This window comes from Mesorhizobium sp. M6A.T.Cr.TU.014.01.1.1 (genome assembly GCF_004022765.1).
GTDB lineage: Bacteria > Pseudomonadota > Alphaproteobacteria > Rhizobiales > Rhizobiaceae > Mesorhizobium > Mesorhizobium mediterraneum.
Genome location: NZ_RZPG01000019.1, coordinates 55,604 through 138,650, shown reverse-complemented (window position 1 = coordinate 138,650; position 83,047 = coordinate 55,604). Strand labels below are relative to the sequence as shown.

At 62.9% G+C, this 83,047-nt stretch carries 80 protein-coding genes and 2 other RNA genes (1 of these 82 only partly in view); 56 read left to right on the top strand and 26 right to left on the bottom strand.

The window, feature by feature from the left end:
* Nucleotides 1-1,084: serine hydrolase (locus EN885_RS21700; protein WP_164897888.1), on the top strand; the 1,084-nt coding region annotated here is incomplete at its 5' end.
* Between the two features lie 3 nt (nucleotides 1,085-1,087).
* Here the strand turns inward: EN885_RS21700 and EN885_RS21695 are convergent.
* From EN885_RS21695 to EN885_RS21685, 3 genes are read right to left on the bottom strand one after another with little or no spacing between them, the layout of a single operon-like run.
* Nucleotides 1,088-1,774 carry a class I SAM-dependent methyltransferase gene (locus tag EN885_RS21695; RefSeq protein ID WP_128243171.1) on the bottom strand — a complete coding sequence of 229 codons (687 nt, stop codon included), beginning with the start codon at nucleotides 1,772-1,774 and terminating at the stop codon, nucleotides 1,088-1,090.
* The gene (locus EN885_RS21690) at nucleotides 1,771-3,069 is read right to left on the bottom strand and encodes a DUF3419 family protein (protein ID WP_128243170.1); all 1,299 of its coding nucleotides are present in this window, start codon (nucleotides 3,067-3,069) and stop codon (nucleotides 1,771-1,773) included. Before EN885_RS21690 ends, EN885_RS21695 begins: the two co-directional genes overlap by 4 nt.
* 31 nt (nucleotides 3,070-3,100) lie before the next feature.
* Nucleotides 3,101-7,015: a hydantoinase B/oxoprolinase family protein gene (locus EN885_RS21685; RefSeq protein ID WP_128243169.1), complete on the bottom strand. Its 3,915-nt coding sequence runs from the start codon at nucleotides 7,013-7,015 to the stop codon at nucleotides 3,101-3,103.
* A 178-nt stretch (nucleotides 7,016-7,193) separates the two neighbouring features.
* On the opposite strand from EN885_RS21685, the gene EN885_RS21680 reads away from it, so the two are divergent.
* The 7 genes from EN885_RS21680 to EN885_RS21650 all read left to right on the top strand — a co-directional run bounded on the left by EN885_RS21680 (nucleotide 7,194) and on the right by EN885_RS21650 (nucleotide 11,437).
* Entirely contained in the window at nucleotides 7,194-7,397 is a 204-nt protein-coding gene (locus tag EN885_RS21680) for a hypothetical protein (protein WP_095483317.1), read from the top strand.
* A gap of 378 nt (nucleotides 7,398-7,775) precedes the next feature.
* Nucleotides 7,776-8,495: a DnaJ family molecular chaperone gene (locus tag EN885_RS21675; protein WP_095483319.1), complete on the top strand. Its 720-nt coding sequence runs from the start codon at nucleotides 7,776-7,778 to the stop codon at nucleotides 8,493-8,495.
* Complete coding sequence (locus tag EN885_RS21670) at nucleotides 8,492-9,259, top strand: N-acetylmuramoyl-L-alanine amidase (protein ID WP_095483320.1); 768 nt, start codon at nucleotides 8,492-8,494, stop codon at nucleotides 9,257-9,259. Before EN885_RS21675 ends, EN885_RS21670 begins: the two co-directional genes overlap by 4 nt.
* 186 nt (nucleotides 9,260-9,445) lie before the next feature.
* Entirely contained in the window at nucleotides 9,446-10,225 is a 780-nt protein-coding gene (locus tag EN885_RS21665) for a transglycosylase SLT domain-containing protein (protein WP_127292476.1), read from the top strand.
* Nucleotides 10,226-10,284: 59 nt separating this feature from the next.
* An RNA gene (gene rnpB, locus EN885_RS21660) (RNase P RNA component class A) lies at nucleotides 10,285-10,682 on the top strand.
* A gap of 180 nt (nucleotides 10,683-10,862) precedes the next feature.
* Nucleotides 10,863-11,147: a type II toxin-antitoxin system ParD family antitoxin gene (locus EN885_RS21655; protein WP_095483322.1), complete on the top strand. Its 285-nt coding sequence runs from the start codon at nucleotides 10,863-10,865 to the stop codon at nucleotides 11,145-11,147.
* On the top strand, nucleotides 11,144-11,437 hold the full coding sequence (locus tag EN885_RS21650; RefSeq protein WP_095483323.1) for a type II toxin-antitoxin system RelE/ParE family toxin: 294 nt from the start codon (nucleotides 11,144-11,146) through the stop codon (nucleotides 11,435-11,437). Before EN885_RS21655 ends, EN885_RS21650 begins: the two co-directional genes overlap by 4 nt.
* A 3-nt stretch (nucleotides 11,438-11,440) precedes the next feature.
* On the opposite strand, the gene EN885_RS21645 is transcribed toward EN885_RS21650, so the two are convergent.
* Nucleotides 11,441-12,556, bottom strand: coding sequence for a cystathionine gamma-lyase (locus EN885_RS21645; RefSeq protein ID WP_128335215.1), 1,116 nt, complete (start codon nucleotides 12,554-12,556; stop codon nucleotides 11,441-11,443).
* Nucleotides 12,557-12,963: 407 nt separating this feature from the next.
* On the opposite strand from EN885_RS21645, the gene mraZ reads away from it, so the two are divergent.
* The 23 genes from mraZ to EN885_RS21530 all read left to right on the top strand — a co-directional run bounded on the left by mraZ (nucleotide 12,964) and on the right by EN885_RS21530 (nucleotide 40,105).
* Nucleotides 12,964-13,422: a division/cell wall cluster transcriptional repressor MraZ gene (gene mraZ / locus EN885_RS21640; RefSeq protein ID WP_095483325.1), complete on the top strand. Its 459-nt coding sequence runs from the start codon at nucleotides 12,964-12,966 to the stop codon at nucleotides 13,420-13,422.
* Nucleotides 13,419-14,450: a 16S rRNA (cytosine(1402)-N(4))-methyltransferase RsmH gene (gene rsmH / locus EN885_RS21635; protein ID WP_095483326.1), complete on the top strand. Its 1,032-nt coding sequence runs from the start codon at nucleotides 13,419-13,421 to the stop codon at nucleotides 14,448-14,450. Before mraZ ends, rsmH begins: the two co-directional genes overlap by 4 nt.
* Nucleotides 14,451-14,454: 4 nt before the next feature.
* On the top strand, nucleotides 14,455-14,832 hold the full coding sequence (locus tag EN885_RS21630; protein ID WP_095483327.1) for a hypothetical protein: 378 nt from the start codon (nucleotides 14,455-14,457) through the stop codon (nucleotides 14,830-14,832).
* Nucleotides 14,833-14,846: 14 nt separating this feature from the next.
* On the top strand, nucleotides 14,847-16,571 hold the full coding sequence (locus EN885_RS21625) for a penicillin-binding protein 2 (protein WP_206616835.1): 1,725 nt from the start codon (nucleotides 14,847-14,849) through the stop codon (nucleotides 16,569-16,571).
* A 54-nt stretch (nucleotides 16,572-16,625) separates the two neighbouring features.
* Complete coding sequence (locus EN885_RS21620) at nucleotides 16,626-18,080, top strand: UDP-N-acetylmuramoyl-L-alanyl-D-glutamate--2,6-diaminopimelate ligase (protein ID WP_127206002.1); 1,455 nt, start codon at nucleotides 16,626-16,628, stop codon at nucleotides 18,078-18,080.
* Nucleotides 18,077-19,510, top strand: coding sequence for a UDP-N-acetylmuramoylalanyl-D-glutamyl-2,6-diaminopimelate--D-alanyl-D-alanine ligase (locus tag EN885_RS21615; RefSeq protein ID WP_128243168.1), 1,434 nt, complete (start codon nucleotides 18,077-18,079; stop codon nucleotides 19,508-19,510). The genes EN885_RS21620 and EN885_RS21615 overlap by 4 nt, the downstream gene beginning before the upstream one ends.
* Nucleotides 19,511-19,534: 24 nt before the next feature.
* Nucleotides 19,535-20,617 carry a phospho-N-acetylmuramoyl-pentapeptide-transferase gene (gene mraY / locus EN885_RS21610; RefSeq protein WP_095483331.1) on the top strand — a complete coding sequence of 361 codons (1,083 nt, stop codon included), beginning with the start codon at nucleotides 19,535-19,537 and terminating at the stop codon, nucleotides 20,615-20,617.
* An 8-nt stretch (nucleotides 20,618-20,625) separates the two neighbouring features.
* Entirely contained in the window at nucleotides 20,626-22,029 is a 1,404-nt protein-coding gene (gene murD, locus EN885_RS21605) for a UDP-N-acetylmuramoyl-L-alanine--D-glutamate ligase (RefSeq protein WP_128243167.1), read from the top strand.
* Complete coding sequence (ftsW, locus tag EN885_RS21600) at nucleotides 22,029-23,180, top strand: putative lipid II flippase FtsW (RefSeq protein ID WP_128243166.1); 1,152 nt, start codon at nucleotides 22,029-22,031, stop codon at nucleotides 23,178-23,180. The genes murD and ftsW overlap by 1 nt, the downstream gene beginning before the upstream one ends.
* A 1-nt stretch (nucleotide 23,181) precedes the next feature.
* Nucleotides 23,182-24,309 carry an undecaprenyldiphospho-muramoylpentapeptide beta-N-acetylglucosaminyltransferase gene (gene murG / locus EN885_RS21595; RefSeq protein ID WP_128243165.1) on the top strand — a complete coding sequence of 376 codons (1,128 nt, stop codon included), beginning with the start codon at nucleotides 23,182-23,184 and terminating at the stop codon, nucleotides 24,307-24,309.
* Complete coding sequence (murC, locus tag EN885_RS21590; RefSeq protein ID WP_127205060.1) at nucleotides 24,306-25,712, top strand: UDP-N-acetylmuramate--L-alanine ligase; 1,407 nt, start codon at nucleotides 24,306-24,308, stop codon at nucleotides 25,710-25,712. Before murG ends, murC begins: the two co-directional genes overlap by 4 nt.
* Nucleotides 25,709-26,674: a UDP-N-acetylmuramate dehydrogenase gene (gene murB, locus EN885_RS21585; protein ID WP_128243164.1), complete on the top strand. Its 966-nt coding sequence runs from the start codon at nucleotides 25,709-25,711 to the stop codon at nucleotides 26,672-26,674. The genes murC and murB overlap by 4 nt, the downstream gene beginning before the upstream one ends.
* 300 nt (nucleotides 26,675-26,974) lie before the next feature.
* Nucleotides 26,975-27,901, top strand: coding sequence for a D-alanine--D-alanine ligase (locus EN885_RS21580; protein ID WP_128243163.1), 927 nt, complete (start codon nucleotides 26,975-26,977; stop codon nucleotides 27,899-27,901).
* Nucleotides 27,889-28,830, top strand: coding sequence for a cell division protein FtsQ/DivIB (locus EN885_RS21575; RefSeq protein WP_127205063.1), 942 nt, complete (start codon nucleotides 27,889-27,891; stop codon nucleotides 28,828-28,830). Before EN885_RS21580 ends, EN885_RS21575 begins: the two co-directional genes overlap by 13 nt.
* Nucleotides 28,827-30,134: a cell division protein FtsA gene (gene ftsA / locus EN885_RS21570; RefSeq protein ID WP_095483339.1), complete on the top strand. Its 1,308-nt coding sequence runs from the start codon at nucleotides 28,827-28,829 to the stop codon at nucleotides 30,132-30,134. Before EN885_RS21575 ends, ftsA begins: the two co-directional genes overlap by 4 nt.
* Nucleotides 30,135-30,201: 67 nt before the next feature.
* On the top strand, nucleotides 30,202-31,866 hold the full coding sequence (ftsZ, locus tag EN885_RS21565; RefSeq protein WP_128243162.1) for a cell division protein FtsZ: 1,665 nt from the start codon (nucleotides 30,202-30,204) through the stop codon (nucleotides 31,864-31,866).
* A gap of 273 nt (nucleotides 31,867-32,139) precedes the next feature.
* The gene (gene lpxC, locus EN885_RS21560) at nucleotides 32,140-33,087 is read left to right on the top strand and encodes a UDP-3-O-acyl-N-acetylglucosamine deacetylase (RefSeq protein WP_128243161.1); all 948 of its coding nucleotides are present in this window, start codon (nucleotides 32,140-32,142) and stop codon (nucleotides 33,085-33,087) included.
* A 215-nt stretch (nucleotides 33,088-33,302) separates the two neighbouring features.
* Nucleotides 33,303-34,172, top strand: a complete 870-nt coding sequence (locus EN885_RS21555) for an outer membrane protein assembly factor BamD (protein ID WP_128243160.1) — start codon at nucleotides 33,303-33,305, stop codon at nucleotides 34,170-34,172.
* A gap of 13 nt (nucleotides 34,173-34,185) precedes the next feature.
* Nucleotides 34,186-35,856 carry a DNA repair protein RecN gene (gene recN, locus EN885_RS21550; protein ID WP_128243159.1) on the top strand — a complete coding sequence of 557 codons (1,671 nt, stop codon included), beginning with the start codon at nucleotides 34,186-34,188 and terminating at the stop codon, nucleotides 35,854-35,856.
* A 237-nt stretch (nucleotides 35,857-36,093) separates the two neighbouring features.
* Nucleotides 36,094-38,244, top strand: coding sequence for an NAD-dependent DNA ligase LigA (gene ligA / locus EN885_RS21545; protein WP_128243158.1), 2,151 nt, complete (start codon nucleotides 36,094-36,096; stop codon nucleotides 38,242-38,244).
* Entirely contained in the window at nucleotides 38,241-38,948 is a 708-nt protein-coding gene (locus tag EN885_RS21540) for a TIGR02453 family protein (protein WP_128243157.1), read from the top strand. Before ligA ends, EN885_RS21540 begins: the two co-directional genes overlap by 4 nt.
* A 135-nt stretch (nucleotides 38,949-39,083) precedes the next feature.
* Nucleotides 39,084-39,812 (top strand): AzlC family ABC transporter permease, encoded by a 729-nt coding sequence (locus EN885_RS21535; RefSeq protein WP_126105896.1) that lies wholly within the window; start codon nucleotides 39,084-39,086, stop codon nucleotides 39,810-39,812.
* Nucleotides 39,809-40,105: an AzlD family protein gene (locus EN885_RS21530; RefSeq protein WP_128243156.1), complete on the top strand. Its 297-nt coding sequence runs from the start codon at nucleotides 39,809-39,811 to the stop codon at nucleotides 40,103-40,105. The genes EN885_RS21535 and EN885_RS21530 overlap by 4 nt, the downstream gene beginning before the upstream one ends.
* Nucleotides 40,106-40,134: 29 nt before the next feature.
* Here the strand turns inward: EN885_RS21530 and EN885_RS21525 are convergent, their stop codons facing one another.
* Nucleotides 40,135-41,979, bottom strand: coding sequence for an aminopeptidase P family protein (locus EN885_RS21525; RefSeq protein ID WP_128243155.1), 1,845 nt, complete (start codon nucleotides 41,977-41,979; stop codon nucleotides 40,135-40,137).
* 271 nt (nucleotides 41,980-42,250) lie between these two features.
* On the opposite strand from EN885_RS21525, the gene EN885_RS21520 reads away from it, so the two are divergent.
* Nucleotides 42,251-42,436: a hypothetical protein gene (locus EN885_RS21520; protein ID WP_095483353.1), complete on the top strand. Its 186-nt coding sequence runs from the start codon at nucleotides 42,251-42,253 to the stop codon at nucleotides 42,434-42,436.
* Nucleotides 42,437-42,470: 34 nt separating this feature from the next.
* Here EN885_RS21520 and EN885_RS21515 read toward each other — a convergent pair whose 3' ends face one another.
* On the bottom strand, nucleotides 42,471-43,343 hold the full coding sequence (locus EN885_RS21515; protein ID WP_128243220.1) for a 50S ribosomal protein L11 methyltransferase: 873 nt from the start codon (nucleotides 43,341-43,343) through the stop codon (nucleotides 42,471-42,473).
* 65 nt (nucleotides 43,344-43,408) lie between these two features.
* On the bottom strand, nucleotides 43,409-43,987 hold the full coding sequence (locus tag EN885_RS21510; RefSeq protein ID WP_128243219.1) for an SCO family protein: 579 nt from the start codon (nucleotides 43,985-43,987) through the stop codon (nucleotides 43,409-43,411).
* A gap of 200 nt (nucleotides 43,988-44,187) precedes the next feature.
* On the opposite strand from EN885_RS21510, the gene EN885_RS21505 reads away from it, so the two are divergent.
* The 3 genes from EN885_RS21505 (at nucleotide 44,188) to EN885_RS21495 (ending at nucleotide 45,952) form a co-directional block, all read left to right on the top strand.
* Nucleotides 44,188-44,691: a CreA family protein gene (locus tag EN885_RS21505; protein ID WP_095483478.1), complete on the top strand. Its 504-nt coding sequence runs from the start codon at nucleotides 44,188-44,190 to the stop codon at nucleotides 44,689-44,691.
* Nucleotides 44,692-44,788: 97 nt separating this feature from the next.
* Nucleotides 44,789-45,430 (top strand): antibiotic acetyltransferase, encoded by a 642-nt coding sequence (locus tag EN885_RS21500; protein WP_128243154.1) that lies wholly within the window; start codon nucleotides 44,789-44,791, stop codon nucleotides 45,428-45,430.
* A gap of 93 nt (nucleotides 45,431-45,523) precedes the next feature.
* The gene (locus EN885_RS21495; protein WP_164897887.1) at nucleotides 45,524-45,952 is read left to right on the top strand and encodes a low affinity iron permease family protein; all 429 of its coding nucleotides are present in this window, start codon (nucleotides 45,524-45,526) and stop codon (nucleotides 45,950-45,952) included.
* A 3-nt stretch (nucleotides 45,953-45,955) separates the two neighbouring features.
* On the opposite strand, the gene EN885_RS21490 is transcribed toward EN885_RS21495, so the two are convergent.
* Nucleotides 45,956-46,822: an SDR family NAD(P)-dependent oxidoreductase gene (locus EN885_RS21490; RefSeq protein WP_128243153.1), complete on the bottom strand. Its 867-nt coding sequence runs from the start codon at nucleotides 46,820-46,822 to the stop codon at nucleotides 45,956-45,958.
* Nucleotides 46,823-46,955: 133 nt separating this feature from the next.
* On the opposite strand from EN885_RS21490, the gene EN885_RS21485 reads away from it, so the two are divergent.
* Entirely contained in the window at nucleotides 46,956-47,237 is a 282-nt protein-coding gene (locus tag EN885_RS21485; protein WP_029351415.1) for a hypothetical protein, read from the top strand.
* Nucleotides 47,238-47,243: 6 nt separating this feature from the next.
* Here the strand turns inward: EN885_RS21485 and EN885_RS21480 are convergent, their stop codons facing one another.
* A complete protein-coding gene (locus EN885_RS21480) occupies nucleotides 47,244-47,819 on the bottom strand; it encodes a TMEM175 family protein (protein ID WP_126105907.1) in 576 nt (191 codons plus the stop codon).
* A 153-nt stretch (nucleotides 47,820-47,972) separates the two neighbouring features.
* On the opposite strand from EN885_RS21480, the gene EN885_RS21475 reads away from it, so the two are divergent.
* Nucleotides 47,973-49,169, top strand: coding sequence for an MFS transporter (locus tag EN885_RS21475; RefSeq protein ID WP_128243152.1), 1,197 nt, complete (start codon nucleotides 47,973-47,975; stop codon nucleotides 49,167-49,169).
* Between the two features lie 9 nt (nucleotides 49,170-49,178).
* On the opposite strand, the gene EN885_RS21470 is transcribed toward EN885_RS21475, so the two are convergent.
* Both EN885_RS21470 and EN885_RS21465 read right to left on the bottom strand, forming a co-directional pair.
* The gene (locus EN885_RS21470; protein ID WP_245457995.1) at nucleotides 49,179-49,616 is read right to left on the bottom strand and encodes a hypothetical protein; all 438 of its coding nucleotides are present in this window, start codon (nucleotides 49,614-49,616) and stop codon (nucleotides 49,179-49,181) included.
* The gene (locus EN885_RS21465) at nucleotides 49,613-52,303 is read right to left on the bottom strand and encodes a UvrD-helicase domain-containing protein (protein WP_128243151.1); all 2,691 of its coding nucleotides are present in this window, start codon (nucleotides 52,301-52,303) and stop codon (nucleotides 49,613-49,615) included. Before EN885_RS21465 ends, EN885_RS21470 begins: the two co-directional genes overlap by 4 nt.
* Nucleotides 52,304-52,548: 245 nt before the next feature.
* Between EN885_RS21465 and EN885_RS21460 the strand changes: the two genes are divergently transcribed.
* Nucleotides 52,549-54,861, top strand: a complete 2,313-nt coding sequence (locus EN885_RS21460; protein ID WP_128243150.1) for a glucose/quinate/shikimate family membrane-bound PQQ-dependent dehydrogenase — start codon at nucleotides 52,549-52,551, stop codon at nucleotides 54,859-54,861.
* A gap of 9 nt (nucleotides 54,862-54,870) precedes the next feature.
* Here EN885_RS21460 and EN885_RS21455 read toward each other — a convergent pair whose 3' ends face one another.
* The 3 genes from EN885_RS21455 to EN885_RS21445 are packed head-to-tail and all read right to left on the bottom strand — an operon-like array spanning nucleotide 54,871 to nucleotide 57,349.
* Complete coding sequence (locus EN885_RS21455; protein ID WP_126105911.1) at nucleotides 54,871-55,122, bottom strand: hypothetical protein; 252 nt, start codon at nucleotides 55,120-55,122, stop codon at nucleotides 54,871-54,873.
* Between the two features lie 48 nt (nucleotides 55,123-55,170).
* Nucleotides 55,171-55,965: a class I SAM-dependent methyltransferase gene (locus EN885_RS21450; protein ID WP_126105912.1), complete on the bottom strand. Its 795-nt coding sequence runs from the start codon at nucleotides 55,963-55,965 to the stop codon at nucleotides 55,171-55,173.
* Between the two features lie 10 nt (nucleotides 55,966-55,975).
* On the bottom strand, nucleotides 55,976-57,349 hold the full coding sequence (locus EN885_RS21445) for a cytochrome P450 (protein WP_126105913.1): 1,374 nt from the start codon (nucleotides 57,347-57,349) through the stop codon (nucleotides 55,976-55,978).
* 211 nt (nucleotides 57,350-57,560) lie between these two features.
* On the opposite strand from EN885_RS21445, the gene EN885_RS21440 reads away from it, so the two are divergent.
* Nucleotides 57,561-58,466: a dienelactone hydrolase family protein gene (locus EN885_RS21440; RefSeq protein WP_126105914.1), complete on the top strand. Its 906-nt coding sequence runs from the start codon at nucleotides 57,561-57,563 to the stop codon at nucleotides 58,464-58,466.
* On the opposite strand, the gene EN885_RS21435 is transcribed toward EN885_RS21440, so the two are convergent.
* Nucleotides 58,467-59,372, bottom strand: a complete 906-nt coding sequence (locus EN885_RS21435; RefSeq protein ID WP_128243149.1) for a DMT family transporter — start codon at nucleotides 59,370-59,372, stop codon at nucleotides 58,467-58,469.
* Nucleotides 59,373-59,461: 89 nt separating this feature from the next.
* Between EN885_RS21435 and EN885_RS21430 the strand changes: the two genes are divergently transcribed.
* Complete coding sequence (locus EN885_RS21430; protein ID WP_128243148.1) at nucleotides 59,462-59,941, top strand: Lrp/AsnC family transcriptional regulator; 480 nt, start codon at nucleotides 59,462-59,464, stop codon at nucleotides 59,939-59,941.
* A 188-nt stretch (nucleotides 59,942-60,129) separates the two neighbouring features.
* Here EN885_RS21430 and EN885_RS21425 read toward each other — a convergent pair whose 3' ends face one another.
* The 4 genes from EN885_RS21425 to EN885_RS21410 form a co-directional block, all read right to left on the bottom strand.
* Nucleotides 60,130-60,777, bottom strand: coding sequence for a hypothetical protein (locus EN885_RS21425; protein WP_126105917.1), 648 nt, complete (start codon nucleotides 60,775-60,777; stop codon nucleotides 60,130-60,132).
* A 48-nt stretch (nucleotides 60,778-60,825) separates the two neighbouring features.
* Complete coding sequence (locus EN885_RS21420; protein ID WP_128243147.1) at nucleotides 60,826-61,332, bottom strand: hypothetical protein; 507 nt, start codon at nucleotides 61,330-61,332, stop codon at nucleotides 60,826-60,828.
* A 144-nt stretch (nucleotides 61,333-61,476) separates the two neighbouring features.
* Nucleotides 61,477-61,674 carry a hypothetical protein gene (locus tag EN885_RS21415; RefSeq protein WP_126105919.1) on the bottom strand — a complete coding sequence of 66 codons (198 nt, stop codon included), beginning with the start codon at nucleotides 61,672-61,674 and terminating at the stop codon, nucleotides 61,477-61,479.
* A gap of 250 nt (nucleotides 61,675-61,924) precedes the next feature.
* Nucleotides 61,925-62,413, bottom strand: coding sequence for a thioesterase family protein (locus EN885_RS21410; protein ID WP_128243146.1), 489 nt, complete (start codon nucleotides 62,411-62,413; stop codon nucleotides 61,925-61,927).
* Nucleotides 62,414-62,511: 98 nt separating this feature from the next.
* Between EN885_RS21410 and EN885_RS21405 the strand changes: the two genes are divergently transcribed.
* The 3 genes from EN885_RS21405 (at nucleotide 62,512) to EN885_RS21395 (ending at nucleotide 68,807) form a co-directional block, all read left to right on the top strand.
* Nucleotides 62,512-63,924, top strand: coding sequence for an FAD-linked oxidase C-terminal domain-containing protein (locus EN885_RS21405; RefSeq protein ID WP_126105921.1), 1,413 nt, complete (start codon nucleotides 62,512-62,514; stop codon nucleotides 63,922-63,924).
* A gap of 105 nt (nucleotides 63,925-64,029) precedes the next feature.
* Nucleotides 64,030-64,551 (top strand): hypothetical protein, encoded by a 522-nt coding sequence (locus tag EN885_RS21400; protein WP_126105922.1) that lies wholly within the window; start codon nucleotides 64,030-64,032, stop codon nucleotides 64,549-64,551.
* 116 nt (nucleotides 64,552-64,667) lie between these two features.
* The gene (locus EN885_RS21395) at nucleotides 64,668-68,807 is read left to right on the top strand and encodes an AsmA-like C-terminal region-containing protein (protein ID WP_128335214.1); all 4,140 of its coding nucleotides are present in this window, start codon (nucleotides 64,668-64,670) and stop codon (nucleotides 68,805-68,807) included.
* Nucleotides 68,808-68,809: 2 nt separating this feature from the next.
* Here the strand turns inward: EN885_RS21395 and EN885_RS21390 are convergent, their stop codons facing one another.
* From EN885_RS21390 to EN885_RS21375, 4 genes are all read right to left on the bottom strand, one after another.
* Nucleotides 68,810-69,034, bottom strand: coding sequence for a ribbon-helix-helix domain-containing protein (locus tag EN885_RS21390; protein ID WP_128243753.1), 225 nt, complete (start codon nucleotides 69,032-69,034; stop codon nucleotides 68,810-68,812).
* 20 nt (nucleotides 69,035-69,054) lie between these two features.
* A complete protein-coding gene (locus EN885_RS21385) occupies nucleotides 69,055-69,300 on the bottom strand; it encodes a DUF4169 family protein (protein ID WP_095483369.1) in 246 nt (81 codons plus the stop codon).
* An 18-nt stretch (nucleotides 69,301-69,318) separates the two neighbouring features.
* Nucleotides 69,319-69,852, bottom strand: a complete 534-nt coding sequence (locus EN885_RS21380; protein WP_128243789.1) for an SspB family protein — start codon at nucleotides 69,850-69,852, stop codon at nucleotides 69,319-69,321.
* 118 nt (nucleotides 69,853-69,970) lie between these two features.
* Nucleotides 69,971-70,660, bottom strand: coding sequence for a TetR/AcrR family transcriptional regulator (locus tag EN885_RS21375; RefSeq protein ID WP_128243754.1), 690 nt, complete (start codon nucleotides 70,658-70,660; stop codon nucleotides 69,971-69,973).
* Nucleotides 70,661-70,822: 162 nt separating this feature from the next.
* Between EN885_RS21375 and EN885_RS21370 the strand changes: the two genes are divergently transcribed.
* Nucleotides 70,823-72,028 (top strand): multidrug effflux MFS transporter, encoded by a 1,206-nt coding sequence (locus EN885_RS21370; protein ID WP_128243755.1) that lies wholly within the window; start codon nucleotides 70,823-70,825, stop codon nucleotides 72,026-72,028.
* A 65-nt stretch (nucleotides 72,029-72,093) separates the two neighbouring features.
* On the opposite strand, the gene EN885_RS21365 is transcribed toward EN885_RS21370, so the two are convergent.
* Both EN885_RS21365 and ssrA read right to left on the bottom strand, forming a co-directional pair.
* Entirely contained in the window at nucleotides 72,094-72,642 is a 549-nt protein-coding gene (locus tag EN885_RS21365) for an AAA family ATPase (RefSeq protein ID WP_095483372.1), read from the bottom strand.
* Nucleotides 72,643-72,778: 136 nt separating this feature from the next.
* Nucleotides 72,779-73,137: a transfer-messenger RNA gene (gene ssrA, locus EN885_RS21360) on the bottom strand.
* A 169-nt stretch (nucleotides 73,138-73,306) separates the two neighbouring features.
* Between ssrA and EN885_RS21355 the strand changes: the two genes are divergently transcribed.
* The 6 genes from EN885_RS21355 to EN885_RS21330 all read left to right on the top strand — a co-directional run bounded on the left by EN885_RS21355 (nucleotide 73,307) and on the right by EN885_RS21330 (nucleotide 77,913).
* Entirely contained in the window at nucleotides 73,307-73,618 is a 312-nt protein-coding gene (locus EN885_RS21355) for a DUF2853 family protein (RefSeq protein WP_095483373.1), read from the top strand.
* A 145-nt stretch (nucleotides 73,619-73,763) separates the two neighbouring features.
* A complete protein-coding gene (locus tag EN885_RS21350; RefSeq protein ID WP_095483374.1) occupies nucleotides 73,764-74,558 on the top strand; it encodes a thymidylate synthase in 795 nt (264 codons plus the stop codon).
* Between the two features lie 298 nt (nucleotides 74,559-74,856).
* On the top strand, nucleotides 74,857-75,651 hold the full coding sequence (gene modA / locus EN885_RS21345) for a molybdate ABC transporter substrate-binding protein (protein WP_095483483.1): 795 nt from the start codon (nucleotides 74,857-74,859) through the stop codon (nucleotides 75,649-75,651).
* A gap of 16 nt (nucleotides 75,652-75,667) precedes the next feature.
* A complete protein-coding gene (gene modB, locus EN885_RS21340) occupies nucleotides 75,668-76,372 on the top strand; it encodes a molybdate ABC transporter permease subunit (protein ID WP_095483375.1) in 705 nt (234 codons plus the stop codon).
* A complete protein-coding gene (gene modC, locus EN885_RS21335) occupies nucleotides 76,369-77,481 on the top strand; it encodes a molybdenum ABC transporter ATP-binding protein (RefSeq protein WP_128243756.1) in 1,113 nt (370 codons plus the stop codon). Before modB ends, modC begins: the two co-directional genes overlap by 4 nt.
* 90 nt (nucleotides 77,482-77,571) lie before the next feature.
* Entirely contained in the window at nucleotides 77,572-77,913 is a 342-nt protein-coding gene (locus EN885_RS21330) for a winged helix-turn-helix domain-containing protein (protein WP_095483377.1), read from the top strand.
* 36 nt (nucleotides 77,914-77,949) lie between these two features.
* On the opposite strand, the gene cobF is transcribed toward EN885_RS21330, so the two are convergent.
* Complete coding sequence (gene cobF / locus EN885_RS21325; protein ID WP_095483378.1) at nucleotides 77,950-78,723, bottom strand: precorrin-6A synthase (deacetylating); 774 nt, start codon at nucleotides 78,721-78,723, stop codon at nucleotides 77,950-77,952.
* A 134-nt stretch (nucleotides 78,724-78,857) separates the two neighbouring features.
* On the opposite strand from cobF, the gene EN885_RS21320 reads away from it, so the two are divergent.
* The 6 genes from EN885_RS21320 to EN885_RS21295 form a co-directional block, all read left to right on the top strand.
* Nucleotides 78,858-79,877, top strand: a complete 1,020-nt coding sequence (locus EN885_RS21320; RefSeq protein WP_126105932.1) for a DUF4424 domain-containing protein — start codon at nucleotides 78,858-78,860, stop codon at nucleotides 79,875-79,877.
* Complete coding sequence (locus tag EN885_RS21315; protein WP_126105933.1) at nucleotides 79,877-80,395, top strand: dihydrofolate reductase; 519 nt, start codon at nucleotides 79,877-79,879, stop codon at nucleotides 80,393-80,395. Before EN885_RS21320 ends, EN885_RS21315 begins: the two co-directional genes overlap by 1 nt.
* A 143-nt stretch (nucleotides 80,396-80,538) precedes the next feature.
* Nucleotides 80,539-81,642 carry an FtsH protease activity modulator HflK gene (hflK, locus tag EN885_RS21310; RefSeq protein WP_126105934.1) on the top strand — a complete coding sequence of 368 codons (1,104 nt, stop codon included), beginning with the start codon at nucleotides 80,539-80,541 and terminating at the stop codon, nucleotides 81,640-81,642.
* Complete coding sequence (locus tag EN885_RS21305) at nucleotides 81,642-82,586, top strand: protease modulator HflC (RefSeq protein WP_126105935.1); 945 nt, start codon at nucleotides 81,642-81,644, stop codon at nucleotides 82,584-82,586. Before hflK ends, EN885_RS21305 begins: the two co-directional genes overlap by 1 nt.
* A gap of 6 nt (nucleotides 82,587-82,592) precedes the next feature.
* Nucleotides 82,593-82,781: a DUF2065 domain-containing protein gene (locus EN885_RS21300; RefSeq protein ID WP_126105936.1), complete on the top strand. Its 189-nt coding sequence runs from the start codon at nucleotides 82,593-82,595 to the stop codon at nucleotides 82,779-82,781.
* A 147-nt stretch (nucleotides 82,782-82,928) separates the two neighbouring features.
* A protein-coding gene (locus EN885_RS21295; protein WP_126105937.1) for a DegQ family serine endoprotease crosses the window boundary here: on the top strand, nucleotides 82,929-83,047 show its 5' portion. It continues 1,396 nt past the right edge of the window; the window shows 119 of its 1,515 coding nt (coding positions 1-119); the start codon lies at nucleotides 82,929-82,931; its stop codon lies beyond the right edge, outside the window.

The window sequence follows — 83,047 nt, the reverse complement described above, 5'->3', positions numbered from 1 at the left end:
GGTCGTTCGCGACGGACTCGGCTGCACGTCGGTGCCGGACGGCAATGTTACCGCTGCCAAGGCGGTCACCGGGCCGACGCTGACGCCGGCACCGCCGCTCGACTCGCTCTGGCCCGACGGCGACAAGGCCGACGTCTCGCAGAACCCCGAAATCGCGAAAATCCTTGATGATCCCGCAATGACTGGCGACGGTATGCGGGCGGTCGTGGTGGTCAAGAACGGCCGTATCATCGCCGAGCGTTATGGCGACGGCTTTACCGAAAAGACGCCGCTGCTCGGCTGGTCGATGACCAAGACGGTAAACGCCGCGATCGTCGGCACGGTGGTGAAGGACGGCAAAATGGCGATGACGAACCAGGGGCTGTTCGGACCCTGGAAAACGGACGGCCGCGCCGCCATCAGCCTCGCCGACATGATGGCGATGTCGAGCGGGCTGGAGTTCAACGAGGAGTATGGCGACGTCGCCGATGTGACGCGGATGCTTTATCTCGAGCCTGATATGGCCGGCTTTGCCGGATCCAAGCCGCTGACCGGCGAAGTGGGCAAAATGTTCTCCTATTCGAGCGGCACGGCAGTGATGCTGTCCAGGCTGTGGCAGGACGCGATCGGCGACAAGAACAAGGCGCTGGCGTGGCCGAGGGTTGCGCTGTTCGATCCGCTGGGCATGCAGAGCGCGGTGCTGGAGGCTGACGAGTACGGCACCTTCGTCGGCTCGTCTCATCTCTACGCCACCGCGCGCGACTGGGCGCGCTTTGGCCAGTTCCTGCTGCAGGATGGTGTCTGGAACGGCAAGGAGATCCTGCCTGCTGGTTTCGTCGGCTGGATGCGGGAAGCAGCACCGGCCTCGAAAGTCTACGGCAGAGGCCAGTTGTGGATCGAGGGACCGGGCGACGAGGAGAGCCCCGGCGCTGGCACAGCTGCGGGCCTGCCAAGGGATACCTACTGGATGGAAGGCCATGACGGACAGACGGTCGCCATCATCCCCTCGGAGCAGTTAGTGGTGGTGCGGCTCGGCCTGACGCCGGCCAAGCTCGGCTACCGGCCGCAGATCATGGTGGCAGCGCTGGTAAAGGTGCTGCATTAGCTGCTATTTGCGGGGTCCGACCACAGCGAGCCACGCATAGCCGCGGTACAGTGTTCTGAACCGAAGGCTTGCGCCGATCCGCTCGGATTCCGATGCCATAACCGCGCGCAGGGCCTCACGCGGCTCGACGTGGAATTTTCTCAGCCAGCCGCGTAACAGCGTGCGGAACCAACCGGGCAGGGCCTCCTGCTGGCCGAAATCGACGACGTGCAGCGAGCCGCCAGGCGACAGGGCTGCAAGCGCCGCCGACACCGTCTTCTCCCAGCCGGGGATCATCGACAGCGAATAGGACACGAATATGCGGTCGAAGGTAGCCAGGCCGAACAGCGCTTTGGCGTCGAAATCAGTGGCGTCGCCGCGCGCCAGCTTGACGCGGCCGGACAGGCCTTCGCGGGCAATGGCAGCAGTGGCCGTTTCCAGCATTTCGGCCGAAATATCGAGACCGAAGAAGCGGGCGTCGGGATAGCGGCGGGCGGCGAGGACGATGTTGCGGCCGGTGCCGCAGCCGAGTTCAAGCACGGTGCCGCCGGCGGGCACATCCAGCCCTGATATCAACCGGTCGCGGCCGAGCAGGTAATATTTGCGGGTCAGGTCGTAGAAATGGCGCTGCCAGCGGTAGACGCCGTCCATCAGTTCGGCGTGCCTGGCCGGCGGTTCGCCGTGCCTGGCCGGCAGCTCACTGGTGCTCATGCGGCCCGCTTCACATAAAGGTGGAAGCCGCCATAGATGGCCGAACGGTCGCGGGCCGAGAATTCGCGCGACGCCTCGTCCGCATAGCTCCACTGGTCGAGCAGCGAATTCGAGACCCGGCCGGGCAACAGGCTGGGTTGGGCCGCGGTGCGGAAGATGACGCGGGCATGAGTGGACGCGGTGCGGGTGATCTCGGCCCACAGCGCATTGAGCTGGTCGTCGGTCATCCAGTCCTGCGCGTCGAGCAGGACGAAGCGGTCGACCGAACCGGCATCCTTGCCGGCGAGGAATTCGATCAGATTGGCATGGTGGATGGCGACGCGGTCGACATTGTTGCGGATCGTATTGTAGTTGCGCTTTTCGAGATAGGCGGGCAGCGCAGCCTCGCCGGGATTGGGATAGCGGCGGGCAAAAGCCTGCCAGGCGAAATAGTTGTTCTCTAGCGGAAAATCGCAAGCGAGCTTTTCCAGCCGGGCCTTGAGCACGCTAGCCATGGTGCCGTCGCCCGAGGTGATCAGCGAATCATACTGGGCTGGCGGAATGCCGAGCCCGAACAGCGAGGCTTTTCGCGAGGTGGCCCATTTCAGCAGCGGCTTTTCGAAGACCGGCGCCAGCTCCTCGTCGAAGAAGCGGCGCTGGTCGGCGAGGCTTTTGGCTTCCATGATGCCGGCCGGGTCGACGCCGAAGAATTTGGCGGTACGGTGACCCATGGCGATGAACAGGCCGAGCAGCCCGGTCTGGTAGAAATTGCGGTCGAAAACGGCGATACGCCGACGGCGGCGCCAGTTGCGATGTTCCCAGTAATGGCGGCTGACCGGGTCCAGATGCGGCGCGATGAAGCGGTCGTAGGCTTGCGAATTGTGACGGGTCTCGGCAGCGCCGAAGAAGCGGAACAGATCGCCCTGCGACGGCAGATGGCGCACCGCTTCGAGCTTCATGCGGTTCAGCGCGATATGGGCGGCGTTGAGATCGACGGCATCGATCCTTTCGGGCGACCGGGTGAGATAGGCAAGAATATTACAGCCGCCCGAGGCGATGGTGACGACGCGGTGACCCTGATCAAGCTGCATCGCCTCCATGTCGACATCGGGGTCTTCCCAGATCTGCGGATAGACGAGGCCGGAAAACAGCAAGGCGAAGAGCCGTTCGGAAACCCCGGCCTTCGACAGCGGGCGATTCTGATAGACGGCCTTGCCAACTTCCTTGCCGCGGCGAAAAACCAGTTCTCCGGAAAGATCCGTCATGACAAGGTGATTCCCCGTTTGCTCTGACGCAAGCGGGTAGCGCAGGGTCATGACAGGCCGGTGACAGTCTGTTGAGGCGAGTTCAGGCCTCGCCGAATCCGCCGGGCGTCGGCGTCGTCACGATGACGGCTTCACCAGCCTCCAGCACCGTCTGGTCGCAAGCCTTCAGGATTTCGACGCGGCCGTCCTTGCGGCGGACCTTGGTCGAGCCGACCTCGCCATCGCCGCCGCCGTCGAGGCCTTGCGGCGGGCGGTTGCGGTGCGAGGACAGGATGGCGCACTCCATCTTTTCGAGGAAACGGATGGTGCGCTTGGTGCCGTCGCCGGCACTCCATTTGCCCTTGCCGCCCGAACCGTCGCGGATGTGGAAATCCTCGAGCAGGACGGGAAAGCGCAATTCCAGCACTTCCGGGTCGGTGAGGCGCGAATTGGTCATGTGGGTGTGGACGCCGGACGTGCCGGAAAAGCCGCGGCCCGAGTTCATCCGGCCTGCCGGCGAGCCGGAGCAGATCGTCTCGTAGTACTGGTACTGCTTGTTGCCGAAGGTGAGGTTGTTCATCGTGCCTTGCGCGTTGGCCATCGCGCCCATGGCGCCGAACAGCGCATTGGTGACATGCTGCGAGGTCTCGACATTGCCGGCGACGACGGCAGCCGGATAGGCGGGCTTCAGCATCGAGCCATCGGGGATGATGATGTTGATGGGTCTCAGACACCCGGCATTCATCGGGATCATGTCCTCGACCATGACGCGGAAGACATAGAGCACGGCTGCGCGGGCGACCGGCTCGGGAGCGTTGAAATTGTTCTTCATGACCGGCGACGTGCCGGTGAAGTCGACGGTCGCCTCACGCTTTTGCCGGTCGACCGATATCTTCACCTTGATGATCTGGCCGGTGTCGGTTGGATACTCGTATACGGAACTGTCGGGCAGCCGCTCCAGCACACGGCGCACACTTTCGGCTGCGTTGTCCTGGACGTGACCCATATAGGCCTCGACGACATCGAGACCGAAATGCGTGACCATCTTGCGCAGCTCGGCAACGCCCTTTTCGTTGGCGGCAATCTGCGCCTTGAGGTCGGCGATGTTCTGGTGCGGATTGCGCGCGGGGTAGCGATGGTCGGTGAGCAGCGTCTCCAGTTCCTTCTCGCGGAACCGGCCGCGGTCGACGATGCGGAAATTGTCGAACAGCACGCCTTCCTCGTCGACCGTGGTGGCAAGCGGCGTCATCGAGCCGGGCGCTGTGCCGCCGATGTCGGCATGATGGCCGCGCGAGGCGACGTAAAAGAGGATCTCCGGCGATTGGCCGATCTCCCTCCTTGAGGGGGAGATGCCCGGCAGGGCAGAGGGGGGCGTGACAGAATGAGAGGTTGGCGGGACAGCGCCCCCCTCTGTCGGCTTCGCCGACATCTCCCCCTCAAGGGGGGAGATTGGGCGCGCTTCCTCGAACACCGGCGTCACCACCGTAATGTCAGGCAGATGGGTGCCGCCATTGTAGGGCGCGTTGAGGGCAAAGACGTCGCCGGGGTGAATGTCGCCGGAGTTGAGCCGGATGATGGTTTCCACCGAACGGTCCATGGAGCCGAGATGCACCGGCATGTGCGGCGCATTGGCGACCAGCGCGCCATGACGGTCGAAGATGGCGCAGGAAAAATCCAGCCGTTCCTTGATGTTGACGGAATAGGCAGTGTTTTGCAGCGTCACGCCCATCTGTTCGGCGATCGACATGAACAGGTTGTTGAACACCTCCAGCATGACCGGATCGGCCTCGGTGCCGAGCGCCGCCTGCCGGCGCTTTTTCTCGATGCGGCGCAAGAGCACATGGTTCTTGGCGGTGATCTCGGCCTGCCAGCCCGGCTCGACGACGATGGTCTGGTTCGGCTCGATGATCAAAGCAGGGCCGGCAACCTTGTTGCCCGGTTTCAGTGTTTCGCGAGGAAAGATATTGGCGCCGCGCCAAGTGCCGTCGGCGAAGATCTTCCTATTCTCCGCAGGGTTTGCGGCGATGTCCTCAAGGGCTGAATCACTTTCCTCGCGGCCGGTGCCGCCGGTGTCGATGCCTTCGACGCCGACCGATTCCACGATCATCGGCTTGTCGTCATAGACGAAACCGAACTGCGCCTTGTGGACCGTTTCGAAATCGCCCTTGGCCCGTGTGATCGAGCCGTGCTCGAAATTCACCGGCAACGCGGTGTCGGTGCCGTCGTAGCGGATCTGCAGCACCGGTTTCGAGGCGACAGCGTCCTCGGCTATGCCTTGTGTGGCAAGCTCGTCGATGACGGCTTTTTGTAATGTCGCGATGAGGTCGTCGATCGCCGGCCGGGAGTCTTCCGCCAGCGGTTTCAGCAGCGCCTGCTGGCGCGACGAAAAAATCGAGGACAATCCAATGCCGTATGCCGAAAGCAGGCCGGAGAAAGGATGGATCAGCACCGCTTCCATGCCGAGTGCGTCGGCAACGAGGCAGGCGTGTTGGCCGCCGGCGCCACCGAAACAGTTCAGGAGATATTCGGTGACATCATAGCCGCGCTGCACGGAAATCTTCTTGATTGCGTTGGCCATGTTTTCGACGGCGATGGTGACGAACCCTTCGGCGACCGCCTCCGGCGTCCGGCCGTCGCCGATTTCGGCGGCGAGCGCTGCGAATTTCTCGCGCACGGTCTGCACGTCGAGCGGCTCGTTCTGGCCGGGTCCGAAAATGGCCGGAAAGAAGTCGGGTTGCAGCTTGCCCAACATGACATTGGCGTCGGTGACGGCCAGCGGGCCGCCGCGCCGATACGCGGCCGGGCCGGGATTGGCGCCGGCCGAATCCGGCCCGGCGCGGAAGCGGCCGGCCTCGTAATGCAGGATCGAGCCGCCGCCGGCGGCCACAGTGTGGATGCGCATCATCGGCGCGCGGATGCGCACGCCGGCAACCTCGGTGTCGAAGGCGCGCTCATAGTCGCCGTCATAATGGGCGACGTCGGTCGAGGTGCCGCCCATGTCGAAGCCGATGACCCTGTCGAAACCGGCGAGTTTTGCCGTCTCGACCATGCCGACGACGCCGCCGGCCGGGCCGGACAACAGCGCGTCCTTTCCCTGGAACATATCGGCAGCCGTGAGACCACCGGAGGACATCATGAACATGAGGCGGGGGGAATGGCCGATCTCCCCCCTCGTGGGGGAGATGCCCGGCAGGGCAGAGGGGGGCGCCGTAGGGTGCTTTGTGTCATGATTGACGTCACTGGGATGCTGAGATGCTGGCGGGACAGCGCCCCCCTCTGTCGGCTTCGCCGACATCTCCCCCACAAGGGGGGAGATTGGCGCCGCGCCCAGCTCTCCCGCCACCCTTTGCACATAGCGCGACAGAATCGGCGACAAATAGGCGTCGACCACCGTGGTGTCGCCGCGGCCGACCAGCTTGATGAGTGGCGAGACCTCATGGCTGACGGAGATCTGCGAAAACCCCAGTTTTCTGCAGACTTTTGCAACCGCCTTTTCGTGGTCGGGATATTTCCAGGCATGCATGAAGACGATCGCCACGGCATCAATGCCGTCCGCCCTGGCTTGCTCGATGGCCGGCCGGCAGGCGGCCATGTCGAGCAGCCGTTCGACATTCCCGTCGGCGCGCACGCGTTCTTCGACCTCGATGACGCGCTCGTAGAGCTGTTCGGGAAGAATGATCTCCTTGGCGAAGATGTCGGGCCGCGCCTGATAGGCGATCCTCAGCGCGTCGCGAAATCCCCTGGTGATGAGCAGCAGCACACGGTCGCCCTTGCGCTCCAGAAGCGCGTTGGTGGCAACGGTGGTGCCCATCTTGATGTCGCCGATCAGGCTTGATGGGATCGGAGCGCCGGATTTTAATCCAAGCAGCTCGCGAATGCCCTGGATGGCGGCGTCGGCATAGGCTTCAGGATTCTCGGACAGCAGCTTGCGTGGGTGCAGCCCGCCTTTCGGGTCACGGCCGATGACATCGGTGAAGGTGCCGCCGCGGTCGATCCAGAAATCCCATTTGGCGGTCACGGCAGCTCTCCCAGGCATTTTATTGATTCAATGTGTTAATTCGCAGTAGCCCGACCGGCAACGGCAAAAGCAGATGATGTTACATACGGAAATGCAACGTTACGAAACTCATAGGCGCCTGATGCATTCTGTCCTCGATCGTCACCGTTAGCGGGGGCGTGATTAGAGGAGAGATACCATGAAGAAACTCATTCTTGCGTCGTTTTCGGCGCTTGCCCTGCTTGGCGTTGCGGCTTGCAGCGACAGCGGCACGGGCGGGGACGCCACAACCACGCAGAGCACCAATCCGCCGGCGGCCGAACAGCCGATGCAGCCGGCTCCTGACGCCACGAAGCCGGCTGAGCCGGCTCCGGCAGAGCCTGCTCCTGCGCCGGCGCAGTAGTTTATCTGACTGAGGACCGGGAAGGCCGGTAAGATGCCGGCCTTCCCCGCATCTGTTTCAAGACACGCGCGCCTTGCGGCGATGGCCATCACCGCAAGCGTGATGGTTTTGTCTGTCACTTTTTCGCCCCAGCAGACGACCCTATCAGCCGGCATTTCCCGCGCCCGTTTCCCCGAGACGACATAGCCGAAGCTCGCCGCCATGGCGGTAACGAACAGCAAGATGTCGCAAAGGCCTGCGGTTTTGCGCGCTATGCCGGTGCATTCCATGATCGACGGTTAGCGCCAGCTGCTTCAGGCATCCCGCGAAATCGGTTAGCCGGCCCTGCGGCATTGTCTTCGCTTGATAGCGGTGCCCGGTTAGCCCTAATAGGTGCTCATGTCGATTTGGGATCGCCTCGGCGACTTCATCACGCGCGTTTCGTCCTCAACCTCGTCGGGTGTCGCCGACGTGGTCGAAGCCGTGCGCACGGTTTTCTCCGGCGATCCGGATCTGCGCCGGCGCGTCGCCTTCTCGGTGGCGATGATCGCGCTGTCGGCCAAGATGGCCAAGGCCGACGGCATCGTAACGCAGGACGAGGTGCGCGCCTTCCAGCAAATATTCGAGGTGCCGAAGGAGCAGACGCGCAATGTGGCGCGGCTCTACGATCTGGCCAAGCGCGACATCGCCGGCTTCGAGACCTATGCCGCGCGCATGGCGCAGCTTTGCGGCTCCGGCCATTCGAACTGCGCGATGCTGGAGGACATTCTCGACGGGCTGTTCCACATCGCCAAGGCTGACGGGCTGGTTCATGAGCGCGAAGGCCAGTTCCTGCATCGTATCGCCGAAATCTTCCGGATCGAGGAGGCGCATTACCAGAGCATTCTGGCTCGGCACGTCGACCTGGGTGCGGCCGATCCCTATGTCGTGCTTGGCATCGAGCGGGGAAAACCGTTCGAGGAGGTCCGAAAACGTTATCGCAAGCTGGTTTCGGACAACCATCCCGACCGGCTGATCGCACGCGGCCTGCCGCAGGAGTTCATCAAGATCGCAACGAGCAGGATAGCGGCGATCAACGCGGCCTATGAGATGATCGAACGAGGCCTGCGGCACGCATGAGCGGCTTCCTGCCCGACGAGCCGAGCGCCGAGGTAAGGGTATCGCCGAATTTCGGTCCACGACGCGAGACGGCCAAGCCCGATATGGTCGTGCTGCACTACACCGGTATGAAGACCGGCGCCGGCGCCGAAGCCTGGCTGTGCGATCCGGCGAGCGAGGTTTCATCGCACTATCTCGTCCATGAGGATGGCCGCATCGTCCAGATGGTCAGGGAAAGCGACCGTGCCTGGCATGCCGGTAAGAGTTCGTGGTTCGGACGCAGCGACATCAACTCCTGTTCGGTCGGCATCGAGATCGTCAATCCCGGGCATTCGCTGGGCTATCGGAATTTTCCGAAACGGCAGATCGATGCCGTCATCGGTTTGTGCAAGGGAATTGTTCAGCGCCATTCGATTCCAGCTCAACGGGTGCTCGCCCATTCCGACGTCGCGCCGGGACGCAAGATCGATCCGGGCGAGAAATTCCCCTGGAAGGCCCTGTCCGAAGCCGGTGTCGGCCACCTCGTCGAAGCGGCACCCGTCAGGCATGGCGCGGTGCTGAAAGTTGGCGACACGGATGCTGAAGTCGAGGCGTTGCAGTCGATGCTGGCGCTCTATGGTTATGGCGTGGAGATATCAGGTGCTTTCGACCGGCAGACCGAAATCGTCGTCGAGGCTTTCCAGCGGCATTTCCGGCAACGCAAAGTGGATGGCGTGGCCGACGGATCGACAATCCGCACGCTGGAAAGACTGCTTGCTTCCGTAAGGGCAGCTCCGACCAGGTAGTCTTTATCTTAGTCGTTAAATTACAATCTGTCACTTAAAGTGACTTGCCCCGCCTTCTTTGCCGCTAATTCGACCGTCAAAGGCGGTCCGTGCAAGTTGTCGGACCTACAGCCCCCCATATGTTCCGATGTTGATTTAGCGTACCTGCGTGAAGTTCTTCGCGCGGTTCAGACAGAACAGGATCCCATGCAGAAATTGACCGTTTTAACGGCAGCTGTTGCTGCCGGCGTAATGACTTTTGCCATCGGTGCGGCCAATGGCGCGCCACTGAGCCAGCGAGCCGACCAGGGTTTCATTACCGCGTCCGACAAAATCGCCACGCCGAAAGCCGGCCAAGCTGCGAAGGAAAAAAGGACGGTCTCCGCAAAGGCGGTAAAAGCTGCTGCGGTAAAGGTGAAAAAACCAGCATCCGCAAAGGCGGAAAAAGCTGGGGTAAAAGTGAAAAAGCCAACCTCTGCAAAAAAGGCAGTCTCCAAGCGGCATGTGAAGCGCAACAGGACCCGCATCGACCAGGCGACGACGGCGTCGATCGGCCGGAAAAGTCGGGCGACGGCGCCGAAGGCGGCGGCCGCTGGCGGCAATGACCAGTATTCTACGATCATCGAGCGTCATGCCGCCAGCAACGGTGTGCCGGTCTCGCTCGCCAAGGCCGTCATCATGATCGAGAGCAGCTTTCAGCCGAACCAGGTCGGCAGCGCCGGTGAGATCGGCCTGATGCAGATCAAGCCGTCGACGGCGCGGATGATGGGTTACAGCGGCTCGATCAAGGGTCTCTACGATCCCGAGACCAACATCAAATACGGCATGAAATATCTCGCCATGGCGCGGAACCTCGGCGGCGGCACGACCTGCGGCACGATCCTGAAGTATAATGCCGGGCATGGCGCCAAGCGGATGAACCCGATATCCGCGGCCTATTGCGGCAAGGTCAAGGTGCAGTTGGCCGCGCTTGGGGCGCCGGCGTAATAAGTCACAACCTGCTTTTTTGTTTGCGTTTTCGGACGTGAACCCCTTTATACGCCTTGCCAGCTGGCCGGGCGGCCGCACCCGCGAAGCCGAAAGGCTGCGGGTGAGGAAAGTCCGGGCTCCATGGAGACACGGTGCCGGTTAATGGCCGGCGGGGGCGACCCTAGGGAAAGTGCCACAGAAAGCAAACCGCCACGATCCGTCGTGGTAAGGGTGAAAGGGTGGGGTAAGAGCCCACCGCGCGACTGGCAACAGGAGCGGCACGGTAAACCCCACCGGGAGCAAGACCGAATAGGGGCGGTGCGAGGGAAAACCCTCGAGGGCTGTTTCCGGCTCACCGTCCGGGTAGGTTGCGTGAGGCGCATGGCAACATGCGCCCAAGATGAATGGCCGCCACGTTCTCGTCCCGCAAGGGGCGAGGGCCATACAGAACCCGGCTTACAGGCCAGCTGGCAATTTCTTCTAGATTCTACAAGGAAATTCCCTGATATCAGCAGGTTGCGCCTTCGGGCGCGCCTGCTGGTTCAGGCGCTTCATTGACTGAATCAGCTTGCGGGGCCTGTGCCAGGAACAAGCGTTTCTTGAAGTTGGTGCGATTAAATCGTACCATATATACGGACAATATCAGGAGCGCATCATGGGTCAGGTCGATAAACGCAGCATCACGCTTTCGCCGGAACTGGCGGCGGCGGTCGACGACGTGGTCGCCGCCGGCGAGTACGCTTCGGCGAGCGAGGTGATCCGCGACGCGCTCAGGCAATGGAAGGACCGGCGCGATCTGCACGGCTATACGGTCGAGGAGTTGCGCAAGCTGGTACAGGAGGGGATCGACAGCGGACCGGCGCTGGACGGGCCGCCAATCATGGAACGATTGCGCGCCAAATATCTGAAAATAGCCGAGGCCAAGGGCCTTGAGGAGTGAAATACCGCCTGCTTCCTCAGGCATTGATCGACCTCGAACTTATCGGCGACTACATTGCCGAACACAATCCTAATGCGGCGGTCCGCCTCGTGGACACCTTGGAGAGGCGTTGGGATTTGCTGACCCTGCATCCTTTCTCAGGCGCGCCGCGCGAAGACATTGCGCCCGGCATTCGCCATCTAGTCGTCGGCGAATATCTCACCTTGTACCGTGTCGGCGAGGATTCAGTCGAAATCCTGCGCGTGCTGCATGGCCGGCGCAATATCGAGGCCGACGACGTCGGCTCGTGATCTTCAGCCGCTGATGCCGTCCAACGACGCCTCGATCGCCTGCCAAAGCTCTTCCACCGGTTCGCAGCCGACCGACAGGCGAACGAAGCCGGGCGGAACAGCGTCTCCTCTTTTCGCTCGCCGTTCCGCCGAAGTGTGCACGCCTCCGAACGACGTCGCCGCCTGCATCAATGCGCAGTTGTTGATGAAATCCTCGGCCTTGTCCTCCGAGGCGAGCACGAATGAGATGAGAAAGCCGAAGCGCTCCATCTGGGCGTGGCCAAGATTGTGCGACGGATCGCTTTTAAGACCCGGGAAGCGCAAGCCGCTGATCGCAGGATGGTCCTTCAGCCGCCGCGCCAGCACTTCCGCGGAAGAGCACATGCGGTCGAAACGCACGTCGAGCGTTTCCAGGCCGCGATGCACCAGCCATGCCTCGAACGGCCCGGGAATGGCGCCTGATGTTTCGCGCCAGTCAGTGACGGCAGCAATGATATCCGCATTGCGGCTGGCGACATGGCCGAACAGCACGTCGGAATGGCCATTGGGTGCCTTGGTGTCGGCGGCAACAACGATGTCGGCGCCGAGATCGAGCGGTCGTTGGCCGAAGGGCGTCATCGTCGTGTTGTCGACCACCAGGATCGCGCCCGCTTTGTGCGCCGCTTCGGCGACAGCCGTAATGTCGCAGATATCCAGTCCCGGGTTGGCGGGAGTTTCGACGAAGGCCAGTCGATATCCATCGAAGCCGCCGTCGAGGAAGGTCGATGTCGGCCGGACATCGTAGGCGACGCCGAAAGATTTCAGGAAGCGCTCCGCCAGCGCTCTGGTGGTGTGATAGCCGTCCGACGGCAGCAGGATACGGTCGCCGGATTTGAGCACCCCAAAAAACACCGCCGAGATTGCAGCCATTCCCGAGGGGAAGGCAACACACGGCGCGTCTTCCAGATGCGCCAGCATGTGTTCGACCGCGTCCCAGGTCGGATTGCTGAAGCGGCCATATTGATCGAAGCCGGTGGCGTCGCCGGGCGCGTGGAAAATGGCCGCCATAGTCAGGGGCAAAGGGATTGGGGCGCCCTTGGCAAGCCTGCCGCGACGCAGATGGGGAAGTGCGGCCGCGCGGAACTTGGCTGTTTCGGACATGGATTTCAACCTTGTTTCTGACCGGGAAAGGACGGGCCGACGCTATGCGTGGCAGCGACCCGCGGCAAGCCGACTCCGGTTAGGCCAAGCGGCTCTAAACGCTTCGTTAGGCTTAATGGAGCATAAAGACGGGAGTGCCGTCAAAGCTGCTCTCATCGGTTGTGGCGCGCGCGTTTGTGAAGCCTATTCCCGTTGACGCCCATAACGCCCCATGATATCCCATTTCGATATTCAAGCCTTCGTTCCGCGTCAGGGTGAAGCGTACGCCAATCGGGCAGCCGCGGCGGCTGCGCGTTTGCCTGCTTTCGCCTTTCAGAACGAAGTGAGTTTTGGGCAGGGACCGCGCCGGGGCGGCGCGGACGGCAAGATGCAGAGGGGTGCGGCGGCGCAAGCGGCCGTAACGCGTAATGGACCGGTTTCTGTCAAGCGCGGTGAACAGGATCGATGCGAAGGGGCGGGTGTCCGTTCCAGCGCATTTCCGTGCGGTTGTGCAGAAGCGCGGCTATTCGGAACTCTACGCGTTGCGCTGCCTGGATCGTCCGGCGATGGATGTCGGCGGCCTCGACCTGCTCGACCGTTACGAGCAGCGCATCGCGCAGGAAGACCCCTTCCTGCAGACGGCGGACGACATGTCGTTCTTCTGCCATGGCGATGGAACCTTTCTCAAGCTGGATCAGGACGGCCGCATCTCGATGACCGATTTCATCCGCGAGCACACGGGCATTTCCGCGGAAGCGGCGTTTGTCGGTCGCGGCAATTTCTTTCAGATCTGGGAGCCTGGACGGCTCACCGCCTATGGGACGGAAGCACGCGCCCGGCTTTTGCAGCTTCGGCAGGGGACGAAGCCTGGGGAGCGACCGGAATGATGGCGGGCTACGGCGACGACCCTCACGCCGCTGGCGGACCGGCTCGTCACATTCCGGTCCTCCTTGCCGAGGTGCTGAAGGCGCTTTCGCCTGCAGCGGGCGAGGTGATCGTCGACGGCACATTCGGCGCCGGCGGCTACACCAAAGCAATTCTTGCGAGCGGCGCCTCGGTCGTCGCCATAGACCGCGATCCGGATGCGATCGCTGCGGGTCGTGTCCTCGAACAACAATCGGGCGGCAAGCTCAGGCTGGTTCAGGCGCCGTTCTCGACATTGGACGAGCATCTGGAAAGCGCTGACGGCGTTGTGCTCGACATCGGCATCTCCTCGATGCAGATCGACCAGGCGGAGCGCGGTTTTTCGTTCCGCGCCGACGGACCGCTCGACATGCGCATGGCGCAGGCTGGCCTGAGCGCCGCCGATGTCGTCAACAGCTTCAAGGTGGGCGACCTTGCCCGCATCTTCGGGTTTCTTGGCGAAGAGCGCCATGCCGGCCGCATCGCCCGGATGATCGAAAACCGTCGCGAAAAACATCCGTTCGAGCGCACGCTCGACCTTGCCGACGCCATCGAGACGCATATCGGCCGCGCGCCGAAGGACAAGATCCATCCAGCAACCCGCGTCTTCCAGGCGCTACGCATTTTCGTCAATGACGAACTCGGCGAACTGGCCAAGGCGCTGTTTGCGGCTGAACGCGTGCTGAAACCGGGCGGACGGCTGGCCGTGGTGACGTTCCACTCCCTGGAAGACCGCATCGTCAAGCGTTTCATCGCCGATCGCGCTGATGCGGCGACCGGATCGCGGCACCTGCCCGAGGCGCAAGCGCGCACCGCCACCTTCAAAAAGGTGGGTAGCGGCGTGACGCCGGATGAGGCCGAGATATCAGCCAATCCGCGCGCGCGCTCGGCTAGGCTGCGCGCTGCTGCCCGCACCGACGCACCGGCGCGCGCCGGCGACGTTTCGATTTTCGGGCTTCCAAAACTTCCTGACCCAAAACTTCCCGGTGCCGACCGGCCGGGAGAGAGGTGAGCACGTGTTTCGTACCAGCGACATAGTCCTGATCGCCGTCATGGTTTCGGCTGCGGCCCTGACCTACAAGACCAAGCGCGAAGCCGAGGAACAATTGGCGGCGGTGCACAAGATCCAGGCGCAGATCCGCTACGAGGAGGATACGATCGACCTGCTCAAGGCGGACTGGAGCCTGCTTACCCAGCCGTCGCGCCTGCAAAAGCTGGCCGACATCTATAAATCGCAACTCGAGCTCGAGCCGGTCAGCGCCCGCCAGATCATCGGGCTGGACGATCTGCCGGCAAAACCCGTCACAATCGAGGACCTTTCGTCCCAGCCGTTGGGCGGCATGGCCGATAGTGGCGGCAAGGACCCTGTGGTCACCGGAGGCATCGTCCAATGATCGCGAGGATTTCGATGATTGCCAGGGTTCCCTTGATTGCCAGACTGCTGAAGAGCGGCGCCAAGTTGGAGGACGGATCGATTGTCGTCGAAGGCGCCCGCAAGGCGACCGGTGGCAAGGGCAGGACCCGCATCGTGATGACGATGGCGGTGTTCTTCGGCATCTATTCGACCATCACCGGGCGGCTGATCTATCTGGGTTTTCAGAATCCCGACCTGTCCGGCGGCCCGCAGAGCCGGGTGACGGCGTCTCGGCCCGACATTGTCGACCGCAACGGCGAAGTGCTGGCGACGGACATCAAGACGGCGTCGCTGTTTGCCGAACCACGCCGCATCGTCGACGCCGACGAGGCGATCGAAAAGCTGGCGACGGTGCTTCCCGAAATCGATTACGAGCAGACCTACCATAAGCTGAAGAGCGGCGCCGGCTTCGTCTGGCTGCAGCGGCAACTGACGCCCAAGCAACAATCGGATATCATGCAGCTCGGTGTTCCCGGCTTCGGCTTCCGCACCGAAAAGCGTCGCTTCTATCCAGCCGGCGAAACCTCGTCCTACATTGTCGGGCTCACCAACATCGACAACCAGGGCATCTCCGGCATGGAGAAATACATCGACGAACAGGGGCTGAGCGACCTTCAGGCGTCGGGACTTGCGGTGGCCAAGGATCTGAAGCCGGTGCGGCTCTCGATCGACCTGCGCGTCCAGCATATCGTGCGTGACGAGGTCGCCACCGGCATGGAGAAATACCGCGCAATCGCGGCGGGCGCTGTCGTTCTCAACATCAAGACCGGCGAAGTGATGGCGATGGCCTCGGTTCCGGATTTCGATCCGAACAACCCCTACAATGCGCAGGAAAAGGACCGCTTGAACCGCATGTCGGCCGGCCTCTACGAAATGGGCTCGACCTTGAAGAGCTTTACCACCGCCATGGCGCTCGATTCCGGCAAAGTGACGCTGGAAAGCCGTTTCGACGCTTCGCGTCCGATCAGGATCGGCCGTCAGACCATCCATGATTTTCATGGCAAGGCCCGGGTGCTGTCGGTGCCCGAAGTGTTCATCTACTCGTCCAACATCGGTTCGGCCAAGGAAGCCGAAGCGGTTGGCATCGAGGGGCACCGCGAATTCCTGCATCGCCTGGGGATCCTCGAGAAGATGCAGACGGAACTGCCGGAGGTCGCCCGCCCGACCGAGCCCAAAGTCTGGAAGCAGGTCCATTCGATCACCATCGCCTTCGGTCACGGTGTGTCGACGACGCCGCTGCAGACGGCGGTCGGCTGCGCCGCGCTGATGAATGGCGGCTATCTGATCGAGCCGACCTTCCTGACGCGCACCCAGGACCAGGCGATGTCGGTGGCCAAGAAAGTGGTCAGCGACAAGACATCCGAGAGCATGCGCTATCTCTACGCACTGAACGCCGAGAAAGGGTCAGGCAGGAACGCCAGGGTTCCAGGTTATCGCGTCGGCGGCAAGACGGGAACGGCCGAGAAGGTTGTCAACGGCCGCTACTCAAAGGACAAGAATTTCAACGCCTTCGTTGCGGCTTTCCCGATGGACGATCCGCAATACATCGTGCTCACGATCGCCGACGAACCGAAGCCGGAAAAGCCCGGCATGGGTGCGACGGCCGCCTCGAATGCGGGCGCCATGGCTGCAAACATCATTCGACGTTCGGCTTCCATGCTTGGCGTGAAGCCAGATTTCAGCCATGAAAATGGCGCAACGCTGGTTTCCTATCAGTGATTCTTAGGGCGCGCCGGCAACTGCGCGCTATTTTGTTGCGATGAACGGGGTTCGATGAAGCTGAAAGATCTAGCCGGTATCCTGCCTGTCGAGGGGACAGCTTCCTTCGATACGGAGGTTACCGGGATTTCGTCGGATTCCCGCCAGGTAAGACCGGGCGTGGTCTTTTTCGCGCTCACCGGTACCAAGGCGGATGGCGCGGCCTATGCCGCCGATGCCGCCAGCCGCGGCGCATCAGCGATCGTGGCAGGCAAGGGCAGCGCCATCGCCGGACTGCCGGTGCCCGTTCTCGCCGTCGACGATCCGCGCCTTGCGCTGGCGCTGAGTGCCGCCCGCTACTTCGGCAGGCAGCCGCAAACCATGGTCGCGGTGACCGGCACCAGCGGCAAGACATCGGTCGCGGCTTTCACCAGGCAGATCTGGGAGCAGTCAGGCCTCGCTGCCGCTTCAATCGGCACGACCGGCGTGGTGGCGCCGGGCCGCAACGAATATGGCTCGCTGACCACCCCCGACCCGGTAGATCTGCACAGGCTGCTGGCGGAACTGGCGGATGCCGGCGTCACCCACGCATCGATGGAAGCCTCCAGCCACGGCCTCGACCAGCGCCGGCTCGACGGCGTGAAGCTTGCAGCCGGCGGGTTCACCAATCTCGGTCGCGACCACATGGACTACCATCCGACGGTCGAGGACTATCATCGCGCCAAGCTGCGCCTGTTCGACACGCTGCTGCCGAAGGGCGCGCCGGCCGTCATCTTTGCCGACGATCCATGGTCAGAGCCGACGATCCAGGCGGCGAGAGCGGCGGGATTGAATGTGCTGACGGTTGGCCGTCATGGCGAGTTCCTGAGACTGAAGCGGGTCGAGCACGAGCGCCACCGCCAGCGTGCCGAGGTCGAGGTCGATGGCATTCTCCACGAGGTCGACCTGCCGCTGGCCGGGGATTTCCAGATAGCCAATGCGCTGGTTTCGGCGGGCCTCGCCATTTCTACTGGAACGCCTGCCGCCAAAGCCCTGATGGCGTTGGAGAAATTGAAGGGCGCGCCGGGTCGGCTGGATCTTGTCGGCACCACTGTCAACGGTGCGCCGGTCTATGTCGATTATGCGCACAAGCCGGACGCGCTGGAAAACGTGTTGGCTTCGGTACGGCCGTTCACCACCGGTCGCGTCATCGTCGTGTTCGGCTGTGGCGGCGACCGCGACCGGGGCAAGCGTCCGATCATGGGCGAGATCGCCACGCGGCTCGCCGATGTCGTCATCGTCACCGACGACAATCCGCGCTCGGAAGTGCCCGAAACGATCCGCGCCGCGATCCTTGCCGCCGCACCCGGGGCCGTAGAGATCGGCGATCGGCGCAAGGCGATCCACGAGGCAGTCGCCATGCTCCATGCCGGCGACACGCTGATCGTGGCTGGCAAGGGGCATGAGGAAGGCCAGACCGTCGGCGCCGAGACGCTGCATTTTTCCGACCATGAGGAAGTCCGCTCCGCGCTCCAGGAGCGCGTCGCATGAGCTTCCTGTGGACCTCCGAGGATCTCGTCGCCGCCATGGGCGGACGACCGCTCGGGCCGATGCCGGAAGGTATTAGCGGCATCTCGATCGACAGCCGCAGCCTTGAGCCGGGCGATGCTTTCTTCGCCATCAAGGGCGAGGCGATGGACGGCCATGATTTCGCGACCGCCGCCATCAAGGCCGGCGCCGGCGTGCTGGTCGTCGCCGAGGGCAAGCTGCCGTCGCTCGGACGGCTGACGGCGCCGATGATCGTCGTGCAGGACGTGCTGGCCGCACTGGAAAAGCTAGGGCTGGCCGCACGCGCGCGGTCCAGCGCCAAGATCATCGCGGTAACCGGTTCGGCGGGCAAGACCACCACCAAGGAAGCGCTGCGCCATGTGTTGTCCGCGGTCGGCAAGGTGCACGCATCGCCCCAGTCTTTCAACAACCACTGGGGTGTGCCGCTGACGCTGGCGCGGATGCCGGCAGATTGCGACTTTGCGGTGTTCGAGATCGGCATGAACCATCCCGACGAGATCCGGCCGCTGGTCAAGATGGTCCGGCCGCATGTCGCCATCATCACGCTGATCGCGGCGGCTCATCTCGGCTTCTTCCGCAATCTGGACGAGATCGCCAAGGCCAAGGCCGAGATTTTCGAGGGGCTGGAACCGGACGGCGCCGTTCTTCTCAATCGCGACGACCCGCGTTGGAAGCTTCTGGACAAGATGGCGAGAGCCGCCGGCGTCGAGCACATTTACGGGTTTGGCGAGAATGCCCGCGCGACCTTCAAACTGCTCAAATGCGCGCTGCATGCCGATCATTCGGTCATCGCCGCCAAGATCGGCGGACAGGAAATCACCGCCAGGGTAGGCGCGCCGGGCCGCCACATGGTGCAAAATGTGCTGGCCGTGCTGGGCGCCGCGCACCTGGTCGGCGCCGACATCGCCAGGGTGGCGCTGGCGCTGGCCGATCTTTCGGCCGAACGTGGACGCGGCAAGCGCCATGTGTTGCGCCACCCCAGGGGTTCGATCACGTTGATCGACGAGAGCTACAACGCCAATCCGGCGTCGATGAGCGCTGCAATGGCGCTGCTCAACGCGACGCCGGTGTCCGGCGAAGGCAGGCGCATCGCGGTGCTCGGCGACATGCTCGAGCTCGGCGACCACTCGGCGAAGCTTCACGCAGCCCTTGCCGATCTCATCGTCGGCACCGAAACGCGCACGGTCTTTCTCGCCGGCCAGGAAATGCGGGCGCTGGCCGATATCCTGCCCGGTGAGATCAAGACGGAGTATCGCGCCGGCGCCGAGGATCTGAAACTGGTCCTTCTGTCGGCCCTGAAGCCTGGCGACGTGGTGATGATCAAATCGTCGAAAGGCATCGGGTTTTCCAAGCTGGTCGACGCATTGCTCGGCAGATTTCCGGCTGTAGCCGCAACCACCAAACAGACCTAGAGCCAGGTCCGGGGGCCGAATCGCATGTTCACACTGCTCGTCGAATTCGCGGACAAGATCTCGGTCTTCAACGTCTTCCGCTACATAACTTTCCGCACCGGTGGCGCGCTGATCACAGCGGCGCTGATCGTCTTCATCTTCGGGCCAGCTATCATCAATTCGCTGAGGCTGCGGCAGGGCAAGGGCCAGCCGATCCGCGCCGACGGGCCGCAGACGCATTTCAAGAAAGCCGGCACGCCGACCATGGGCGGGCTGATGATCCTGTGCGGCATCATCGGCTCGTCGCTTTTGTGGGCGAACCTGTCCAGCATCTATGTCTGGGTGGTGCTGCTGGTGACCCTGGGGTTCGGCTCGATCGGCTTCTACGATGATTATCTCAAGGTGACGAAGCAATCGCATCTCGGCTTTTCCGGCAAGGCGCGGCTGGCGCTTGAATTCGTCATCGCCGGCATCGCCGCCTGGGTGATCATGCACAACGGCCAGGCGCCGTTCTCGTCATCGCTGACTTTTCCTTTCGCCAAGGAGTTTCTCGTCAATCTCGGCTGGTTCTTCATCCCGTTCTCGTGCTTCGTCATCGTCGGCGCCGGCAATGCGGTGAACCTGACCGATGGCCTCGACGGGCTGGCGATCGTGCCGATCATGATCGCGGCGGCGTCCTTCGGCGTCATCGCATATCTGTCCGGTAACGCGGTGTTCGCCGAATATCTGCAGATCCATTTCGTGCCCGGCACCGGCGAATTGGCGGTGGTCCTCGGCGCGGTGATCGGCGCCGGCCTCGGCTTCCTGTGGTTCAACGCACCGCCGGCGGCGATCTTCATGGGCGATACTGGCTCGCTGGCCCTGGGCGGCCTGATCGGCACGGTCGCGGTTGCCACCAAGCACGAGATCGTGCTGGTCATCGTCGGCGGCCTGTTCGTCGTCGAGATCCTGTCGGTCATCATCCAGGTCGGCTACTTCAAGATGACTGGCAAGCGCGTGTTCCTGATGGCACCGATCCATCATCATTTCGAAAAGCTCGGCTGGACCGAAAGCCAGGTGGTGATCCGCTTCTGGATCATCGCCGTCATCCTGGCACTGGTCGGCCTGTCGACCCTGAAGCTTAGATAGGAGGCCGCGTGATCCCCGCCGTATCCTTCGCAGGCAAGCGCGTTTCGCTGTTCGGGCTCGGCGGCTCGGGGATCGCCACGGCGCGCGCGCTGATCGAGGGCGGAGCGGACGTGCTGGCCTGGGACGACAATCCCGGCAGCGTCGCCAATGCCGCGGCCGTCGGTATTGCGACCGGCGACCTGCGCGGCGCCGACTGGGCGAAGTTCTCAGCCTTCGTGCTGTCGCCCGGCGTGCCGCTGACGCATCCGAAGCCGCACTGGACAGTAGAGCTCGCGCGCGCTTCGGGCGTCGAGATCATTGGCGACATCGAGCTGTTCTGCCGCGAGCGGACGTTGCTTGCGCCGGCAGCGCCGTTCATCGCCATCACCGGCACCAACGGCAAATCGACGACCACGGCGCTGACGGCGCATATCCTGAAATCGGCCGGACGCGACACGCAGATGGGCGGCAATATCGGCCGTGCGGTGATGACGCTCGATCCGCCGGAGCCCGGGCGGCACTATGTCGTGGAATGCTCGTCCTACCAGATAGACCTGGCGCCCTCGATCAATCCGACCGCCGGCGTCCTGCTCAACCTGACGCCCGATCATCTCGATCGTCATGGCACGATGCAGCACTACGCCGCGATCAAGGAGCGGCTGGCGGCCGGCAGCGAAACGGCCATCGTCGGTGTCGATGATTCCTGGTGCGCCCAGCTCGCTGACCGGCTGGAGCGGGCAGGCCGGCACGTCATCCGCATTTCCAAGCGCCTGCCACTGACCGACGGCTATTTCGCCGACGGCACCGATCTGATGGAAGCGGTGCATGGCCGGTATAGCCGCGTTGCCTTTCTCGAAGGCATCGGCTCGTTGCGCGGCCAGCACAATGCGCAGAATGCGCTGGCCGCCGTCGCCGCCTGCCTCAAGGTCGGGCTCGATCTGGGCGAGATCCAGTCGGGGCTGGAAAGCTTTCCCGGGCTGGCGCACCGCATGGAGCAGGTCGGCCGCAAGGACCATGTGCTGTTCATCAACGATTCCAAGGCGACCAATGCCGACGCGGCAGCGCCCGCGCTGTCGAGCTTTCCGCGCATCTACTGGATCGCCGGCGGGTTGCCGAAAGAGGGCGGCATCGAGCCGTTGCGCGGCCTCTTTCCGCGCATCGCCAAGGCTTATCTGATCGGCGAGGCTGCACCAGCCTTTTCGGCGACGCTCGGCGAGGCGGTGCCCTACGAGATATCAGGCACGCTGGCCGCGGCAGTCGAGCATGCCGCAAGCGATGCGGCCAGGGATGATAACAACGGCGAGGTGGTGGTGCTGCTTTCGCCGGCCTGCGCCAGTTTCGACCAGTTCAAGAATTTCGAAGTGCGTGGCGAAGCCTTCAGGCAAGCTGCGAGCACTATTGATGGCGTGAAGCTCATCGGAGGGACACGGTAATGCAAAGTCGTCTCGACAAAAGCCCGGTTGCCACTTGGTGGTGGACGATCGATCGCTGGTTCCTGGCTGCGTTCCTGTCGCTGATGGGGCTCGGCATCGTGCTGTCCTTCGCGGCAAGCCCGGCAGTGGCCCAACGCATCGGCCTCGACAGTTTCCACTTCGCCACACGTCAGATTATCTTCACCATTCCCGCACTTGGCGTGATGCTGGCCGTCTCCTTCCTGGAATCGCGGCAGATCAGACGCATGGCGCTGGTGATGCTGTGCGCCACGCTGTTCCTGATGGTGGCGGTGCTCTACATCGGCGTCGAGGTGAAGGGGGCGCGGCGCTGGGTGTCGCTTGCCGGCCTGTCGATCCAGCCGTCGGAATTCCTCAAGCCGGCGTTCGTCGTCATCTGCGCCTGGCTGTTTGCCGAACACAAGCGTCAGCCCGATATTCCCGGCAATCTGTTCGCCATGCTGCTGCTAGCCCTCGTCATCTCGCTGCTGGTGGCGCAGCCCGATTTCGGCCAGACCATGCTGGTGCTCGGCACCTGGGGGGTGATGTTCTTCATGGCCGGACTGCCATGGCTGTGGATCATCGCGCTGGGCGCCGCCGGCATCAGCGGGGTGTTTGCCGCCTATACGGTGTTCCCGCATGTCGCCGGCCGCATCGATCGTTTCATGACCGGCGAGGGCGATACGTTCCAGGTCGACATGGGCCGCGATGCGCTGATCAATGGCGGCTGGTTCGGCGTCGGGCCGGGTGAGGGCACCGTCAAGCGGGTCATACCCGACAGCCATGCCGATTTCGTCTTCTCGGTGGCCGGCGAGGAATTCGGACTGATCATGTGCTTCTTCATCATGACCATCTTCGCCTTCATCGTGCTGCGCGGGCTCAGCACCGCGCTCAAGGAGCAGGACGATTTCACACGCTATGCGGTTGGCGGCCTGGTCACGGTTTTCGGTCTGCAGTCGGTCATCAATATGGCCGTCAATCTGCAGCTGATGCCGGCCAAGGGCATGACCCTGCCGTTCATCTCCTATGGCGGCTCCTCGCAGATCGCCATCGCAATCTCGATGGGCATGGTGCTGGCGCTGACGCGCAGGCGGCCGGAAAAGCGCAAGCAGCTGGGCTTCGCACCGTCGCAGCGCGCCATGCCGGCGGAGTGAAATGTCGAGGGGCGTTATCCTACTGGCGGCCGGCGGCACGGGTGGGCATCTCTTCCCGGCCGAGGCGCTGGCGCATGAGCTGATCAGGCGCGGCTGGACGGTGCATCTGGCCACCGATGACCGTGCCGAGCGTTTTGCCGGCCAGTTTCCGGCCACAGGCATCCATCCGATCCAGTCGGCGACCATGAGTTCGAAAAATCCTTTTGCCGTGCTCGCCGCCTTCTGGAAGATCTGGGGTGGCGTGCGCCAGGCATCCGCCGTCATCGGCCGGATCAAGCCAGCCGTCGTGGTTGGTTTCGGCGGCTATCCGACGCTGCCGCCGCTCTATGCGGCGACGCGGCGCAAGGTGCCGACGCTGATCCACGAGCAGAACGCGGTGATGGGGCGCGCCAACCGGGCGCTCGCCGGCCGCGTCGATGCCATCGCCGGCGGGTTTTTGCCGGAAGATTCAAGCGCTGCAGGCGCCAAGACGGTGACCACAGGCAATCCGGTCAGGCCGCAAGTGCTTGAAGCGGCAAAGACGCCTTACACGGCCTCGACCGGAAACCAGCGCTTCCGGTTTCTGGTGTTCGGCGGCAGCCAGGGCGCTCAGTTCTTTTCCGATGCCGTGCCGGCGGCGGTTGGACTGCTTTCCGATGCACAACGCAAGCGGCTTGATATCACGCAGCAGGCCCGCGCCGACGATGTCGAGCGGGTGAAGGCGGCCTATGCCGCCCTTGGCGTCGAGGCTGAGGTGTCGCCCTTCTTCACCGACATGGCGGCGCGCATCGCGGCGTCGCATCTGGTGATGTCGCGGTCCGGTGCATCGACCGTATCAGAAATCGCGGTGATCGGCCGGCCGGCGCTGCTGGTGCCCTATCCGCACGCGCTCGACCACGACCAGGCGGCCAATGCCGCGGCATTGGCCGCGGCAGGCGGCGCCGAAGTGCATCAGCAATCTTCGCTTTCGTCCGAGCGTATCGCTGTGCTCGTCGGGGCGCTGATGGAGGATCCACAGCTGCTGACCACAATGGCAGCGGCGGCGAAATCGGCTGGAAAACCGGACGCGGCACGGTTGCTCGCCGATCTGACAGAGGCTATTGCGTCGAAGAAAAGCGTATCGGACTTCAGGAAGGAGACGCACGCATGAAGATGCCGGAGACGATCGGTCTTGTGCATTTCATCGGCATCGGCGGTATCGGCATGAGCGGCATCGCCGAAGTGCTGCACAATCTCGGCTACAAGGTGCAAGGGTCCGACCAGGCCGACAGCGCCAATGTGCAGCGGCTGCGCGACAAGGGCATCGAGTGCTTTGTCGGCCATCACGCCGATAATATCGGCGATGCCGAAGTGGTTGTTGTCTCGACGGCGATCAAGAAATCCAATCCGGAGCTGAAGGCCGCGCGCGAGAAACTGCTTCCCATCGTCCGTCGCGCCGAGATGCTGGCCGAACTGATGCGCTTCCGCCAGGCGGTGGCCATCGGCGGCACGCATGGCAAGACGACGACGACCTCGATGGTGGCGACGCTGCTCGAAGCTGGCGGGCTTGATCCGACCGTGATCAATGGCGGGATCATCAATGCCTACGGCACCAACGCCCGCATGGGCGACGGCGAATGGATGGTGGTCGAGGCCGACGAGAGCGACGGCACGTTCCTGAAGCTGCCGGCCGAGATTGCCGTCGTCACCAACATTGATCCCGAGCATCTCGACCATTACGGCTCCTTCGACAAGGTGCGCGAAGCCTTTCGCCAGTTCGTCGAGAACGTGCCGTTTTACGGCTTCGGCGTCATGTGCACCGACCATCCGGAGGTGCAGGCGCTGGTCAGCCGCATCGAGGACCGGCGCGTCATCACCTATGGCGAGAATGCGCAGGCCGATGTGCGTTTCACCAATCACCGGATGGACGGCCCGACCTCGGAATTCGACGTGGTGATCCGCGACCGCAAGACCCGCGGCCAGTCGACGATATCGGGCCTGCGCCTGCCGATGCCCGGCCGTCACAATGTCTCTAATGCGACCGCGGCGATCGCCGTCGCGCATGAGCTCGGGCTTTCGGCCGAGGCAATCAGGAAGGGCCTGTCGTCCTTCGCCGGCGTCAAGCGGCGCTTCACCCGAACCGGTTCGTGGAACGGCGTCGAAATATTCGACGATTACGGCCACCATCCGGTCGAGATCACGGCGGTTCTGAAGGCGGCGCGCGATGCTACTAAGGGCCGCGTCATCGCCATTGCGCAGCCGCACCGCTTTACCCGGCTGCATGATCTGTTCGACGAGTTTTCCGTCTGCTTCAACGATGCCGACACAGTGATGGTGGCGCCGGTCTACGCGGCAGGCGAAGAGCCGATCGACGGGGTGACGTCCGACGCATTGGTGTCGCGCATTCGCGCCGGCGGCCATCGCGACGCGCGCTACATCGAAGGGCCGGCGGCGATTGCACCTGTTGTCCGCGACCTGGCGAAACCGGGCGATTTCATCGTCTTCCTCGGCGCCGGCAACATCACGCAGTGGGCTTACGCGCTGCCCAAGGAACTCGGCGGGACGGCCTCATGATGCGCGGCCAGGCATTGATCGACAAGCTTGGCGGCCGGCTTGCCGGCCTGCGCGGCCGCATCACGCCCAATGCCGAGATGGACAAGATCACCTGGTTTCGCGCCGGCGGACTTGCCGACGCACTGTTCCAGCCGGCCGACGAGGACGATCTCGCCGCGTTCCTTAGAGCGGTGCCCGAAGAGATACCGCTGACCATCGTCGGCGTCGGCTCGAACCTGCTTGTCCGCGACGGCGGCATTGCGGGCTTCGTCATCCGGCTTTCGGCCAAGGGCTTTGGCGAAGCCGAAGTGATTGCGCCGACCACGATCAAGGCGGGGGCTGCCACGCCCGACAAGCGCGTTGCGGCCGTTGCCTACCAGGCCGGTATCGGCGGCTTTGATTTTTACCACGGCATTCCGGGCGCCATTGGCGGCGCGCTGAGGATGAACGCCGGCGCCAATGGCGCCGAGACGCGCGAGCGCGTCGTCGAGGTGCGGGCGCTCGACCGCAAGGGTAATGTGCATACGCTGAGCAACGCCGATATGGGCTACGCCTATCGCCATTCGGCAGCACCCGCCGGGCTGATCTTCATATCGGCCGTGCTCGAAGGCGTTTTGGAAGACAAGGCCGCGATCAAGGCGGCGATGGATGCTGTCCAGCACCATCGCGAGACCGTGCAGCCGATCCGCGAAAAGACCGGCGGCTCGACCTTCAAGAATCCGGAGGGCACCTCGGCTTGGAAGGAGATCGACAGGGCGGGGTGTCGGGGACTGATGATCGGCGGCGCGCAGATGTCGCCGATGCATTGCAACTTCATGATCAACACGGGAACCGCGACCGGCTACGACCTCGAATATCTTGGCGAGACGGTGCGCACGCGTGTGCTCGAAAACTCGGGCATCCGGCTGCATTGGGAAATCAAGCGCATCGGCAATTTCCGGTCGGGGCACGAGGTCCAGGAGTTCCTGGGACAGTTGCTGTAAAGACTCACAACACAGTTTTCGCTGCCGTTTTTGCGGAAAGTGAATCTCTCGGAATCGTAAGGACTTGCCAGCGAATCAACTCTCTGATTCTCTGCCCTGAAGCGTTTCCTGATTTGAGTCGTTTCGACGCGTTACCAGCGTTTTCCGTCCGGGGGCAACCTACGGGAGACTCTGGAAGCGATGTTGCGAAAATCATGGGAGCAGAGACTGCTCCGAGCGTTTGAGTGTGTGGCCCTTTCCGGGTCGTGTGAGATGCAGACCCGCCGTGAGAGGGCCCGCCGTGAGAGGGAATGACGGGAAATGAAAAGCAAGCACGTGGCCGTCCTCCTGGGTGGATTCTCGTCCGAGCGGCCCGTGTCTCTGTCTTCGGGGAATGCCTGTGCCGATGCGCTCGAGAAGGAAGGCTACCAGGTCACTCGCGTCGATGTCTCGCGCGATGTCGGATCGGTGCTTGCCGAGCTCAAGCCTGATGTTGCCTTCAATGCGCTGCACGGCCCTTTCGGCGAGGACGGCACCATCCAGGGCATCCTCGAATATCTTGCCATTCCCTACACCCATTCCGGCGTGCTCGCTTCGGCGCTGGCGATGAACAAGGAGCAGGCCAAGAAGATCGCCAAGTCTGTCGGCATCGCGGTCGCGGAATCGAAGGTGGTCAACCGCTTCGCCATCCAGAACAAGCATCCGATGAAGCCGCCCTATGTCGTCAAGCCGGTCAACGAAGGGTCGAGCTTCGGCGTCGTCATCGTGCATGAAGGGCAGTCGCATCCACCGCAGGTTATCGGTTCGTCCGACTGGAAGTATGGCGATACCGTCATGGTGGAGCGCTACGTGCATGGACGGGAATTGACCTGCGCGGTGATGGGCGACGTGGCGCTCGGCGTCTGTGAGATCATCCCGACCGGCCATTCCTTCTATGACTATGATTCAAAATATGTCGCGGGTGGATCAAAACACGAATGCCCTGCAAAAATTTCACCGAATATTTACCAAAAAATACAGACACTGACGCTCAAGGCTCACCAAGCTATCGGCTGCCGGGGCGTTTCCCGGTCGGACTTCCGTTATGATGATCGACACTCCGAGAACGGCGAAATTGTCTGGCTCGAAGTCAACACTCAGCCGGGCATGACGCCGACATCCTTGGTGCCTGAAATCGCTGCGCAGGCGGGACACTCGTTCGGCGATTTGTTGAGTTGGATGGTGGAGGACGCTTCGTGTCTGCGTTGAGGTGGGGACAGGGCAAGGGGAAGGGCGCGGCCGGGCCGACGCTGTTCGGCGTGTCGTTGTCGTTCGACCATTTCGTGCTGCCGCGTCTGCTTCGCCGGCCGGCGCGCGTGCTTGCGCGTCTGGGCGAGGACGACTTCGAGGTGCCGCCGTTTTCCGCAGCCATCCTGTCGGCGGCGCTGCTCGTATCGGGCAGTGCCTATGGCGCCTATCTCGGCGGACATGTCGACGGTATCGTCCAGGGCATTACAGCCCGCACCGGGTTTGCCGTCGACCAGATCAAGGTGGTTGGCAACCGCGCAACCTCAGAGATCGACATTCTCGACAGGATGCAGCTCGATGGCTGGACGTCGCTGATCGGCTTCGATGTCGAAGCCGCGCGGGAGCGCATAGCCACGCTACCCTGGGTCGAGGTTGCGGCGGTGCGCAAGGTCTATCCGCACACGCTGGAGGTGCGCATCGAGGAGCGAGAGCCTTTTGCGCTCTGGCAGCAGGGCAGCGAGCTTTCCGTCATCGAGCGGTCCGGCGCCGTGATCGCGCCATTCTCCGGCGGCAAGCAGGCGCTGCTGCCGCTGATCGTCGGCACTGGCGCGCCGGCCAAGGCGCCGGATTTCCTGGCCAGGGTCAAGAAATATCCAGAGCTTGCTGCGCGGGTCAAAGGCTATATTCGCATCGGCGAACGGCGTTGGGACCTGAAGCTGGAGAACGGCATCACGGTCAAGCTTCCTGAGGATGGCGAGGACCAGGCGATCGCCGATCTGGTCAGGATGGACCACGAGAACGGGCTGCTGACGCGCGACATCGCCGCCGTCGACATGCGCCTTTCCGATCGCCTCGTCGTCCAGTTGACGCCGGAGGCGGCGACGCAGCGCCAGGCCGCGCTCAACGAGAAGCCGAAAATGCCGAAGCGCAAGGCGGAGACGAAAATATGAGCTGGCTTGGCGGCAACAGCGATGCCTCGTCGCGCCGATCCGGCATCATGACGGTGCTGGATGTCGGCTCGAGCAAGGTCTGCTGCGTGGTGGCCAAGCTCAAGCCACGCGAGGACGGCAATCTGCTGCGCGGGCGCTCGCATCGCATCCAGGTGATCGGCATCGGCCACCAGAAATCGCAAGGCGTGAAATCGGGCGTCGTCATCGATCTCGACAGGGCCGAGCACGCCATCCGCCTTGCCGTCGATGCTGCCGAGCGCATGGCCGGCCTGACCGTCGATTCACTGATCGTCAACATGACGGCCGGTCGGCTGAAGAGCGAAAGCTTCTCGGCAACCATCAATCTCGGTGGCCATGAGGCCGACGAGGCCGACATCAAGCGCGTGCTTGCCGCCGGCGCCAAGCAGGCGCTGCGGGCCGAGCGCGAGGTGATCCATTCGCTTCCCGTCGGCTTTTCGCTGGACGCCGAGCGCGGCGTGCGTGATCCGCGCGGCATGGTTGGCGACCAGCTCGGCGTCGACATGCATGTGCTGACGGGTGACGCGGCGCCCTTGCGCAATCTGGAGCTTTGCATCAACCGTTCGCACCTGTCGGTCGAGCGCATGGTGGCGACGCCCTATGCCAGCGGGCTTGCCGCACTGGTCGACGACGAACTCGAAATGGGCGCAGCCTGCATTGACATGGGTGGCGGCACCACGACGATCTCGGTCTTTTCGGAAGGCAAGTTCGTCCATGGCGACGCCATCGCCATCGGCGGCAACCATGTGACGCTGGACATGGCCAAGGGCCTGTCGACCTCGCTCGACGCCGCCGAGAGGCTGAAAGTGATGCATGGCTCGGCGCTGCCAGGCAGTGCCGACGACCGCGATCTGGTCTCGATACAGCCGATCGGCGAGGATGGCGAGATGCCGCTGCAGATACCGCGTTCGGTGATGACACGCATCATCCGGGCGCGCATCGACGAGACGCTCGAATTGTTGCGCGACCGGCTGAACAGGTCCGGCTACGGCAACGCCGTCGGCAAGCGCGTCGTGCTGACCGGCGGCGCCAGCCAGCTTTCCGGCCTGCCCGAGGCGGCGCGCCGCATTCTCGGACGCAATGTGCGCATCGGCCGCCCGCTCGGCGTGGCGGGGCTGCCCGAAGCGGCCAAGGGGCCGGCTTTCTCGACGCCGGTCGGGCTTCTGATCTATCCGCAGATGGCGAATTTCGAGAGCCATCCGGCGAAAGGAATTTCTGGTCTCAGGATGACCGGAACGGGCGGAAAACTGCATCGAATGAGTCAGTGGTTGAGAGACAGTTTTTAAATTGACGGGGACAGCCCCATAGGCGGCCGCAGCGGCGAAGCGGCGGGAAAGGCAAAGGACGGAGACAATGACCATCAATCTGCAGAAGCCGGACATCACCGAGCTCAAGCCGCGTATCACCGTGTTCGGTGTCGGCGGCGGCGGCGGCAATGCCGTCAACAACATGATCACCGCCGGCTTGCGCGGCGTCGAGTTCGTGGTGGCCAATACCGACGCGCAGGCGCTGACCATGTCCAAGGCGGATCGCCTGATCCAGCTCGGCGCGCATGTCACCGAGGGCCTGGGTGCGGGGTCGCAACCGGAAGTCGGGCGCGCGGCGGCGGAGGAATGCATCGACGAGATCATCGATCATCTCTCCAACACCCATATGTGCTTCGTCACTGCCGGCATGGGCGGCGGCACCGGCACGGGGGCCGCGCCGGTCGTTGCACGTGCTGCCCGTGAGAAGGGGATTCTCACTGTCGGCGTCGTCACCAAGCCGTTCCATTTCGAAGGGCAGCGCCGCATGAAGACGGCGGATCTGGGCATCGAGGAATTGCAGAAATGCGTCGATACCCTCATCGTCATCCCCAACCAAAACCTGTTCCGGCTGGCCAATGACAAGACGACCTTCGCCGACGCTTTCGCCATGGCCGACCAGGTGCTCTATTCCGGCGTCGCCTGCATCACCGACCTGATGGTCAAGGAAGGGCTGATCAACCTCGACTTCGCCGACGTCCGCTCGGTCATGCGCGAGATGGGTAAGGCGATGATGGGGACGGGCGAAGCTTCCGGCGAGGGCCGCGCCATGGCCGCCGCCGAAGCTGCGATCGCCAACCCGCTGCTCGACGAGACCTCGATGAAGGGCGCCAAGGGCCTGTTGATCTCGATCACCGGCGGCCGCGACCTGACCCTGTTCGAAGTCGACGAGGCGGCGACCCGCATTCGCGAGGAGGTCGACCAGGAAGCCAACATCATTCTGGGAGCGACGTTCGACGAGGATCTCGAAGGCGTCATTCGCGTCTCGGTGGTTGCTACCGGCATCGACAAATCGGCGGCTGAAATCGCCGCCGCGCCGATCGCCATCCGCACGGCTCCGCCAAAGCCGGTCAGTCGCCCGGCCGTTCCGGTCACGGAAAGCCGTCCGGCGCCTGTCCAGCAGGGCGGGTACGAGCCACGCGCTGCCGATCCTGTAGCCGAGGCGATCCAGCTCGCCGAGGCGAATGCCGCGGCGATGGCGCGTCCCGCGCCGGCTGCCCAGACGGAAGACTTCCGCCCGCAGAGCAAGATCTTCCAGGCGCCGCCGGCCCAGCCGCAGCCGATGGTGCAGCCAGTGGTTCAGCAGGTGATGCAGCCTGCGCCACAGCGCGAAATGCTTCAGCCGGCAGCCGCAGCACCCCAGCGCATGCCGCGCGTCGAGGACTTCCCGCCGGTGGTGAAAGCCGAAGTGGAAGCCAAGGGCCGCCCGGCCGACCATGAGAACAGCGGACCGATGGGGCTGCTCAAGCGCCTGACGAACGGCCTTACCCGCCGAGAAGAGGAGCCTGCACGGCTGCAGCCGGCGCAGCCGCGCGAGCCGAAACTGCGCCAGGCGGCACCCGAAGTGCGCCGCCTTGCCAGCCAGGACCCGCAGCTTTACGCGCCGCGCCGCGGCCAGTTGGATGACCAGGGCCGACTGACGCCGCAGAGCAGGGCTGTCCAGGAAGACGATCAGCTGGAGATTCCGGCATTCCTGCGACGCCAGGCCAATTGACCTGTTAACGGTCGGTAACAGTTGTTAACAGGCAGACAAGAAATTGTTTGCCTGTTAATGTTAAAAGCAATGGGAAAACAGAGCTTTACGAGACCATGCCCGCTCCGGATTGCGGTTACAGATAGTAAGAAACCGTGATTTGGAGAGTTTCTGCCGGAACACTATCTTCGCCCCGAGCAATGTCGGTTTGCTGGGATTCGGGGGAAGTACCCTGCCTGCCGATCAAAGAGCCGCGCCCTCGGGCTCATGAAGCGGACTTAGGCAGTATGGGCTATGGGGTTTGTTTTGCACGACTATCAGACGACACTTAAATCGCGTGCGACGCTGACCGGTACCGGCGTTCACAGCGGCAATTCTGTTACCGTTCATTTCCTGCCGGCAGACGCTGATACGGGTGTCGTGTTCCAGCTTTCGAATGGAAGCGAGGGCCGTGAGTTCCGTGCGCTCGTCTCGGAAGTTGGTGCCACCGATCTCTGCACGATGCTCGGCGACCCGGCAGGTGAGCATATCGCCACCGTCGAACATCTGATGGCCACGCTTTTCGGGCTTGGCATCGATAATGTCGTCATCGAGATCGACGGCCATGAGGTTCCGATCCTTGACGGCAGCGCCATGGCATTCGTGGAGGCAATCGACCAGGCGGGCATCGACACGCTGCCGGTCAAGCGCCGCTATATCCGTGTCGTCAAGCCGGTTCGCATCGAGAACGGTGCCTCCTGGGCGGAGTTCAGGCCCTATGACGGCACGCGCTTCGAGATCGAGATCGATTTCGAAACCCCGGCGATCGGCCGTCAGCTCTTCGCATCCGACATGAACGCCGACATTTTCCGCCGCGATATCGCGCGGGCCCGTACCTTCGGTTTCATGAAAGATGTCGAGCGGCTGTGGGCAGCCGGCTATGCGCTTGGCTCCTCGCTGGAAAACTCACTGGTGATCGGTGACGACAACCGCGTGATCAATATGGGAGGCTTGCGCTATCCCAACGAGTTCGTGCGCCACAAGACGATGGACGCCATGGGCGATCTGGCGCTGGCCGGCGCCCGGTTCATCGGCTGCTTCCGTTCATATCGCGGCGGTCACAGGCTGAACGCGGCAGCGTTGCGCCGCCTTTTATCGGACCGTTCGGCGTTCGAGATCGTCGAGACGACACGCCGCGAGCGCGGTCGTACGGCCGATATGAGCGCCGTCTATGCGTCCGTTTACGCGCCCTGGATGATCTGATTCTTAACGTTTTTCGGGTTTTATAGCCGCCGGCCTGTGTTGCATGAATGCATCATTGGCCGGCGAAATCATGTAAGTGCGCGGGCCGCGCCAAGCCGCCACAAAAATGTGCGATTGGCCGGGGATAGCGTTGCCGGGCACGGCGGTTATGGTTTATGGCTGCTGCCCCAGAGCGAATGACGACTGAAATGACGCCGAAAGGGCGGAATCCAATCATGTTTTTCAAGCGAATTGGTCAATCGAAAGCGCCGCATCGGTCTGTTTTCCTGGCGCTTTCGGTGGTTGTTCCATCGCTGTTCCTGTCGGCCTGCATGTCGTCCGAGAAGGATGTCGACTTGTCGACCTATGTCGAGCAGACCGAGCCGGCCGACGTTCTCTACAATCAGGGCCTCGCCAACCTGAATGCCGGGCGCCTGCAGGAGGCGAGCCGCAAATTCAGTGCGGTCGACCGCCAGCATCCCTATTCGGAATATGCCCGCAAATCGATGGTGATGGGCGCCTTTGCCGACTATCGCCAAGGCAATTACAGCGAGGCGATCGGCTCGGCCAAGCGCTATCTCACGCTGTATCCTTCGACCGACGACGCCGCCTATGCCCAGTACATCATCGGGCTGAGCTACTACCGGCAAATCAAGGACGTCACTCAGGACCAGAAGGAAGCGCGTCAGACCGTGCAGACGATGCAGGATCTGGTGACGCGCTGGCCCGATTCCGAATATGTCGACGACGCCAAGGAAAAGATCCGCTTCGCCAACGACCAGCTCGCCGGCAAGGAGATGCAGATCGGCCGCTACTATCTCGAGCGCCGGGAATATATCGCCGCCGTCAAGCGGTTCCGCAACGTGGTGGAGACCTATTCCAACACGCGCCATGTCGAGGAGGCGCTCGCGCGCCTTACCGAAAGCTACTATGCGATGGGGCTGACATCGGAAGCGCAGACTGCCGCGGCGGTGCTCGGCACCAACTATCCCGACAGCGTGTGGTATAAGGATTCCTACAAGCTCCTGCAGACTGGTGGGCTCGAGCCGCGCGAGAATGCCGGGTCGTGGATCGCCAAGGCCGGGAAGCTGATCACCGGCGCCTGAGCGGCGCGTCACCATGCTTTCCAGACTGTCGATCCGCGATATCGTTCTGATCGAGAAGCTGGACATCGACTTCTCGTCCGGCCTTTCGGTGCTGACCGGCGAAACCGGCGCTGGAAAATCCATCCTGCTCGACGCGCTGTCGCTGGCGCTTGGCGCCCGCGGTGACGCTTCGCTGGTGCGGCATGGCGCGGCACAGGGCCAGGTCATCGCCGTGTTCGACGTGCCGCGCAACCATCCTGCCCGCATGCTGCTTGCCGACAACGCTATCGAGGACGATGGCGACATCATCCTGCGCCGCGTGCAGACGGCAGACGGCCGTACCCGCGTCTTCGTCAACGACCAGCCTTCGAGCGTGACGCTGATGCGCGACGTCGGTCACGCGCTGGTCGAGATCCACGGCCAGCATGACGAGCGTGCCCTAGTCGATCCCGGTGCCCATCGCGAATTGCTGGACAGTTTTGGCGGCCATCTCGGCGCGGCCCGGGCGACCGGCGAGGCATGGCGGCACTGGCGGGCCTGCGAGCAGGAATTTTCGCGACACCGCGCCAAGGTGGAAGCGGCGGCCCGCGAGGCCGACTATCTACGCGCCGCGGTCGCCGAATTGACGAAGCTCGATCCCCAGCCCGGCGAGGAAGCCGACCTAGCCGAATTGCGCGCCTCGATGATGCGGGCGGAAAAGATCGCATCGGAAATCCACGACGCACAGGATGTGCTCTCGGGCCCGTCCTCGCCCCTGCCGCAACTCGCCAGCCTGTTGCGGCGACTGCAGCGCAAGGTGACCGAGGCGCCCGGCTTGCTCGAAGACGTGGTCAAATCGCTCGATGAGGCGATGCTGTCGCTCGACGCGGCACAATCGGGGGTCGAAGCGGCACTTCGCGCCACCGAATACGATCCGCGGAGGCTGGAGCAGGCCGAAGAGCGGCTGTTTTCGCTGCGTGCCGCCTCACGCAAGCACAGTGTGGCGGTCGACGATCTGGCGCAACTGCGTGACACGATGGTGGCCGATCTCGCCGACCTCGACGCCGGCGAGGAGCGCCTGCATGGGCTGGAGAAGCAAGCCGCCGCCGCCCGCGAGACCTACGACATTTCCGCGGCACAGCTTTCGTCGCTTCGCCATGCGGCGGCGGTCGGATTGACCAAGGCGGTGATGGCCGAACTGCCGGCACTCAAGCTCGAACGGGCCGCCTTCATCGTCGAGATGGCAAGTGAGGCCGAGAGCCGCATGGAAGACGGCATCGATCAGGTCGAGTTCTGGGTGCGCACCAATCCCGGCACAAGGCCGGGGCCGATGATGAAGGTCGCTTCCGGTGGCGAACTTTCACGGTTCCTGTTGGCGCTGAAGGTGGCGCTGGCCGACCGTGGCTCGGCGCCGACCCTGGTCTTCGATGAAATCGACACTGGGGTTGGCGGCGCGGTTGCGGACGCTATAGGCCAAAGGCTGGCGCGATTGTCGAAGCGCGTGCAGGTGCTTTCGGTCACCCACGCGCCGCAAGTGGCGGCGCGTGCGGCGACGCATTTCCTGATCTCCAAATCCGGCAGCGCCGACCGGGTTGCGACCGGTATCGCCGAGATGGACCGGGCAGCGCGTCAGGAAGAGATCGCGCGGATGCTGGCTGGAGCGACGATCACCGACGAGGCACGCGCGGCGGCCGAGCGTCTGCTGCGGGAGAACACCGCAGCATAGCGGAACTCACGCTCGGCGTTATGGATCGAGTCAGGATGTGGCTCCATGCTGCTGTTCCGGAATGATTTTCTCACGATCTGGCTCCCTTGCGGGAAAATCCTGATCTATTGTGGCGCCGCCGCTACAGCGCCGCGCGTCCTTTCGGACGTGCAAAGGACGCTGTAGCAATTTGATTTTGCGCATAGTCATTTCCGAAGATCGTTCCGAGCTTCGGGATCATGCGTCGAGGAGCAGTGCATGTCCGAAAAACCTGTCGATTCGCTTGATGAAAGCGAGGCAGCAAGCGAGCTGAAGCGGTTGGCGCAGGAAATCGCCGGCCATGATTTGCGCTACCATGCCGAAGATGCGCCGACGATTTCGGACGCCGCCTACGATGCGCTGCGGCGGCGCAATCTCGCCATCGAGCAGTGTTTTCCTCATCTTGTGCGCGAGGATTCGCCGTCACGGAAAGTCGGCGCGGCGGTGTCGGAAAAATTCGGCAAGATCGTCCATGCCATTCCTATGCTGTCGCTCGACAACGCTTTTGCCGATGCGGACGTGATCGATTTCGTCGGCCGCATTCGCCGCTTCTTGCGGCTCGGCGCCGACGCGCCGTTGGCCATGACGGCCGAGCCGAAGATCGACGGCCTGTCGCTGTCGCTGCGCTACGAGGCGGGACGGCTGGTGACGGCAGCAACGCGTGGCAACGGCCAGGTCGGCGAGGATGTGACAGCCAACGCCCGCACCATCGCTGAGATTCCCAATGTGCTTTCGGGGGATTTTCCCGAAGTATTGGAAGTGCGCGGCGAGGTCTATATGCGCCTCACTGATTTCGCCGAGCTCAATCGCCGCAATGCCGAGGCCGGAAAGCAGGTTTTTGCCAATCCGCGCAACTCGGCGGCAGGCTCCTTGCGCCAGCTCGACACCTCGATCACCGCCAGCCGGCCGCTGCGGTTTTTCGCCTATGCCTGGGGCGCGGTGAACGCCATGCCCGCCGACACGCAGATGGGCATGGTGGCAGCGTTCGAGAGCTTTGGCTTCAGGGTCAACCCGCTGATGAAGCTGTTCGATAGTGTCGAAGGGCTGCTCGAACAATACCGGCTGATCGAATCCAACCGGGCGACGCTTGGCTACGACATCGACGGCGTCGTCTACAAGGTGAACAGCCTTGAGCTGCAGCAGCGGCTGGGCTTCGTGTCACGCTCGCCACGCTGGGCGATCGCGCACAAATTCCCCGCCGAGAAGGCGACGACGATCCTGACCGGCATAGACATCCAGGTCGGCCGCACCGGCGCGCTGACGCCGGTGGCGCGGCTTGTGCCGGTGACGGTCGGCGGCGTCGTGGTGACCAACGCGACGCTGCACAATGAGGACTACATCAAGGGCATCGGCAATAGCGGCCAGCCGATCCGCGAAGGCCGTGACATTCGCATCGGCGACACGGTGAGCATCCAGCGTGCTGGCGATGTCATTCCGCAGGTCATCGACGTGGTCATGGAAAAGCGGCCGCCCGACAGCATGCCATATGCATTCCCAGTGCTTTGCCCGGCCTGCGGCAGCCACGCCGTGCGCGAGGAGGGTGAAGCGGTCAGGCGCTGCACAGGCGGTTTGATCTGCCCCGCGCAAGCGGTGGAGCGTCTGCGCCATTTCGTGTCCCGAGGCGCTTTTGATATCGAGGGGCTGGGCGAGAAGCAGATTGAGTTCTTCTTCCATGCCGAGGATCCGTCGCTGCGCATCTATTCGCCGGCCGACATCTTCACGCTGAAGGCACGGCAGGCAGCATCGCTGACCAAGCTCGAGAATGTCGACGGTTTCGGCGCGACCTCGGTGCGCAAGCTGTTCGCGGCAATCGACGACCGGCGGCAGGTCGAGTTCTCGCGCTTCCTCTATGCGCTCGGCATCCGCCACATCGGCGAGACCAACGCCAAGCGGCTGGCCCGCCATTTCCTTTCCTTTGCGGCTTTCCGCGAAACCGGGCAAAGCGCCGTCATGCCGGCCGGCAAGGGCGACCCGGGCAACGCCGCCTGGCAGGAGTTGAACGGCATCAACGGCATCGGCTCGATCGTGGCCGAAGCGGTGGTCGACTTCTTCGCTGAAGACCATAACCGGCAGGCGCTCGACGCATTGCTGGCGGAAGTAACAGTGCTCGACGAGGAGCCGGTCGGTGGCGTGTCGTCGCCGGTCTCCGGCAAGACGGTGGTCTTCACCGGCGCATTGGAGAAAATGTCGCGCGACGAGGCCAAGGCAATGGCCGAAAAGCTCGGCGCCAAGGTCGCCGGCTCGGTGTCGAAGAAGACCGATCTCGTCGTTGCCGGACCAGGTGCCGGCTCCAAGCTCAAGCTCGCCACCGAGCTCGGCATCGAAGTGATCGACGAGGATGCGTGGTTCGTGCGGATCGGCAAGGCGTGACGGTGGCATTTACCGGTTTCGGCCAAAAGGCCCTTCCTTTCCTCAAGGCGCTCAATTTTCATCAGCGCCGGGAGTGGTTTGTCGAAAACCGCGACCTTTTCGAAAGCGAGTTGCGCGATCCTTTCGGCGATCTGGTCGAAACGCTCTCCGAGCGCTTCGCTGTAGTGGGGCTGGGGTTGCGCGGCGATCGCAAGAAGTCGCTGTTCCGGATCAATCGCGACGTGCGTTTCGCTAAGGATAAACGACCCTATAACCGGCATCTGTCGGCAATTCTTTCGCCTGACGGCACCAAGATGGAACAGGGCGTGTTGTTCGTCTATATCGGGCTTGAGCGCTGCTTTGCCGCCGTTGCCTGGTGGCAACCCGGGCCGGCGCTTTTGCTGGCGATGCGCCAAGCCATCGGGACACGGCCGGGTGAATTCCGAGCGCTGATCAAGGCGTTGAAGCAAAACCGTCTCGAACTTGATCCGGAAGGCTGCATGAAGCGCACACCGCGTGGCTTCGAGCATGTCACCGACATCGACCTCGTGGCCGCCATCCGCAATCGGCATTTCGTAGTCTGGCACGAGATCGACCCTGCGGGAATCCACAGTGCGGCATTGGCCGACGAGCTCGTCGATTTCACCATGCGCGCCAAGCCGCTGCTCGACTGGGGCAGGGCGATCGAAGGCAAGGTCCCGGTGAACCAAGCTCCGGACCGATGATGCAGGCCTGAACGTGCAAAATGGCTGCGCGATCATTTCCGCTGATCGTTTGGCTCAAGCGAATTGGTGTGACAAGGCAAGTGGCGCTCCCTACATACGACCTTTCTCCAAAAGAATGGTCCCAAGGAGTGGCTGATGTCGGCGGAAGCAATCTCCGAAAACCGCGCGAAGAGCGATTTCTGGCAAGGCGTGCGGCTCTCGATGCCCGTCGTGGTGGCGGCGGCGCCGTTTGGACTGCTGTTCGGTGCGCTTGCCGTCGACAATGGTTTTTCGGTGCTCGAAGCCGTCCTGATGAGCGCCATGGTTTACGGCGGCGCGAGCCAGATGGTGGGTATCGAATTGTTCGGGCAGCATGTCGCGCCATGGCTGATCGTGCTGTCGATCTTCGCCGTGAATTTCCGCCATGTGCTTTATTCCGCCGGTATCGGCCGGCGCATCGCGCACTGGCCGCTGATCCAGCAAGCGGTAGGCTATTTCCTGCTCACCGATCCGCAGTTCGCGGTGGCTGAGCGTAAGGCGGAAGCCGGCGAGACGGTCGGCTTCGCCTGGTACATGGGGCTTGGCCTGCCGGTCTATGTGTTCTGGGTAACCGAAAGCGCGCTCGGCGCGATGTTCGGCAAGCTCATTCCCGATACGCATGCGCTGGGCATCGATTTCCTGCTGCCGATCTATTTTCTCGGACTGGTCATGAGCTTTCGCAAACGGCCATTGTGGCTACCGGTGGTCGTCGCCAGTGCTGCTGCCTCCATCATAGCCTACAAGACGGTGGGCTCGCCCTGGCACGTCTCCATTGGCGCCGTGGCCGGCGTGCTGCTCGCCGTCATCCTGCCGCCGCACCACAGTGGTGTGGAGGCGCGGCCATGAGCACAACCCTGTGGATCATCATCGCCGGTGCGATCGCCACCTATCTGACCCGCATCGGCGGGCATCTGGTGATCTCGCGCTTCGAAAACGTCCATCCGCGCGTCGAGGCAGGGCTGAACGCCGTGCCGGCGGCGGTGCTGACGACGCTGGTGGCGCCCGCGGCCCTTGGCGCCGGGCCGGCGGAATGGGCGGCATTGATCGTCGCCGGGCTGGTCTCGCTGCGCGGCGGGCTTATGGCGATGTTTTTGGCCGGCGCCGCCGTGCTCGTCCTCGCCCGGCAGTTCGCCGGATAGACGAAACCTGCTACACGCCTTTGTGAAAATCAGATCTTCTGGTCGTGCGGCAGCGGTGCGGTTGCCTGTTCCAGCCAGGCCAGCGTCTCGCCATCGAGCATCGGTCCGATCTCGGCCAGCACGCGTGCGTGGTATTGGTCGAGCCAGTGCAGCTCGTCACGCGTCAACAGGTCGGTGCGCACCAGCCTGGTGTCGATCGGAGCCAGCGTCAGCGTTTCGAAGCCGTGCATGGTGATGTCGCCGCCCTCTATCGGTTCGGCCGGCGTCACCAGGATGAGATTCTCGATGCGGATGCCGTAAGAGCCTTCCTTGTAGTAGCCCGGCTCGTTGGAGAGGATCATGCCCGCCAGCAGCTTCTCAGTGCCGGTCTTGGCGATGCGTTGCGGGCCTTCGTGAACGGCCAGATAGGAGCCGACGCCGTGGCCGGTGCCGTGGGCGAAATCGCAGCCATGTCTCCACAGGGCAAGACGCGCCACGGCATCGATTTCGGAGCCGCGCGTGCCCGGGGGAAAGCGCAGCATGGAAATGCCGATCATGCCCTTCAGCACCAGCGTGAAGCGTTCGCGCATTTCCTCGGTCGGATTGCCGATCGGCACAGTGCGGGTGATGTCGGTGGTGCCGTCCTGATACTGCCCGCCGGAATCGAGCAGGAACAGCTCGCCAGACTGAAGCTTTCGGCTGGTGGCGCGGGAAACGCGGTAGTGCATGATGGCGCCGTTCGGACCGGCGCCCGAGATCGTGTCGAAAGACACGTCGCGCAACGGCATCTGCGTTTCCTCGCCGGTGCTGCGGCGGCACTCCTCGAGCTTGGTGACGACGGCGATTTCGTCGAGCTTGCCGGGTTTCTGGCGGTCGAGCCAGCAGAGCAGCTTGGCCACGGCGGCGCCATCGCGGCGATGCGCGGCGCGGGCGCCGTTGATCTCGGCCTGGTTTTTCGTGGCGCGTGGAATGCGGGCTGGATCGGGCGCCGATATGACGGTGCCGCCATTGTCCTCGACCAGCATGCTGAGCTTCTTCGCCGCCAGCACCGGGTCCAGCGCGATTTTTGCACCGCCCTTGGCCAGAGCCGCGATCGCCGCTTCGAAGTCACGGGGTTCGTGCAGTTCAGCAAGCTGCGTCAGATAAGCTGCGACGGTGCGCGAAAACTTGCGCTGGTCCATGAAAAGCTGGTGCGACCCGTCGGCGGCGAGCACAGCGAAGCCGAGCGCCAGCGGCGTATGCGGCACGTCGCCGCCGCGGATGTCGAAGGCCCAGGCGATGGAGGACGGGTCGGTCAGCACGGCATGGGTGGCGCCATCCTTGCCGATGGCCGACGCCAGCCGCGCCAGCTTGTCCTTGGCCAGTTCGCCGGCAAAGGCGATCGGATGGAGCTCGACCGGCGCCCGCGGCGGGTCGGGCTGGTCCTTCCAGATGGCGTCGATTGGATTCTTCTCGAGCGGCACCAAAACCGCCCCCGATTTTTCGGCCGAAGCTTTCAGCGCTTTCACGTCGCCGATCGTCTGCAGCCACGGATCGAAGCCAAGCCGCACGCCCTTGCCGAGATTGTCCTTGATCCAAGTGGGAGGCGGATTGTCGACCAGGCTTTCGATCGAGAAGATGTCGAGATCGACTTCCTGGCGCACCTGCAGCGTATAGCGTCCGTCGACGAACATGACGGCGCGGCCGCCGAGCACGATGGCGATGCCGGCCGAGCCACTGAAGCCGGTCAGCCATTTCAGCCGCGCCGAGCGGTCGGCGACATATTCGCCCTGATGCTCATCGGCACGCGGCACGATGAAGCCATCCAGGTCGTTGGCCGCCAGCCATTGACGCAGCAGCGCCACCCGCGGCTTGCCGACGGCTGGGTCGCCGGCGGAATCAAAAGTCTGGAACATGACGGGGCTCTCCTCGGATGCTGGCGCGACCGTAGCGCATGACCCCGAAAATCGGAATCGACTTTTGCTGGGCTGATCTTCGGTTCGGAGAAAACCAGCGCAAGATCAAAGTGCTACAGCATCAGCCGCCTGACAACCGACGGGATTTGGTCCAGCAGCATCGCTTTTGCGCATAGACGCCATGCAGAATCAGCGATTTTCAAATAGGTCAGCAGACCTTACCTTTTTGGAGTGGAGGAACGACTCTTATTGCACTGCAAAGGAGACCATCATGTCCACGATTTCAGCCAGACGCGGATTTTTCCGAAGCGCCATGAACGCTCTCATCGAAGCGCGCCAGCGAGAAGCGAGCCGCTATGTGAGCGGCGTTCTGCTTGGCTTTGACGACGAAACGCTGAAAGCGCACGGCTACGATCGCGAAGAGCTGAGGAAGGCGGCAAGGTCGCCCTACGTCTGAGCGACTTGCTGCTTGCGTTTGAAGGCGCTGCGCGTCACCGCTTGAGGTGGATCGTCACCCAGCCCTCGCGGTGCAACGTCCTGACATGGCGGAACTGCTGGCCGACATAGGCCGAGATCACCGCGTCACGCTGCCGGTCGAGGATGCCTGATAGCACGATCGAGCCGCCCAAGGTGACATGCCCGGCCATTTCGGGCGCCAGCCGCATCAGCGGCCGCGCCAGTATGTTGGCGACGATGAGGTCGAAGGGCCCGCGCGCGGCAAAGATCGGGTGGTGGAAGCCCGGAGCCGTCGCCGTTTCGACGAGCGCCTTGACATGGTTGAGCCGCGCATTGGCGGCGGCGACCTTTATGGCGACCGGATCGATATCGGTCGCCAGCACCGGGATATGGGCGAGCTTGGCCACCGCGATGGCCAGCACGGCACTGCCGGTGCCGAGGTCGAGTGCGTTGCGCGGGCGCTCGCGCCGCACGACCTGTTCGAGCATTTCAAGGCAGCCGGCGGTGGTGCCGTGATGGCCGGTGCCGAAGGCGAGGCCCGCTTCGATCTCGATGGCGAGCTCGCCGCTGTGGCGCTTTCTGCGGTCATGCGCGCCGTGGACGAAGAAACGGCCAGCGCGCACCGGCTTCAGTCCCTCCAGCGAACGCGTCACCCAGTCGATATCGGGCACGGGCTCGCGCGCAATCGGCCTCGACAGGGCAAGCCCGGCAAGAATCTCTTCCACGCGCGCCTCGACGGCATCGACATCGCCGTCGGCATAGAGCGACACTTCGTGGATGTCGCGATCCTCATCGACTTCGAGGATGGCAATCGGCAGACCTTCGTCCTCGAAGGCCGTCTCGAACGCCGCGAAGATACGGTCGGCCTCGATCTTTCCAGTGGTGAAATAAAGCCGCGTTTGGGTCATCAAACGATGTTTTTGTTTGAGCATGATCTTTTCCGAAAACCGGTCTCACTTTTCGGGATCATGCTCTAACCTTCCGCCGCCAGCCGCTTGAGCTTGGCGATGGCGGTGTCCGGGCTTTCGCCATAGGCGATGGTGCCGGCGAAGTCGCCCCTGGCGTTGAGCAGCAGCACCGACGCGGTGTGGTCCATCGTGTAGTCGCCGTTGCCGGTATCGACCTTTTTCGAATAGATGCCGAAGGATTTGGCCATGGCGTGGACCTTGTCAGGATCGCCGGTGATGCCGAGGATGCGGTCGGAGAAATTGCTGATATAGGCGTTCATGATTTCGGGTGTGTCGCGTTCCGGGTCCACCGAGACGAAATAGGCGCGCAGGTTCTTGCCGTCGTCACCCATCGTCTTCAGCCAGCCGGCCAGTTCGAACAGCGTGGTCGGGCAGACCTCCGGGCAATGGGTGAAACCGAAGAAGACGACGCTGGGGTGGCCGCGAAAGGCAGCCTCGGTGACCGGAGCGCCCTTCTGGTCGACCAGCGTGAACGGCGCGCCGAACGGCTCGCCGCCATAGTGCCCGCGGTACCAGTCGAAGGTGAGCCAGCCGATGCCTGCTGCCATCAGGACAAGAATGCCGACCAGTATCGAACGCATCATCAATTGGGTGTCCGTCGTGATTTTCATTGGCGCCGTATCGGCGCAAGCTTGTTCGGCGAACACTCTTAACGGTTTGATCTCGCGCGCGCAAAGATGTCGCGTTGCCGCAACCGGCATGCCTGTCAAAAAATGATCCGCTTGCAAAGCGCTGCCGCCGGTCCCACCTGAGGTCGGCAAAACTCGAACCGCAGGAGGCTTCCTTGCAAGGACTGATTGGGCGAAAACTGATCGGCGGCGCTTTGGCCGCATGCCTTGTCATCGGTGCTGGTGCGGCTTTCGCCCAGGAGGTCGGCAAGGTCGGCGTCGACTGGCTAGGCAACGACATCATCGTCGAGGCAATCAAGGATCCCAAGGTCGAAGGCGTGACCTGCCACGTCTCCTATTTCGACCGCGGCGTGATCGATCGTTTGCAAAAGGGCAACTGGTTCGAGGATCCGTCCGATTCTTCGATCTCCTGCCGCCAGACCGGGCCGATCACCATCAGCGAGATCGACATGAGCGAGGCCGGCGAGGAGGTTTTCAAGCAAGGCATCAGCCTGATCTGGAAGAAGCAGGTGGTGAACCGCATCTACGACAAAGCCAATGAGACCTTGATCTATCTGTCGCACTCGCGCCAGGTGCAGGACGGTTCGGCGAAAATGTCGGTCACCACCGTGCCGCTCTACGGCCAGAACGTGGTGTGGACCAACGGCAAGCCAAAATAGCAATTTGAAGTGCTACAGCGTCCCTTTGCGCGCCCAAACGGACGCGGGGCGCTGTGGTCGGCTTGCGAGAGCGTTCGCGGCGGCGTAAAGCGCCGGCATGGACCGTCCCGAAAACCTCGTCCTGAAAGACCCCGAGCCGCGTATCCATCCGACCGCGGAGTTGAAGGCGTGCAGGCTTGGACGCTACGCGTCGATCGGCGAGCGGGTCATCCTGCGTGAAGTCATGGTCGGTGATTTTTCCTATTTCGAGCGCCACGCCGAGGCGATCTACGCGACCATCGGCAAGTTCTGTTCGATCGCCGCCAACAGCCGCATCAACGCGCTGGAGCATCCGATTGAGCGGCTGACCCAGCACAAGGTCAGCTACCGCCCGAACGAGTATTTTCGCTGGCTGGGCGTCGACGCGGCTTTCCGGGAACGGCGCCGGGCGCAATCCGTCAGCATCGGCCACGATGTCTGGATCGGCCATGGCGCGGTGATCATGCCTGATGTGACCATCGGCAATGGCGCGATCATCGGCGCCAATGCGGTGGTGACGCGCGACGTTCCTGCCTATGCGATTGTCGCCGGCGTTCCGGCCAGGCAATTGCGCCAACGCTTCGCGGCGGACATCGCCGCGCGGATCGAACGTCTTGCCTGGTGGGACTGGCCGGTCGAGAAACTGGCCAAGGCGGTCCCCGACATGCAGGCGCTGTCCATCGAGGTTTTCCTCGACCGCTGGGAAAACGAAATACCCTGATCTTGCGGGTGCGTGCACGGCTATGTCCGTGAAATTCCGTGAAATCCCTCCTTTCAGGGAACCCGGAGCGGTTGCCGGTTGTTTCTCCCTGCCATGATAGAGAAGCGTTTCACGAAGATCGCCAACTACGTCGCCCATCTCGCCGGTCTGCCGTCGACATTCGCCATCTGCTGCCTGATCATCATGGCCTGGGCGATAAGCGGGCCGATTTTCGGCTTTTCCGATACGTGGCAACTCGTCATCAATACCGGCACGACGATCGTCACCTTCCTGATGGTGTTCCTCATCCAGAACACCCAGAACCGCGATGGCACGGCGATTCAGACGAAACTCGACGAGTTGATCCGGGCCGGCAAAGCTCACAATACTTTTATCGGCATCGAGCACCTGACCGAATCCGAGGTCGAGGAGATTCGCAAAAAATGTGAACAGGCGGCGAAACGGCATGACCAGAAGATCGCCGATGCTGCGGTCAAGAAAGCCGCTGCGCAAAAGCGCGGCTCGAAGACACGTGCGGCGTAAGCGTCAGCTTTCCATGAACGCCGCGAAAGCGTCCTTGTGGGCCGGGTGCCAGCGCGACAGAGCAGGGCGGTTCTCGACGATGTCGCCGATCGCCCAGGCCATGCGCTTTTCGTCCATGGGCCGTGTCGCCTCGTTATCGGGGCACAGGATGTAGAAATCGCCGCGCACCAGCGAGGTCAGCATGAAGTCGATCACCTGCTCGCCTGTCCAGGCACCGGCGGGTTTTTCGGTCGCGCCCTCGGTCAGGCCGGTAAAAGTGAATCCCGGAATGAGCAGATGCGCCGCAACCTTTGCGCCAGGCTCGTTGCGCAGCGCGTGTGCCAGGCCTTCGGTGAAGGTCTTCACGCCTGATTTGGAGACGTTGTAGGCAAGGTTGCCAGGCGGCGTGGTGATGCCTTGCTTGGAGCCGGTGTTGACGATCAGGCCTGGCCTGCCGGCCGCCAGCATGCCCGGCGCAAAGGCCTCGACGCCATGGACGACGCCCCAGAAATTGATGTCCAGCAGACGCTTCCAGGCGTCGCGGTTCTCCCAGGGTTTGCCAGGATTGTTGCCGACGCCGGCATTGTTCATCAACAAAGACACCTCGCCGAAGGCACCGAATGCCTTTTCGGCCAGCAGGTCTAGTTCGTCGGCCTTCGAGACATCGGTGGCGACAGCAAGCACCGCGTTATCGCCGGCAATCGTGGCAACGGCGCGGGCAGCCTCGTCGAGCCGCGCGCCACCGATATCGGCCAGCACGATTTTCAAGCCCATCGCCGCCAGCCGCTTGGCCGCGGCAAGGCCGATGCCGCTGGCGCTGCCGGTGATGACGGCAACGTTGCCGGAGGCTAGCGCAGGCAAAGCGGTCTGGATTTCGGCGTCGGTGGTCATGGCGATTATCCTCGTTCAAGTTGCGCCGAACTTAACGCGGCAAGGGGCTCGCGCAAGCCCGCTTTGGCGTCCTTGGGTTGACCACATCGGCAGGCGCTGCGCATGCTGTCCTGACAAAAAGGAGATTTACCGATTGACCGACTGGATCGAGATCCTGAAAGAACAGACCGCCACCGGCGACCAGATGAGCCGCGAAGTGCCGCAAATGCTTGCCAATCCCGACATCAGCGAAGCGCAAGTGAAGACGCTGTTTTCGGCGCTCGAAAAACAGGCGGAGTTCGTCGAGAAGCTGCGCATGGCGCTGGAAAAATTCGGCCATGATTTTTCGGTGATCAAGGCGGCCGAGCGGCTGGAGGAGCGCTACGCCGACCTTGCTGCCTCGGTGGCGGAAAAGCTGAAAGCGATGCGAGGCTAGGCGGACCTATTTTTCGATCTGCTTTTCGAACCGCTTGTCCGGCACGAACCAGATCATGGCAACCAGCACATAGAGCGCGACGCTGATCCATTGATTGACGAAGGTCAGCGGAATGGCGGCGATGTAGAGGACCACCGAGATCTTTTCCTTGCGGTCGGTGCCTACCGCTCTGGCGAAGGCAGTGTCGTTGCCATGCAGCCGATGCAGTATGACGACCAGAATGAAGTAGGCGGCCGCGCAAAGCGCCAGGACAACACCGTAAACGGCGACAGGCACCGGCGCGAAATGGTTTTCACCCATGAAGGCGGTGGTCACGGGCATCAACGACAGCCAGAACAGCAGATGCAGATTGGCCCACAGCACGCGGCCATCGACGCGCTGCACGGTGTGGAACATGTTGTGCAGATTGTTCCAGTAGATGCCGACATAGATGAAGGACAGCACATAGCTGAGAAAAGTGGGCCATAGAGGTGCCAGCGCGGAAAATTCCGCGCTATGCGGCACCTTCAATTCCAGCACCATGATGGTGATGATGATGGCCATGACGCCATCGGTAAATGCCTCGACCCGTCCCTTGCCCATGGATTCTCCTTACCAATGCGCTGAAGTTAAAAGATGATTTCGCGCAGCGCCACCGGCAATACCGCCAAACCTGTCAGGAGCACGTCCGAGGAGGGGAACACCTGACCCGAAACAGGCGTTAGCGTCACGATTCCCTGACAACTGGAGGTCGAAATGATCGCCATGACGTGCGATAACGAGCTCGGCGGCAGGGCGGCAATGGCCGCCGTTGCTGCCATGATCGCAGTTCTTTTCGCCGGCAGCACGGTGCTGACGCCGCTTTACGTCATCTACAAACAGGCGTTCGGCTTCTCGCAGATCACCCTTACCCTGGTCTATGCCGTCTATGTCATCGGTAACCTGGCGGCGCTTTTGATGTTCGGGCGCGTGTCGGATGTCATCGGCCGCCGGCCGGTCGCCTTGGCGGCGATGACGGTGGCGGTCGTCAGCGCGCTGTTTTTCCTGTTCGCCGAAAATGTCGCGTGGCTCGACATCGCCCGGATTCTGAGCGGCTTGGGTATAGGCGTCGGTGCGGGAACCGGCACCGCCTGGCTCGCCGAGCTGGTCGCTACCGACGACAAATCACGTGCCGCCATCATTGCCACCAGCACCAATTTCTTTGGTCTCGGTCTTGGCGCGCTGGCGGCGGGACTGCTTGCCGAATATGCGCCGTGGCCACTAAGGCTGACATTCGTCGTTTATCTGGCGGTGCTTGCCCTTGTCGCGGCGCTGGTCTGGCGCACGCGAGAAACCATTTCACAACCGGGAAAACTGGCCGATATCTCCATGCAGCCACGGTTCTCGGTGCCTGGTGAAATCCGCGCCGGTTTCGTGGCGCCAGCGGTAACCGGCTTCGGCGCCATGGCGCTGGTCGGTTTCTACGCGGCGCTCGCGCCGAGCATACTGGCGCAGCAGCTCCATGTGACCAACCATGCCCTGGCCGGCGCCTTGTTCTTCGAACTGGCGATCGTGGCCGCCGTCACCATATTGGTGACGACACGCCTTTCGAGCCGCAGCACCATGCTCGCGGCTTTGGCCCTGATGATCCCGACCGTCGTCCTGGTCGTGGCGGCGCAGGTCTTCGCTTCGATGGCCATCATGATCGCCGCGACTGCGTTCTGCGGCGTCGCGGCAGCGCTCGGCTATCGTGGCGGCCTGCAAGTGGTCAACCAGATCGCGCCGGCCAGCCGCCGCGCCGAAGTGGTCTCAGCCTTCTTTATCTGCTGCTTTTGCGGCAATGCGCTGCCGGTCATCGGTATTGGCATCCTGTCGACGGTGATAAGCGCGACAATGGCAAGCCTGGCCTTTGCCGGCATGATCACGATCTTTTCCCTGGTGGCGCTCGCGTTTGGCGCCAGATATGCGCTGTGAGCGCTTCGTTCAGCCGTTCGGCGTTTCGGGCGAAAGATGCGCGCGCTGGCGCGGCACGCCGAGGCCGGTGTCCGGCGGCTCGCCGGCAGCCGGCCTGCCCTCGATCATGTGCATAGTGCGCCAGCGACCGAAGCGGTAATAGGCCGCTGCCAGCGCGAGCGAGGTGATCGAGCCGACCGGAAAGCTCCACCACAGCGCTTCCTCGCCGATCACGCTTCGGAAGAAATAGGCGAAGCTGGTGCGCACCAGAAGCACCGAGATCACCAGGATGATCAGCGGCGGCATCACCGCGCCGGTGGCGCGCACCGTGGCGAAGAGCACGATGGTGACGCCGAACAGGATGAAGGACCAGGACGCGACCTTGTTGATGTAGGTGGCGATGTCGATTGCGGCGAGGGTCGGCGTGCGTCTGATCCAGCTCTTTTTATTGATTTTGCTGTCTCTCACACCCCGGTGACAAACCCGTCTAGAACCCGTTTCTGGCCGGCCTTGTCGAAGTCGATGGTCAGCTTGTTGCCGTCGATGGCCGAAATGTTGCCGTTGCCGAATTTCTGGTGGAAGACGCGGTCGCCGACATTGAAGGCCGACGGCGTGTCGGCGACGGATTTGGCGACCAGCTCGCCGTCGATGGTGCGGCCTTTGATCGAGGTGCGGCCGGCACCATAGCCCGAGTCGGTCTCGCCATAGCCGATGCGCTCGACCTGATGGCCGGAGCGCGAGCCCCAGTTGCGGTCGGTTGCCTCGGTGCGGTTCTGTTGCGCGCGCTGCCAGCCCGGCGTCGCATAGGTGTTGGAGAAGGCGCCAGATTTCTCGGCTCCGACATTGTCGAAACGCGAGGCGCCATAGGGGTTCTGCCTTCCTGCTCCTTGGCCGCCACGGCCCGATGCGAACGAGCCGCCGCCATAGGAATTGCCGTAACCGCCGTAGCTGTTGCCGCTTTCGGCGACCTCGACATGGGCTTCCGGCAATTCGTCGAGGAAACGCGACGGGATCGTCGATTGCCACAGACCATGGATGCGGCGGTTGGAGACGAACCACAAATGCAGGTTCTTCTTGGCACGGGTCAGGCCGACATAGGCCAGCCGCCGTTCTTCCTCCAGCCCGGAGCGGCCGCCCTCGTCGAGTGCGCGCTGGTGCGGGAACAGGCCTTCCTCCCAGCCGGGCAGAAAAACGGTCTCGAATTCGAGGCCCTTGGCCGAATGCAGCGTCATGATGTTGACGGCGTCGAGCTCGGCGTTCTGCTCGGCGTCCATCACGAGTGCGACATGTTCGAGGAAGGAGCGCAGCGACTCATACTCCTCCATGGAGCGGATCAGTTCTTTCAGGTTTTCCAGCCGGCCGGGAGCTTCCACCGAGCGGTCGTTCTTCCACATATCGGTATAGCCGCTCTCCTCCAGTATGGTCTCGGCCAGTTCGGTGTGCGGCGTGGTTTCCAGCGCCTTCTGCCAGCGCTCGAAATTGGCTGATACCTCGCGCAGCGCGGCGCGCGGCTTTGGCTTCAACTCGTCGCTTTCGGCGAGCTTGGCGGCGGCCTCCAGCATCGGGATGCGCAGCGCCCTGGCGGTATCGTGGATCTGGCGGATGGTGGCTTCGCCCAACCCACGCTTCGGCACGTTGACGATGCGCTCGAAGGCGAGGTCGTCGGCGCCTTGCGCGACGACGCGGAAGAAGGCCAGCGCATCGCGGATTTCGAGGCGCTCGTAGAAGCGCGGGCCGCCGATGACGCGGTAGTTGAGGCCGAGCGTGACGAAACGGTCCTCGAATTCGCGCATTTGGAAGGACGCGCGCACCAGGATCGCCATGTCGTTGAGATTGTGCTTCTGCCGCTGATAGGCTTCGATGGTTTCGCCGACGGCGCGGGCTTCCTCCTCGGAATCCCAGGCGGCATGGACATGCACCTTCTCATCGTCTTCCGCGATTTTTTCGGTGAACAGCGTCTTGCCGAAGCGGCCTTCATTGTGGGCGATGAGGTGGGAGGCGGTGCCGAGGATGTGCGCGGTGGAGCGATAGTTGCGCTCCAGCCGGATGATCGTGGCGCCGGGGAAGTCCTTGTCGAAGCGCAGGATGTTGTCGACCTCGGCCCCGCGCCAGCCGTAGATGGATTGGTCGTCGTCGCCGACGCAGCAGATATTAACCGTGGCCGGGCGCGGGTTTCCCTCCCCCTTGAGGGGAGGGTGGCCGGGCAAAGCCCGGCCGGGTGGGGTCCGTGCGGCAATGCTCGACGCTCTGGCGGTGCCTTCTGCGGCAACCCCCTCCGCCCGCTTCGCGGGCACCTCCCCCTCAAGGGGGGAGGATTGTGGCCGCTGCGCCAAAAGGCGCAGCCACATGTACTGCGCGGTGTTGGTGTCCTGATATTCGTCGACGAGGATGTAGCGAAAACGCTTATGATATTCCTTCAGCACGTCCGGATTGGCGCGGAAGATGCGGATCGGATGGCACAGGAGGTCGCCGAAGTCGCAGGCGTTCAGCGTCTTCAGCCGCTCCTGGTAGGCCTTGTAGAGCTCTCGGCCCTTGCCGTTGGCGAAGGCGCGGGCGTCGCCCTCGGGAATGTCGGCGGGGCCAAGCCCCTTGTTCTTCCAGCCGTCGATCATCTGGGCGAACTGCTTGGCCGGCCAGCGCTTGTCGTCCAGCCCTTCGGCCTGGATGAGCTGCTTGATCAGGCGCACGACATCATCGGTGTCAAGAATAGTGAAATCGGATTTGAGCCCGGCAAGCTCGGCGTGCCGGCGTAAGAGCTTCACGCCAATCGAGTGGAAGGTGCCGAGCCACGGCATGCCTTCCACATTGCCTTCGCCGATCAAGAGGCCGATGCGCTGCTTCATTTCGCGCGCGGCCTTGTTGGTGAAGGTGACGGCGAGGATCTGCGACGGGAAGGCCTTACCGGTGGCGAGGATGTGGGCGATGCGGGTGGTCAAGACGCGCGTCTTGCCGGTGCCGGCGCCGGCCAGCACCAGAACCGGGCCTTCGGTGGTTTCCACCGCCAGCCGCTGCTCGGGGTTGAGCCCGTTCAGATAATCGGGCGCATTGTTGTGGCCGCTGCGGGCAGCCATGGCGCGCGCAGCAATGCCCGACGGGGCCACGGGCCGCGCGTTCGGTTCGTCAAAAAAAGGCATATCTTCCGAAAAGCCGGACATCTCCCCCGAATGTAGTGATTCGGCAGCGAAAGGCCAGAAGTGTCTCCGTTTTGTTCTCAGTCCAGTCCACAATCTGGATGGGTCCGCGACCCAAAACGTCGAGCTTGCTGTGGGTCCACGCCTAAAACGCGGAGCTTGCTTGACAGCCACGGCGGGCCGGAGAAAGTTGTGCTCGGGGCAGGAACGCAATGCCGGGTTGCCCATTGACGCGTTGCGAAGCGCGCACCAGTCGAAGGAGCATCGTCTTGGCTGTCGTCGTTACCTCCCTCATCCTTTTCCTCATCGGCCTGGCGCTTGGTGGCGGCGGCATCTGGTTAGCTTCGCTGGGCGGCAGTTGGTACTACATCATTGCTGGCATCGCCTTCCTCGTCGCTGGCTGGCTGCTCTACAGGCGCAAATCCATGGCGCTGTGGCTGTACGCGGCGATCGTCATCGGCACGCTCTGCTGGGCGGTCTGGGAAATCGGCTTCGACTGGTGGGAACTCGGTCCGCGCGGCGGCATCATCGTGCTTATCGCGTTGTGGCTATTGACGCCGTGGGCGCGGCGCGGGCTCACCGGTCCCGATGGACGCGCGCCGCTGATCCTCGCGGTGCTGGCGTCGCTTGCCGTCGCCGGCTATTCGATGACAACCGATCCAAAGGATATCGCCGGCGAACTCAATACCGATGAGGTGACGCCAACGGCCGACCTCGGCGGCAACGTGCCAGCCGGCGAATGGCATTTTTACGGCCGCACCCAGTATGGCCAGCGCTATTCGCCTCTCGACCAGATCACCGTCGAAAACGTTGCCAATTTGCAGCCGGCCTGGACCTATCGCACCGGTGACGTGAAAGGGCCCGACGACGTCACTGAGACAACCTATCAGGTGACGCCGCTGAAGGTCGCCGACACGCTCTACATTTGCACACCGCACAATTTCGCCATTGCCATAGATGCCGCGAGCGGCAAGGAGAAATGGCGCTTCGATCCCCAGGTCAAGCTGGACAAGGACCGCCAGCACCAGACGTGCCGCGGCGTGTCCTATTATGCCGATGCCAAAATCGCCGCCGGCCAGCCCTGTGCAGCACGCGTCTATCTGCCGACATCCGACGCCCGGCTGATCGCGCTCGACGCCGCGAATGGCCAGGTCTGTCCCACATTTGCCGAAGGCGGCACGTTGAACCTGCTCGCCAACATGCCATATCCGAAGCCGGGCTATTATTATTCGACGTCGGCGCCGCTGATCGTCGCCAACAAGATCATCGTCGGCGGCGCGGTCAACGACAATTATTCAACGCAGGAGCCGTCCGGCGTCATCCGTGCCTTCGACGTCGACACCGGCGCCCTGATTTGGAACTGGGATTCGGGCAATCCGGACCAGACGACGCCACTGGCACCGGGTCAGACCTATACCAACAACTCGCCCAACATGTGGTCGACGGCGAGCGCCGACGAGAAGCTCGGTTTGCTCTATGTGCCGCTCGGCAACAAGACGCCGGATCAGCTCGGCGCCGGGCGGAGCGCCAATGACGAGAAATTCTCCTCTTCGGTCACAGCGCTCGATCTCAACACCGGACAATTGCGGTGGGTGCGGCAGACCGTGCATCACGATCTCTGGGACATGGACGTGCCGGCGCAGCCGACGCTGGTCGACATCACCACGGCTGCCGGCGTCGTGCCGGCGCTGGTCGGGCCGACCAAACAGGGCGACCTCTATGTGCTCGACCGGCGCAGCGGCGAGCCGATCGTCCCGATCAACGAAGTGCCGGCGCCGGGCGGCGCGATCGAGGGCGACCACACCTCGCCGACGCAGCCGGTTTCGGACCTGAGCTTCAATCCGAAGCCGCTGACCGGCGCCGACATGTGGGGCATCACCATGTTCGACCAGCTGGCTTGCCGGATCGAGTTCCTTAAACTGCGCTACGAGGGCCGCTACACGCCGCCGTCGCTGCAAGGCTCGCTGATCTATCCCGGCAATTTCGGCACGTTCAACTGGGGCGGCGTGGCGGTCGATCCGGTCCGGCAGGTGATATTCGGCATGCCGACATACCTGGCGTTCATCTCCAAGCTGGTGCCGCGCGCGGACGTGCCGCCGCCGGGCGATACCAAAGGCAGCGAACAGGGCCTCAACCGCAATGAAGGTGCGCCTTATGCAGTGATATTGAAGCCGTTTCTGTCGCCGCTCGGCATCCCCTGCCAGGCACCGCCCTGGGGCTATGTCGCGGGCGCCGATCTCAGGACCGGCAAGATCGTCTACAAGCATCGCAACGGCACCGTCTACGACATGACGCCGCTGCCGCTGCCGTTCAAGGTCGGCGTGCCGGGCATCGGTGGGCCGATGATCACCGCCGGCGGCGTCGCCTTCCTTGGTGCTGCGGTCGACGACTTCTTCCGCGCCTATGATCTGACGACCGGCAGGCAGCTCTGGCAGACCCGGCTGCCGGCCGGCGGGCAGTCGACGCCGATGACCTACACGGTCGCCGATGGACGCCAATTCGTGGTCATCGTCGCCGGCGGCCATGGCTCGGTCGGCACCAAGCCGGGGGATTATGTGATGGCCTACACGCTGCCGAAGTAGAGAGTTCTTTCAGAGGCCAGGATTGCTTTTCACGCTGCTTGCAGCACGGCGCCGGTTGCTGCGGACCTTGACCATCGATCGCCTGGTGGCAGCGAAGGCTGCGGACCGGAGCGTCAGTAGGGCAGCGCCGGCAAGCACGAATGCGCTTACGAGGATCGGGGTGGGGAAGGTCATGCGCGTTTGTTCCTTCTTGTCAGAGCCAGCCAGCGTGGGCGACGTCACCACCAGCAGCTTTCCTTTATATTGTGGCAGGAACGTCAAGATTTGCCATCAATTACAAAAACGTGATGACGGCGTGGCGCGATCGCGTTACGGCTTTCGCGCCGAGACCAGCAGATAGGCCTTGGCGACAGCGCCGAAATAACCAGCGATGAGCCGGCAGACGATGGCGGTGCCGAGGCTGGACTTCAGGCTCATGGTGCCTTTCGCCCGTTCCGATGCCGGCCACGCGACGAGGCTGCGGCGGAAGCCGCCAAGGCAATTGTCGGTGGCGTCTTCTACCTTGACGTCCTGAAAGCCGGCCACGCCGAACAGCACCCGGTAGGAAGCAATGTCGGAGACCAGATTGGCCCTCGGCACGCCAAGGCGATCAGAGATTGCAGAGGTGAAGCCCCGAAACAGGATGTCGGACAGCACCAGCACGCCGCCGGGCTTGAGCACCCGGAAGGCTTCCGCGACGAAAGCCGCACGCGTATCGAAATGGAAGGCCGCCTCGACGCAGATGACCGCGTCGAAACTTTCGTCGGCGAAGGCGAGCTTGACGGCATCCATCTGCAGCACCGCTGCGCCGGGAGCGTTCTGGCGCGCCGTCGCAACCTGGGCGGCGGAGATGTTGATGGCGGTGACGGCCTCCGGCGGATAGGACAGCAGCAACCGTTTCGTCGATGCGCCGAGCCCGCAGGCGACGTCGAGGATGCGGCCGTCCTTCTTCGGCAGCCGCGCCAGCAACGTGTCGACAAGCGCTTCGCTGGCTTCGCGCTGCGACGTGGCGCCCGTCGCCCAGTAGCCGAAATTGTAGAATCCGCTGCCGCCGTAGTAGCGGCGCTGCTTGCTGCTCTTCATGACCCGGTCGTAGATGCGGATCATTTTCTGCTGCGCGACCATTGGCAGTTTCCTATGTCAGTGCCGGGATCACGACGAGCTCGCGGAACCGGCCGGTCGCCCGGACCGAACGGGCAGCCTCGCCGCGCGGGCGCATGATCACCTCGACGTTGCCGATCGGCGCCAGGGTTACTCTGGTGCGGTAGGCGATCCGCGCTGCCGGCGACAGCTCCACCGAGCGCTTCGACAGGATGGTGGCCAACGCGATCTTCATCATCTGCAGGCCGAAGGTGACGCCGGGGCACATGTGGCCGCCTGCGCCGAATACCGTGTACTGGAACGGCGATGGCCGGATTGTGGCCCAGCGGTCCGGCCGAAAGCTGTCGGGATCGGGATAGAGCGATGGATCGCGGTTGATCGTCATGGCGCTGATCAAAACCAGATCGCCGCGGGTAATCGGCTCTGCGCCCAGTATCGTCGTCCTGGTCGCCCTGCGCATCTGCAAGGGCACCGGCGGGAAAAGCCGCATCGCTTCCCTGATCGTTGCGTCGAGCAGCGGCAGCGTGCCGATCCGGTTCATTGTAGCAGGCCTGCCGCCGGTTGCCGCGTCGATCTCCGCGACCAGTCCTGCCATGGCGTCCGGATGCTGGGTGAGCAGGATCACGGTCCAGGCCAGCGCGTTCTGGCAGGTGTCATAGGCAGCGCCGAAGACGAAGCTGACGATGCCGCCGATCAGTTCGACCGAGGGTGGCTTGCCCACCTCGTCGGTGTTGTTGACGAGGATCGACAGGATGTCCTGCGCGTCCTTGTTGCCGCGCTTTTCCTCCGCCCAGGAAAGGATGGCGCGTTCCTGACCCTCGGCCTCGCGGAGCCAGCGGAAGAAAGCGGGGGTGGGGACGATCCAGCTCGCCTGCATCGCCCGCGCAATCATCTCGGCGATCGGCATGGCGCGCCGGTGGTCGTCGCCGAAGAGAAGGCCGATCGCCAAATGCTTGGCCATCGTCTTTGCGGCCTCTGTCAGCGGAAAGGCGGCGCCGAGCGGCCAACTCGCGACCTGTTCAGCGGCGATCCGCGCCATCTCAGGGCTCATCGCCATGACGGCTGGTCGCTTCAGCGGCGGTGCGAAAAGTTTGCGATAGTGCTCATGACGTTCGCCGCGCAGTCTCGTCATGCCGTAGGACAGGCGTTGTGAGGCGCCCGACCTCTTGCTGGTCGCACTGATCTGGACGTTGCGCCAAGTCTCGGTATCGGACAGCATGGTCTTGTAGAGTTCGGCATCGGCGATCATGAAGACGCGGCGCGGCTTTGCCGCGGTCGAGTGCGGGTAGTCAGCGCGGATGAAGAGGCCGAAGGCGCGATGCGCGTTACGCGCTGCCGTCAGCGGCTCGGCCGCGAAACGGGCCATCAGCCCGAGCGTGCGCCATTTCCCCACTTTGTATGCCAGCATGCCCCACCCAAGCTCGACATAGCCGCAAGCTTACGGATGTCCCCTTGGGCATCCTAAGGAAAACGCTCCGGCGGTCCATAGCTAATGCAGGCCGACCGACATTGTGGAGCGCGCTGCGTGCTGGGACCTCACTCATCCGTGACTGGATCATGCCGGCTTCTACCCTATGTTGCGCGGCGGGAGTATTTCCAGAAGCCGAGGAGAGCGCGCCATGACGAAACCGAGCCCTGCCAGCCCAGCCGTCACGAGACCCGCCATTACCCAGGCGATGATCGACGCCTATGATGAATACACGCATCTGACGCTCGACCGGCGGCGCTTCATGGAACAGTTGACCAGGCTTGCCGGATCAGGTGCGGCGGCCGCCGCAATCGCACCACTGCTGGCGGCGAATTCAGCCCGGGCGGCGATCGTTGCCGAGGACGATTCACGCGTGACGGGCGAGGACATCAGCTATCCCGGCAGCGGTGGCGAGATGAAGGGCTATCTGGTCAAGCCAGCCGGCCAATCCGGCAAGCTCGGCACCGTCATCGTCGTGCATGAGAACAGAGGGCTCAACCCGCATATACGCGATGTGGCGCGGCGCGTGGCGCTGGAAGGGTTCGTGGCGCTCGCCCCGGACTTCCTGTCGCCGCTCGGCGGCACGCCGGCCGACGAAGACAAGGCGCGTGACCAGTTTTCCAAGCTCGATCCGGCGCAGACCACCGCCAATGCGGTCGCAACGGTCGCTTTCCTCAAGAGCTACGCGGATGGCAACGGCAAGGTCGGCGCGGTCGGCTTCTGCTGGGGCGGCGGCACGGTGAACACACTGGCTGCCAACACGCCGGATTTGGCTGCCGCTGTCGCCTATTACGGCATGCAGCCGAAGGCCGAGGATGTGCCGAAGATCAAGGCAGCGCTGCTGCTGCATTATGCCGGGCTCGACACCCGCATCAATGCCGGTATCGACGCCTTCAAGAAGGAACTCGATGCAGCCAAGGTCGAGCACACGGTCTATGTCTATGAAGGCGCCAATCATGCCTTCAACAACGACACATCAGCGGCCCGCTACGACAAGAACACAGCGGACCTCGCCTGGGGCCGGACGAGCACCTTCTTCAGGGAAAAGCTTGCCTGATCAGGCGTTTGCCGGTTTGTGGAAAGCGACGCCGGCCACCACCAGGGCGATGCCGAGGCAATCGGTGGAGCTGGGTATCTGGCGGAGCACAATGACGCCGATCAGCGTGGCGGTGACTGGCAGCAACGACAGCATCAGCGCGAAGCTCGATCGCGGCAGCCGCGACATGGCAAGCTGCTCGCAGATATAGGGGATGACCGACGAGCAGATGCCGACGCCGATGGCGGCGATGAGCAGTGGCGGGGCCGAGAAAGCCGGCAACGCATCGCTGAAGCCTATCGGCAGCACGATGAGGAAGGCCACCGCCATGGCGGCACCAAGGCCGGCGATGCCGTCGCCAGCGCCGGCGCGGGCGACGCGATGGCCAAGCACGATGTAGCCAACGAACAGGGCGCCGTTGAGGAAGGCCCAGAACAGGCCGATCGGGTCGCTCGACCATTTGACGTCGATCAGCAGCAAGGTGCCGATGACCGCAACGGCAAGCGCGCCGAGATTGCGCGGGCTTCTGACGCCGACCAGCGCGACACCGATGGTGCCGACGAATTCGATCGCCGCGACCAGCGAGATCGGCAACCGGTCGAGCGCCAGGTAGAAGGAGCAATTCATCACGCCCAGACAAGCACCAAAGGCCAGAAGCAACAGTCGTGTCGGCCGGTCGGCGCGGGCAAAGACCGTCCACGGCCGGGTCATTGGCGCGAAGACCAGGGCGGCCGTGACGATGCGCAGCCAGGCCATGCCGAGCACGCCGACATGCGGGAAAAGCAGCACGGCGAAAGCCGGCCCGAGATAATGGAACACAGCGCTGACACCGAACCAGACATGCGGCGGCAGCGAGCTCGCCAGCTTGCCAAAGACTGGGCCGGCGAGGGCAGGGATTGCAGCTGGGGCTTGCACTGGATCATCCATTGAATCATTATCGCAGGCAATCTTTCCGTTTTATATGGACAGTGATCAGCCAAAGAGACCATTGGTTTTCCAATGCCAAGGAGTTTTCGTTGAAACGCCTTCGAAACGAAAATGCCGATCTGGATGCCGCGGATCTGAAAATCCTGCGCCTGCTGGAAAAGGATGCGCGCACCAGCACGGCTGAACTTGCGCGCTCGGTCGGCCTGTCGGCGCCGAGCGTGGCCGAGCGCATCCGGCGGCTGCAGGAGAGCGGCGTGATCGAGGCCTACACGGTGCGGATCAATCCGGCCGCGCTCGGCATGAAACTATCGGCATGGCTGCGGATCAGGCCGGTGCCCGGGCAACTGGCAGTGGTGGCCGAGATCATCCGCGATTTGCCGGAAATCGCCCAGTGCGACCGGGTGACCGGCGAGGACTGTTTCATCGCGCTGGCGCATGTCGGCTCGGTGGCCGAGCTCGAACGGGTGATCGACCGCATCATTCCGTTTGCAATGACCAACACCGCGATCATCCAGTCGTCACCGGTGGTGGCGCGCTCGCCGCTGTGGGCGCTGAAGCGGCAACCTTGAGAGCCACGTATCCGATCGACACTTTTCTGGCGCTGTGGTCAATGCCTCAGTCGAGGACGATTCGCTCGCTGATCTGGAAGCAGCGATCGAGCGGTATGGCAGGCTCAGTGAGCAAGAGCTGGGCGAGAAAGAACTGGGAGCGGCAGGCGCGCGGAACCGAGCAACAAAGGATTCCACACAATAGGTCGCTAGGCCTTTTCGAAATACATGTATCCGACTTGGCCAGTGCCTCCATGGTTCATGCCTACGATCCAGAATGCGTCCTGATCATAGTGTCGTATTTGATGCCTGCTGATCAGATTTCGTATCAATTGTGATGTCGAATGGATGTCATCAAGTTTGGGCGCCACGTTCTTACCCAAGTTCTTGACGGAGCCCTTGTGCAGTATTTCTCCGCACCTCCTGTAGAGTGCGACAAGACCGTCTCTGGTCAACGCATCTCCGTTGAATCTCGTGATCATGCCATGTGGCACGTCTTGAGCGGCCAGAGGCTCCGGGAAGAAGTCAGGGTAGGCTTTTGCCATTTCGTTTACGATTTTGTCTGCCTGATAATCCTTCCTTACCCTCGTAATGTTAGGGACGTTGTCGTGCATCACAGCACACCCTAGAGCTATAAGTTCGCATACCATCCTAATTTGTAGGTAACAGCTCTCTTCTCTCAAGTTCGCAGGCGTTTGGAGTTGGCCAGACATCAGGTAATCCAACCACGCGAAACGAACTTTAATTTCCTCCATCAACTTGATGTACGTCAGCACGGATTGTTCGTTTACTGCCATGGTCATCAGCTCTGTTTGAAGTTTATACATCTGGCGCAGATTTACCGGCTGCTGCGGCAAGATCTTTCTCGGGCCGGAGATGTTCGAAGAAGTGAAGACGGACTGAGATCATCGAATACTTTTAATCGAGATCAAGGACGACTGCTGCCCTGCATTGATGGCGGCTTTGCCTTCTACCGAAGCCATCCAGTTGCGCACGCCCGCAATTATGTCCGTGCAGAAAATGTCGACTTGCAACTGCAAGGTGTCGTCAATCTGGTTGCAATGTATCATGCCTGCACCAACTGGGGGCGGCTCAACAATCATGAAGTCTTTCAGCGCCTTTCGAGCGCGCTGGTCTTCAATGTTGTCCCGCCCCTCGTGAGACAGCGCGCATCTGAGAGAATAACAGTCTGCTCCCGAAAGAAAAACGTGACGCTGGTGGGACGGCCCGATCTCATGGGTGTAGCGGGGCCCTACCCACCGGTCGAACCATTCAATGTATCTCTCCGTCGATTTTGCGTTCGATTTTTCCAACCTTCCGCAGATGTCAGGCAGCAAAAGGCTTAGGCTGAGTGCTGAAAGCCAGTTCTTTTCCTTCAGTGACTTAGACACTGCGTCGACAAATCGATCCATCCCAAGCTCCTCCAGCTGAAGATTAGCACAATAGTGCAGTTTCCCGACGCTGTAACCGTCGCGGGAACGCGTTGGCGCGACGGCAGAAGTGCCGGCAAGCGGAGGAGGCAGCGCAAGCTGGGAGCTATTTCACAATGGCGGCGGTCAGACGTGGCCGCGTTTCGAGCGCGCCTGTTTTAGTATGGCGCGCCAGCGGATCATGGCGAAGGGGATCGGCTCGTTGTTGTTGGCGATGTGGAAGATCTCGTTGTTGAGGTTCTTCAGTGAGCGCCAGAAGTCATAGTCGCTGATGCGTGGGTCGGCCGCCAGCCTGTCCGCCTCGACCTTGATGTCGGTTTTCATGCACGTTCCCCGAACCGCTTCCGCCCAGCCGCCCGTATCGCAACTCGATACGGACGGTTCTCGACCGCCGTGCTGAGTCGTTCAACGCCTCAATTCGGCTTGTTCACGTTAAAACCTCGGTAAGGTTAACGGCGGTCGGGTCGCGGTTCAAGCCGGCTTACGACGAATGGCTGTCAGTCAACAGCGGATAGTGGCTTTAGGGCAACGACACGCATGAAAACAACGGCTTAGCATTGCCCTCGGAACACTTTTAACCGCGGCGCGCCTTGATACCGATCGAACGGCCGGCGCGCTCCGGCATCGGCAGCGCGCCATGGGCGGCGCGCATGGCCTCGATCCTGGCCAGGACATCAGCCGGGAAGGGCGCCACTTTCGGCCCGGACATGTCGACATGCAGCGACAGCGATTCGGAAGTGGCGGCGAGCCAGCCGTCGACATGGCGGATTTCCTGATAGGCTCTCAGCCGCTTTTCGTCGTGATCGAGGAGCTGGAAGGAGACTATGACCTTGTTGTCGAGATGCAGCTCCCTGACATAGCAGACATGGACTTCGGCCGTGTAGATGGTCAGCCGCCGCTGCTTCACATACTCCTCCATCCCCATTCCCATCATTTCGAACGCTTTGTCGGAGCAGCGATCGAACAGCACGTTGTAATAGGCCATGTTGAGATGGCCGTTGTAGTCGATCCAGTCCTTTTCGATGGCCATGGCACGAGAGACGAAGGGGGCGGGGATGGGCATCGAAAACTTCCTTCTCGCTGGACAGAGCGTGGTCGGTGAGACTACGCATCCATAAACGAATAACGAGAGTGGGCGCTGGTCCATTCGCGGAGGAATCGATGGCTCTGAGCGACCTCAATCCGGTCGAGCGCAATGAAGAAGGGATCGCCGCGGTGCTCGGCATCCTCAAGCAGCGGCTGGGTGAGCGGTTCCAGACCGGCGAGGCGATCCGCGCGCAGCACGCGCATACCACCACCTATATCCCGACCCAGGCGCCGGATGGCGTGGCGTTTCCGGAGACGACGGCGGAGGTGCAGGAGATCGTGCGCGCCTGCGCAGCGCACCGCGTGCCGGTGATCGCCTTCGGCGTCGGCTCCTCGCTGGAGGGCCACACCAACGCGCCGGGCGGCGGCATCTCGCTGGACACGTCGCGGATGAACCGCATCCTCGCAGTCAACCCGCAGGATCTCGACTGCACGGTCGAGCCCGGCGTGACGCGCGAGGATCTCAACCGGCACCTGCGCGACACCGGCCTGTTCTTCCCGATCGATCCGGGCGCGAATGCGTCGCTCGGCGGCATGGCGGCGACGCGGGCGTCGGGCACCAATGCGGTGCGCTACGGCACGATGCGCGAGAATGTGTTGTCGCTGACGGCGGTGATGGCCGACGGCGAGACGGTGACGACCGGAAAGCGCGCAAAAAAGAGTTCGGCCGGTTACGATTTGACGCGGCTCCTGATCGGCTCGGAAGGCACGCTCGGCATCATCACCCAGCTGACCCTGAAGCTGCAGGGCATTCCGCAGGCGATTTCCGGCGGCGTCTGCCCGTTTCCCAGCGTCGAGGCGGCCTGCAACGCTGTGATCGCGACGATCCAGATGGGCATTCCGGTGGCGCGCATCGAACTGGTCAACGCGCTGCAGATGCGGGCGATGAAGAGCTATTCGAAACTCGACTATCCCGAAAGCCCGTGCCTGTTCGTCGAGTTCCATGGCAGCGACGCCGGCGTTGCCGAGCAGGCCGAGACCTTCGGCATGATCGCCGAAGAATATGGCGGCGGACCATTCCTGTGGACCAGTGTCGCCGAGGAGCGAACGAAGCTGTGGAAGGCCAGGCACGACGCCTATTGGTCGTCGCTGACGCTGCGGCCGGGCGCCAAGGGGCTGTCGACCGACGTCTGCGTGCCGATCTCGCGCTTTGCCGAATGCGTCACGCAAACCGAGGCCGACATTGCCGAAATGGGACTGATCGCGCCGATCGTCGGCCATGCCGGTGACGGCAATTTCCATGTGCTGGTGCTGATGGACGCGGACGATCCGAAGGAAATCGCGGCGACGGAAGAGTTTGTCGCGCGGCTGAACATGCGGGCGATCGGCATGGATGGAACCTGCACCGGCGAGCACGGCATCGGACAGGGCAAGGTCGGCTTCCTGCGCCATGAGCTCGGCCACAGCGTCGACATCATGCGCACGATCAAGCAAGCGCTCGACCCGCTGAATATCATGAACCCTGGGAAGATACTGCCGGCCGCATAGTGGACGAAGATCAAATGGTGCTCGGCTTGACCGCACCACCATTTGGACCGAGGCTCCAAGGACATGAGGTTTTGAGGCAGGCGTCACAGACGGAGGAATGGTGTCATGGCGATTTCACGCAAGGAAGAGGCTCGAGCGCTAAGCGCCGACGAACATGCTCTCGTCGAGAAGTCGCACCATCCGGCGGTGCAGGATCTTGCCGACGCCGAGCTTTCCGGCCTGGTCAAGCTGTTGCGGGAGCGGCGCGACAAGGCGCAGGGCGAGGCGCATCGGCGCCGCCGCGAGATACGCGGCAAGGGTGCGCCAAAAGGAGCTGCCGCCTCAAAGGCCGACGGTGGCTCGCAGCTGAAGCTCGAGGTTCTGGCGATGGCCATGCGGCGGCTCAATGGCGAGGCCGAACGCCGCCGCCAGTTGGCGGCGCGTGTTTCGCTGGTCGACAATGCACGCAAGGCGCTGTCCATGAAGCAAGGCGCTGCGGCAGACGGTCCTGAGTTCAACACGCGCACCGCACACAAAGGCATGCGGGCGGTGGTGAACCAGAGGGCGCCGAACCTGGTTCGGCCGATGGAACTCGGCCGACAGCGCAAGGCGGCCAAGGTGGCGCAGGCAAAGCGCGACGCTCGCTGAGTTTTCTTGGCTACCATCTTTTGCTCTAGAAGCCTGTCGGCCGGGAAATTGCCACTTTATCGACACGCGGATGCGGGTAGAGTGCGGCTGATTTTCAATCAACTGCTTCGGAGCTGATGCTCGCACGCCTGTTCGTGATCTTCGGTGGCCTTTTCGTGCTGGTGCTGTGTGCGGCGCTGGTGGTGCCGTATTTTATCGACTGGACGGGCTACCGTGCCGATTTCGAGCGCGAGGCGAGCGCCATTCTGGGCCGCAAGGTAACCGTTCAAGGCGATGCGACGGCGAAACTGCTGCCGTTTCCCTCGGTGACCTTCTCGAACGTCACCGTTGCCGGCGGCCCCGGCGGCCAGCCGGCAATGACCGTCGAGACCTTTTCGATGGATGCGGAACTGGCGCCCTTCCTGAGCGGCGAGGTGCTGATCTTCGACATGCGGCTGGTGCGGCCGAAGGCGACGATCGACGTTGCCGCCGATGGCACGGTCGACTGGGCGATACGCCCGTCGTCGCCCTTCGATCCCGGCCAGATCTCGATCGAGAAGCTGACAGTGACGGACGGAGAGATCGCGCTGCGCCATGCCGCCGGCGGGCGCAGCCATCTCATTTCCGAGATCAATTCGACGATCTCTGCCAAATCGCTGGCCGGGCCTTGGCGGATGGACGGCTCGCTGCGGCTCGACGGCCTGCGCAGCACCGTCATCGCGTCCACAGGCAGGGCCGGCGGCGACGGGCAGATGCGGCTCAGGCTCAAGGCCGATCCGGATGCCTATCCGCTGGTCGTCGAGGCCGACGGCAATGCCGGTATCGTCAACGGCGCCGCGATCTATTCGGGCCAGTTCAAGGTCGCAGGTTCTGACAAGAATGGCGCCGACAAGAGTTCGGCGCTGATTGACGGCGCGGACAGTGGGACGATAAAGGCCAGCGCCGGCAAGCCGGAGCCGGGATTCAGGCTGAACGGCAAATTCTCGCTCGACCACCGGAAGCTTGGTGTCGATGAATTCCGCTTCGAGACCGGGCCGCTCGACAATCCTTACACCGCCGACGGCAAGGCTGCCGTCGAGCTTGGGCCGAACCCTCGCTTTTCGATCGAGGCCAATGGCGCGCAGGTACAGTTCGATGAGGCGGTTGGTGCCCCGGCCGGCACTGGGCTGACGCTGTCGGCGCGTGTCGCGGCGTTGGAGCAGGCGCTGCTCGATTTGCCGAAGCCGACCATACCGGGCACCGTCGAGGTGAAGCTGCCGGCGGTGGTGGCCGGCGACACGACGGTTCGCGACGTCCGCCTTTCCGCCGAGCCGGCCGATGCCGGCTGGTCGGTGAAGTCGCTGGCCGCGACGCTGCCCGGCCGCGCTAGGCTGGAAGCAAACGGCATGCTTAGCGTCGAGGATCATTTCGGCTTCACCGGCTCGCTGCTTCTGGCCGTGGGGCAGCCTTCCGGCTTTGCCGCCTGGCTGTCGAAGGATGTCGACGAGGCGATCCGCCGGCTGCCGGCCGCCGGCTTCAAGGCCAAGGTCGACCTGACCGGTAAGCGCCAGGCCTTCAGCGACCTCGAGCTCGTTCTCGGCAAGGCGAAATTTTTGGGCCGCATCGATTCCAGCCAGCCCGACGATGCCAGGCCGTCGGTGCTGATGCGGCTCGAAGGTGGCGAGCTCGATGTCGACGGCCTCGCCGCCTTCGCCTCGATCTTCATCAGCGACAAGGGTGCCAACCGTTTTTCCGACCGCGACCTCGATTTTCAGATCAAGGCTGGGCCGGTCAATGCCGGCGGGTTGACCGCCGATACGGTCGATACGGCGCTGAGATTGCGCGACGGTCTGCTCGAAATCGACCGGCTCTCGGTTGGCGGGCTTGCCGGCGCCTCGATCAGCGCCACCGGCCGGATCAAGGATTTCCCAGCGAGCCCGACCGGCAAGCTCGATGCCTCCGTGGTCGCCGTCGACCTCAAGCCGTTGGTCGATGTCGCGGCGCAGCACTATCCGGGCAACGCCGTGCTGAAGGGGCTGGCAGCGCGTGGGGCGGCCTATCCCGAGCTGTTCCAGGATGCGCGGGTCGATCTGGTGACGAGTGCCGCCGCCAATGGCGATGGCACGACGGGACTGGCGGTCAGCGCGCAAGGCAAGGCAGGCGGCTCGGCGTTTTCGGCGTCGCTGTCCGGCAAAGGGGTAGCCGATCGGCTTTTCGAGGCACCGGTGTCGCTGACGTTCAACGCCAGGAATGCCGACGCAACCGCGCTCCTAGCGCTTTACGGCCTGCCGGCGCTGCCGCTCGGCATGGTTGGCGAGGCGACCACCGACATCTCGGCAAGAGGCACGCTTGGCGGCGGCATGATGACGAGCTTCAGCCTCGCCGGCGACGACTTCAAAGCCGGCTTCGACGGGACGGTTGCCGGCACGCCACAAGGCCCCACCGCCAAGGGCAAGGTCAGCCTGGAAGCCGCCGACATCGAGCCGTGGCTGATGACGACAGGCGTCGGCTTGCCGAGCATGGGGACAGGCATGTCGACGTGGCTTGCGGCCGACGCCGACTTCGGCAATGGCCTTCTGGTGTTGTCCGGCCTCAGCGGCGCCATCAACGAGGCGGCGGTTTCAGGTGACGTCAATGTCGACGTCAAGGACGGGGTGCCGCATCTTGCTGGCGCGCTGGCGCTCGATGAACTGGATCTCGATCCGATGGCGGTGGCATTGTTTGGCGACCAGGCCTTGCTGAGCACCGGCGGGGCTTGGCCGACCGCCCCATTCGGCCGGAAGTCCAGCCTGCCGTTCACCGCCGAACTCGACCTGACCACGGCATCGCTGGTCGCCGGCCCGTTTGCCACAGCTTATGACGCGGCGCTTTCGCTGAAGCTCGACCAGGAAGGCATCCGCGTCTCGGACCTCAAGGCAAAGTTCTCCGGCGGTGCGCTTTCCGGGCTATTCGAGCTGAAGAACAATGACGGCACCGGGCTTTTCTCCGGCCAGATGAAACTTGCCGGGGCCGATCTGGCCACCGTAGTGCCACAGGCCGGCATCAGCGGAAGCGGCGATTTCTCGGCGACGCTTTCGACCAGCGGCAAATCGGTCGATGCGATGATTGCGGCGCTGTCCGGTTCCGGCACGGCGGCGCTGAAGGGCTTGACTGTTGCCGGCGTCAATCCTGACGCCTTTGGCGCCTTCATCGCCAAGGCCGACGCGATCGGGCGCGATATCGATGCGGCCAAGACCGCCGGTTTCGCGCCGCAGATTGCCGCAAACGGCAGTTTTCCGGCTGGGGATACGGACATTGCCTTCACAATTGCCGGCGGCACGCTGAGGGCACCGCCGGTCAATCTTGAAAATCCGGCGGCGACGCTGTCCGCCGACATCACGGCGGACCTGAATGCCAGCACGGTCGCCACCAGTGGTTCGATCACTTATCGGCCCGGCGACGAAGCGCTGGTCGGCTCCGATCCGACTGTGAATTTCAGCGTCGATGGGCCGTTTGGCGCCGCGAAGCGGCAATTCGACAGTGAGCCGCTGGCGCAGTTTCTGACCCAGCGCGCACTTGAAAAGGAGCAGCAGCGGGTCGAGGCCATGCAGGCGGCACTGCTTGAAAAACAGCGGTTGCGGCGCGAGGTGCGCTACTACGCGGCCCTGCAGGCCGAGCGTGACAGGGCAGCCGAGGAATTGCGCAAGCAGCAGGAAGCGGCGCGGCTGCAAGCCGAGGCAGATGCGAGGGCGAAGGCTGAAGCCGAGGCAAAGGCTCAAGCCGAGGCAAAGGCTCAAGCCGAGGCAAAGGCTCAGGCCGAAGCAGAGGCGAAGGCCAGGGCGGATGCGCAGGCGAAAGCTGAAGCCGAGGCAAAGGCCAGGGCGGATGCGCAGGCGAAAGCTGAAGCCGAGGCAAAGGCTCAGGCTGAAGCGGAAGCGAAAGCCAAGGCGGATGCGCAGGCGATGGCTGAAGCCGAGGCCAAAGCGAAGACCGAGGCGGAGGCAAGGGCCAAGGCGGATGCCGAAGCGAAGGCCAAGGCGGCGCAAAAAGCGGCGGACGAGGCGGCTAAGGCCGAAGAACAGCAACGCCGGAAGGCGGAAGAGGCGATGCGGATCGCTTCGGAAGAAAAGGCCAAACTCGACGCCGAACGCAGGGTCGCCGCCGAACGTAGGGCCGCCGCGGCGCGGGCGCAGAAAGTGGAGCGCGCGCCTCAACCGCCGCCGGCCAATGACAACCCACCGCCAGCAGAATCCGCGCCAAAACCCAAGCTTGAACCTTCGTCGATCGACAGTCTGCTGAAGTCGCTGGGCGGCGGGTAGATCTACCTTTTCATCCCTCGCTTCGCCCAATCCAAGACGTAGAGCCTGAGCGCCGAAGACAGGTTGGCATCGCGCGGCCGGGCCTCGTCGATTTCGGCGACGAGGGCGGCGAGCGTCAGTTTGCGCGCTGCCGCAATGGCGACGAGATCGTCGAAAAACGGCCTTTCGAGCGAATAGCTGGTGCGATGGCCGCGTATGGTCACCGAGCGTTTCTCGACCGGGCTCACCGGGCGTGACTCACTTCACTTCAAGCATCGGATTTGTCCGAAAACCGCGGCGCACTTTTCGGTCCGATGTTGGGGGAATCCGGATCGCTCGAGGTTTTGCGGCGATGGCCGGCGACGAATTTCTCTGCCTTGTCGGCGATCAGACGGTCACGCTCCCGGTCGGCCTTGGAACGGCCGTGCAGCGTCCGGTTCTGTTCGGCCAGGCGCTCCTTGTCGGCTCGTGCCTTCTGCTTGCGGGCCTGGCGGAGGTTGACGATGTCGGCCATGTCGCGCGGCCCGTCGGATCACTTCTTACGGAAGGCGTCGAGCGACACCACCTCGGCGCCCTTGGCGGCGGGGTCGGCCGCGGCAGGCTTCTTTTCGGCCTCAGTGGTCTTCTTCTTCTCAGGCTTTTTCTCGGCGACGATGGCCAGTGGTTCGGAAGCGGGCTGGCCGGCCAATTCCTCATCCGCCGAGGTCTCCGTCTTCACGTCGAATTCGAGCTCGAAATTGACGGACGGGTCGTAAAAGCCGCGCACGGCCGAGAACGGGATTTCCAGTTTTTCCGGCACGTCGGAGAAGGACAGCCCGACCTCGAAGCCTGTGTCGGTCACCTTCAGGTCCCAATACTGGAACTGGATGACAATGGTCATCTGTTCGGGATAGCGCTCGCGCAAGCGGGAAGACACGCGCACGCCCGGGGCGCCGGTCAGGAAAGTGATGAAGAAATGATGGTTGCCGGGAAGGCCGGTGCGCGCGACCTCGGCCAGGACCTTGCGCATGACGCCGCGCAATGCCTCCTGGGCCAGAATGTCGTAGCGGATGTGGTCGTCGGCCATGTGGCTGTCGGGTTCCATTGAATCGTCTGCATAGCTGTAATCAAGCTTGAGCGCGGCGTAAACCGGATATAGACGCCGGCAGGGCAGATGCGAGAGGGCATGCCTCAGATTTGATCGCTCAAGCGCTGGTGAGGGCGTTGTGCTTTTGCGCATCGGCAGCCGGCTGCCGTTTGCCGAAGGCGCGCAGGAAGGTGCGCACGCCGTGTGTCGCCGATTGCAGCACCTCGTCGTCATCAGGCGTGCCGCCGAGCATGAAGGTCGTCTGCAATTCGGCATTGGCAAGAGCCAGGAACTGGCGTGCCGCGACATCAGGGTCATCGATGTCGAGGAAACCGGCATGGGCGAGGCGGGCGAAGCGGGCGGCGATCGCTGGCCATGTCCTGCCCGGTCCCTGTTCTCGCCATTCGGCGAAGAGTTCGGGATAGCGCTCGCCCTCGGTCTGGATCAGCTTGCGCAGGAATTTTCCATCGCGGTTGCAGACACAGTTGCGGTTCATGCGCACGGCGAAGGCGATCAGATCGGCTTCAAGATCCTTGGGCTGGTCGGGAAAGGTGGAAATGGTGGCGAAGATGCCGGCATTGCAGCGCTCGGTGAGGTCGCGGACGATGGCGACGAAGAGTTTCTCCTTGTCGCCATGGTGGTTGTAGATCGTCTGGCGCGAAACGCCGGCCTCGGCGGCGATCATGTCGATGTTGGCGCCGGCGAAGCTTTCGCGGCAGAACACCTCGCCGGCGGCGTCCATGATGGAGACGCGCTTGGCCTCGTGGCCGCGTGGCGGGATGGTGTCAGGAGAAACGTTGGTTTTCATAAAAACTATATAGAGGTGATTGACGAATTAGACAAGAGTGTCTAAATTTATGGACTTAGATTGAAGGGGTTTCCTGCAGAAGAAGTCGGAATTCCACGGGATGGAACGTCCTAGGATTACACGCCGGTCGGCGGCAAACCAGATTTGAAAGAACCCGCTATCATGAATCCCCAATTCCTCCGCATCGCGGTCGTGCTCGGCCTATTGTCCGCGATCGGTCCGTTCGCCATCGACATGTATCTTCCGGCGCTGCCTTCGATCGGCGCGGATCTGCAGGCCAGCACCGCTGCCGTGCAGATGAGTTTGCTGATCTTCTTTCTGTCCATGGGCTTTGGCCAGATCGTCGTCGGACCGATCTCCGACATGGTCGGGCGTAAGCTGCCGCTCTATGGCGGCCTCGCGCTGTTCATGGTCGGCGGCATCGGCTCGGCGCTGGCGCCCTCGGTCGAATGGCTGATCGCCTTCCGTTTTCTGCAAGGGCTCGGCGCCAGCGCAGGCATGGCGGTGCCTCGTGCCATCGTGCGTGACCTGCACACCGGCACCGAAGCTGCCAAGCTGATGTCGCTCTTGATGCTGGTGTTTTCGGTGTCGCCGATCCTGGCGCCGCTGACCGGTAGCGTCATCATCGAGAATTTCGGCTGGCGTGCCGTGTTCTGGACGGTAACGGGTGGAGCGATGCTTGCCACCATTCTGCTGGCGACCTCGCTCAAGGAGACGCGGCCGGTCGAGGCGCGCGCAGGCAGTTCGTTCGGCACCGCGCTCTCGGCCTATCGCTTCCTGATGGGCGACCGCAACTTCCTTGGCCTGGCGTCTATCGGCGGCTTCGGGATTGCGAGCTTCTTCGTCTATCTGTCGAGCTCGTCTTTCATCCTGATCGACCATTACGGGCTGTCTCCGTCGGTCTACAGCGTGTTCTTCTCGATCAACGCGGTCGCCTTCATCGGCATGTCGCAGTTGACGGGGGTTTTGTCCGAGCGGTTCGGGCTAAGGCCCGTGGTGCGCGTCGCGGTGGTCGGCTATGCGACGACGATGGTGGTGCTGTTCGCCGTGATGGCGTCTGGCGTCGACCGGCTCGATGTGATGGCGGTGCTGCTGTTCGTCGGCTACGGGTTCCTCGGCCTGGTGATCCCGACGACTTCGGTGCTGGCCATGGAAGAGCATGGCGCGATCGCCGGCACGGCCTCGGCGCTGATGGGCACGCTGCACTTCGCCATCGGTGCGGTCGCCATGGGCATCGCCGGGGTGTTCTTCGACGGCACACCGCTGCCGATGGTGGCCGGCATCACGCTTTGCGCGGTGATCTCCTTCACGCTGGCCAAGGTGACGCTCGGTCGTGGTCGAGAGGTTGTCGAAGCGCCCGCCGAATAAAGCAATCGCTATCGACGACAGAAAAAGGCCGGTCATTCCCGGCCTTTTTAACGTCTGAGATCAAGCTACAAGCCTGCCTCGGCGAAGATAAATCGGAGTCGCGCCTCGACCGGCGCCAAGGGCAACGGGATCAGCTCGTAGCCCAATTCCGTGTAGACACTGGTGAGCGCATGATAGGTGCGTTCGGCCTCGTCGAGGGTCTGCTTTCGCTCGCTGTCCTGCCGAAAGATCTCCGGCCAAGGTGGTGCGATGAAGACATGACTGGCGTAGCGGAAGCGTTCGGCGGCATTCCTGACGTGGCCGGGCACCGGCAGGCCAGTTAGCCTGATATAGCCAAGGGTGTCCGGCACGCCGCGATCGAAGAAGACGGGGCCGTTCTGTTCGAGCGCTGCGTGATACGAACGCATTTCCCAGGACAGCATCAGTTCGGCGAACAGTGCCGGATCTTGCCAGGGCAGGGCAAGGCCGCCTATCGCCGATTGGTCGCGGATAATGCTGCGTCCGGCTTCGGGCGAGGTGGCGAGGCCGGCCGTCCGCAAGGCTTCGATCAATGTGGTCTTGCCGGAACCCGGACCGCCGGTCAGCACGAAGAATCGATCGGAATCGTTTTGCATTCTTTTGGTCCTTTGGATGAATGCGGCAGCCCGCACTTGCCAGCAAGACAGCTTCGCGACGGGGCGCAGCGCAAGAAGCGCGGCCAACAAGCCTGCTGCCGTCATAATATCGAAAGGGGGAAATCGAAGGGGGAGAAGTGGAGGTTTCTGTTGCCAGGTACCTCCGAACCCCGCCTAGAAGTGCGAACCACTAGGGCTTGAATTGAAGCTATCGCACCGCTTACGCGGCGAGACGTGCTTCCGCATAGTTGTCGTTGGCAACTATAAGTTTAGCCCGATAACGGTGGTACAATGCCGGGCAAAAGTACGATCTTTACACCTTCGTCGATCCTATTTCGCCCCCAGCAAAAGCCGCTCTTCAACAAGAGCGGTTTTTGGTGGAGGCGCCGGGTACCGCCCCCGGGTCCGAACGGCTTATTTCATCGCCTGTTTATCGCCATAGTCGGTCAAGCCGACCAAACAGATATAGGGACCGATCGTGGAAAATGAAAGGCCTCAATGATGCTTTGTCGCTGAGTCAAACGGCATCGCGAAGGCTTGACTTGTGAACGGTCTCAACCGAAGCTTTGCGGCGGTGAGGCGTTACCGACTTAGCGCACATTTTGCGGCAGCGCGCCACAACCCTCATCGACCGGATCCCGTGGCGCCGACGAGGGGAAATTTGATGGCCGATTATTTCGCAGACGTAAAGAAGTACGACGCCGCGGCAGATGCCGACGCGGTCGCCAAGATCGTGAAGCATTTGGGCATTGCGCTCAGAAATCGGGATTCCTCGCTGGTGTCCTGCACGGATCCCAAGGAACTCGATCGCGTCAAGGCCAACTGGGTTGCCAAAAAGCTCGGCATCGCCGACGGCAGCAAGGCGGACGCGGCCATCGAAAAGACCTGCAAGGCGATGGAGGCCGACAACACCAAGAGCCGTGTGACCTTCTATTACCTGGTCGCCAAGGACCTGGGCAAGCTCGCCAGCCTCTGAGGATCATCCTGCAGCGGCGGATGCTGGCGCGATTTTCGCGCCAGCCCCAGAGTGTAACTGTTTGTTGGAGCATTCTGCGCTTTAATATGTTCGGCCGGCAGCCAGTCGGTTATGATGGCCGGTAACCCGAATCGAGCCGAAGCCGATGCGCCAATATCTCGACCTCTTGAAGCACGTGCTGGAAAACGGCGCCGATCGCGGCGACCGGACCGGCACCGGAACGCGCTCGGTGTTCGGCTACCAGATGCGCTTTGACCTTGCGCGCGGCTTTCCGGTCACCACCACCAAGAAGCTTCATCTGAAGTCGATCGTGCATGAACTTCTGTGGTTCCTGGCGGGCGACACCAACACTAGATATCTCAACGACCACGGCGTCTCGATCTGGGACGAATGGGCCGACGAGAATGGCGACCTCGGCCCGGTCTATGGCAAGCAATGGCGCTCTTGGCCGGACGGCCATGGCGGCGCCATCGACCAGATTGCCAATCTCTTGAAGGAGATACGCAAGAATCCTAATTCCCGACGGCTGATCGTTTCGGCGTGGAACCCGGCCGAAGTGGAAGCCATGGCGCTGCCGCCCTGTCATTGCCTGTTCCAGTTCTATGTCTCGGAGGGCAGGCTCTCCTGCCAGCTCTACCAACGTTCCGGCGATATCTTTCTCGGCGTGCCGTTCAACATCGCTTCCTACGCGCTGCTCACTCTGATGGTGGCGCAGGTGACGGGGCTGAAGCCCGGCGATTTCGTCCATACGCTGGGTGACGCGCATCTTTATGCGAATCATTTCGAGCAGGCGCGCGAACAGTTGCGCCGCACGCCCAAGGCGCTGCCGACGCTATGGATCAATCCGGAGGTGAAGGACCTCTTTGCCTTCCGCTTCGAGGATTTCCGGCTGGAAAACTACCTCGCCGATGCGACAATCAAGGCGCCGATCGCGGTGTGAGCCGCAAACATCGGGCTTTTCCCGATCCTGTCTCAAATCGCTCGGCTGCTGTCCGTTCGTCGATGCCGACCACGATATCCGATGCTTTGACCTACGGCACCGGCCCGCAACGTTGCGCTGTATCCACCTCAATTGATCGTAAGCGGTGCCAACAACACGCAATGCCATTGACCGGGCCACTAACTGAGCCATTGTCCGGGCTAAGTCTGGCAAAAAGCCTTCCCTTGTTATATTCACGTGGATATATCGATTGTCAGGCTCGCGCCGATCAGATTTTCAAATCCGGGAGAGTTTCATGCTGGTGCGCAAGGGTTTCGGATTGAAGGCGGCTGCCATTGGCGGTCTCACGACGATGTTGATCGCCGCCATGCCGGTTGCCCATGCGGATGACAGACTGATCGTCTTCGCCGCCGCAAGCATGAAGAACGCACTGGATGCCGTGAACACTGCCTGCGAGGCCGATGTCGGCGAGGCGGCAACCATTTCCTATGCGGCAAGCTCCGCATTGGCCAAGCAGATCGAGGGCGGCGCGCCGGCCGATGTCTTCATCTCGGCCGACCTCGACTGGATGAAATATCTGTCCGACAAGAAGCTGACCAAGCCGGATACCGAAGTGAAGTTGCTCGGCAACCAGATCGTGCTGGTGGCGTCGAAGGATTCGTCGGTCGAAACCAGGATCGAGACGGGTTTTGATCTTGCCGTGCTGATCGGCGACGGCAGGCTTGCCATGGGCGATTTCAAGGCGGTGCCGGCCGGCAAATATGGCAAGGCGGCCCTTGAATCGCTCGGCGTCTGGTCCTCGGTGGAAGGCAAGGTGGCGCAGGCCGAGAATGTGCGCGCCGCGCTCAAGCTGGTTTCGACCGGCGAGGCAGCGCTCGGCATCGTCTACGCCACCGACGCGCACGCCGAGCCCGGCGTGAAAGTGGTCGGCACCTTCCCAGAGGATTCGCATCCGCCGATCGTCTACCCGGTTGCCCAGATGGCGGATTCGAAGGACAAGGACACGCCGGCATTCCTGAAATGCCTGCAGTCCGCCAAGGCTGGCGAACTCTTCAAGGCGCAGGGTTTCACGGTCCTTACGCCGAGCAACTGAGGCACGACGCCAAAAGATGAACTGGCTGCTGGACCTCACTCCCGACGAATGGAATGCGGTCCGGCTGTCCGTCAAGGTGGCGACAGTGGCGATGATTGCCAGCCTGCCGCCCGGCATATTGATCGCGCTTGTGCTCGCCCGTGGACAATTCTGGGGCAAGACGCTGCTCAACGGGCTGGTGCATCTGCCGTTGATCCTGCCGCCGGTGGTTGTCGGCTATCTGCTGCTGCTCTCCTTCGGCAGGCGCGGCCCGGCCGGGGCCTTTCTGGCCGAGCATTTCGGCATTGTCTTCTCCTTTCGCTGGACGGGTGCGGCACTGGCCTGCGCTGTCATGGGCTTTCCCTTGATGGTGCGGGCGATCCGGCTGTCGATCGAGGCGGTCGACCGCAGAATCGAGGCGGCAGCCGGAACGCTTGGCGCCAATCCGCTGTGGGTGTTCGGGACTATCACGCTGCCGCTGATCCTGCCCGGCCTGATCGCCGGCGCGATCTTGTCTTTCGCTAAGGCGATGGGCGAATTCGGCGCAACGATCACCTTCGTTTCCAACATCCCCAACGAGACGCAGACGCTGCCATCGGCGATCTACACGTTCACGCAGGTGCCGGGCGGCGATGCCGGCGCGCTCAGGCTGACGCTGATCTCGATCGTCATCTCGATGGCAGCACTTGTCGCGTCGGAAGTGCTGGCGCGGCGCGTCGGCAAGCGGATGGATACCGAATGACGGTCGTGGTCGATATCAGCCATCGGCTTGGCAATTTCGAGGTCGACGCCCGCTTCGAGAGCGCCGGGCGGCTGACCGCGCTGTTCGGGCCCTCGGGCTCCGGCAAGACAACGCTGATCAACATGATTGCCGGCCTTATCCGGCCCGATAAGGGGCGGATCGAGGCCGACGGCCGCGTGCTGGTCGATATTGATGCGCGCCTGTTCGTGCCGAAGCACAAGCGCCGCATCGGCATGGTGTTCCAGGATGCGCGGCTGTTTCCGCATATGAGCGTGGCCAGCAATCTGCGCTACGGCCACTGGTTCACGCCCACGGCGGAACGCTATGCGGACATGAATGCGGTGGTCGAACTGCTCGGCATCGGTCCTTTGCTCGACCGGCGGCCGGCGAACCTTTCCGGCGGCGAGAAACAGCGCGTGGCGATCGGCCGGGCGCTGCTCGCCAGCCCGAAATTGTTGCTGATGGACGAGCCGCTGGCTTCGCTCGACGAGGCCCGCAAGGCAGAAATCCTGCCTTATATCGAGCGGCTGCGCGACGAGACGAAAATCCCGATCGTCTATGTCAGCCATTCGATCTCTGAGGTGGCGCGGCTGGCAAGCGACGTCGTTGTGCTGGCGCGAGGCAAAGTCGCTGCTTGCGGCCCGACCGGGGCGATCATGCAGCGGCTCGACCTGTTGCCGGCAGAAGAGCGCGGCGAGGGCGGCGCGGTGCTGGACACCGCGGTGCTGCGCCACGACGAAGTCTTTGGCATGACCGTGCTTGGCTCTGCGGCGGGCGAGATCCGCGTGCCGCTTCTGACAACGCCGGTCGGCGCGCTGGTGCGCATCCGCATCCGTGCCCGCGATGTGATGATCGCCACCGGACAGCCGACGGGCCTCAGCGCGCTCAACATCTTGCCGGGCACGATCGTGGCGATAGAACCGGGCGAAGGGCCTACGGTCGAGATCGGCATCGACTGCAATGGCGCAACCGTGATTGCCCGGATCACCGAGCAATCACGACAGAGGCTGAAACTTCAGCTCGGTCGAAAAGTCTACGCGGTGGTCAAGACGGTAAGCTTCGACCGGGCGAACACAGGCGCCGGCTTGCCTGTCGAGGCGGATGGATAACGGGCGGATGGTTGTCGCTATATCGATTTGGAATAGCGGTATCGCTGGAGAGGTTCTAGTATGGCTGCGGCGTGACTGCGGAGGAGTGGAATGCCGTCGCTGAGCTTGCGGATAAACCTCGATCCAGAAGGGCGCATCGGGCCGGGCAAGATCGAGCTCCTGGAGCAGATCGCCGCCTTCGGCTCGATCTCGGCTGCGGCGCGCGGCATGGAAATGTCCTACAAACACGCCTGGGATCTGGTCGAGGACATGAACCGGGTGTTCGGCAAGCCGCTGGTCGCGGCGCAGACCGGTGGGAAAAAGGGCGGCGGCGCCCAGTTGACCTCGGTGGGGCTCGCGGTGGTCAGCCGCTTTCGCGCCATCGAACGGGCTGCGGCTTCCGCGGCGGCGCCGCATATGGAGGCACTGCAGGCGGAGATCGATGCCGGGTGAGGTCGGTGGAGTCTGTGCCGGCCAAGCCTACCCCTCCTACTCCTCAGGCTCGCCGGGCTTGCGCAGCAGATAGGTGTCCATGATCCAGCCCTTTTTCCGGCGGGCTTCCTCGCGTGTCTTCGCGATCTCGTCGCCGACATCGCCGAGGCGGCCGGAAATCAGGATCTCGCCGGGCGTGCCGAGATAGGCGCCCCAGTGGATGACGAGGTCCTTGTCGTCCAGCGTGTTGAAGGCGCATTTGCCGTCCAGCATGACGACGGTGCTGCCGGCATTGTCGGGCAAGCCTTCCTCGGTGAGCCGACGGCCGGTGGTGATCTGAACCGCATCGCCGATGCGGTTCAGCGCGGTTCTGTGGCTGGCGGCGAGCGCCTGGACAGCGGTGATGCCTGGGATCACCTCGAGCTCGAACTCGACATTGCCTCTCATGCGCACGCGCTCCAGGATGCGCAGCGCGCTGTCGTAGAGCGAGGGATCGCCCCAGATCAGGAAGGCGCCGCAGCCATTTTGCGAAAGCTCATCGCGGATCAGGCCTTCATAGATCGCGGCGATCGCCTCGTGCCAGTCGTCGACGGTCGAGCGATAGGAGGGGGCCGGCTCGGCCCGCACCGGCACGTCGAACTCTACGCGGCGCGAGTTTGGATTGGTGACGAATCGGTCGCAGATCTGGCGGCGCAGTTCTGCGAGATCGTTCTTCTTCGCGCCCTTGTCGGGAATGAACAGCACCTCGGCGCGGTTCAAGCCGTCGATGGCCTGCACGGTCATGTGGTCGGGATTGCCGGCGCCGATGCCGATGACGAGAAGCTTGCGCATGGCCGAACTCCTGCCCGATCGGAACGTCGGTGTCCAGACAAGCCTGGCAAGCGCCGACGAGTGCGCGGAAGGGCTTTGAAACTCCACATTGAAACGGCTAGAGTCATACCGGCATTCTCGCCAAGGGAGCTTCCATGTTCCGTTATGTCCTGACCGCAGCGCTGGCGCTCTCGGCCACGCCCGTATTCGCCAATGATTCAATCGCCGAATTGGGAACGGGCGGCCTGATCCTGTCGCGCAGCGACGCCGTCGCGATGGAGAGCGAGGATCTCTATATCTCGCCGGAAAAGGTGACGGTCGACTATGTCTTCCGCAACAACACCGACAGGGATGTCGACGCGATCGTCGCCTTCCCGATGCCCGACATCGAAGGCGATCCCAACGAGATGCCGGCGATTCCCGACGGTCAGAGCGACAATTTCCTCGGCTTCGAGGTGACGATCGACGGCGTGGTGGCAAAACCGCAGCTTGAGCAGAAGGCGTTTGCGCTCGGCATCGACATCAGCGCCGATCTGAAGGCGCATAACGTGCCGTTTTACCCGTTCGGCGACGCGGCCAAGGCGGCATTGGCAAAGCTGCCGCAAGCGGTTGCCGACGACTGGGTCGATCGCGGCCTTATCATCGAGGACACCGCCGACGACGGTTCGGGCATGAAGACCGTCTACGTGCCGTTCTGGCAATTGCGCTCGACCTATTGGTGGCGCTCGACCTTTCCAGCCAACAAGGCAGTCCGCGTCGCCCACCGCTACAAGCCGAGCGTTGGCGGCACCTCCTCGGTCAGCTTCTTCTATGACGGCCAGTTCCAGGGCCAATACGCCGCCTATAAGACCCGCTACTGCATGGACCAGACGTTCGAGAATGCGATCCGCAAGGCAGCGAAGGGCAATCCCGACGGCACTCCGAGATATTTCGAAAACCGCATCGCCTATATCCTGACCACTGGCGGCAACTGGGCGACGGGCACCATCGGCAAATTCAAGCTGACTGTCGACAAGGGCGACCCGAAGAACCTGGTCTCGTTCTGTGGCGAAAACGTCAGGAAAGTCGGGCCGACGCGTTTCGAGATGACGGCGCAAAATTTCTACCCCGAGCGCGACATCGACATTTTGCTGCTGGTGCCTACCGATAGCGGCGATGGCGGGAGCGGTGGCTGATGGACGTCGCGATCTATGTCGCCATCGCCGAAAACGGCGTGATCGGGCGCGACGGCGGTTTGCCGTGGCGACTTTCCAGCGATCTCAAGCGGTTCAAGGCCGACACGATGGGCAAACCTATCATCATGGGCCGCAAGACCTATGAAGGCATCGGCAGGCCTCTGCCTGGGAGGCTCAACGTCGTGGTCACCCGCGACAAGACCTGGCGCGCCGAGGGCGTCGAAGTCGTGCATTCGCTCGACGACGCGATCGGTCTGGCGAAGGTGCGCGGGCGCTGCATGGCAGGCGCCGACGAAATCTGCATCATCGGCGGCGGCGAGATCTATGCCCAGGCGCTGCCGCTGGCCGACCGCTTGCATGTCACCCATATCCTTGCCGCGGTCGACGGCGACGCGCATTTCCCGCCTATCGACCCGGATTCGTGGCGCATCGTCCGCTCGCAGGACATTCCTGCCGGTGAAAAGGATAGCCATGCGACACGCTATTCGGTTTACGAGCGACGCCGCGACGTGCATTGAGAGACGATAAAGGGTCGCGACGGTCCAAAACGGACGGTGACGACGACCGATCGCGTTGAAAGCGCGCCGTCGCGTCCCTATAGAAGAACCATACTGGATTTTTGCGTCGTCAGGCCGGCGCGTGAGGGAGCGAAAGGACATTCATGCCCTGGAATGACAAAAGCGGCGGAGGCGGCGGCCCATGGGGCGGCGGCAACAATCCAGGACCCTGGGGGCAGGGACCAAAGGGGCCAAGCGGTCCGCAGGGCTCGCCTCCCGATCTCGAAGACATCATCCGGCGCGGCCAGGACAGGTTGCGGCGTGCTTTGCCGGGTGGCGGTGGCGCAAGCCCAGCCGTGTTCGGGCTGATCGCGGCAGCGCTTGTCGTGCTGTGGGCGTTCAAGGCGGTTTATACCGTGCAGCCCGACGAGGTTGCGGTCGAACTCAGATTCGGCGTGCCAAAGGCTGAGCTCTCCCAGCCAGGCCTGCATTTCCATTGGTGGCCCATTGAAACGGTCGAGACCGCCGTCATCGCCGAACAACTCGTCGACATCGGTGGCGGCACGGCCTCAGGCAACGGTTCAGGCCTGATGCTCTCTGGTGACCAGAACATCGTCAATGTCCAGTTCTCTGTGGCCTATCAGGTCTCCGATCCTCGGGCCTATCTGTTCGACGTGTCCGATCCCGATGGCATGCTGCGGCAGGTCGCCGAAAGCGCCATGCGCGAAGCGGTTGGTCGACGGCCGGCGCAGGACATCTTCCGCGACGATCGCGAGGGCATTGCGGCGTCAGTGCGCGAAATCATCCAGACGACGCTGGACGGCTATAAGGCCGGCCTGAACGTCAACGCGATTTCGATCGAGGATGCCGCACCGCCGCGCGAAGTGGCCGATGCCTTCGACGAGGTGCAGCGCGCCGAACAGGACGAGGACAAGTTCGTCGAGCAGGCCAACCAGTATTCCAACCAGAAGCTCGGCCAGGCACGCGGCGAGGCCGCACAGATCCGTGAGGAGGCGGCCGGCTACAAGAACCGGGTCGTGCAGGAGGCCGAAGGCGAGGCGCAGCGCTTCATCTCGGTCTATGACGAATACGCCAAAGCGCCGGATGTGACGCGCCAGCGGCTTTATCTGGAAACGATGGAGAGGGTTCTGAAGGATTCCAGCAAGGTCATTATCGAGCAAGGCAACGGACAAGGGGTTGTTCCCTATCTGCCGCTGCCGGCATTGCAGCAGAAGGCGCCGGCGCCGGTCCTCGGAGGAACCCAGTGATGGCCAACCGTCTTCCCATCATCGCCGTCATCGCAGCGGTCATCCTGTTCCTGCTTTATTCGTCGGTCTTCGTTGTCAATGCGCGCCAGCAGGCGCTGGTGCTCAGGTTCGGCGAGATCGTCGACGTCAAGAGCCAGCCGGGCATCTATTTCAAGGCGCCGTTCGCCTTCTTCGATGCCGACAGCGTGCAGTTGATCGAAAACAGGGTGCTGCGCTTCGACCTCGACAACATCCGCGTCCAGGTTTCGGGCGGCAAGTTCTATGAGGTCGACGCCTTCATCGCCTATCGGATCTCGGATCCGCGCGTATTCCGCTCCGCTGTGTCCGGTCAGATCGAGCTGGCCGAGGCACGATTGAGGACGCGTCTCGACGCCGCCTTGCGCCGTGTTTACGGTCTGCGCGACTTCGAGGCGGCGCTCTCGGAAGAGCGAGCCGTGATGATGCGTGAAGTGCGCGATCAACTGAGGCCCGACGCCACGTCGCTCGGCCTGCAGATCGAGGATGTCCGCATTCGCCGAACCGATTTGACGGCGGAAGTCTCGCAACAGACATACGACCGCATGAAGGCTGAGCGTCTGGCCGAAGCCGAGCGGCTGAGGGCGCGCGGCAACGAGGCGGCGCAGCGCATAAGGGCTCGCGCCGACCGCGAGGTGGTGGAGATCGTCGCCGAGGCACGGAGGGAGTCTGAAATCCTGCGTGGTGAAGGCGAAGCTCAACGCAGCGCCACCTTCGCGGACGCCTACCAGCGCGATCCGGCCTTCTTCGGCTTTTACCGGTCGATGAATGCCTACGGCACGGCGCTGGATAATACCGGGACGACGATGGTGCTGTCGCCGAATTCGGAATTCTTCCGTTTCTTCCGCAACCCTGCCGGCGCGGATACACCGACAGCGCCGCCCGCAGCATCTGCTGCGCCGGCAGCGCAGCCAGGCACCGGCCAGTAACGGCCGGTGCAGGATTTTCTGGCGGCAATAGGCTTGGTTCTCGTCGTAGAGGGCCTGGTCTATGGCGGCTTTCCTGGCCTCGCCAAGAAACTTGCCGGCGAAGTTCTGTCGATGCCGGAGAGTGCGCTGCGGATCGCCGGGCTGATCGCAATCGCCGTTGGCGTCGGCATCGTCTGGCTGGTGCGTGGTGGGTGACGTGATCGGACTATGATTTCGGATAACGGAGGATTTATCCTATGCCGATAGCCATAGCCGCAAACGTGCCGTATTTCTTGCCAACATGACTCGACGCAGCGTTTTCGGCGAGCGCTTTTCCTTTCTGAGACACCGGGAGACTTCTCGATGACATCCAACAGCTTTTTGCGCGCGGCGAGGCGGACGTTCACTTCGGGTGCTGCAGCACTTCTTATTGGCGCCGCTACCGTCCCGTCGCTGGTGACGCCGACGGCCGCCGCGGATGG

Bases quoted from the DNA above. Each gene is read 5' to 3' on its own strand.
- EN885_RS21695 (WP_128243171.1), bottom strand. From the start codon at position 1,774: ATGAGCACCAGTGAGCTGCCGGCCAGGCACGGCGAACCGCCGGCCAGG.
- EN885_RS21690 (WP_128243170.1), bottom strand. From the start codon at position 3,069: ATGACCCTGCGCTACCCGCTTGCGTCAGAGCAAACGGGGAATCACCTT.
- EN885_RS21680 (WP_095483317.1), top strand. From the start codon at position 7,194: ATGAAGAAACTCATTCTTGCGTCGTTTTCGGCGCTTGCCCTGCTTGGC.
- EN885_RS21675 (WP_095483319.1), top strand. From the start codon at position 7,776: ATGTCGATTTGGGATCGCCTCGGCGACTTCATCACGCGCGTTTCGTCC.
- EN885_RS21670 (WP_095483320.1), top strand. From the start codon at position 8,492: ATGAGCGGCTTCCTGCCCGACGAGCCGAGCGCCGAGGTAAGGGTATCG.
- EN885_RS21665 (WP_127292476.1), top strand. From the start codon at position 9,446: ATGCAGAAATTGACCGTTTTAACGGCAGCTGTTGCTGCCGGCGTAATG.
- EN885_RS21655 (WP_095483322.1), top strand. From the start codon at position 10,863: ATGGGTCAGGTCGATAAACGCAGCATCACGCTTTCGCCGGAACTGGCG.
- EN885_RS21645 (WP_128335215.1), bottom strand. From the start codon at position 12,556: ATGTCCGAAACAGCCAAGTTCCGCGCGGCCGCACTTCCCCATCTGCGT.
- mraZ (WP_095483325.1), top strand. From the start codon at position 12,964: ATGGACCGGTTTCTGTCAAGCGCGGTGAACAGGATCGATGCGAAGGGG.
- rsmH (WP_095483326.1), top strand. From the start codon at position 13,419: ATGATGGCGGGCTACGGCGACGACCCTCACGCCGCTGGCGGACCGGCT.
- EN885_RS21625 (WP_206616835.1), top strand. From the start codon at position 14,847: ATGATTGCCAGGGTTCCCTTGATTGCCAGACTGCTGAAGAGCGGCGCC.
- EN885_RS21620 (WP_127206002.1), top strand. From the start codon at position 16,626: ATGAAGCTGAAAGATCTAGCCGGTATCCTGCCTGTCGAGGGGACAGCT.
- EN885_RS21615 (WP_128243168.1), top strand. From the start codon at position 18,077: ATGAGCTTCCTGTGGACCTCCGAGGATCTCGTCGCCGCCATGGGCGGA.
- mraY (WP_095483331.1), top strand. From the start codon at position 19,535: ATGTTCACACTGCTCGTCGAATTCGCGGACAAGATCTCGGTCTTCAAC.
- ftsW (WP_128243166.1), top strand. From the start codon at position 22,029: ATGCAAAGTCGTCTCGACAAAAGCCCGGTTGCCACTTGGTGGTGGACG.
- murG (WP_128243165.1), top strand. From the start codon at position 23,182: ATGTCGAGGGGCGTTATCCTACTGGCGGCCGGCGGCACGGGTGGGCAT.
- murC (WP_127205060.1), top strand. From the start codon at position 24,306: ATGAAGATGCCGGAGACGATCGGTCTTGTGCATTTCATCGGCATCGGC.
- murB (WP_128243164.1), top strand. From the start codon at position 25,709: ATGATGCGCGGCCAGGCATTGATCGACAAGCTTGGCGGCCGGCTTGCC.
- EN885_RS21580 (WP_128243163.1), top strand. From the start codon at position 26,975: ATGAAAAGCAAGCACGTGGCCGTCCTCCTGGGTGGATTCTCGTCCGAG.
- ftsA (WP_095483339.1), top strand. From the start codon at position 28,827: ATGAGCTGGCTTGGCGGCAACAGCGATGCCTCGTCGCGCCGATCCGGC.
- ftsZ (WP_128243162.1), top strand. From the start codon at position 30,202: ATGACCATCAATCTGCAGAAGCCGGACATCACCGAGCTCAAGCCGCGT.
- lpxC (WP_128243161.1), top strand. From the start codon at position 32,140: ATGGGGTTTGTTTTGCACGACTATCAGACGACACTTAAATCGCGTGCG.
- EN885_RS21555 (WP_128243160.1), top strand. From the start codon at position 33,303: ATGTTTTTCAAGCGAATTGGTCAATCGAAAGCGCCGCATCGGTCTGTT.
- recN (WP_128243159.1), top strand. From the start codon at position 34,186: ATGCTTTCCAGACTGTCGATCCGCGATATCGTTCTGATCGAGAAGCTG.
- ligA (WP_128243158.1), top strand. From the start codon at position 36,094: ATGTCCGAAAAACCTGTCGATTCGCTTGATGAAAGCGAGGCAGCAAGC.
- EN885_RS21535 (WP_126105896.1), top strand. From the start codon at position 39,084: ATGTCGGCGGAAGCAATCTCCGAAAACCGCGCGAAGAGCGATTTCTGG.
- EN885_RS21530 (WP_128243156.1), top strand. From the start codon at position 39,809: ATGAGCACAACCCTGTGGATCATCATCGCCGGTGCGATCGCCACCTAT.
- EN885_RS21525 (WP_128243155.1), bottom strand. From the start codon at position 41,979: ATGTTCCAGACTTTTGATTCCGCCGGCGACCCAGCCGTCGGCAAGCCG.
- EN885_RS21520 (WP_095483353.1), top strand. From the start codon at position 42,251: ATGTCCACGATTTCAGCCAGACGCGGATTTTTCCGAAGCGCCATGAAC.
- EN885_RS21515 (WP_128243220.1), bottom strand. From the start codon at position 43,343: ATGACCCAAACGCGGCTTTATTTCACCACTGGAAAGATCGAGGCCGAC.
- EN885_RS21510 (WP_128243219.1), bottom strand. From the start codon at position 43,987: ATGATGCGTTCGATACTGGTCGGCATTCTTGTCCTGATGGCAGCAGGC.
- EN885_RS21500 (WP_128243154.1), top strand. From the start codon at position 44,789: ATGGACCGTCCCGAAAACCTCGTCCTGAAAGACCCCGAGCCGCGTATC.
- EN885_RS21495 (WP_164897887.1), top strand. From the start codon at position 45,524: ATGATAGAGAAGCGTTTCACGAAGATCGCCAACTACGTCGCCCATCTC.
- EN885_RS21490 (WP_128243153.1), bottom strand. From the start codon at position 46,822: ATGACCACCGACGCCGAAATCCAGACCGCTTTGCCTGCGCTAGCCTCC.
- EN885_RS21480 (WP_126105907.1), bottom strand. From the start codon at position 47,819: ATGGGCAAGGGACGGGTCGAGGCATTTACCGATGGCGTCATGGCCATC.
- EN885_RS21475 (WP_128243152.1), top strand. From the start codon at position 47,973: ATGATCGCCATGACGTGCGATAACGAGCTCGGCGGCAGGGCGGCAATG.
- EN885_RS21465 (WP_128243151.1), bottom strand. From the start codon at position 52,303: ATGTCCGGCTTTTCGGAAGATATGCCTTTTTTTGACGAACCGAACGCG.
- EN885_RS21450 (WP_126105912.1), bottom strand. From the start codon at position 55,965: ATGGTCGCGCAGCAGAAAATGATCCGCATCTACGACCGGGTCATGAAG.
- EN885_RS21445 (WP_126105913.1), bottom strand. From the start codon at position 57,349: ATGCTGGCATACAAAGTGGGGAAATGGCGCACGCTCGGGCTGATGGCC.
- EN885_RS21440 (WP_126105914.1), top strand. From the start codon at position 57,561: ATGACGAAACCGAGCCCTGCCAGCCCAGCCGTCACGAGACCCGCCATT.
- EN885_RS21435 (WP_128243149.1), bottom strand. From the start codon at position 59,372: ATGGATGATCCAGTGCAAGCCCCAGCTGCAATCCCTGCCCTCGCCGGC.
- EN885_RS21420 (WP_128243147.1), bottom strand. From the start codon at position 61,332: ATGGATCGATTTGTCGACGCAGTGTCTAAGTCACTGAAGGAAAAGAAC.
- EN885_RS21415 (WP_126105919.1), bottom strand. From the start codon at position 61,674: ATGAAAACCGACATCAAGGTCGAGGCGGACAGGCTGGCGGCCGACCCA.
- EN885_RS21410 (WP_128243146.1), bottom strand. From the start codon at position 62,413: ATGCCCATCCCCGCCCCCTTCGTCTCTCGTGCCATGGCCATCGAAAAG.
- EN885_RS21405 (WP_126105921.1), top strand. From the start codon at position 62,512: ATGGCTCTGAGCGACCTCAATCCGGTCGAGCGCAATGAAGAAGGGATC.
- EN885_RS21400 (WP_126105922.1), top strand. From the start codon at position 64,030: ATGGCGATTTCACGCAAGGAAGAGGCTCGAGCGCTAAGCGCCGACGAA.
- EN885_RS21395 (WP_128335214.1), top strand. From the start codon at position 64,668: ATGCTCGCACGCCTGTTCGTGATCTTCGGTGGCCTTTTCGTGCTGGTG.
- EN885_RS21385 (WP_095483369.1), bottom strand. From the start codon at position 69,300: ATGGCCGACATCGTCAACCTCCGCCAGGCCCGCAAGCAGAAGGCACGA.
- EN885_RS21380 (WP_128243789.1), bottom strand. From the start codon at position 69,852: ATGGCCGACGACCACATCCGCTACGACATTCTGGCCCAGGAGGCATTG.
- EN885_RS21375 (WP_128243754.1), bottom strand. From the start codon at position 70,660: ATGAAAACCAACGTTTCTCCTGACACCATCCCGCCACGCGGCCACGAG.
- EN885_RS21370 (WP_128243755.1), top strand. From the start codon at position 70,823: ATGAATCCCCAATTCCTCCGCATCGCGGTCGTGCTCGGCCTATTGTCC.
- EN885_RS21365 (WP_095483372.1), bottom strand. From the start codon at position 72,642: ATGCAAAACGATTCCGATCGATTCTTCGTGCTGACCGGCGGTCCGGGT.
- EN885_RS21355 (WP_095483373.1), top strand. From the start codon at position 73,307: ATGGCCGATTATTTCGCAGACGTAAAGAAGTACGACGCCGCGGCAGAT.
- EN885_RS21350 (WP_095483374.1), top strand. From the start codon at position 73,764: ATGCGCCAATATCTCGACCTCTTGAAGCACGTGCTGGAAAACGGCGCC.
- modB (WP_095483375.1), top strand. From the start codon at position 75,668: ATGAACTGGCTGCTGGACCTCACTCCCGACGAATGGAATGCGGTCCGG.
- modC (WP_128243756.1), top strand. From the start codon at position 76,369: ATGACGGTCGTGGTCGATATCAGCCATCGGCTTGGCAATTTCGAGGTC.
- EN885_RS21330 (WP_095483377.1), top strand. From the start codon at position 77,572: ATGCCGTCGCTGAGCTTGCGGATAAACCTCGATCCAGAAGGGCGCATC.
- cobF (WP_095483378.1), bottom strand. From the start codon at position 78,723: ATGCGCAAGCTTCTCGTCATCGGCATCGGCGCCGGCAATCCCGACCAC.
- EN885_RS21320 (WP_126105932.1), top strand. From the start codon at position 78,858: ATGTTCCGTTATGTCCTGACCGCAGCGCTGGCGCTCTCGGCCACGCCC.
- EN885_RS21315 (WP_126105933.1), top strand. From the start codon at position 79,877: ATGGACGTCGCGATCTATGTCGCCATCGCCGAAAACGGCGTGATCGGG.
- hflK (WP_126105934.1), top strand. From the start codon at position 80,539: ATGCCCTGGAATGACAAAAGCGGCGGAGGCGGCGGCCCATGGGGCGGC.
- EN885_RS21305 (WP_126105935.1), top strand. From the start codon at position 81,642: ATGGCCAACCGTCTTCCCATCATCGCCGTCATCGCAGCGGTCATCCTG.